General features: G+C 66.8%; 104 protein-coding genes, 3 tRNA genes and 1 pseudogene. 42 read left to right on the plus strand and 66 right to left on the minus strand.

The features are described 5' to 3' along the window. Positions 1-314: 314 nt before the first annotated feature. Positions 315-1,166 carry a hypothetical protein gene (locus NTY77_04725; protein ID MCX5794779.1) on the minus strand — a complete coding sequence of 284 codons (852 nt, stop codon included), beginning with the start codon at positions 1,164-1,166 and terminating at the stop codon, positions 315-317. 77 nt (positions 1,167-1,243) lie between these two features. On the opposite strand from NTY77_04725, the gene NTY77_04730 reads away from it, so the two are divergent. Next, positions 1,244-2,851, plus strand: coding sequence for a hypothetical protein (locus NTY77_04730; protein ID MCX5794780.1), 1,608 nt, complete (start codon positions 1,244-1,246; stop codon positions 2,849-2,851). Between the two features lie 15 nt (positions 2,852-2,866). Here the strand turns inward: NTY77_04730 and NTY77_04735 are convergent, their stop codons facing one another. Beyond that, a complete protein-coding gene (locus NTY77_04735) occupies positions 2,867-4,168 on the minus strand; it encodes an inosine/guanosine kinase (protein MCX5794781.1) in 1,302 nt (433 codons plus the stop codon). Positions 4,169-4,250: 82 nt separating this feature from the next. On the opposite strand from NTY77_04735, the gene argC reads away from it, so the two are divergent. The 7 genes from argC (at position 4,251) to NTY77_04770 (ending at position 9,680) form a co-directional block, all read left to right on the plus strand. Further along, positions 4,251-5,315 carry an N-acetyl-gamma-glutamyl-phosphate reductase gene (gene argC, locus NTY77_04740; GenBank protein ID MCX5794782.1) on the plus strand — a complete coding sequence of 355 codons (1,065 nt, stop codon included), beginning with the start codon at positions 4,251-4,253 and terminating at the stop codon, positions 5,313-5,315. Further along, on the plus strand, positions 5,312-6,097 hold the full coding sequence (gene argB / locus NTY77_04745; GenBank protein MCX5794783.1) for an acetylglutamate kinase: 786 nt from the start codon (positions 5,312-5,314) through the stop codon (positions 6,095-6,097). The genes argC and argB overlap by 4 nt, the downstream gene beginning before the upstream one ends. Beyond that, entirely contained in the window at positions 6,094-7,281 is a 1,188-nt protein-coding gene (locus NTY77_04750) for an aspartate aminotransferase family protein (protein MCX5794784.1), read from the plus strand. Before argB ends, NTY77_04750 begins: the two co-directional genes overlap by 4 nt. Continuing rightward, positions 7,268-7,810 carry a GNAT family N-acetyltransferase gene (locus NTY77_04755; GenBank protein ID MCX5794785.1) on the plus strand — a complete coding sequence of 181 codons (543 nt, stop codon included), beginning with the start codon at positions 7,268-7,270 and terminating at the stop codon, positions 7,808-7,810. Before NTY77_04750 ends, NTY77_04755 begins: the two co-directional genes overlap by 14 nt. Then, positions 7,807-9,021, plus strand: a complete 1,215-nt coding sequence (gene argJ / locus NTY77_04760) for a bifunctional glutamate N-acetyltransferase/amino-acid acetyltransferase ArgJ (protein MCX5794786.1) — start codon at positions 7,807-7,809, stop codon at positions 9,019-9,021. Before NTY77_04755 ends, argJ begins: the two co-directional genes overlap by 4 nt. A gap of 74 nt (positions 9,022-9,095) precedes the next feature. Continuing rightward, on the plus strand, positions 9,096-9,536 hold the full coding sequence (locus NTY77_04765) for a hypothetical protein (protein MCX5794787.1): 441 nt from the start codon (positions 9,096-9,098) through the stop codon (positions 9,534-9,536). Between the two features lie 60 nt (positions 9,537-9,596). Continuing rightward, a tRNA-Leu gene (locus tag NTY77_04770) sits at positions 9,597-9,680 on the plus strand. A 7-nt stretch (positions 9,681-9,687) separates the two neighbouring features. Here the strand turns inward: NTY77_04770 and NTY77_04775 are convergent. The 7 genes from NTY77_04775 to NTY77_04805 all read right to left on the minus strand — a co-directional run bounded on the left by NTY77_04775 (position 9,688) and on the right by NTY77_04805 (position 16,179). After that, complete coding sequence (locus NTY77_04775; protein ID MCX5794788.1) at positions 9,688-10,497, minus strand: divergent polysaccharide deacetylase family protein; 810 nt, start codon at positions 10,495-10,497, stop codon at positions 9,688-9,690. Further along, complete coding sequence (locus NTY77_04780; GenBank protein MCX5794789.1) at positions 10,487-12,148, minus strand: hypothetical protein; 1,662 nt, start codon at positions 12,146-12,148, stop codon at positions 10,487-10,489. Before NTY77_04780 ends, NTY77_04775 begins: the two co-directional genes overlap by 11 nt. A 62-nt stretch (positions 12,149-12,210) precedes the next feature. Next, positions 12,211-12,966, minus strand: a complete 756-nt coding sequence (locus NTY77_04785) for an ABC transporter ATP-binding protein (protein MCX5794790.1) — start codon at positions 12,964-12,966, stop codon at positions 12,211-12,213. 4 nt (positions 12,967-12,970) lie between these two features. Continuing rightward, positions 12,971-13,927 (minus strand): PfkB family carbohydrate kinase, encoded by a 957-nt coding sequence (locus tag NTY77_04790; protein MCX5794791.1) that lies wholly within the window; start codon positions 13,925-13,927, stop codon positions 12,971-12,973. Between the two features lie 89 nt (positions 13,928-14,016). Further along, the gene (locus NTY77_04795) at positions 14,017-14,799 is read right to left on the minus strand and encodes a SurA N-terminal domain-containing protein (GenBank protein MCX5794792.1); all 783 of its coding nucleotides are present in this window, start codon (positions 14,797-14,799) and stop codon (positions 14,017-14,019) included. Continuing rightward, the gene (locus NTY77_04800) at positions 14,796-15,194 is read right to left on the minus strand and encodes a polymer-forming cytoskeletal protein (GenBank protein MCX5794793.1); all 399 of its coding nucleotides are present in this window, start codon (positions 15,192-15,194) and stop codon (positions 14,796-14,798) included. Before NTY77_04800 ends, NTY77_04795 begins: the two co-directional genes overlap by 4 nt. A gap of 4 nt (positions 15,195-15,198) precedes the next feature. Beyond that, a complete protein-coding gene (locus NTY77_04805) occupies positions 15,199-16,179 on the minus strand; it encodes a M23 family metallopeptidase (protein ID MCX5794794.1) in 981 nt (326 codons plus the stop codon). Between the two features lie 146 nt (positions 16,180-16,325). Here NTY77_04805 and NTY77_04810 point away from each other — a divergent pair, with 146 nt between their 5' ends. From NTY77_04810 to NTY77_04820, 3 genes are all read left to right on the plus strand, one after another. Beyond that, entirely contained in the window at positions 16,326-17,492 is a 1,167-nt protein-coding gene (locus tag NTY77_04810) for a hypothetical protein (GenBank protein MCX5794795.1), read from the plus strand. A 393-nt stretch (positions 17,493-17,885) separates the two neighbouring features. After that, positions 17,886-20,522, plus strand: a complete 2,637-nt coding sequence (gene alaS, locus NTY77_04815) for an alanine--tRNA ligase (protein ID MCX5794796.1) — start codon at positions 17,886-17,888, stop codon at positions 20,520-20,522. 10 nt (positions 20,523-20,532) lie between these two features. Beyond that, on the plus strand, positions 20,533-21,219 hold the full coding sequence (locus NTY77_04820; GenBank protein MCX5794797.1) for a hypothetical protein: 687 nt from the start codon (positions 20,533-20,535) through the stop codon (positions 21,217-21,219). Between the two features lie 27 nt (positions 21,220-21,246). Here the strand turns inward: NTY77_04820 and NTY77_04825 are convergent, their stop codons facing one another. The 9 genes from NTY77_04825 to NTY77_04865 form a co-directional block, all read right to left on the minus strand. After that, complete coding sequence (locus tag NTY77_04825) at positions 21,247-21,762, minus strand: cysteine hydrolase family protein (GenBank protein ID MCX5794798.1); 516 nt, start codon at positions 21,760-21,762, stop codon at positions 21,247-21,249. Between the two features lie 14 nt (positions 21,763-21,776). Next, positions 21,777-22,055: a hypothetical protein gene (locus tag NTY77_04830; protein ID MCX5794799.1), complete on the minus strand. Its 279-nt coding sequence runs from the start codon at positions 22,053-22,055 to the stop codon at positions 21,777-21,779. A gap of 800 nt (positions 22,056-22,855) precedes the next feature. Then, the gene (locus tag NTY77_04835; protein MCX5794800.1) at positions 22,856-23,191 is read right to left on the minus strand and encodes a toxin-antitoxin system HicB family antitoxin; all 336 of its coding nucleotides are present in this window, start codon (positions 23,189-23,191) and stop codon (positions 22,856-22,858) included. 53 nt (positions 23,192-23,244) lie between these two features. Then, complete coding sequence (locus NTY77_04840) at positions 23,245-23,490, minus strand: type II toxin-antitoxin system HicA family toxin (protein ID MCX5794801.1); 246 nt, start codon at positions 23,488-23,490, stop codon at positions 23,245-23,247. A 126-nt stretch (positions 23,491-23,616) separates the two neighbouring features. After that, a complete protein-coding gene (locus NTY77_04845) occupies positions 23,617-23,931 on the minus strand; it encodes a type II toxin-antitoxin system RelE/ParE family toxin (protein ID MCX5794802.1) in 315 nt (104 codons plus the stop codon). Then, entirely contained in the window at positions 23,928-24,197 is a 270-nt protein-coding gene (locus NTY77_04850) for a type II toxin-antitoxin system Phd/YefM family antitoxin (GenBank protein ID MCX5794803.1), read from the minus strand. The genes NTY77_04845 and NTY77_04850 overlap by 4 nt, the downstream gene beginning before the upstream one ends. A gap of 165 nt (positions 24,198-24,362) precedes the next feature. After that, complete coding sequence (locus NTY77_04855) at positions 24,363-25,277, minus strand: hypothetical protein (GenBank protein MCX5794804.1); 915 nt, start codon at positions 25,275-25,277, stop codon at positions 24,363-24,365. A 111-nt stretch (positions 25,278-25,388) separates the two neighbouring features. Beyond that, positions 25,389-26,879 (minus strand): hypothetical protein, encoded by a 1,491-nt coding sequence (locus NTY77_04860; protein ID MCX5794805.1) that lies wholly within the window; start codon positions 26,877-26,879, stop codon positions 25,389-25,391. After that, on the minus strand, positions 26,876-27,484 hold the full coding sequence (locus NTY77_04865) for an NAAT family transporter (protein ID MCX5794806.1): 609 nt from the start codon (positions 27,482-27,484) through the stop codon (positions 26,876-26,878). The genes NTY77_04860 and NTY77_04865 overlap by 4 nt, the downstream gene beginning before the upstream one ends. A gap of 78 nt (positions 27,485-27,562) precedes the next feature. On the opposite strand from NTY77_04865, the gene NTY77_04870 reads away from it, so the two are divergent. From NTY77_04870 to NTY77_04885, 4 genes are all read left to right on the plus strand, one after another. Next, entirely contained in the window at positions 27,563-28,750 is a 1,188-nt protein-coding gene (locus NTY77_04870; GenBank protein MCX5794807.1) for an EAL domain-containing protein, read from the plus strand. Between the two features lie 50 nt (positions 28,751-28,800). Next, entirely contained in the window at positions 28,801-32,493 is a 3,693-nt protein-coding gene (locus tag NTY77_04875; protein ID MCX5794808.1) for an autotransporter domain-containing protein, read from the plus strand. Between the two features lie 80 nt (positions 32,494-32,573). Next, complete coding sequence (locus tag NTY77_04880; protein MCX5794809.1) at positions 32,574-32,939, plus strand: hypothetical protein; 366 nt, start codon at positions 32,574-32,576, stop codon at positions 32,937-32,939. Positions 32,940-32,999: 60 nt separating this feature from the next. Next, positions 33,000-35,360, plus strand: a complete 2,361-nt coding sequence (locus NTY77_04885; protein ID MCX5794810.1) for a GAF domain-containing protein — start codon at positions 33,000-33,002, stop codon at positions 35,358-35,360. A 16-nt stretch (positions 35,361-35,376) separates the two neighbouring features. Here NTY77_04885 and NTY77_04890 read toward each other — a convergent pair whose 3' ends face one another. From NTY77_04890 to meaB, 8 genes are all read right to left on the minus strand, one after another. Further along, the gene (locus tag NTY77_04890) at positions 35,377-36,480 is read right to left on the minus strand and encodes an SUMF1/EgtB/PvdO family nonheme iron enzyme (protein MCX5794811.1); all 1,104 of its coding nucleotides are present in this window, start codon (positions 36,478-36,480) and stop codon (positions 35,377-35,379) included. Positions 36,481-36,502: 22 nt separating this feature from the next. Continuing rightward, a tRNA-Arg gene (locus tag NTY77_04895) sits at positions 36,503-36,574 on the minus strand. Positions 36,575-36,583: 9 nt separating this feature from the next. Beyond that, positions 36,584-37,498 carry a hydroxymethylglutaryl-CoA lyase gene (locus NTY77_04900; GenBank protein MCX5794812.1) on the minus strand — a complete coding sequence of 305 codons (915 nt, stop codon included), beginning with the start codon at positions 37,496-37,498 and terminating at the stop codon, positions 36,584-36,586. Next, positions 37,495-37,917, minus strand: a complete 423-nt coding sequence (mce, locus tag NTY77_04905; GenBank protein MCX5794813.1) for a methylmalonyl-CoA epimerase — start codon at positions 37,915-37,917, stop codon at positions 37,495-37,497. The genes NTY77_04900 and mce overlap by 4 nt, the downstream gene beginning before the upstream one ends. Then, positions 37,914-38,327, minus strand: coding sequence for a cobalamin B12-binding domain-containing protein (locus NTY77_04910; protein ID MCX5794814.1), 414 nt, complete (start codon positions 38,325-38,327; stop codon positions 37,914-37,916). The genes mce and NTY77_04910 overlap by 4 nt, the downstream gene beginning before the upstream one ends. After that, positions 38,324-39,976: a methylmalonyl-CoA mutase family protein gene (locus tag NTY77_04915; protein MCX5794815.1), complete on the minus strand. Its 1,653-nt coding sequence runs from the start codon at positions 39,974-39,976 to the stop codon at positions 38,324-38,326. The genes NTY77_04910 and NTY77_04915 overlap by 4 nt, the downstream gene beginning before the upstream one ends. Then, positions 39,973-41,538, minus strand: coding sequence for an acyl-CoA carboxylase subunit beta (locus tag NTY77_04920; protein ID MCX5794816.1), 1,566 nt, complete (start codon positions 41,536-41,538; stop codon positions 39,973-39,975). Before NTY77_04920 ends, NTY77_04915 begins: the two co-directional genes overlap by 4 nt. Continuing rightward, a complete protein-coding gene (meaB, locus tag NTY77_04925; protein ID MCX5794817.1) occupies positions 41,535-42,491 on the minus strand; it encodes a methylmalonyl Co-A mutase-associated GTPase MeaB in 957 nt (318 codons plus the stop codon). Before meaB ends, NTY77_04920 begins: the two co-directional genes overlap by 4 nt. Positions 42,492-42,565: 74 nt before the next feature. Between meaB and NTY77_04930 the strand changes: the two genes are divergently transcribed. After that, positions 42,566-43,348 (plus strand): enoyl-CoA hydratase-related protein, encoded by a 783-nt coding sequence (locus NTY77_04930; protein MCX5794818.1) that lies wholly within the window; start codon positions 42,566-42,568, stop codon positions 43,346-43,348. A 31-nt stretch (positions 43,349-43,379) separates the two neighbouring features. Here NTY77_04930 and NTY77_04935 read toward each other — a convergent pair whose 3' ends face one another. The 10 genes and pseudogenes from NTY77_04935 to NTY77_04980 all read right to left on the minus strand — a co-directional run bounded on the left by NTY77_04935 (position 43,380) and on the right by NTY77_04980 (position 57,574). Further along, entirely contained in the window at positions 43,380-46,754 is a 3,375-nt protein-coding gene (locus tag NTY77_04935) for a methylmalonyl-CoA mutase family protein (protein ID MCX5794819.1), read from the minus strand. Then, complete coding sequence (locus tag NTY77_04940; GenBank protein ID MCX5794820.1) at positions 46,751-48,655, minus strand: (Fe-S)-binding protein; 1,905 nt, start codon at positions 48,653-48,655, stop codon at positions 46,751-46,753. Before NTY77_04940 ends, NTY77_04935 begins: the two co-directional genes overlap by 4 nt. A 376-nt stretch (positions 48,656-49,031) precedes the next feature. Then, the gene (locus NTY77_04945) at positions 49,032-50,273 is read right to left on the minus strand and encodes a 3-ketoacyl-CoA thiolase (GenBank protein ID MCX5794821.1); all 1,242 of its coding nucleotides are present in this window, start codon (positions 50,271-50,273) and stop codon (positions 49,032-49,034) included. Continuing rightward, positions 50,270-51,622 carry a 3-hydroxyacyl-CoA dehydrogenase family protein gene (locus NTY77_04950; protein ID MCX5794822.1) on the minus strand — a complete coding sequence of 451 codons (1,353 nt, stop codon included), beginning with the start codon at positions 51,620-51,622 and terminating at the stop codon, positions 50,270-50,272. Before NTY77_04950 ends, NTY77_04945 begins: the two co-directional genes overlap by 4 nt. Before the next feature lie 3 nt (positions 51,623-51,625). Then, complete coding sequence (locus NTY77_04955) at positions 51,626-52,393, minus strand: enoyl-CoA hydratase-related protein (GenBank protein ID MCX5794823.1); 768 nt, start codon at positions 52,391-52,393, stop codon at positions 51,626-51,628. Next, the gene (locus NTY77_04960; GenBank protein ID MCX5794824.1) at positions 52,390-53,361 is read right to left on the minus strand and encodes an electron transfer flavoprotein subunit alpha/FixB family protein; all 972 of its coding nucleotides are present in this window, start codon (positions 53,359-53,361) and stop codon (positions 52,390-52,392) included. Before NTY77_04960 ends, NTY77_04955 begins: the two co-directional genes overlap by 4 nt. A 1-nt stretch (position 53,362) precedes the next feature. Next, entirely contained in the window at positions 53,363-54,136 is a 774-nt protein-coding gene (locus NTY77_04965; GenBank protein ID MCX5794825.1) for an electron transfer flavoprotein subunit beta/FixA family protein, read from the minus strand. A 4-nt stretch (positions 54,137-54,140) separates the two neighbouring features. Further along, positions 54,141-55,289, minus strand: a complete 1,149-nt coding sequence (locus NTY77_04970) for an acyl-CoA dehydrogenase family protein (protein ID MCX5794826.1) — start codon at positions 55,287-55,289, stop codon at positions 54,141-54,143. A gap of 59 nt (positions 55,290-55,348) precedes the next feature. Beyond that, complete coding sequence (buk, locus tag NTY77_04975) at positions 55,349-56,509, minus strand: butyrate kinase (protein MCX5794827.1); 1,161 nt, start codon at positions 56,507-56,509, stop codon at positions 55,349-55,351. A gap of 141 nt (positions 56,510-56,650) precedes the next feature. Then, a pseudogene (locus tag NTY77_04980) lies at positions 56,651-57,574 on the minus strand (phosphate acyltransferase). Between the two features lie 42 nt (positions 57,575-57,616). Between NTY77_04980 and NTY77_04985 the strand changes: the two are divergent. From NTY77_04985 to NTY77_05010, 6 genes are read left to right on the plus strand one after another with little or no spacing between them, the layout of a single operon-like run. Next, a complete protein-coding gene (locus tag NTY77_04985; GenBank protein MCX5794828.1) occupies positions 57,617-58,750 on the plus strand; it encodes an acyl-CoA dehydrogenase family protein in 1,134 nt (377 codons plus the stop codon). A gap of 2 nt (positions 58,751-58,752) precedes the next feature. Continuing rightward, entirely contained in the window at positions 58,753-59,547 is a 795-nt protein-coding gene (locus NTY77_04990; GenBank protein MCX5794829.1) for an electron transfer flavoprotein subunit beta/FixA family protein, read from the plus strand. Then, a complete protein-coding gene (locus NTY77_04995) occupies positions 59,544-62,006 on the plus strand; it encodes an FAD-binding protein (GenBank protein ID MCX5794830.1) in 2,463 nt (820 codons plus the stop codon). Before NTY77_04990 ends, NTY77_04995 begins: the two co-directional genes overlap by 4 nt. Continuing rightward, a complete protein-coding gene (locus NTY77_05000; GenBank protein ID MCX5794831.1) occupies positions 62,007-62,579 on the plus strand; it encodes a nitroreductase family protein in 573 nt (190 codons plus the stop codon). Next, positions 62,576-63,076, plus strand: coding sequence for an ATP:cob(I)alamin adenosyltransferase (locus NTY77_05005; protein MCX5794832.1), 501 nt, complete (start codon positions 62,576-62,578; stop codon positions 63,074-63,076). Before NTY77_05000 ends, NTY77_05005 begins: the two co-directional genes overlap by 4 nt. Continuing rightward, entirely contained in the window at positions 63,076-64,020 is a 945-nt protein-coding gene (locus NTY77_05010) for an MBL fold metallo-hydrolase (protein ID MCX5794833.1), read from the plus strand. Before NTY77_05005 ends, NTY77_05010 begins: the two co-directional genes overlap by 1 nt. 119 nt (positions 64,021-64,139) lie before the next feature. Here the strand turns inward: NTY77_05010 and NTY77_05015 are convergent, their stop codons facing one another. Together NTY77_05015 and NTY77_05020 are read right to left on the minus strand one after the other, a co-directional pair. After that, on the minus strand, positions 64,140-64,961 hold the full coding sequence (locus NTY77_05015; GenBank protein MCX5794834.1) for a hypothetical protein: 822 nt from the start codon (positions 64,959-64,961) through the stop codon (positions 64,140-64,142). 184 nt (positions 64,962-65,145) lie between these two features. Further along, the gene (locus NTY77_05020; GenBank protein ID MCX5794835.1) at positions 65,146-66,483 is read right to left on the minus strand and encodes a transposase; all 1,338 of its coding nucleotides are present in this window, start codon (positions 66,481-66,483) and stop codon (positions 65,146-65,148) included. A 177-nt stretch (positions 66,484-66,660) separates the two neighbouring features. On the opposite strand from NTY77_05020, the gene NTY77_05025 reads away from it, so the two are divergent. Then, positions 66,661-67,665, plus strand: coding sequence for a Fic family protein (locus NTY77_05025; GenBank protein MCX5794836.1), 1,005 nt, complete (start codon positions 66,661-66,663; stop codon positions 67,663-67,665). A gap of 23 nt (positions 67,666-67,688) precedes the next feature. On the opposite strand, the gene NTY77_05030 is transcribed toward NTY77_05025, so the two are convergent. From NTY77_05030 to NTY77_05070, 9 genes are all read right to left on the minus strand, one after another. Next, on the minus strand, positions 67,689-68,675 hold the full coding sequence (locus NTY77_05030) for a zinc-binding alcohol dehydrogenase family protein (GenBank protein MCX5794837.1): 987 nt from the start codon (positions 68,673-68,675) through the stop codon (positions 67,689-67,691). A 64-nt stretch (positions 68,676-68,739) separates the two neighbouring features. Then, positions 68,740-70,299 (minus strand): tetratricopeptide repeat protein, encoded by a 1,560-nt coding sequence (locus NTY77_05035; GenBank protein MCX5794838.1) that lies wholly within the window; start codon positions 70,297-70,299, stop codon positions 68,740-68,742. Between the two features lie 10 nt (positions 70,300-70,309). Continuing rightward, positions 70,310-70,699, minus strand: a complete 390-nt coding sequence (locus NTY77_05040) for a Zn-ribbon domain-containing OB-fold protein (protein ID MCX5794839.1) — start codon at positions 70,697-70,699, stop codon at positions 70,310-70,312. 1 nt (position 70,700) lies between these two features. Next, positions 70,701-71,864, minus strand: a complete 1,164-nt coding sequence (locus tag NTY77_05045) for a thiolase domain-containing protein (GenBank protein MCX5794840.1) — start codon at positions 71,862-71,864, stop codon at positions 70,701-70,703. An 87-nt stretch (positions 71,865-71,951) separates the two neighbouring features. Then, entirely contained in the window at positions 71,952-73,019 is a 1,068-nt protein-coding gene (locus tag NTY77_05050; GenBank protein MCX5794841.1) for a hydroxymethylglutaryl-CoA synthase, read from the minus strand. A 28-nt stretch (positions 73,020-73,047) separates the two neighbouring features. Continuing rightward, entirely contained in the window at positions 73,048-73,551 is a 504-nt protein-coding gene (locus NTY77_05055; protein MCX5794842.1) for a biotin/lipoyl-binding protein, read from the minus strand. Further along, positions 73,551-75,044 carry an ATP-grasp domain-containing protein gene (locus tag NTY77_05060; GenBank protein ID MCX5794843.1) on the minus strand — a complete coding sequence of 498 codons (1,494 nt, stop codon included), beginning with the start codon at positions 75,042-75,044 and terminating at the stop codon, positions 73,551-73,553. Before NTY77_05060 ends, NTY77_05055 begins: the two co-directional genes overlap by 1 nt. After that, complete coding sequence (locus NTY77_05065; protein ID MCX5794844.1) at positions 75,031-75,816, minus strand: enoyl-CoA hydratase-related protein; 786 nt, start codon at positions 75,814-75,816, stop codon at positions 75,031-75,033. Before NTY77_05065 ends, NTY77_05060 begins: the two co-directional genes overlap by 14 nt. Continuing rightward, positions 75,816-77,426, minus strand: coding sequence for a methylcrotonoyl-CoA carboxylase (locus tag NTY77_05070; GenBank protein ID MCX5794845.1), 1,611 nt, complete (start codon positions 77,424-77,426; stop codon positions 75,816-75,818). The genes NTY77_05065 and NTY77_05070 overlap by 1 nt, the downstream gene beginning before the upstream one ends. Before the next feature lie 291 nt (positions 77,427-77,717). On the opposite strand from NTY77_05070, the gene NTY77_05075 reads away from it, so the two are divergent. Both NTY77_05075 and NTY77_05080 read left to right on the plus strand, forming a co-directional pair. Next, positions 77,718-77,945 carry an AbrB/MazE/SpoVT family DNA-binding domain-containing protein gene (locus tag NTY77_05075; GenBank protein ID MCX5794846.1) on the plus strand — a complete coding sequence of 76 codons (228 nt, stop codon included), beginning with the start codon at positions 77,718-77,720 and terminating at the stop codon, positions 77,943-77,945. Beyond that, positions 77,946-78,347 (plus strand): type II toxin-antitoxin system death-on-curing family toxin, encoded by a 402-nt coding sequence (locus NTY77_05080; GenBank protein MCX5794847.1) that lies wholly within the window; start codon positions 77,946-77,948, stop codon positions 78,345-78,347. It abuts the gene before it with no gap. 326 nt (positions 78,348-78,673) lie between these two features. On the opposite strand, the gene NTY77_05085 is transcribed toward NTY77_05080, so the two are convergent. Further along, entirely contained in the window at positions 78,674-79,834 is a 1,161-nt protein-coding gene (locus NTY77_05085) for an acyl-CoA dehydrogenase family protein (protein ID MCX5794848.1), read from the minus strand. A 114-nt stretch (positions 79,835-79,948) separates the two neighbouring features. Here NTY77_05085 and NTY77_05090 point away from each other — a divergent pair, with 114 nt between their 5' ends. The 9 genes from NTY77_05090 (at position 79,949) to NTY77_05130 (ending at position 89,463) form a co-directional block, all read left to right on the plus strand. Further along, entirely contained in the window at positions 79,949-81,508 is a 1,560-nt protein-coding gene (locus tag NTY77_05090) for a PAS domain-containing sensor histidine kinase (protein MCX5794849.1), read from the plus strand. A 5-nt stretch (positions 81,509-81,513) separates the two neighbouring features. Continuing rightward, positions 81,514-82,803 carry an L-serine ammonia-lyase, iron-sulfur-dependent, subunit alpha gene (locus NTY77_05095; protein ID MCX5794850.1) on the plus strand — a complete coding sequence of 430 codons (1,290 nt, stop codon included), beginning with the start codon at positions 81,514-81,516 and terminating at the stop codon, positions 82,801-82,803. Positions 82,804-82,867: 64 nt separating this feature from the next. Further along, positions 82,868-83,506 (plus strand): TetR family transcriptional regulator, encoded by a 639-nt coding sequence (locus NTY77_05100; GenBank protein MCX5794851.1) that lies wholly within the window; start codon positions 82,868-82,870, stop codon positions 83,504-83,506. Continuing rightward, a complete protein-coding gene (locus NTY77_05105; protein ID MCX5794852.1) occupies positions 83,503-84,849 on the plus strand; it encodes a TolC family protein in 1,347 nt (448 codons plus the stop codon). Before NTY77_05100 ends, NTY77_05105 begins: the two co-directional genes overlap by 4 nt. Before the next feature lie 4 nt (positions 84,850-84,853). Beyond that, on the plus strand, positions 84,854-85,582 hold the full coding sequence (locus tag NTY77_05110; protein ID MCX5794853.1) for an efflux RND transporter periplasmic adaptor subunit: 729 nt from the start codon (positions 84,854-84,856) through the stop codon (positions 85,580-85,582). Positions 85,583-85,597: 15 nt separating this feature from the next. Next, positions 85,598-86,332, plus strand: coding sequence for an ABC transporter ATP-binding protein (locus NTY77_05115; protein ID MCX5794854.1), 735 nt, complete (start codon positions 85,598-85,600; stop codon positions 86,330-86,332). Beyond that, a complete protein-coding gene (locus NTY77_05120) occupies positions 86,325-87,245 on the plus strand; it encodes an ABC transporter ATP-binding protein (GenBank protein ID MCX5794855.1) in 921 nt (306 codons plus the stop codon). Before NTY77_05115 ends, NTY77_05120 begins: the two co-directional genes overlap by 8 nt. Next, the gene (locus NTY77_05125; protein MCX5794856.1) at positions 87,242-88,363 is read left to right on the plus strand and encodes an ABC transporter permease; all 1,122 of its coding nucleotides are present in this window, start codon (positions 87,242-87,244) and stop codon (positions 88,361-88,363) included. Before NTY77_05120 ends, NTY77_05125 begins: the two co-directional genes overlap by 4 nt. Next, positions 88,360-89,463 carry an ABC transporter permease gene (locus tag NTY77_05130; protein MCX5794857.1) on the plus strand — a complete coding sequence of 368 codons (1,104 nt, stop codon included), beginning with the start codon at positions 88,360-88,362 and terminating at the stop codon, positions 89,461-89,463. Before NTY77_05125 ends, NTY77_05130 begins: the two co-directional genes overlap by 4 nt. Positions 89,464-89,688: 225 nt before the next feature. Here the strand turns inward: NTY77_05130 and NTY77_05135 are convergent, their stop codons facing one another. Genes NTY77_05135 through NTY77_05145 form a run of 3 tightly spaced genes read right to left on the minus strand, consistent with a single transcriptional unit; the run spans position 89,689 to position 91,633 of the window. After that, positions 89,689-89,913: a zf-HC2 domain-containing protein gene (locus NTY77_05135; protein MCX5794858.1), complete on the minus strand. Its 225-nt coding sequence runs from the start codon at positions 89,911-89,913 to the stop codon at positions 89,689-89,691. Further along, positions 89,910-90,497 (minus strand): sigma-70 family RNA polymerase sigma factor, encoded by a 588-nt coding sequence (locus tag NTY77_05140; GenBank protein MCX5794859.1) that lies wholly within the window; start codon positions 90,495-90,497, stop codon positions 89,910-89,912. Before NTY77_05140 ends, NTY77_05135 begins: the two co-directional genes overlap by 4 nt. A gap of 2 nt (positions 90,498-90,499) precedes the next feature. Next, on the minus strand, positions 90,500-91,633 hold the full coding sequence (locus NTY77_05145) for an ATP-binding protein (protein MCX5794860.1): 1,134 nt from the start codon (positions 91,631-91,633) through the stop codon (positions 90,500-90,502). A gap of 90 nt (positions 91,634-91,723) precedes the next feature. Between NTY77_05145 and NTY77_05150 the strand changes: the two genes are divergently transcribed. Genes NTY77_05150 through NTY77_05160 form a run of 3 tightly spaced genes read left to right on the plus strand, consistent with a single transcriptional unit; the run spans position 91,724 to position 93,259 of the window. Next, entirely contained in the window at positions 91,724-92,137 is a 414-nt protein-coding gene (locus NTY77_05150; protein MCX5794861.1) for a response regulator, read from the plus strand. A gap of 31 nt (positions 92,138-92,168) precedes the next feature. After that, positions 92,169-92,726 (plus strand): hypothetical protein, encoded by a 558-nt coding sequence (locus NTY77_05155; protein ID MCX5794862.1) that lies wholly within the window; start codon positions 92,169-92,171, stop codon positions 92,724-92,726. Beyond that, positions 92,723-93,259 carry a hypothetical protein gene (locus NTY77_05160; protein ID MCX5794863.1) on the plus strand — a complete coding sequence of 179 codons (537 nt, stop codon included), beginning with the start codon at positions 92,723-92,725 and terminating at the stop codon, positions 93,257-93,259. Before NTY77_05155 ends, NTY77_05160 begins: the two co-directional genes overlap by 4 nt. 7 nt (positions 93,260-93,266) lie before the next feature. Here NTY77_05160 and NTY77_05165 read toward each other — a convergent pair whose 3' ends face one another. After that, the gene (locus NTY77_05165; GenBank protein ID MCX5794864.1) at positions 93,267-93,857 is read right to left on the minus strand and encodes a 4'-phosphopantetheinyl transferase superfamily protein; all 591 of its coding nucleotides are present in this window, start codon (positions 93,855-93,857) and stop codon (positions 93,267-93,269) included. Between the two features lie 511 nt (positions 93,858-94,368). Here NTY77_05165 and NTY77_05170 point away from each other — a divergent pair. Beyond that, complete coding sequence (locus tag NTY77_05170) at positions 94,369-94,767, plus strand: hypothetical protein (protein ID MCX5794865.1); 399 nt, start codon at positions 94,369-94,371, stop codon at positions 94,765-94,767. Positions 94,768-94,851: 84 nt separating this feature from the next. On the opposite strand, the gene NTY77_05175 is transcribed toward NTY77_05170, so the two are convergent. Genes NTY77_05175 through NTY77_05185 form a run of 3 tightly spaced genes read right to left on the minus strand, consistent with a single transcriptional unit; the run spans position 94,852 to position 97,151 of the window. Continuing rightward, the gene (locus NTY77_05175; protein ID MCX5794866.1) at positions 94,852-95,442 is read right to left on the minus strand and encodes a phosphoesterase; all 591 of its coding nucleotides are present in this window, start codon (positions 95,440-95,442) and stop codon (positions 94,852-94,854) included. Between the two features lie 9 nt (positions 95,443-95,451). Continuing rightward, complete coding sequence (locus NTY77_05180) at positions 95,452-96,360, minus strand: nucleotidyl transferase AbiEii/AbiGii toxin family protein (GenBank protein MCX5794867.1); 909 nt, start codon at positions 96,358-96,360, stop codon at positions 95,452-95,454. Next, positions 96,357-97,151 (minus strand): type IV toxin-antitoxin system AbiEi family antitoxin, encoded by a 795-nt coding sequence (locus tag NTY77_05185; GenBank protein MCX5794868.1) that lies wholly within the window; start codon positions 97,149-97,151, stop codon positions 96,357-96,359. The genes NTY77_05180 and NTY77_05185 overlap by 4 nt, the downstream gene beginning before the upstream one ends. Positions 97,152-97,504: 353 nt before the next feature. Between NTY77_05185 and NTY77_05190 the strand changes: the two genes are divergently transcribed. Continuing rightward, a complete protein-coding gene (locus NTY77_05190) occupies positions 97,505-97,801 on the plus strand; it encodes a hypothetical protein (GenBank protein MCX5794869.1) in 297 nt (98 codons plus the stop codon). Between the two features lie 3 nt (positions 97,802-97,804). On the opposite strand, the gene NTY77_05195 is transcribed toward NTY77_05190, so the two are convergent. The 4 genes from NTY77_05195 to NTY77_05210 form a co-directional block, all read right to left on the minus strand. Further along, positions 97,805-98,641, minus strand: a complete 837-nt coding sequence (locus NTY77_05195; GenBank protein ID MCX5794870.1) for a hypothetical protein — start codon at positions 98,639-98,641, stop codon at positions 97,805-97,807. Then, positions 98,634-99,689: a type IV toxin-antitoxin system AbiEi family antitoxin gene (locus tag NTY77_05200; GenBank protein MCX5794871.1), complete on the minus strand. Its 1,056-nt coding sequence runs from the start codon at positions 99,687-99,689 to the stop codon at positions 98,634-98,636. Before NTY77_05200 ends, NTY77_05195 begins: the two co-directional genes overlap by 8 nt. Positions 99,690-100,033: 344 nt before the next feature. Then, positions 100,034-100,492, minus strand: a complete 459-nt coding sequence (locus NTY77_05205) for a PaaI family thioesterase (GenBank protein MCX5794872.1) — start codon at positions 100,490-100,492, stop codon at positions 100,034-100,036. After that, positions 100,483-101,199: a DUF134 domain-containing protein gene (locus NTY77_05210; protein MCX5794873.1), complete on the minus strand. Its 717-nt coding sequence runs from the start codon at positions 101,197-101,199 to the stop codon at positions 100,483-100,485. Before NTY77_05210 ends, NTY77_05205 begins: the two co-directional genes overlap by 10 nt. Positions 101,200-101,585: 386 nt before the next feature. Between NTY77_05210 and NTY77_05215 the strand changes: the two genes are divergently transcribed. The 3 genes from NTY77_05215 (at position 101,586) to NTY77_05225 (ending at position 103,485) form a co-directional block, all read left to right on the plus strand. Beyond that, positions 101,586-101,672, plus strand: a tRNA-Tyr gene (locus NTY77_05215). Between the two features lie 20 nt (positions 101,673-101,692). Then, positions 101,693-102,499 carry an electron transfer flavoprotein subunit beta/FixA family protein gene (locus tag NTY77_05220; GenBank protein MCX5794874.1) on the plus strand — a complete coding sequence of 269 codons (807 nt, stop codon included), beginning with the start codon at positions 101,693-101,695 and terminating at the stop codon, positions 102,497-102,499. Continuing rightward, complete coding sequence (locus tag NTY77_05225; protein ID MCX5794875.1) at positions 102,499-103,485, plus strand: electron transfer flavoprotein subunit alpha/FixB family protein; 987 nt, start codon at positions 102,499-102,501, stop codon at positions 103,483-103,485. Before NTY77_05220 ends, NTY77_05225 begins: the two co-directional genes overlap by 1 nt. A 216-nt stretch (positions 103,486-103,701) precedes the next feature. On the opposite strand, the gene NTY77_05230 is transcribed toward NTY77_05225, so the two are convergent. From NTY77_05230 to NTY77_05260, 7 genes are all read right to left on the minus strand, one after another. Next, positions 103,702-104,745: a DHH family phosphoesterase gene (locus NTY77_05230; GenBank protein ID MCX5794876.1), complete on the minus strand. Its 1,044-nt coding sequence runs from the start codon at positions 104,743-104,745 to the stop codon at positions 103,702-103,704. A 4-nt stretch (positions 104,746-104,749) separates the two neighbouring features. Then, on the minus strand, positions 104,750-105,625 hold the full coding sequence (locus NTY77_05235; GenBank protein ID MCX5794877.1) for a diadenylate cyclase: 876 nt from the start codon (positions 105,623-105,625) through the stop codon (positions 104,750-104,752). 10 nt (positions 105,626-105,635) lie between these two features. Next, positions 105,636-106,154: an NADH-quinone oxidoreductase subunit I gene (locus NTY77_05240; protein MCX5794878.1), complete on the minus strand. Its 519-nt coding sequence runs from the start codon at positions 106,152-106,154 to the stop codon at positions 105,636-105,638. 93 nt (positions 106,155-106,247) lie between these two features. Continuing rightward, entirely contained in the window at positions 106,248-107,288 is a 1,041-nt protein-coding gene (locus NTY77_05245) for an NADH-quinone oxidoreductase subunit H (protein MCX5794879.1), read from the minus strand. Continuing rightward, the gene (locus tag NTY77_05250; GenBank protein ID MCX5794880.1) at positions 107,285-108,796 is read right to left on the minus strand and encodes a 2Fe-2S iron-sulfur cluster-binding protein; all 1,512 of its coding nucleotides are present in this window, start codon (positions 108,794-108,796) and stop codon (positions 107,285-107,287) included. Before NTY77_05250 ends, NTY77_05245 begins: the two co-directional genes overlap by 4 nt. Further along, entirely contained in the window at positions 108,789-110,018 is a 1,230-nt protein-coding gene (gene nuoF / locus NTY77_05255; protein ID MCX5794881.1) for an NADH-quinone oxidoreductase subunit NuoF, read from the minus strand. The genes NTY77_05250 and nuoF overlap by 8 nt, the downstream gene beginning before the upstream one ends. A gap of 66 nt (positions 110,019-110,084) precedes the next feature. After that, positions 110,085-112,439, minus strand: a complete 2,355-nt coding sequence (locus tag NTY77_05260; protein ID MCX5794882.1) for an ankyrin repeat domain-containing protein — start codon at positions 112,437-112,439, stop codon at positions 110,085-110,087. Positions 112,440-112,480 lie beyond the last annotated feature (41 nt).

Consider the following 112,480-nt stretch of genomic DNA (forward strand, 5'->3'; position numbering starts at 1 on the left):
CAGCGTCGCACAGAGAACCCTGTCGGGCCCAGGATCGTCGCAGGTCGGTTCCGCTCCGAGAGACTCAGAAAACGTCCGGGCAAGCTTCTTTGACTTTCCCCGGACAGCTCTGGGCCGGCCACAGTTGGTGCAAGGGCGCAGCCCGTAAACAAACTGGCGAGCCGAAGGCTCGCCAGTCGCGCCGAAGGCGCCATCCTCCGCTCGACCTAGGCAAGAGGTTCCGCCGACCCGCTTCGCGGGTCGGTTGCGGGCGAGCTGGCGCTCGCCCGCTCGCAAGAGGGACTTCCGCAGCGCCCTGCTAGCGCCGCCGGGCGCTATTCTTCCCGCACCTCGACCTGCACGCGCCTGCCCTTGCCCGCCTGCTCGGAGACGAACTCGTCGAGCAGCTCCAGGCAGGCCGGCCGCACCTTCAGACAGCCGTTGGTGTCGCGGAAGCGGAAATCCTTGACCTCCGGCTTTCCCGCATAGGCAGGGTCGAAGAGCCGGTCCCGGTCCTCCCATTGGTCCGTGTGGATGGCGAAGCCTGACCGGCCGTAAGGGCCCCGGTAGTAGTCCGGAGCCCGGGCCAGTTGCTTGGCCAGCCGGGCCGCGGACTCGGGAGCGCTCGGCTCGGGGCGGCGCTCGAACACCGGCCTCCCCTCCCCCTGGGAGCCGGCCTGGTATGCCTCGGACCAGATCAGGTCTATGGGCGCGGCCAAGTTGCGGCGGGAATACCAATGCTTGAAGACCCCGGAGTAGTAAGGCTTGGGCTTGGAGTCCGGGCTCTTGATCCGGTCCACTATGTCCTGGTCCTTGGACTCCGGCTTGTCCAGCAGCTCGATCTCATATTGCTGCGGAGTGATATTGCGCAGGTCGTAGACCCCGGGAACCGTGGCCCCGTCCGGCACGTCCATGGGCGCGTAGTAGACCACGGCCTTGCCGATGCGGGTCTTGACCCAGTCGGGCTTAGGCTCAGGCGAGGTCAGCCCCCGGCCCAGGACCTCGCAACGATGCAGGCCCGCGTGCGGGCCGGTCTCGATGCGAAAGCTCAAGGTCCCGGCCTGGCCGCGGTCCTTGGGCAAAACGGCCAAGGCGCGGGACACAGCCTCGCCGCGCAGGCCGGCCATGCCGTTGATCCCGGGCCAGGGCGCGCAAGAGCAAGCCGCCAGCGCAAACAGCAGGGTCATGGACCGCATCGCAGGTCATTGTAGCAAGCTCTGCAGCCCCCCTGGAAAAGGGGCGGTTTTGGGGCTAAGCTTCCATCATGCCCCTCCGGAAGGCCTCAGCCTTCTGCCTCTTGGCTATGCTGGCCGCAAGCTCGTCCGCAGCTGCGGTCCCGGAGGAATCCATCCCCGGCGCTGAAGCCCAGCAGTTCACCACAGTGACGGCGTCCACGGTCAAGCCCAAGCCCAAACCCAAGCCCAAGCGGAACCTCAAGACACGCCGGACCCAGCCCGCTTCCGTCCCGGCCGTCCCCCAGAAGCCGAAACCGCGCGTCGCGCCGAGCATTGAGACGCAGCCGGAGGCCGTGACGCCTGCTGAGCCCGCCCCGGCAAAGACCGTTGAGAAGCCGAAGGTCCAGTTCGAAAAGCCGCACCTCAACGCCCCGCCGCTTGAGACTCACATCGAAGGGCCCCAGACGCGCGCCGTGTACGTCCCCCCGCCCGCGCCCCAGCGTCAGCAGACCGCTCCGCAGGACCTAGGCCGGACCGCGGCCGCGCTCACCCAGTCCGCGCCGCTCCAGAACACCCCCGTCATCCAGGCGCCGGTCAAGAAGGGGACCATCCAGCGCGTGGAGCCGCCTCCGCCGACCTTGCCGGGGAGAGCCTCTGAACCGCCGGCCAAACCAGCTGTGGCCGCGACCAACCCGCAGAAGAAGGCGGAGCTTCCCAACCAGCCCGTTGCCGCGGCCGCTCCAGTGAAGACCGACAGCTCGCGCGCGTCCAGCTCTGGCAAGAGTGGAGGAGGCGGCGGTGGCGGCGGGGGTGGCGGGGGTGGCGGCGGCGGTGGAGGTGGCGGCGGAGGTGGTGGTGGTGGCGGAGGAGGTCTCCCCTCAGGCTCAGCCGCCGGCGGGCCCAAGTTCCAGAAGGGAGCCGGCGGCGGCTCAGGCGTGGCCGCCAAGGCAGACGGCGGGAAGACGAGCAAGGGCACGGGAACGGGGACCGGAGCGGCGACGAGCGGCAAGGCCACCGGCCCGGCGGCCGCAAAAGGCCCCGCTGCCGCGACCGCCAAGCCTGAGGCCAAGCCCGGCGCCGCGACCGCCCAGACGCAGAAAAAGCCCCTGCTGTGGGCCAGCGGCCAGCCCGCGGCCTTCAAGCCCATAGGTGAAGGCGACAAGGCCAAGCTCCCCGAGCCCGCGACCCTCGACGAGGCGATGCGGCGCGAGGCCCAGGCTCAGGCCGGAGCGGAGCACGAGACCGGCGAGTTGAGATGGCGGTTCGACGTGGCCAAGAAGCGCTGGCTCTACCAGAAGAAAGGCGAGAGCCTTTGGTGGCTGCCGCCGCTGGCGGACGACCAGCAGCCCATGGTCCTGCTCGACGGGCGCTTCTTCCGCTACCGCCCGGTCGAAGGGGGCGCGCGCTTGACGCCCGAGGACACCGGCCCGCGCCTGGGCGCGGGCCAAGTGTCGAGCGAACTCTACTACGACTCCAAGGGCAAGCTCCTGGTCTCGATCGCGGGCCCGCGGCGTTGCGCAGAGCTCTTCACCAACGTCGAGCCGCCCGTGTTCGTCGCGCGCCTGGGCCCGGACGTGAACACGGTCTCTTTCATGGATGGACCCGACCGCGGGCGCCTGGCCGTCCTGGCGACAGCGGACGGACAGCGGCGCTACGACTCGCGCGGACGGGCGATCAGAACGGCCGGCCATCCCTGATCGAGCGCTGAAGGCTCACTCCGACCAGTAGGCCTCTTCCAGGCTGTCCTCGCGCTCGGGCAGGCCGTGGGTCAGGCGCGGGGAGTTGCGCCTGAGCACCTCGTAGCTCACCCGGTTGGCGTACTTGCAGATCTGGTGGATCGAGGAATAGGTCAGGTACTCGTCCTTGTGCTTGGGCGACTTCGGCGACGCCTTGCGGTGGTGCGCGTTGGCCGCGATGTCATGGAGCAGCGCCGAGAGAGCCGAGTCCCCGGCGCCGTTGGTGCTGCGGATGTCCGAAGGCCCGCCCAGGTAAGGGTTGATGTGGGAGTAGATCTTCCGGGGACGCGCGCACTTGCGCCTGAGCATGGCGCGCGAGTACTCGTAGCGGTTGTATTCCGGGATGGACTTGGAGTGGATCTGGTCCGCGGTCTCCCGCAAGTGGGCCTCATCGACGTGCGCGCACAGGTAGAGGCCCTGCTTGTCATGGGTCATGAGGACCAGGTCGGCCAGGTCCAGGGCCGCCTGCCCGGCCAGCAACGGGTCCTCCACGCCGGTGAGCTCCCCAACTTCCCGGAAATTGCCCGCGATCACGTTGACGCTGCGGCGGATCAGGCTGCGGAGGAGATCCCTCTTCTCGCGCACCAAGGAGACCGTGCCCAGGGCCAGCGCCACCGGGACTTGGTTCCGGTTGGCCACCTCTATGGCGCGCAGCGTGGCCGCGCAGATGGGAGCGGAGGGGTTGCGCAGGAGATAGGCGGTGAGCACCAAGGCGCTGGAGCGCGCGACCAGGTCCTCGGGAAGGGCCTCGGCCGGGTAGTCGTCCATGATGCCGCGGCTGATGCCGAAGCTCCGCTCGCCGTCCGGAGTGACGAAGCAGACGGCGCGCCCCATGGGGCCGCGGCGCGGGTGCAGGTGCGAGAGCATGACCCGCGAGCTGGTGTTGCGCACGTAGTGGAAAGCGTAGTCGCCCACGCTGATGTGGCTGGTGATGGCGCCCAGCAGGTAGCTGCGGTCGTCGGCCAGCACGGAGAAGTTGTGCAAAGTGTTGCCGATGGCGCCGCCGGCGAACTCGCCGGAGATGCGGCCCGCGTCTTTGAGGCGGGAATAGACGTCCTCCACGCGGGCGTCGTCGAGCAGGACGGATTCGCCCTTGGGGATGCCGAGCTCGGCGAGGAAGGCGTCCTCGACCCTGGCTTCGATGTCCACCAGGAGCTGGTCGATGCCCACGATGTAGATCTCGCCGAAAGGCAGGGCGGTGTCGTTGCCGAAGGGGATGCGGCCCTTGTCGGCATTGGGGAAGTAGTGCTTGCTCTTGCGCTTGCCCGGGAATTTCATTCTGAGCATCATCATATAAAAGACAGCGGCGCTCCGGCGCGGCCTCGGCGCGCAGAATTAGGTAAAATATCACGCTCCAAAGATGAAGAGACCTTCCGTCGCGAAGACCGGAAAGCTGAGCACCGCGGTCCTCGGCGCCACGGGCTACGCGGGCTGCGAGCTGGTGCGCCTGCTCCTGCGCCATCCCCAGGCCCAGCCCCCCCTCCTGCTCTCCCGGGAAGGCGAAGCCTCCTCCGTCCGGCTCGATGACCTCTATCCGTCGCTGCGCGGCTCCGCGCCGCTGCCTTTGGAGCCCTTCTCTTGGGACAAGCTCACGCAGCACGGAGTCCAGGTCTTGTTCCTGGCCACCCCGCACGAGCTCTCGCGCGAGTTGGCGCCCGAGGCGCTGGAGCGGGGCCTGCGCGTGGTGGACTTGAGCGGCGCCTGGCGCCTCAAGGACCCCAAGAACCGCGCGGTCTACGCCCTCACGGACCGCGACGCGGCCAAGGCGGCGCGCTGGGACGCCGAGGCCGTCTACGGCCTGCCCGAGCTCCATCGCAAGGATCTCTTGGGAGCCAGGCTCGTGGCCAACCCCGGCTGCTACGCCACCTCCGTCATCCTGGGCCTGGCGCCCCTGGCCCGGGCCGGGCTCATCGACCGCTCCGCCGGCGTGGTCTGCGACAGCAAGAGCGGCGTCAGCGGCGCGGGCAAGAAGCCCACCTCCAAGACCCATTTCGTGGAGGTCGCGGGGAATTTCTCCGCCTACTCGGTCTTCGGCCACCGCCACACCGGCGAGATCCTGGAGCAGACCGGCCTGGACGCCGACGAGCTCACCTTCACCCCGCACCTGCTCCCCATCCCGCGCGGGATCCTTTCCACCCTGCACGTCCGGCTGCAGAGGCCCGTCACGACCGAGCAGATCGACCGGCTCTTCCGCCAAGCCTATGACGGAGAAGGCTTCGTGCGCTGGTTCGGCCCCGGCGCCCTGCCGCAGATCCAGCATTCGCTCTACACCAACAACTGCGACCTGGGCTTCGAGCTGGCCCCGGGCGGCCGGCGGCTCATCGTGGTCTCCTGCCTCGACAACCTCATGAAAGGCGCCGCGGGCCAGGCCCTGCAGAACATGAACGTCATGTGCGGCTTCTCCGAGGACGAAGGCCTGCGATGAGGCTCGTCGTCAAGATCGGCGGGGCGGCCATCGACGACGACCAGACCCTCAAGGCCTGCGCGCGCTCCGTCGCCGGCCTCGCGGGCCTCGGCCACCAGGTCCTGGTGGTGCACGGCGGAGGAGCCGCCCTGACCCGCCTGCTCGTCCGGCTGGGCAAGCAGGCCCGGTTCATCGACGGCCTGCGCGTGACCGACGCCGAGACGCGCGACGCGGCGCTCATGGTCCTGGCCGGCAGCGTCAACAAGCGCCTGGTGGCGGCCATCCTGGCCGAAGGCCGTCCCGCGCTCGGCTTCTGCGGCGGCGACGGCGCCGCCTTCCGGGCGCGCCGCAAGACCCATCTGGGCGGGGACCTGGGCTTCGTCGGCGAGATCACGGACGTGGACCCGCGCTGGATCGAGGCGCTCTGGGCCGCGGGCGCCGTCCCGGTCATCAGCACCCTGGCCCTGGGCCCGGATTTCGAGTACTACAACGTCAACGCGGACCAGATGGCCGCGGCCGCGGCCGCGGGCTGCAAGGCCGACGCCTTGGTCTTCCTCACCGACGTGGCGGGAGTCAAGGGCCCCGACGGCGCGGTCATCGCCTCTCTGGCCACGGCGCAGATCCCCGGCCTGGTGGCGGCCGGCGTCATCAAGGGCGGCATGCTGCCCAAGCTGCAGGCCTGCCAGGACGCGCTCAAGGGCGGCGTGAGCCGGGTGCGCATCCTCCCCTCGGCGCGGGCGGAGTCTTTGCCCGGCCTGCCCGGGGGAGCCGTCAAGGACGGCACGGAGGTCAGGCTCTCATGACATTGGCGTCCTTGCAGAAGGCCGAGAAGAAGCACCTCATCCAGACCTATGACCGCTACCCGGCCGCCCTCTCGCGCGGCGAAGGGGCCTATCTCTACGGTCCCGGCGGCAAGCGCTACCTTGATTTCTTGAGCGGCATCGGCGTGATGGCCTTGGGCTACTCGCACCCCGCCGTCACCCGCGTCATCCGCGAGCAGGCCGCGCGCCTGGTGCACTGCTCCAACCTCTTCTACACCCCCTTCCAGGCCGAGCTGGCCCGCAGGCTGACCAAGCTCAGCGGCCTGGACCGCGCCTTCTTCTGCAACAGCGGCAGCGAGGCCATCGAGGGCGCCTTCAAGTTCGCCCGGGCCTATGCGCGCGCGCGCGGCAAGGACAAGCGCGTGCGCTTCCTGGCTTTGGAGCACTCCTTCCACGGCCGCACCATGGGAGCCGTGGCCGCGACCCACACGGCCAAGTACCGCGAGCCCTTCGCTCCGGTGATGCCGGGAGTGAGCTTCGTGCGCAGAAACGACATCAAGGACCTGCGCAGGAAGTTCGACGCGAAGGTCTGCGCGGTGTGCATCGAGACCGTGCAGGGCGAAGGCGGCATCCATCCCCTCTCCAAGCAATTCCTCAAGGAGGCCCGGCGCCTGACCCGCAAGAGCGGCGCCTTGCTCATCTGCGACGAGATCCAGTGCGGGCTGGGCCGCACCGGCAAGATGTTCGCCTACCAGCACTACGGCCTCAAGCCCGACCTGGTCACCGTGGCCAAGCCCCTGGCCTGCGGCCTGCCTTTGGGCGCGATCCTGGCCACGGACCAGGCGGCCCGCGCCATCACCCCGGGGATGCACGGGACCACCTTCGGCGGCGGCCCCTTGGCCTGCGCCGCGGCCTTGGCCGTGCTCGACGTGCTTGAGTCCAAGGGCTTCCTGGCGCGCATCGTCGAGCAAGGAGACTATTTCATGTCCCGCCTACGGGACCTCGCGCGGCGGCATGAGAGCGTCAAAGAAGCCCGCGGCCTGGGACTGATGCTGGCTTTGGAGCTCAAGGACGAGGACAAGGCCAAGGAGGTCCACAAGCGCCTGCTGGCCGAGGGCATCATCATCAACCGCACCCACGGCACCACTCTGCGCTTCCTGCCCCCCTACATCGTCACGCGCAGGCAGATCGACCAGGTGGCGGAGGCCCTCGATGAAGCTCTCTAGGCCCGAATGCGTGCGCGTGCGCAAGGCCGTGCTGCCCGACGCCGGGGCCATCCACGGGCTCATCTTCGAGTACGCCCGCGACCACAACCTCCTGGCCCGGACCTTGCCCGAGATCTGCGAGAACATCCGCGACTTCACCGTGGCGGAGGACGGCAAGGGCATCATGGGCTGCGGCGCCCTGCATTTCTACGGGATGCACCTGGGCGAAGTGCGCTCCATCGCGGTCTGGCCCCGCTACCGCAGGCGCGGCATCGGCGGCATGATCATAGACGCCCTCCTGGCCGAGGCGGACCAGCATCGCCTGCCCTGCGTCTGCCTGTTCACCCGCATCCCCGTCTTCTTCAAGGCCCTGGGATTTGCCGAGGTGGACCGCGGGCGCCTGCCCGACAAGATCTACAAGGACTGCAAGGACTGCCGCCGGCGCGACGAGTGCGACGAGGTGGCCATGATCCGCGGCCGCCTGCCCAGCCTGGTCCGTTTCGAGCTCGACGAGAAGCGGCCCGCGCGGCGCAGCCTCTCGCGCATATGATCCTGCGCGGTCCCAAAGAGCCGGTCTTCCTGCCTCAGGGCTTCCGCTTCGCCACCGCCACGGCCGGGATCAAGGCGAGCGGCAAGCCGGACCTGGCTTTGGCCGAGGCCCCGCAATGCGCTGCGGCCGCGGCCGTGTTCACGCGCAACCGCGCGGCCGCCGCCCCCGTGTCGGTCGGCCGCGAGAACCTCAGAGCCTCCCGCGGCCGCCTGCGCGCGGTCCTGGTCAACTCCGGCAACGCCAACGCGGGCACCGGCCAGGCCGGCCTGAAGGCGGCCCGCTCCTGCTGCGAGGCTCTAGCCGAGCGCCTGGGCGTCGCGCCGCGCGCCGTCCTGCCCTCTTCAACGGGGATCATCGGCGTGCCCCTGCCGGCCGCAAAGATCGTAGCGGCCGTGCCGGCCTTGGTGCGCGGCCTGGCCTCGGGTGAATCAGCCCTGCGCGCTTTCGGCCGGGGCATCATGACCACGGATCTGCGGCCCAAGCTGGCCTCGGCCTCGTTCCAGGTCCGCGGCAAGACGGTCAGCATCGCCGGAGTGGTCAAAGGCGCGGGCATGATCCACCCGAACATGGCCACCATGCTCTGCTACGTGTTCACAGACGCCGCGGCCTGCCCCGAGGAGCTGAGCGCTCATCTCAAGGCCGCCGTGGACCTCAGCTTCAACGCCATCTCGGTGGACGGCGACACCTCCACCAACGACACGGTGGTCCTGCTCGCCTCTGGCCGCGGCGGCGTCACCTTGGCGGAGCCGGGAGCGCGCCAGCCCTTCCGCGCGGCCCTGCAGGCGGTCTGCCGCTCCTTGGCCGAGCAGATCGTGCGCGACGGAGAGGGCGCCGGGCACCTGGTGCGCCTTCAGATCCGCGGCGCGAAGACCACGGACGAAGCCCGGGCCGCGGGCCGCCAGATCGCGAATTCCCCCTTGGTCAAGACCGCCTGGGCCGGCTGCGACCCGAACTGGGGGCGGATGTTCGCCATGCTGGGCAACACCGGCTTCCCCTTCGACCCGGCCAAGGCCAGCATGGCCATCGGCCCGCACAAGGTCTTCGCGCACGGCAAGGCTTTGTCCTTCGACCGCAAGGCGGCCCACAAGCTCATGCAGGGCCCGGAGTACGCCATCCGCGTCGAGCTGGGGCGGGGCAAGGCGGCCCTGGAGTTCCTGACCTGCGACCTCACCGAGGAGTACATCCGCATCAACGCGGAATACTCCACCTGACCTGGATCCGACGTTTGGTCAAGCCCGGCAATCCGTCCTTGGATAAAGCCCCCCTCTTTGGGTAGAATATCGCCATGCCGGACGCACCGGACCCCGACTTCCCGCAGCAGGCGCGCATCGCCATCAGGAAGGCCTTGGCCGAGGGCGTAAAAGCCACCCCGGCCGAGATGTCCCGGATCGTCGTCGACCAGATCGCCGACGCTTCCCGCGCCTCCCAAGACCAGCGCCAGGCCGTCATCGCGGTCTGCCGAGCCTCCCTCGGCGACCTGCACGTGCTCGGAATGGACCTCTCAGAGACCACCATCCAGACCCTCAGAGACCTCTCCCGGACCAGCCTGATGTCGCGCGTGGACCCCCAGGACGTCATGACCTGGGTCATGGAAGGGATCGCCGAGGTCGCCGCGACTTTGGACCGGCCCGCCTGCAACGCCATCGTCAGCGCCATCGACGGCGAGTTCATGGGCGCCGGCCAGGCTTTCGCCGAGCTCTGCGAGAAGGCGCGCCGAAAAGGCTGACCGCGCCGCGCTGGACCGCGCTTCGGGTCCCGTCGGAAAATTGCTACAATCCCTATCCGCGCCCAGGTGGCGGAACTGGCAGACGCGCTGGACTCAAAATCCAGTGGCCGCAAGGCCGTGTGGGTTCGATTCCCTCCCTGGGCAAGCTTTTCTATTTCGCCAGGTCGGAGGCGAAGACGAACTCGAAGCCCTCGGCCTGGAGCTTCGGAACCTCTTCGGTCAGGCACTCGTAGGTGCCCGGGAAGTAGTGGTGCCCGATGACCACGGCCGAGCCCCGCTTGCGGGCCATGGCCGCCACCCGGCGCAGTATCTTCTGGCAGAACGGCTTGTTGTTGTAGTGCGGCGGAGACTCCAGGAACATCTGGTTGACCGCCACGCGCAGGCCGGCCGCGCGTGCCTCGTCGCCGGCCACGCTCTTGGGCGAGACGTGACTGTCCAGGAAATAGACCCCTTTTGATCTGAGGTCTGCCATGAAGGCTTTCATCAGAGGGCGGTTCTTGGTCGCCTTCAATGAGCGATGGTTGTTCAAGCCCACCGCGCCCGGGATATCCCTGAAGCTCTTGTCCAGCAGCTTGCGCACTTTGGCCAGATCCGCATCCGACACGCGGTCCTTGGGCAGGTCGAGGCTCAGGAACGGGTCGAACGGGAAGTGGATGATCAACTCGTGGCCGGCGGCCTTGGTGGCCTTGGCCGCCTCCTTGGTGCGCGGCGATTCCGGCATCACCGCGAAGGTCACGGGCCACTTCACGGCCATCCAAGCCTCATCCTTGACGTTGGGCTTGTAGGTCAGGCCAAAATCATCCAGCACCACGGCGATCTTCGGCGCGCTAGGGCGCGCCGCCTGGGGCTGCGCCCCAGGTGAAGTCGCAGGCTGTGCTCCGCTCGCCGGAAGGGACGCGAAGAGAAGCAGGCACAGCAACGAATTAAGTATTGTGTCCCCGAACTCGACGCTATTGCTCATAGCGCTCCAAGGTCCGCAGTCCCAGCTTCCAGGGCACGACCAAGGCCGCGGCGTTGAGCAGGAGCATCATCACCGCGCAGGAGGCGACGATGCGCCAGTCCCAGGCCTCGGCGCGGCCGAAGCGCTCCTGGAAGTGCATCTGCATGGGCCAGGCCAGGATCATGATGGAAGCCCCGACATAGCCCAGCGCCGAAGCCATGTAGACGAACCCCCCCAAGGACGACTCGATCTGGTGGATGTTCTCCACCGCGAACATCGGGAACAGCGCCCCGAAGCCTATGCCCATGGCCGCCAGGGTCCAGGTGATGAGCAGCAGGGACCCGGTGGAGAGCCAGGCCGAGAAGCGGTCGGCCTGCAGAAGATGGTTGGTGGCCAGGCTCAGGACCAAAGCGATCCCGGTCATGGGAATGACGGAGAAGAGGAACTTCTGGCGCATGATCGCGCCCTTGGTCACCGGCGAGGAGCCCAGGATCCACCAGCTGCGGCCCTCCAGGCTGATGGCGGGATACGTGAAGCGCAGGCCCAGAGCCGCGATGACGAAGCCCGCCGCGCCCACGTTGAGGAAAGAGACCAGGCTCTTGAGGTCCGCGTTGTCCAAAGGCAGGCGCTGGATGCTGAAGAGGTACACGAACACCAGTCCCATGATCAGCAGGATCTGCGACCAATGCTTCACGTCCCGGAAGAAGGTCCGGCGCTCCTTCCAGAACAGGGCTCCGAGCTGCCGGGGCAGGCCCCACAGCACCTCGGCCAGGGGCGCGATCTCCAACACCATCCTGCGCTGGCGGCCCGCCTGCGCTCCCGAGTAGCCGATGAAGTAGACTCGGCCGGCCAGAGCCACCAGGACGGCGTACACGGCCAACGCGGCGCCGTAGAGCAGGGCGGCGTAGCGCGCCCAGACCGCGGTCTTGCCCGCCACCGCGGCCTTCAGCGCCGCGGTGAGCCACCAGGACGGGAAGTACAGGGCCGTGGGGGCCTGAAGGTATTCCAAGTACTCAGCCACCACGTTGAGCGCGTCCGGCCGGATGAGCCGCTCCGGCTCGGCGAAGCGCACCAGCCCGTAAAGGACCGTCAAAGAGAGGCTGGAGAGCACCCAGATCACGTCCCGGGTCCGCGAAGACGGGAAGACGAAGAGCAGCAGCAAGGTGAAGGCTATGCCCACGGCCGCGGCCAAAGCGAGGAAGGGAAGCATGAGCACGAGGAAATCCAGGAGGAAGCCGGGGCCGTAATGATTGACCCGCATCAGGGCCAGCACATAGGGGACTTGGACCAGGCCGATCATCCAGGAGCAGAAGAACAGGCTCTCCAGGGCCTTGTCCATGAAGATCGCCCGCAGCGGCACGGGCGCGTTCATGAGGAACTTGAGGTCGAAGGAGTAGTAGAGGGTGCTCAAGGAGGTCAGCAGGCCCGAGATGGCCACCATCATGAAGGTCGCCAGCATCACCATGGCCGTCAGCTTCCACAACAGGAGCTGGCCGATGAGCTGCACGGTGGACAGATAGGCCACCAGCTTATAGAAGAGTCCGTAGAGCCCCGCCAACAGGCCCAGTCCGGCCACGGAGAAAACGCCGTTGCGCACGCGCTCGTACGGGGTCAGGTGCGTGAGCGTGTTGACCAACGTCCGAGCCTTGCGCCAGAAGAGGAGCCGCAGCATGCCGCGCGCGGGAGCGCGCGGCACTGACGCCGATATCTGAGATGCGTGAGGCGTCATGTGCGCTAAAGGTGCTTCAGGAGAGAGGCGTACTCGTGGCCGCCGGTGAGGCTCAGGAACACGTCCTCCAGGCCCGGGCCCTGGCCCCCCTTGGCTTGGGCCCGCAGTTCGTCCACGGTGCCCAGCGCCGCGAGGCGGCCGGAGATCATGATGCCCACGCGGGCGCAGAGCTTCTCCGCGATCTCCAGGATATGGGTGCACATGAACACCGTGGTCCCGCGCCGGGCCAAGGTCAGCAGGAGCTCCTTGACCATGCGGGCGCTCTTGGGGTCCAAGCCCACGATGGGCTCGTCGAGCACCAGGACCTTGGGCTCGTGCAGCAGGACGCCGGCGATGACGAGCTTCTGGCGCATGCCGTGGGAATAGGCTTCCAGGAGCTCCCCGCCCCAATCCGTGAGCTCGAACATGGCCAGGAGCTCCGGTATGCGCCGGCGCTGCTCGGACAGCGGCACTCCGTAGAGCTCGCCGATGAAGCGCAGGTACTCCGCGCCGGAGAGCTTGGGATAGACGAAGGGCTCGTCCGGGACCAGGCCCAGGACGCCTTTGGCCTGGAGAGTCTGGCTGGCCACGTCGAAGCCCGCCACCCGGACCGAGCCGGCGTCGGGCTTGAGCAGCCCCGTGATGAGCTTGACCGTGGTGGTCTTGCCGGCCCCGTTGGGGCCCAGGAAGCCGAAGATCTCCCCGGCGGCGACCGTGAGGTCGAGACGGTCCACCGCGGTCAGATCGCCGAAGCGCTTGACCAGACCTCGGATCTCTATCAAAGCTCTAGCGCCGCGCTTCCAGAAGCAGCGAAACTCGGGCCCGGGAAGGCCCGTTGGGGACCTGCAGCGCGTCGACGAACTCGTCGAAGCGCGCCTGCAGGGCCGCGCGCTGGAGGTTCTCCAGGCGCCGGGTGCTGAAGTCCTCCACATTGAAGGAGGCCAAAGCCGTGCCGTAGATCACGGCGCGCTTGAGGTTGCCGATGTCGTCGTAGTCGCGGGCCGAGGTCAGATAGCCCATGAAGCCGCCCGCGAAGGTGTCGCCCGCGCCCGTGGGGTCCTTGATGGATTCCACGGGATAGGCCGGGAACGCGTAGAAGCGGTCCGCGACCTTCATGAGCGCGCCGTGCTCGCCCTTCTTGACCACCACCACCTTGGGTCCCCAGTGCGAGATGGCGCGCGCCGCGCCCAGGGCCGTGGGCTGCCGGGAGAGCTGCTTGGCCTCCTCCTCGTTGACGAAGAAGATGTGCACCCGCGAGAGCAGGCGCCGCAGGGCGTCGGGCTTGGACAGGATCCAGTAGTTCATGGTGTCGCAAGCGACCAAAGCGGGGCTCTGCATCTGGTCGAGCACGCTGACCTGCAGGTCCGGGTCGATGTTGGCCAGGAACACGACCCGGGACTTCTTCTGCGCCGGCGTGAGCTTGGGCTTGAACTTGGCGAAGACGTTGAGATGCGTGGCCAAGGTCTTGGCGTCGGAGAGGTCGCGGCCGAACTTGCCCACCCAGCGGAAGGTCTTGCCCGGCAGCTCCTTGAGGCCCGAGAGGTCGATGCCCTTCTCGGCCAGCATGTGGCGGTGCTCCTTGGGGAAGTCCTTGCCGATGACGCCGACGACCGTCACCCGCGCGAAATGCCGGGCGGCCAAAGAGAAGTAGACGGCCGAGCCGCCCAGAGCCTCCTGGCTCTCCCCCCAAAGGGTCTTGACCGAATCAAGCGCCACCGAGCCGACCACCAAGATGGAATCCATGTTTTATGAGCTCCGGAGGGTCTGCCGCCGGCCGCAAGGAAATCCGTCCGGCCGGCTCCTGCGGAACTTCCGATACCGCAGGCGCGCGCTCAAGTCCCGCTCTCCCGCTGTTCGAGGAAGGACTTGACCTCGACCTGGGAGTTCACCTGGCGCAGGAAGAAATTGATGAGCTCGAGGGCCCGCATCTGCTGGGCCTGGGCCGCGACGGCGTCCTTGCGCTGCTTGAAGTAGCGGTCCTTGAACTCGGCGGGGGTGAGCTTGGCGGCCTCGGGGTCCTTGTGGCGCTGCGCCGAGGCCTTCTGGAAGTCCTTCGCGGCAGCGTCCCGGTCCTTGACGTAGGAGGCCTCCAGCTCGCCGGGGGTGAGCTTGGCGGCCTGGAAGATGAGCTGCTTGAGGCGGCCGGCCACCAGGCTGCGCCGCCGCATCGCCTCGTAGCCCGCCGGGGTGTCGTGGAAAGCGCCGCGCACCGCGCGGAAGTAGGACTCGGGGCTGAACTCCCCGCCGGACTGGAAGGCGGGCGTGCCGCGGATGTCGCGCGCCAGCTCCGAGTCCGTGATCGTGATGCCCATCTCGTCGGCCTTGACCAGGAGCATCTCGTCGACGATCATGTCCCGCAGGATGTTGACCTTGATCTCCTTCACGGCGGCGTCCGAGACCTCACCGTTGCGGTTGCGCAGGGCGTCGACGTATTGGTCGACGCGGGACCGGTAGCCCTTGTAAGGGATCTTCACGGAGCCCACCGATGCCACGGCCTCGGTCATATCCCGGCTGGTGAAAAGGTAGCCGCCCAGTCCCACGAAGGTTCCCAGGAGGAACACCGTCACGGTCGCGATGAACAGGGCCCGGCGGTAACGGTTCAAAAATCCTATCATGCGGCGCTCCCCCCCTCGACCGGCGCGGCCGCGGGCGCAGCCGCGCCGCGCATGGCGCAGGTCCCATCGAAGAAAGCCCCGTCCTCGACGCGCAGGTTCGGGGTGCGGATGTTGCCGGTGAGGCGCGCCGCCGCCAGTATCTCAACGGTCCGGGAAGCGACGACGTCGCCCTCGAGCTCGCCCGCGACGGAGACCGTCTCCGCGGCCACGTTGCCCTTCACCCGGCCCTTCTTGCCGATCTCCACGGACACCGCGTCCGTGATGTCGCCCTCCACGGAGCCCTCCACGCGCAGGGAGCCCTTGGCCGCGAGCTGGCCGTGGACGTAGGCCTCCTCGCCGATCAAAGTCATGGACTCGTTGCCGTCGAACCGGCCCGCCTTCCGGGAATCGAACATGTCCTCAGCGCCCCGCCGCCTGGGCGTAGCCCAGGAGGTCCTCGGCGGAACGGACCTTGAGATAGATCATGGGGTTGACCGGCTGGCCGTTGCGCCGGATCTCATAGTGCAGGTGCGCGCCGGTGGAGCGGCCGGTGGTGCCCATGTAGCCGATGACCTGGCCGCGGGTCACGCGGTCGCCGGCCTTGACCAAGGACTTGGAGGTATGGCCGTAGGCCGTGGAGATGCCGTAGCCGTGGTCGATGACGATGAGCTGGCCGTAGCCGGAGGTCCAGCCCGCCAAGCGCACGGTCCCGTTGGCCGTGGCGTAGATCAAGGTGTCGGCCCGGTTGGCGATGTCCACGCCGGGGTGGAACTCGCCGCCGCCTTCCTCGGAGCGCTGCATGGGCGAGAGGCGGTAGCCGAAGAGGGAGGTGATCTGCCCCGAGGTCGGCCACATGGCCGGCGTGGCGTGCAGGAGGCTGCGCTGGTTGCCGATGTACCAGGCGATCTCCTGGAAGCTGGCCAGGCGCTTGAGGGAGTCCTGGCGCAGGGCCTCGATCTGGCGGTGCCAGTCGGTCTGCCGGACGCTGGCCGGGTCGATGGCCAGCAGGCGGCGCAGGCTGATGCGGTCCGCGGCCGTGGGTCCGCCCACCGCCGTGTTGTTGCCGAGGAGATCCTCGCGGCGGGAAAGGCTCAGGAGGACCCGCATCTGCCGGTCTGTGGCCTGGGCCACATCGAGGGTGTCGCGCGCCTTCTCCATCTCGGCGGCGAGATAGCCCATCTTCGCCAGCATCACGCGGTTGTCGGCCTTGGTGATCCAGTAGTCGACGTGGCGGCCGCAGATGAACCCGGCCCAGATGGTGACGCCGGACCAGAGGACGAGGCAGAACAGCCCGAAGGCGGTGGAGCACTGCCAGCGCCAGGGCTTGAAAGCCGCGGCCGGGATCACCATCACGGTGATCCTATGGCCCAACCATTCCTTGACGCTCTTTCCTAGGTTCACGGAAGTCCCCGATTTAACGTCAGATGTTATAACAGAAGTACACCCCCCTGTCAATGAATAATCGATTCGGACATGACGGGCGCGCGAAACGAGAACCCCTTGACATAAAAGGAACGGCGGTCTACACTTAGGACATGATGCGCGGCATGCGGATTCTCCAGCTTGCGGCTGTGCTTTTCGCCCTCAAGGTCCCGGTCTGGGCGGTGGAAGCCAAGACCGTCGTCATAGAGAAAGGCGGCCCCGTCCCCACGGGCAATCTGCTCTCCGGCGGCGCGGGCCAAAGCAACCAGTTTAGCGCCGGCATGACCGCCCCCGGCCTGCTGGCCCCCATCGGGGCGCCGGTCGGCGCGCCCGAAGTGGCACCATCCAAGACCGCGGCCATCACTTTGCCGCTGACCATTGGCGAGCCGGCCCCGGCTGGGACCATGACTTCGGAGCCGCCCGCCTTGCCGCAGTCCGAAGTGGTCTCACCGGTCCCCCTCCGGACGCAGGCCCTGACCCCGGCGCCGCAAGGCCCGCTGGACGGCTCGGGCAAAGTGCAAGCGGCTCCCGGGGAGGATTCCGAGACCGGCTCGTTGCGGCCCGATGATCCGGACCAACCGCAAGGCCCGCCCGGACCGGAACTCATCGAGCGCGCCAAGGCCACTGCGGCGAGCCTCACCGGCCAGACCCCCGCTGCGGCCCCCAGCCCGGATGTCCAGGCCGCGCAGCGCTACATCCGCGACATCATGGGCTCGCGCCGCCCCACCGAATCCGAGACCGAGGTCCTGCTGCAGGATTTCCTGGACCTGCGGGGCATAGACCCCGGCTCCGCGCGCGGCCAAGCCATCCGCCAGGTGCTGCTGGCTTCCAAGCTCCAGGCCGAAGCCTCGGCCGTGGCGCAGTTGGACCCCAAGTACAAGGCCGTGGGAAGCTTCATCCTGGCCGCGGCCAAGGAGTACGGGGTGACTCCCGCGCACGTGACCGCGGTGGTCGAGAAACGCGGCTTTGGAGGCCTTCTGGCCGGCGTCAAGTCCAAGGAGCAGGCCTCTCGCATCCTGGATTCGGTGCTGGCCCGGGACCGCTTCGAGCGCTTTTTGGCGCGCTACCCCAAGAACCGGCAGGGCGACCTGATGCGCGACGTGGCCAGCAACATGCTGGTCCGCTCGGGCAAATCCATCGAGGAAGTCTCCCACCCCGACCAACACGAGCGTGGGCCGCGACCCGGACCCGCAGTCGCCCAACGTGCTCTTCTACGTCCGCTTCGAGGACAACAAGTGGCGCATCGACGTGTACCGCCAGAACCGGGGCCGGGGCTTCCAGGGTGGCGCTGATGTCTCGTTCGTCGAAGCCTTCCAGCAGTGGCTCGTCTCCGGCGGCGTGCCGCGCTCCGACTTCCTCTCCCGCTAAGAGTTCGGGGACACAATACTTAATTCCCGAGGATCGGGTCTTGCGTCCCATTATCCCCCCGAGCGCCCGATGCGCAGCATCGGGCGCCACCGTCCCGACGCGGAGCGTCGGGCGGCAGCACCCAGCCGGCCCGGATCTGCCGGCCCTGCCCTGCGGGCAGGGCCGGTTCCGCGCGACTCTTCGAGTCGCGCGTTCTCGACAGCAAGGAAGACCTGGACTTGCCCCGGGGCAAGTTTGTGGATAACTCGTCGGCCAATCCCGTTCTGCACGGCGCTCGCCCGCCCGCAGAACGGCTTTTGGTATAATCGACCATCCCTATGACCAACAGCAACCAATTGAGACAGCAATACCTTGATTTCTTCAAGAGCCGGGGCCACACGGTGCGCCCCTCGACTCCCCTCATCCCGCAGGGCGACCCGACCTTGATGTTCAACTCCGCGGGCATGGTGCCTTTCAAGCCGTACTTCCTGGGCATCAAGAAGGACCTGTCCCGCGCCGCGAGCTGCCAGAAATGCTTCCGGACCACGGACATCGACCGGGTGGGCCGGACCTTGCGGCATCTGACCTTCTTCGAGATGCTGGGCAATTTCTCCTTCGGCGACTACTTCAAGGCCGAGGCCATCCCCTGGGCCTGGGAGTTCCTGACCAAGGACCTCAGCATAGACCCGAAGCTTCTGCATCCCACGGTGTTCAAGGACGACGAGGAGGCGGCCGCGCTCTGGGGCAAGCTGGCCCTGAAGAACCCGGTGGGCCGCCTGGGCGAGGACAGCAACTTCTGGGCCATGGGCCCGACCGGGCCCTGCGGCCCCTGCTCCGAGATCTACTTCGACCGGGGCCCGCAGTTCGCCTGCGCCAGCCCCTCCTGCGCGCCGGGCTGCGACTGCGACCGCTACATCGAGGTCTGGAACCTGGTCTTCACGCAATTCGACCGGCAGGGAGACGGGAGCCTCAAGCCCCTGCCCCGCAAGAACATCGACACGGGCATGGGCTTCGAGCGCCTGGCTTTCGTGGCGCAGGGCAAGCTCTCGCCCTTCGACACGGACCTGTTCACGCCCATCGTGGATAAGGCCGCGGGCATCCTCAACACGGCGCCGGACCGGTCCCCTGAGACGGCCCTGGCCTTCCGCGTGATCTCGGACCATGCCCGGGCCGCCGCCATGCTGATGAGCGAGGGCGTGATCCCCTCGAATGTCGAGCGCGGCTATGTCCTGAGAAGGCTCATCCGCCGCGCGGTGCGCTACGGGCAGCTGCTGGGCTGCGCCGAGCCGTTCCTCTACAAGCTCGTGCCCGCGGTGCTGGAGATCTTCCGGGACACCTACCCCGAGATCGTCGCGGCCGAGGCCCAGGTGGTCAGCGGCCTCAAGATGGAAGAGACCCGCTTCATCGAGACTTTGGCCGCCGGCGAGCGCGAGCTCGAGGCCCTGCTGGCGGAGACTTCCGGGACCTTGCCCGGAGAACAGGCCTTCAAGCTCTACGACACCTTCGGCTTCCCGCTGGAGCTCACCAAGGAGATCTGCCTGCAGCGCGGGCTCAAGGTGGACGAGGACGGCTTTGCCCAGGCCAAGGAGCGGGCGGCCGAGAAGGCCCGCGCCTCGTGGAAGGGCTCCGGGGAGAAAGAGGTCCTCTCCCAAGGCCTGGCGGCCCACGCGACGGTCTTCACCGGCTACGAAAGGCTCTCGGAGAAGACCAGGATCCTCGACGCGCGCTTCAAGGGCGGCGAAGGCATCGTGGTCCTGGAGCGGGTCCCGTTCTACGCGGAGAGCGGCGGCCAGGTCGGAGACACGGGAGAGCTCTTGTCCGCGGACGGCCGCGCCGTGCTGGCCGAGGTGCTCGACACTCAGAAGCACGAGGAGACCACGGTGCTCATGGTCAAGGCGGCCGCGGGCGCGCCGCCGCTGGCGCCGGGCGGCGAGGTGCTCGCCGAGGTGGACGCGGCGCGCCGCCGCCGCATCATGCCGCACCATACGGCCACGCATCTCATGAACGAGGCCTTGCGCGAGGTGCTGGGCGCGCACGTGCGCCAAGCCGGCTCTTATGTCGACGACAAACGCCTGCGCTTCGACTTCACCCATCCCAAAGCCGTGACCGCCGAGGAGATCCACCGCATCGAGGCCATCGTCAACGAGCAGGTCCGCAAGGCCCTGCCCGTGGACACGAAGGAGATGCCCCCGGCCGAGGCCAAAGAGCACGGCGCCATCACCCTGTTGGGCGAGGACTACGGGACCCGGGCGCGCGCCGTGCTGGTGGGCGCCAAGGGCTGGCTGGAGCCGCGCAACCGCTTCAGCCTGGAGCTCTGCGGGGGCACGCATGTGTCCAACACCTCGGAGATCGAGGCTTTCAAGATCGTGAAGGAGTCGTCGGTGGCCGCGGGCATCCGGCGCATCGAGGCGGTGGCGGGGCCGGCGGCCAGCGAGTGGGTGGTGAAGAAGGCGGAGGCGCACAAGGCGCTGCTGGCTGGCCTGGTGGCCAAGCAGGACGTCCTGCTCCAGTCGCTGCGCGCCTTGGGCGGCGAGGCCGCGCCTTGCGCGATGCGCGAGGAGGCGTCCTTGCGCGGCCACTTGAAGCACCTGGAGAACACTCTGACGGGCCTTAAGGCCAAGACGCTCTCCGGCTCCACGGAGGGCCGCAAGGTGCTCGAAGCCAAGGGCATCAAGCTCTGCGTGCAGAAGCTCGTGGGCGCCGACCCCAAGTCCTTGCGCGGCATATCGGACAAGCTGAAATCGGAGCTGGGCTCGGGGGCGGTGTTCTTGGCCGCGCCGCACGCGGGCAAGATCTCGTTCGTGCTGGCGGCCACGCCCGACCTGGCCGGCAAGGGCTTCGACGCGGGGTCTTTGGCCAAGAAGTTCGCGGCCGCGCACGGGGGCTCGGCGGGCGGGCGGGCGGATTTCGCGCAGGGCGGGCTTCCCGAGGCGGACTGGGACGCCCTGGTGGAGAGCCTGTCCGGGCTGCTCTGAGGGAGGGCGCATGGAAGGCATGAGCTGTTTGCTGGCCGCGGCGGCTTTGGCAGTCGCGATGGGCTCTTCCGCGCAGGCCCCGGGGGCTGAGCGCATCGTGTTCCCGGACCAGCTCCTCAAGGACTACGACATCAGCCTGGCGGCCAGCGCCGCGCTTCCCGATAAGGGCAGGATATTGGTCTTCGGCTTCGAGGCCAAAGACCTGCTGGGCCGGGCCCAGCCTCTCTCTTATCTGGCGGTCTACAAGGTGGACGCTTCGGGAGCCGCCTTGGTCTACCGCTTCGCTCCGAAGGCGCCGGAATCCGCGGGCTACCCGCGCCAACTGGTGTTGGAGCAGTGCCGGGTGGTTCCCCTGGACGGAAAGGGCTTGGCTTTGGTGACGACCTGGGGTGAGACAGGTGCGAACTATTTCGGCACGCATCCGATCGTGATCGGCTATGCGGGCGGGAAGTTCCGGGCCCAGGACCTCTACGCGCAGGAGCTGGCCGCGGACCGCCGCATCCGGGGCTTCTCCTGGACCAAACCGGATTTCCAGGCGGTCAACTTCTTCGCTCCCGCGGAGTCGGTCAAGACCATCCTGACGCAGGGCGTGGCTGTGAGCGATGCGGGCCAGGTGGAGCTGAAGTTCTACGCCGACGAGAAGGCGCACGCGGCGAAGCATCGCTTCGCGACCTTCCGCTTCCCGGTCCCGCGCTAAGGCGACGTCAGAAGCGCAGGGCTCGGTTCATACGGCGTCTTTCGCGGGCACCAGCGGCAGCCGCGTGGAGACGGCGTGCAAGGCGATGTTGTGCAGCAGCTCATTGACCGTGGTGCAGCAGTCCGGCAGGATGCAGACCCTGTACTTCTCCGCGGACCTGGAGATGGCCGTGTGGGTCACGCAGTTCTGGGTCATCATCCCGCACACCAGCAGCTCGGTGATCCCCAGCCGGACGAGGACCTCTTCGAGGTCGGTCTTGACGAAGCCGTCGGCGAACTTCTTGACCACGATGGGGGCATCTGGAGCGGCGGCGAGGATGCGGGGATGGATCCTGGCGCCGTCGGTCCCCCGATTGAAGAATGGCGCGGTCCCCATCGCCGAGTCGGCGACATGCTGGATGTGGATGATGGCGACGCCTTTGGCCTTGGCCGCCTTGATCGCTTGCTCGATGTTGGCGAGCACGGCCTCGGCGTTCCACAACGGGAACTTGCCTCCGGGGAAGTAGTCGTTCTGCACGTCGATGAGCAGCAGGGCCTTCTTCATTTTTTTCTCCCGGTTCAACGCACGAATCCCAAGTAGCCGAACAAGAGTCCCAGTGACAGCGCGAAATACGGGACGATCCTCGGCGCCGCGCCAGCCAGGAGCCTTCGCGTCAGGCGCTGCATGGCATTTGGGAAGGCTATGATCATAATGCCCTTCACGACGGCGATCCAGCCCAGGACCGTGATGAGGACCGGCCAGTCTCCCACCCAGATGTCATGGTAATGCACGATGAGGGATCCGATCACAAGGGCCAGGAGGCCCAGCAGGTAGGTCAGAGCGGCGTTCTTATACATATCCTCCGACACCCGGGGAAAAAAATCTCTGTTGAAGAACCCTCCGAGGGCAGCCGAAAGATATATCACGGCCATGATGCGTGCGATTAAGATGGACAGTTCCATGTCGTCCTCTGGATACTTCAACGCATGGGCCTGCCGTGCGCGGCGCTGCGCGCCGAGCCGGCAGGCCCATGACCCAGTTCCCTCGACCTAAAAGCGCACCGGCAGAACCCGAGGTTAGACGTTCCTTGGTACATGCTCACTGTCCCTCGGATAAGCCAATCAGGACTAGCAATGCGCCCGTCGATACGGCTAAAGCCGCGCTGAGGATCGCAGAGGCTTCAAGCAGGTCATGAAAGCAGTCTAGGAGACTTCCTCCCAGCAAGCGCCAAGCGAGTACAATGGCAACGCTTGCTCCAAAAAGCTGAATCCACAGGAAAGCGGTTCGTTTGAACATTGAGCCAATCCCACCTATGGTCAATAGTAGTCCAGGAAGCAGAGTGACGGCCCATACTCCCTCGGCTTTGGCGAAACGGAATAAGATGGTTGCCGCCATAATAACGAGCCCAAACAAAAGGCTGTATAGCCCTAGGATGGTAGAGGCAAGTCTTCGAATCGATACAAGGATTCCTCTCTTGTTCGTCATGATACGCCTAACTATTGAGTGAGCTGGTCGGTAGAGCAAGAGCTTCCTCAAGCCCCTGTCGCAAATTCTACCTATCCCCCCTACCCCAAGCAATGGGAATCCGGCTCCGATGACAAGCTCTCACTGCAGCCCCGGTCCGCATATCGAGCCCGTCCCTTACCACCGACCCGCATCATGCCCTGACCGGATGCAGTTGCCCCCGCGCCGTGGAGATCAAATACAAGGCGTACTGATTGACGGAGACCCCTTCCTCGGCAGCCTCCTCCTTCAAGCTCCTCTGCAAGGCCTTCGGCAGGCGCAGGAGGAACCTGCCACCCAGCTCCTGCTGAGAAAGCGGCTTCGGGATCGCGAAACCGCTGTCTTTGCGCACTTGCAGGTGCAGCCGGATGGCCACATCGAGCTCCCGCAGAGCCTCGGCGGCCGTATCACCCAAGGCGGAACAGCCCATCAATTCCGGCGCGACGGCCACCCAGCAGCCGTCTTCCTCGCTGTGGAAGACCTTGCGCATATAGCCTTCGGTCTCAAGTCCCTTCTTTGGCCCTTTCGACATATCTCCCCCGCTCATCTCATCCGCAGGCCGTAGGCATCCACCAGCTCCAGGAACTGCAGGAGCTGATACGGCTTGGCCTCTCCGTCTCGCTCTTGCAGATTGAGGACCGCTCCGCAAGGATGTTTGTAGACGCAGTGGCTGCCGTGCTGCCTGTCGAATCCGAAGCCGTGGGCCTCCGCCAGCCGGATAAAATCCCGGAAGCGGACATTATGCCGCTCGGTCCGGATCCGACGCAGGAGCTCTTCAGGCTTCATCATATAATATCGCCCGCAATATCATTTGTCAAGGGGGCCAAGAGCCCTCACTAAACATACGAGATGCGGGCGAAAAAGTTCCTTCCGACCGAAGCGCCCGTCTATGGTAGGAGACGTCTCGGGCCCGGTCTAGGCCAGCCCCAGCCTCACCAGCTTCTGCGCCAGCCGGTACACATCGCCGCGGTCGCCCTCCCGCCGCAGCCCCACGGCCACCGCAGTCACCGTCACCACGGCCTTGTCCACCCGGTAGATGACGCGGAACCTCTGCCCCGCCGCCCTCAGACTGCGCAGGCCCGCCAACTCCCCGGCCAAAGCCTTGCCCTGCTTTTCCGGCTCCAGCGCCAGCCCGTCTATGCGCTTGGCGATCAGAGCCCGCACCCGCGCGTCAGCCACCCCCCTCAGCATATCCAGGGCCGTCGGCGTGATCGCGATCCGGTAGGTCAAAGGCCCAACCCCTTCTTGGCCTTCTCCCAAGGGATGGCCTTGCCCTGGCGCAGTTCCCTGAGACTCTTGCGCAGGAGCTCCGCCTGCCCAGGGTCCGAGAGCACTTCCATGGTCTCCATCAGGGCCTCGTAGAGCTCGAAAGGCAGGATGGCCAGGACCGGCTTGCCCCGCAGGGTCACTTCCACCCCTTCGCCGTGCTTCACTCCCAGATCGCGGGCCAAAGACAACAGCTGCGCCCGGGCCTCGGTCACGCTCAAGGTCGTCATGGCATTCTCCTGTACATACGACTGAACACTATAGTGTACAGTCATATGCACAGTCTGTCAACGGCCTGGGAATTTCGGCCCACACTACACATATGAGGAGCGGCCGGAAAAGTTCCACGGAGGGTCCTGGAGGCTCGATCTGACGGCCAGCGGCGCGAGGCCGCGCTATTGGCGGGAGAGTTCCTGGTCGATCTTCGGCCAGAACATGCCGGAGAGCCGGTCGGCGCCGAAGTGGATCATCAAGGTCCCCGAATCCATACCCCCCGTGATCGTATACTTCTCCCCGGCCTCCCTGTTCTTCATGACCAGCGCCAAGTTGCGCTCGATGCCCTGGTCGGCTTTTCCCGGGAACCTGCCGAAGTCCATGGCGGACCTGAGCAGCGCCGCGTCGTAGATGGAGAATGAGGCCTTGCCCACTCTGCCAACGTGCGCGAACGGATGGTTCTGAGGCTTATCGTCCCGGATCTCCACCTTCGTGGGCTTTTCCAGGTCGTAGAACAGGGTCTCATAGGATCGCGTGATGGCGACGACGTGGCCGGCGATGACCCGGAGCTCATCGGGCGCCTCGCCAAGAGGGATATCCGGCGACATCGGCATGGGCATATTGCGTGAAGCGAGGATCTCCTTGGGGAAGACCCAGACATGCCAGAAGCCCAGCGGCGGCGGCCCGCTCCTGCCGTAGGTCCAGATCGTGATCTCCTGCTCTTTGAGAGCCGGATTCAGGTCCGCGGTGACCGGATCCAGGATGTACCCGGCGCTGCGCAGCGTTTGGATGATGAAGCCGGCCACATCGGTCCCGGGCGCGGACGCGCCCACGCCGGGGACCTGGCCCACGCTCGATTCGCCGACCGCCACATCCGCCGCGCCGGCCACAGCCTTGCCCCGGACCTCCGGGACAGCCGCCGCATCGCTCTTCAGGATAGCCTTGAGGTCATAGTCGTTGACCTCCCGCGGCGCGTCGCGCAGGGTCTGCCGCTCGCTCGCAGACAGGACCGGCCGGGACTGCTGGCGTCCCAGCCAGATGGTCGTGCCTGCGATCGCCAACAGGATGAGGCCCAGAGGGGTGAGCAGCCTTCTCATCGGGATAGCCTCCCTACACGAACATGGCGTCGGGGTATAGTGGGTCCTGCGATATCAACTGAGGATACCCCCTCATCCCCAGCCTGTCAAGAGGAAGCGTCTTCTCCCCGCTCAGAGCACCTTAAAGACGAAGCCCTCGCCGTCCTCGTCCAGGATCTTGTAGCGCCGGTCGCGTCCCACCAGCTCACGGAAGGCCCCCGACCTTTGCGAGCACAGCCCGAAGCGCGCCTGGAACCGCTCCCGGAACGCCCGGTGGATCTCGTCCGGCGGCAAGGTCACGTTGGCCGCGCCGTGCCAGAGCCTCCAGAGCGCCGGGTCCCAGGAGTACATGAACACCGGGTCCAGCATCACGAAGTAGCGGTGCTGGTCGTTGAAGTACAGCAGCTCGGGCGGCTCGTCCCAATCGCAGGTGTAGATCACTTCCCCCGCGGGAGCCTGGGCCGCCAGCGTGCGCGCCAGCCGCTCGAACTGCGGCGGCTTGACGCGGGACATCTGGCCGCGCACCGACAGCACCCACGAGCCGCTGGCCGCCGCCACCATCACCAGCCAGACCGCCAGCAGCGCCCGGGCCGCGCCGCGCTGCGGCGGCAGCAAGGACCGCGGCGAGCCGCCCGGGAACACGTCGCTGAACGCGAAAGCGCAGAACAGCGTGGACACCGGCAGGGAGTACTCGATGAAGCGCTTGGAGACCAATGTCAGGAAGACCAAGGTCACCGTGATCGGGAACAGAACGCGCGTGCGCTCCGAGAGCGGCGGACGCAGGTGCATGAACGCGAACAGAACGGCCAGCAGATGCAGGATGAGCGGCCCGTGCGCCGAGAGCAGCTGCAGCGTGTCCATCGGGCGGATCTCGCCGCCCTGCGACAGCGCGACCTGATGCGTCACCGAGTAGAACATGCTGACCAGGTTCTGCACGTAGAAGAACCGGATGTCCTTCGGGAAATACGGGTGCAGCACCATGGCCAGCGCGTAGGCCCCCAGCCCGAGCAGGAAGATGCGGTGCTCGCTGCGCCGCTCCATGGCCTTCAGATAGGCGGCGCGCAGGGCCGCGAAGACCACGGGCAGGAAAGCCGCCACGTAGGCGAACGGGTACAGGAAGCAGAGCGCGGCGAAAGGCTTCTTCCGGTCGTTGAGCAGGAAATGCAGGCTCCACAGCAGCAGAGTGATGGAGAGCACCTGGGGACGCACGTCCAGCAAGCGCCACCAGAAGAAGCTCCCGCCCATCAGGAGCAGCCAGAACCAATAGATCCGGTTCGGGACGCGGTTGAGCGTGAGGATCATGAAGAAGCTGGTCAGCGCCAGCGCGGAGAAGAGCACGCCCGCGATCTTGCCTCCCAAAGCCAAGCCGCCGAAGGTGAACGGGATGAGCAGAAGATGGTAGAGCAAAGAGCCGTCGCTGAAGCCCTCCCGCCAGAGGCTGAAGTGCGCCCAGGGGAAGCCCTTCAGGAAAAGCCCGTGCTGGCGCATCAGGGCTGAAAGCTTGATGTGGTAGTAGCAGTCCGGCTCGGGCAGGTACGGGGTCTGGAACTGGAACCAGGCACAGACCGCGCAGCAGAACAGGAAGACGGCCAGCGCCTGCGGCCAGAGCCGGGCTGGTTTCATCCCGGCTTGCCGAAGAACTGCGCCAAGCCGGTCAGCAGCATCTGCACCGCGATGGTGGTCAGGATCATGCCCATGAGGCGCTGGATGGCGGTCACGCCCCGCTCGCCCAGGAGCCTGCAGATGGCCGCGGCGTTGGAGAGGATGGCCAGCGAGCCGGCCCAGGCCACGACCATCGCCACGGACAGCTTCCAGAAGCCCACATCGCTCTTGGAGGCCAGGATGAGCACCGTGGTCATGGCCGAAGGCCCCACGATGAGCGGAGTCGCCAGGGGCACGAAGAAGGGCTCCCCCGAGGGCATCTCCCCGAACATCCCCTCACCGCTGGCCGGGAAGATCATGCGCACCGAGATCAGGAAGAGCACGATGCCGCCGGAGATGCCCAAAGCCGGGTCCTGGATGCCCAGCAGGTTGAGGAAGAACTGCCCGAAGAGCAGGAAGAAGAACAGCAGGGCCAGAGCGAAGAGGTGCTCGCGCACCATGATGGGCCGCGCCCTCGCCTGCGGGATGCCCTTGAGCAGGCCCGCGATGAGCGGGAGGTTGCCCAAAGGGTCCATGACCAGGAAAAGGATGGAGATGCAGGACAGCAGGCTCATGTTATCTTTCATCCAGGGAACCTCTGACGACGACATTCTACATAGTCCGCGCCCCGATAAGCTATACTATCCACCCAGAAGCTCCTGGCCATGAAGAGAACGGCCTCCCGCCCCCGCCCCACCTACGCCCTGGTCTTCCGCTTCTGCGACCCCGCCGAGATGCAGTACATGCACGGCCACCGCATCAGCGCCGTGGTGCACCGGGACATCAGCAGGCGCTTCGGCCGCATCGCACGGCGCGTGCTCAGCCGCCACGCGCCCCTCGGCGCGCCCTTCACGCCTCTGCCCGGCGTCTGGGTGGCCCCCTTCCGCATGAGGACCTGGGCCGTGGGCTTCGACGTGGAGGACCAGATCTCGGCCATGACCGGGACCGGCATGGAGCTGGTGCGCGAGATGCTCGACGTGGAGCTCGGCCGCGCCTCGGCCATGCACGTGAGGTTCCGCTTCGGCGTGCTCTGCGACCCCTCCGGGGAGACCGCCCCTGAGCGCCTGCATGAGCGCCTCTCCGCCCTCGTCTCCGGGATGGACGCGGACCCGGCTGAGCCGGGCGTCTCGCTGGCGCGCTTGCGCGATATCATGCGCCGGGACCTCCTGGATTTCCACCTGCAGCCCATCGTGAGCCTGCACGACCTCAAGCCCGTGGGCTTCGAGGCTCTGGTCCGCGGCCCGGCCGGAGGGCCGGTGGAGCGGGCCGACAAGCTCTTCGCGGCCGCGGCCTACCATGGCCTGCAGCAAGAGCTGGAGCTTGCCTGCGTGGCCGGGGCGTGGAAGCAGGCCGCGAGCCTGCGCGCCCCCTACTGGCTCTCGGTCAACCTGGGGCCGGACCTCTTCCACGCCCCCGCCCTGCGGCGCCTGGTGCGCAGTCCGCGCGACCTGCGCCGGCGCGTCTTCGAGCTCACGGAGCATCTGCCCATCCGCTCGCCCCACAGGCTCAACGCCGCCGCCCACCCCCTGCGCCGCCGCGGCGCGCGCGTGGCCTTGGACGACGCGGGCTGCGGCTACCTCAACATGGGCATGGTGGAGGCGCTCTCTCCCCACATCGTCAAGCTCTGCATCACGGCCATCCGCCGCATCGAGGCCGGCGCCGCCCCGTTTCGCGCCATCAAGGACGTGGTGGGCCGCATCTATCGGGCCGAGGCGGCGCCCCTGGCCGAGGGCGTGGAGACCGCGGAGCAGCTCAAGGCCGTGCGCGGCTGCGGCTTCGAGCTGGCGCAAGGCTATCTCTTCGGCCGGCCCCGGCCGGCCCGCGAAGTGCTCTCCAACCTGGGCAGCTTCTAGGAAACGGGCCGCAGTGCTCCTGACCGGCTGAATACGCTATAATGCCCGGGATGAAACCCTTTCGAACGTCCACGTACGCCCGCGAGTTTATGAGGACTCTCGCCATCCTAGGACTGCTGGCTCTGCCGGCGCAGCGGTCCCAGGCCATCCCCCCTGTCACCTTCAACGTCTCCAACACCGCCGATTCGGGCGCAGGCAGCCTCCGGCAGGCGGTCATCGACTCCTATTCCGCGGGCCCCAACACCGTCTCTTGGACCACGGGCAGCGGCGGGACGATCTTCCTCCAAAGCGACCTCACGGCCATCCACACCAACACGACGCTCGACGTCAGCAACGCCCCCTCGGCCGTGACCATATCCAGCAAATCCGTCGAGATCAACGGCACGGTGACGTTGACCAACAACAGCCTACCCCAGGTCTGGACCATCAACACCCGCATCACCGGCACCGGCTCCATGATCAAGGACGGGACGGGCGAGCTCGACTTGAGCGGGGCCAATGACTACAGCGGCAACACCGTGCTCATCAAGGGCACCCTCGGGCTCAAGAACAGCACCGCCTTGGGCTCCGGGACGCTCCTCTACGACGGCGGGACCTTGCAGCTCGGAGCCGTCAACGCCGCCAACAACATCCAGCTGTCCGCGGGCGGGGTCTTCGACACCGCAGGCAGCAACGCAGCCCTCTCGGGCGTCATCAGCGAGACCGCAGCCTACTCTTTGACCAAAGCCGGCGCCGGGACCCTGTTCCTGACCGGAGCCAACACCTACAGCGGCGGGACCGTGATCAACGCGGGCACGCTCAACATCAACGCCGACGCCGCTTTGGGCAACGCTGCCGGCGGCATAAACTTCAACGGCGGCACCCTGCAGGCCGCGGCCGGCCTGACTTCGGCGCGCGTGCTCACGCTCAACGCGGGCGGCGGGACCTTCGACAGCAACGGCTTCGACTCGACCCTCTCCGGCGGCATCGCGGGAACGGGCAGCCTGACCAAGGCCGGAGCCGGGACCCTTTTCCTGACCGGGATCAACTCCTACAGCGGAGGCACCTTCATCAACGCGGGCACGCTCAATATCAACAGCGCCGCCGCCCTGGGCAGCGCGGGGGCAGCACTCGCCTTCAGCGGCGGGACCCTGCAGACCGCGGCAAGCGTGGTCTTGGGGAACCCCGGCACGCTCAACGCAGGAGGAGGCACGGTCGACACCAACGGCTTTAGCTCGGTGTTTTTGGGCGTCTTCGGCGGGACCGGCGGCCTGACCAAGGCCGGCGCCGGGATCCCCACGTTATCCGGGGTCAACACCTACACCGGCGGGACCACGATCAGCGGCGGGACCTTGGGCGTGGGCACGGACAGCAACCTGGGAGACCCCTCCGGCGCGCTCACCTTCAACGGCGGCACGCTCGCGCTCTCGGCCGACTTCGCCTCGGGGCGCAGTGTCTCGCTGTCCGGTAACGGGACCATCGACACCGGCGTGAAGAACTCGACCTTCACGGGCGTGATCAGCGGCGGCGGCGCGCTGACCAAGCTCGGCAGCGGCACCCTGTTTCTGGAAGACGCGAACTCCTACAGCGGCGGGACCGTCCTTAGCGCCGGCACCATCAACGTGAGCAGCGCCTCCGCGCTGGGCTCGGGCCAGCTGATCTTCAACGGGGCCGCCACCCTGCAGACCCTCCTCGGGATCACCTTCACCAGCAGCGTCACGCTCAACGCCGCCTCGAACTTCGACATGATGGGCAACACCACGACCATCTCGGGCGTCATCGGCGGGACGGGGAATCTGCTGCTGATCAGCAGCGGAACCTTGGCCCTGACCGGGGTCAACACCTACACCGGCGGGTCCTCGGTCAGCAACGCCGGGGTCCTCAGCATCAACAACGGCTCGGCGCTGGGCACCGGCGCGCTGGTCTTGGCCGGCGGGACCCTGCAGACCACCGCGCCGCTGACCTTCACCAACACCATCTACATGGGCGGCGCCGGGACCATCGACGCCTACGGCCAGGTCTCCACGTTCTCGGGCAGCATCTCCGACGGCCCCGGCGCCGGCCCGGGCTTGACCATCACCGACACTCTCGGGGGCGGGACCATCATTCTATCCGGAGCCAACACATACACCGGCGGCACCTACGTCAACGGGGGCACCCTTCGGCTCGGAGCCGACAACGCGGTTTCCACAGCCGGAGGACTCACGGTGAACTCCGGCGGGACCTTCGACATGTCCGGCTTCAACCAGGCCGTGGCCAGCTACGCCGGAGCCGGGACCCTCTCCATGACCCAGCCCTCCGGCCTGACCAACTTCCTGACGGTCAACGGGAATTCCGACCTCTCCGGCGGGACCTTGGTCGTGAAGCTCGCCCCGCAGCTCGTCGCCAACGGCGCCACCTTCCGCCCCGTCAGGGCCGCGTTTGTCACCGGCACCCTGCCCACGGTCGTCTCGCCCGCGGCGTTCTTGATGACCCCGACGTACGCCGGTGCCGACCTGAAGCTGACCGTCAGCTTCGTCCCCTTCTCCCACAGCGCGGTCAACCCCAACCAGACCGCCATAGGCGACAGCCTGGAGGCGCTGCGCACCAACCCCACCGGCGACGCGGCCACGGTGATCGGCGAGCTCTACACCCTCGACGCCGCGCAGCTGCGCGCGGCTCTCGACCAGATCGGCCCCATCTCGCTGGCCGCCATGGGCTCGCTGGGCCTGGCCGGCTCCGGAGTCCAGGGCGCGGCCCTGGGCCAGCGCCTCAACGCCCTGGCCGACGGCACCGCGCCCGACGGCGTCACCAACTACACGGTGAGCGGCCGCATGGACGTCCCCGGCGGCCCGCTGCTGGCCTACGCCGGCGACGACCTCAACTCGCTCGACCTGGGCGCGGCGCGCCAGGGCCCCGCATCGAACTCCCCTTGGGGGTTCTACGCCTCCGGGGTGGCGTCGACCGGCCGGCTCAGCGAGGCCACCAGCAGCTCGGGCCTGCAGCCCGGCTACGCCTTCAACACCGGCGGGCTCATGGCCGGCGGCGACTACCGCCTCAACCGGAACCTCGCCGTCGGCGGCTCGGCCGGCTATCTCCACGGCCACGCCTCGGTCTACGCGCCCGGCTCTGGAACGGTGGACAACAACAGCGCGCGCTACGGCGTCTACGCCACGAGCTACAACGAGACCGCCCGCGCCAGCCTCTACCTCGGCGGAGCGTCCGACTTCTTCTCCACGCGCCGGGGCATCCAGTTCGGGCAGATCTCGCGGGTCGCCACGGCCTCGCCGCAGGGCGCCGAGTTCAACCTGGCCGCCAGCGCGAGCTTCGACCTCAAGGCCAAGGCCTGGGGCCTGGGCACCTTCTCGCCGTTCGCGGGACTGGATTACAACCGCCTCATGATCGGCTCCTTCCAGGAGAGCGGGGCGGACACCCTGGACCTCAGCGTGGCGCCGCAGACGGCCCAGTCGCTGCAGTCCAGCCTGGGGCTACGCTACTCGGACCGGCTCCAGTGGGACTCCTGCACGGTGCTCCCCTACCTGAGCCTGGGCTGGCGGCACGAGTTCGAGGACCAGAGCCACCCGATCGAGGCGCAGCTGGCCTCGGGCGTGGGCAGCGTCTTCTCCGTGGCCACGGGCCGCTTCGCGCGCGACGGGACGCTGTTCGGCACGGGCTTCTCGCTGGACTGGGGCCGGGGACTCACGGCCAAGTTCGCCTATGCCGGCGATTTCCGGTCCCACTTCCAGGACAACAACTACGACGCCACGCTGCGCTACAAGTTCTAAGGGCGCAGCGCCCCCGCCGCCTGCGCTGCGACATACGGGCGTAACAGGCGCCTGCCACAATCCCAGCAAGGTACGCCGAGATGCAGCCCGGACGACAGCTGTGGGTGGTGTTCTTCTTGCTGGGCCTGCTGGCCCTTCTGCCCCGCCCGTCCGCCGCCCAGGACACCCTGAGCGAGCCCCAAGCCTCCGAGGCCTTCCTCTGGCCGCGCGCCCTGCGCAATTACGTGATGGCTCCCGTGGAAGACATCCGGGAATTGAGCCCCTTCGCAGGCGCCGGGGAAGAAGGCGGCGTCCCGCTGCCGCCGCGTTCCTTCCTGGGGAAGGCGCAACCCCCCGCCCCGAGCCGGCTCATCCTCTTCACGCGCCTGGCCGGGATGTTCATGGGCCGGGTCTCGCCCTTGTCCGTGGGCGGCTGGCGGCTCTGCTTCAAGCTCGACATCCTTTAGACCGGCCTGGGCCCGGGTGGGCGGCCCTGCGCTGGCGCCGCCAAGTGGTATAATCGCCAGATGGCCGGGATAAAGTCCCTCGACATCGTCAAGACGGTCTTCCAACGGCGCCTCCAGCATGCGGATATGGAGCGCATCCTGGCCGAGCTCTCCGCGGCCAGCCGCCAGGAGCTCGTCGCCAAGATGGGCACGCTGCTCGACCGCATCTCGGCGCTGGTCGAGGTCTACAACAAGGTCTCGGACACGCTGTCGCTGGACGTGATGCTGCCTCGGCTGATGGCCATCATCACCGAGGCCCTGCGCGCCGACCGCAGCACTTTGTTCCTCTACGACGCCGACACCCGTGAGCTGTACTCCCGCGTCGCCCAGGGCGACGCGGTCGGAGAGATCCGCTTCCCAGGCGCGCTGGGCATCGCCGGCGCGGTGTTCACCTCGGGCGAGGCCGTCCTGATCCCCGACGCCTACGCCGACCCGCGCTTCAACCAGGCGGTCGACCGCAAGACCGGCTACCGCACGCGCAACATCCTTTGCGCGCCGCTCAAGAACAAGGACAAGATCATCGGCGTCACCCAGGTGCTCAACAAGCGCGACGCCGGCTTCGACGAGGACGACCTGGCCCTGCTCGAGGCCCTGACCGCCAAAGCGGCCTCGGCCCTGGAGAACGCCCAGCTCTACGAGAGGGTCGAGAAAGCGCGCCAGGAGGAGGCCAAGCTCCTGGAGGTCACCAGCGCCATCGCCTCCGAGCTCAAGCTCGACACGCTGCTGGCCAAGATCATCCAGGTGACCACCGAGATGCTGGAGGCCGACCGCAGCACGCTCTTCGTCCATGACGCCAAGAGCGACGAGCTCTGGTCGCGCGTGGCCGAGGGCCTGGCCGCCAAGGAGATCCGCTTCCCGGCCGCCGCGGGCATCGCGGGCGCCAGCTTCTCCGCCGGCGAGGCCATCAACATCCCCGACGCCTACGCCGACCCGCGCTTCAACCAGGCGATCGACAAGAAGACCGGCTACCGCACCCGGACCATCCTCACCATGCCCGTGGTCAACAAGGCCGGGCGCAAGCTGGGCGTGATCCAGGTCTTGAACAAGAAGCAGGGGCCCTTCGCACCCTTGGACGAGCGCCGCCTGAAGGCCTTCGCGGCGCAGGCCGCCATCGCGCTCGAGAACGCCCAGCTCTTCGCCGATGTCTCCAACGAGCGCAACTACAACGAGTCGATCCTGAAGTCGCTCTCCAACGGCGTGATCACCCTGGACGCCGAGCGCGGCGTGGTCAAGGCCAACGACGCGGCCCTGCGCATCCTGCGCTGGAAGCGCGAGGACGTCCTGCGCCGCCCCTTCGCCGAGCTGTTCGCCGACCCCAAGAACCGCTGGCTGCTGGAGGCCCTGGAGAAGGTCGCCGCGGGCGGCCAGGTCGAGCTGGCCATGGACGCCGAGATCGCGGCCGGCGCGGAGACCGTCTCGGCCAACACCACCTTCGTGCCTTTGGTCGGCATCGAAGGCGAGTCGCTGGGCTCCATGCTGGTCATCGAGGACATCTCGGCCGAGAAGCGGGTCAAGAGCACGATGGCCCGCTACATGACCAAGGAGGTCGCCGACCGGCTCCTGGCGGGCGGCCAGGAGGCCCTGGGCGGCACCTCCCAGGTGGCCTCGGTGCTGTTCTCGGACATCCGCAGCTTCACCACCATCTCGGAGACCTTGGGCGCGCGCCGCACGGTCGGGATGCTCAACGAGTACTTCACCGAGATGATCGAGGTCATCTTCGGGCACAAGGGCATCCTGGACAAGTACATCGGCGACGCCATCATGGCCGTCTTCGGCGCGCCCTTCCAGACCCCGCAGGACGCGGACAACGCGGTGGCCGCGGCCAACGACATGATGCGCGCCCTGCGCCGCTTCAACGCCTCCCGGACCGCGTCCCGGGACATCGAGCTCGCCATCGGCGTGGGCATCGCGACCGGCGAGCTGGTCAGCGGCAACATCGGCTCGCTCAAGCGCATGGACTACACCGTCATCGGCGACACCGTCAACCTCGCCTCGCGCCTGGAAGGCGCGACCAAGCACTACGGGGTCAAGATCCTGCTCAGCGCGGAGACCGTCTCACACCTGAAGGGCGCTCACAAAGTGCGCGAGCTGGACCTCATCCGGGTCAAGGGCAAGAACCTCCCGGTGGCCATCTACGAGGCCCTCGACCACCACACGCCCGAGACTTTCCCGGAGATGGAGCGCGCGCTCGCGGCATTCCAGGAGGGCCTGGCCCATTACCGGCAGAGCCGCTGGCAGGAGGCGATCGCGGCCTTCACGGAGGCGCTGCGCGCCCGTCCCAAGGACGGGCCCTCCAGGCTCTATCTCGAGCGCTGCCAGCACTACAGCGCCGAGCCGCCCGAAGCCGGCTGGGACGGCGTGTACGTGATGAAGACCAAATAGGAGGGCTCCCGCCGGCTCAGGAGCCCTTCGCGCAGCGGAAGCCGATGTCCGCCCGGCCGCTCTCCGGTGCGGCCTTGTCGCGCCCGCTCGCGCTCAGGGACTCGACCGGGCTGTTGAAGGCGCCTCCGCGGATGACCTTGTCGTCGCCCTGTTCGGGGCCGGCCGGGTCCTGCGCCGGGCTGGTCTTGTAGTAATCCGGGGCATACCAGTCGGACACCCACTCCGCCGTGTTGCCGAAGAGATCGTAAAGGGAGCAGGGGCTCGGAGCCTTGGTCCCCACGGCATGGGTCTTCCCGCCCGAGTTGCCGCCATGCCAGGCCAGCCGGCCCAGCCCTTCCCGGTCCGTGCCCACGAGGATCTTGCCCGCCAGGCCGCAGCGGGCGGCCTTCTCCCACTCGGCCTCCGTGGGCAGGCGCCTGCCCAGATGCTCGCAAAAGGCCTTGGCCTCCGGCCAGGTGACCAGGGCCGCCGGATGCCGGGAAGTGCTGCCGGCGGGCTGGTCGGGGAAGGCCAGCTGGACCTCGCGGCAGTAGCGCCGGTACTCCTCCACCGTGACCTCCCGGGCGCCGATGGAGTAAGCGCGCAGGGAGACGGGATGGAGAGGATGATGATCGGAACCGACATCGAAGGAGCCCATCATGAACTCACCGGCGGGGATCTCGACCATGTCGGAGACGGCGGCGGTCGAAGCGCTGACGGGCTTGGCGGCGGCTGTGGAGCGCTGCCCGCCGCGCGCGAGGAGCTCCCGGGCGGACTTGATGCTCTTGGCGGCCTCCTGGAATTTCCCGGCCACCGTCTGCTTGCGGGCCTTCTCGTAGAGCGCCTTGGCCTGGATGATCTCCGGGGGGCAGCCTCTCGCGGCGCAGGCCCGCTCGGCCCCGGTCACCGCGGCCTCCAGCTCGTCGACGGTCTGATTGACGGAGAGGCCCTTCTCCAGGAACACGCGCAGCCCGACGAAGCCGGCGAGGCAGCCCGGGATGATCAGGCCGATGAGGAGGCCCCGGCGCAGGCCCCGCAGGACCCAGCGCAGGCCCAGCGGCTGCCCGCAGCGGCCGCAGACTTTGGCTTCGGCGTCGACCTGGAGGCCGCAGTTGCCGCAGAGACGGGCAGGATCGCTCAAGGCAGATGTCGCGGAGGAGATATGCGCCCGGCAGGAATCGAACCTGCACTTACAGCTTCGGAGGCTGTCGTGATATCCATTTCACTACGGGCGCGAAAGGAGGCTACTTGAATTCTAGTTTACTTAGATGCGAAGGTAAAGGATGCCCCAGATGCGGGACCAGGATCTGGCCCGCGGCTCTCAGTTTCTGGAAATCCACCCGGATCGGCGCGCCGCTGGCCAAGAACGCGAAAGCCAGGTCCTCCGTGGCCACGTTGCCCCCCACGCCCGGCGCGTAAGGACAGCCTCCCACCCCGCCGCAGGAAGCGTCGAAGCCCGATATCCGGTACTCGGTCCAGGCGGTCAAGGCGTCGGCCAGCGCCATCCCGTAGGTGTCGTGGAAGTGGAGGAAGATCTGCTCGGGGCTCACGCTCAGGCGCCGGAGCAGGATCTCCAGCAAGGCGCGCACGTCCTGGGGAGAGGCGCGGCCCACGGTGTCGGCCAGCGATAACTCCCCCACCCCCATCACGCGCAGCCGCTCCACCATCGCGGCCACGGAATCCGGGTGGACCGGCCCTTCGTAGGGGCAGTGGAACGCGGTGCCCACGCCCGCGCGCACCGGCAGCTTCGCGGCCCGGGCCCGGGCCACGACCGGGCGCAGCCTTTCCAAGGTCTGCGCGATGGGAGCGCCCGTGACCTTCTGGGAGAAGGTCTCCGAGGCGGCGCAGAAGACCTCGATCTTGTCCGCCTCCGCCTCCAGAGCCAGGTCCAGCCCCCTCTCGTCGGTCACCAAGGCCAGGTAATGCACCCCTTCCTTGCGCTTCATGTTCTCGAAGACCTCGGCGGAGTCGGCCAACTGCGGCCCGGGAGGCTTCGCGCCGAAGGCCCCGGCCGATATCTCGCGCACCCCGCTCTCGGAAAGGGCGTCGACGAAGGCCACCTTCACGTCGGTGGGGACCACGCCGGCCTCGTGCTGCAGGCCGTCGCGCGGGCCCACCTCGGCCAGGCGCGGCGCCGGCAGGGTGGTGACGTCGATCACGGAGCCATCTTATCAAACTTGCCGGGCCGCTCGCAGAGCTCGATGAGCACGCCGTCGGCGGACTTGGGGTGGATGAAGGCGATGCGGCTGCCGGAGCTGCCGGGCCTGGGCCGCTCGGCCGTGAAGGCCACGCCGGCACGGCGCAGGCGCTCCATCTCCGCGTCCAGGTCCGAGACCTCGAGACAGACATGGTGCAGGCCCGGGCCGCGGGTCTCCAGGAACCTGGACACCGGGGAATCATCCGACGTGGGCTGGAGGAGCTCGATCCGAGCCGAAGCCGTGGTGAAGAAGCCCACTTTGACCTTCTGCTCCGCCACCGTCTCCTCCCCGGCGCGGGTCAGGCCCAGGACTTCCCCATAGAACCGGGAGGACTCCTCCAGGTCGCGCACCGCGATCGCGATGTGATCCAGTCTCTTCATGGCCGGGCCCGCTTGGCCGCGCGGAGCAGCCACTCGACGATGTCCTGGGTGGAGGTCCCCGGCGGGAAGATCTCCCGGACCCCCGCCTTCTTGAGCTTGGGGATGTCGGCTGCGGGGATGACCCCCCCGCCGAAGACCTGCACCTCCCGGGCCCCCAGCTTGCGCAGCAGGAGCACCACCCGCGGGAAAAGGTGGTTGTGCGCGCCGGAGAGGGATGAGAGCCCCACGAAATCCACCCCTTCCTGGACCGCGGCGCTGGCTATGGCCTCGGGGGTCTGGCGGATGCCGGTGTAGATGACCTCCATGCCCGCGTCGCGCAAAGCGCGCGCGACCACCTTGGCGCCCCGGTCGTGCCCGTCGAGGCCCGGTTTGGCTATCAAGACGCGTATCTTGCGCTGCATGGTCCTCATCTCTCCTTGTGCTCCCCGAACACGTCCCGCAGGGCGTCGGAGACCTCCCCCAGCGTGGCGCCGGCCTTGACCGCGGCCAGGATCAGGGGCACCAGGTTCGACTGTCCCTGCGCACCCCGCTTGAGCCCGTCCAGAGCCGTCCGGGCCCGGCGCTGCGGCCGGGCCGCGCGGAAGGCCTTGAGCCTGCGGCGCTGCAGAGTCTCCACGGACCTCTTGATGCGCAGGACCTGCCGCGGCCCCGGCTCCGGGACCTGGAACTGGTTGACCCCGACCACCACGCGTTCGCGGCTCTCCACTTCCTTCTGATGCCGGTAGGCGCTCTCCGCGATCTCGGACTGCATGTAGCCGGCCTCGATGGCCTTGACCGCCCCGCCCATGGCGTCGATCCTGCGCAGGTAGTCCTTGGCCTTGGCCTCGATCTCGTCGGTCAGAGCCTCGACGGCGTAGGAGCCGGCCAGGGGGTCGATGCTGTCGGCCACGCCCGTCTCGTAGGCGAGGATCTGCTGGGTGCGCAGGGCCAGGCGGACCGACTCCTCGGTGGGCAGGGCCAGGGCTTCGTCGCGCGAGTTGGTGTGCAGAGACTGCGCGCCCCCCAGCACCGCGGCCAGCGCCTGGTAGGCCACCCGGACCACGTTGTTGTCCGGCTGCTGCGCGGTGAGCATGCTCCCCGCGGTCTGGGCGTGGAAGCGCAGCATGCGCGACTCCGGCCGCTTGGCCTTGAAGCGCTCGGCCATGATCCGGGCCCAGAGCCGGCGCGCGGCCCGGAACTTGGCCACCTCCTCGATGAGGTGGTTGTGCGCGTTGAAGAAGAAGGAGAGCCGGGAGGCGAAGCCGTCCACGTCGAGGCCCGCGGCCAGCGCCGCGTCCACATAGGCGATCCCGTTGGCCAAGGTGAAGGCCACCTCCTGGACCGCGGTGGCCCCGGCCTCGCGGATGTGATAGCCGCTGATGCTGATGGGGTTGAAGCGGGGCAGGCGCCTGCGGCAGAAGGAGAAGAGGTCAGTCACCAGGCGCATGGACTCCCGGGGCGGATAGATGTAGGTGCCGCGGGCCACGTACTCCTTGAGCACGTCGTTCTGGATGGTGCCCTGCAGGGCCTCGGGCGCCACGCCTTGCCCCTCGGCCACGGCCACGTACATGGCCAGCAGGACCGCGGCCGTGGCGTTGATGGTCATGGAGGTGGAGACTTGGTCGAGAGGGATGCCCGAGAACAGGGCCTTGGCATCGGCAAGAGTCGGGACCGCCACGCCGACCTTGCCCACCTCTCCCAGGGCCAGGGGGTGGTCGGAGTCGTAGCCGATCTGCGTGGGCAGGTCGAAGGCCACGCTCAGGCCCGTCTGTCCGTGCTTGAGCAGGTAGCGGTAGCGCCGGTTGGTCTCCTCGGCCGTGGCGAAGCCCGCGTACTGGCGCATGGTCCAGAAGCGGCTCCGGTACATGGTGGGCTGCACCCCGCGGGTGAAGGGCGGCTCGCCCGGCAAGCCGAGGTCGCGGGCGTAGTCGAGTCCGGCCTGGTCCAATGGGGTATAGAGGCGCTTGAGCTCGATGCCGGAGCTGGTGGCGAAGCTCTTGCGGCGCTCAGGCAGCCTGGCCAGGGACTTCTTGAGCGGCCCCTTCTCCCATCCCCGCAGGCCTCGGCGGATATCTCTCATAAGGGGATGTTGCCGTGCTTGCGCCAGGGGTTGGAGTCCTTCTTGGTGCGCAGCAGGTCCAGGGCCGCGATGACCTTGGGGCGGGTCTCCTCGGGCTCGATGATCTCGTCGACATAGCCCAGCTCCGCGGCCTTGTAGGGGCTGCAGAACTTCTCCTGATACTCGGCCACCAGCTTGCGCTCGGCGGCCTTGGGGTCCTTGGCCTTGCGGATCTCGTCGCGGAAGATGATGTTGACCGCGCCGGCCGCCCCCATGACCGCGATCTCGGTGGTCGGGTAGCAGTAGTTGATGTCGCCCCGGATGTGCTTGCTCGACATCACGTCGTAGGCCCCGCCGTAGCCCTTGCGCGTGATGACCGTCACCTTGGGCACCGTGGCCTCGCAGTACGCGTAGAGGAGCTTGGCGCCGTGCCGGATGATGCCCCGGCTCTCCATGTCGAGGCCCGGGAAGAAGCCCGGCACGTCCACGAAAGTGACCAGCGGGATGTTGAAGCAGTCGCAGAAGCGCACGAAGCGCGCGGCCTTGTCCGAGGCGTCCGGGTCCAGGGCCCCGGAGAGCCAGGCGGGCTGGTTGGCCACGACCCCGGCCGGCCGGCCGGCGAAGCGGGCCAAGCCCACCACGATGTTGCGGGCGAAGTCCTTCTGCACCTCCAGGAAGCGGCCCTCGTCGACGCAGGGCAGGATGACCTTGCGGATGTCGTAGGGCAGGCGCGGGTCCTCCGGGACCGCGGTCTTGAGCGACTCGTCCATGCGGCCCGCCGGATCCTGGCAGGGGGCGGCCGGAGGCTGCTCGCGGTTGTTCTGGGGCAGGAACTGCAGGAGCTCCCGGATGATGCGGAGCGTGTCCTCGTCCGAGCCCCCGGCGAAGTGGGCCACGCCGGACTTCTCCATGTGGACCTTGGCCCCGCCCAGGAGCTGGGATGTGATGGGCTCGCCTTCGGGGGTGGCCTCCTCCTGCAGCACGGCCTTGATGACCTGGGGGCCGGTGATGTGCATGCAGCTCGTGCCCTCGGTCATGAGGATGAAGTCGGTCATGGCCGGCGAGTAGACCGCGCCGCCCGCGCAGGGGCCCATGACGGCGGAGAGCTGCGGGATGACGCCGGAGGCCAGAGCGTTGCGCAGGAAGATCTGGGCGTAGCCGGCCAGGCTCTCCACGCCCTCCTGGATGCGGGCCCCGCCCGAGTCGTTGATGCCGATGAGGGGCGCGCCGGTCTTCAAGGCCAGGTCCATGACCTTGCAGATCTTGTTGGCGAAGGCCATGCCCAAGGACCCTCCCAGGACCGTGAAGTCCTGGGAGAACACGAAGGCGGTGCGGCCCGCGACCTTGCCGTAGCCGGTGACCACCCCGTCGCCGTAGAACTTCTTCTTCTCCATGCCGAAGTCCGCGCAGCGGTGGGTGACGAAGCGGTCGAGCTCCACGAAAGTCCCCTCGTCGAAGAGCAGGTCGATGCGCTCGCGGGCGGTGAGCTTGCCCTCCTGGTGCTGCTTGTCGATGCGCTCCTGGCCGCCGCCCAGCAGGGCCTGCTTGCGACGGCGCTCCAGCTCCTCGCGGATGGACTTCATCTTCGCCCCCCTGTCCTGGCCATGTCCCGCAGGACCCGCCGCGCCGCGGAGTCCGGGTCCGTGCGCCGGCTGGCCAGGTCCTCCAGGAGCTTGCGCAGAGTTCCTTCGCTCTTCAGCCTTTCCGAGAGCAGCTCTTTGCAGCCGGTCTCCAGCCGCTCCAGGAAAGCCGCCCGGGCCATGCCGCGCGAGCGCTCCGCCCACCCCCCGCCGGCCCGCAGCGCGCAGCGGTGCGCGCCGACGCACCCGAAGAGCCGGCCGATCCCGGCGCCGGAGAGCGCGCAAGTCTTGACCACTTCGCACGCCTTGCCTTCCAGCGCCCAGCGCAGGCCCCGCAGCAGAGCCTCGCAGCCCGGCCGATCGCATTTATTGACCACATAGATGTCGCCGATCTCCAGCACTCCCGCCTTGATGGCCTGGATCTCGTCGCCCATGCCGGGGGCCAGCACCACCAGGACGGTATGCGCCGCGCCGGCCACCTTGACCCCGTCCTGCCCCACGCCCGCGGTCTCGACGAGGATGAGGTCCTTGCCCATGGCGTCCATGACCGTCACGGTAGCGAAGACCGAGCGCGACAGGCCGCCCAGGCTGCCGCGGCTGGCCAAAGAGCGGATGAAGACCTTCTCGTCGCGGGCATGACGCTGCATGCGCACGCGGTCGCCCAGCACGGCCCCGCCGCTGATGTGGCTGGTGGGGTCCACGGCCACCACGCCGACGCTGAGGCCTTGGCCGCGCGCCGAGGCGACCAAAGCGTCGGCCAAAGTGGACTTCCCGCAGCCCGCGGGCCCGGTGAGGCCCACCACGTGGGCCCGGCCCGCCGCCGCGTAGAGCTTGCGCAAGACCGCCTGCGCGGCCGGGACGCCGTCGTCCAGGTCCCGCATAAGTCCGGCCGCGGCCCGGACCTCGCCCCGCAGCACGCGCCGCGCCCAGACCGCGCCCGTGATTTTTCGCGTCATTTATTGGTCAGATTATGCGCAGATTCCATCTGCACAAGCATATGGTATCATTCCACCCAGAGGCGCACAACGGCATGGAATACGAGACCATAAAACTTGAGAAGAGGGGCAAGGTCGCCGAGGTGCGGCTCAACAGGCCCGAAGTGCGCAACGCCTTCAACGCGGCCATGGTGCGCGAGGTGCGCGAGGTTTTCGCGGCCCTGGCCTCCGACGCATCGGTGCGCGCCGTCGTCATCGTGGGCGAGGGCAAGTCCTTCTGCGCGGGCGTGGACTTGAAGTGGCTCGGCGGCGGGGTGGACTTGCCGCGCGAGAAGCACCTGGCCGAGACCATGGACATCGCGCGCATGTTCCGCGCGATCTACGATCTCGACAAACCCGTGCTGGCCGGGGCCCAGGGCACGACTTTGGGCGGCGGCGTGGGCTTCCTCGGCGTGGCGGACATCGTGTTCGCGGCCCAGGACGCGGTCTTCGGCTTGAGCGAGGTCAAGATCGGCGTGGTGCCGGCCTGCATCTCGCCCTACCTCCTCCTGCGCGCGGCTCGGCCCAGCCGCCTCAAGGAGCTCTTCATCAGCGGCAAACGATTCAACGCCCAGGAAGGCCGATCCGTAGGGCTGGTGGACTACGTCGTCGAATCCGGCAAGCTCGTCCAGGAAGTCCGGGACATGGCCTCCTCCTTCCTCGATGCGGGCCCCCGGGCGCAGGGGGTCTGCAAGGAGCTCTTCCGCAGGGTGCCGGGGATGCCCCTCGACGAGGCCATGCGCTACACCGCCGAAGTCTTGGCGGACGTCAAGACGGGCGAGGAGGCTCGGCGCGGCATCGCCGCCTTCCTGCAGAAAAAGGAGATCCGCTGGGACTGATCCGCGCGACGACGGGCCGGCGGTGCGCCGTTCACAGGCTGCGCCGGTACTCCCCTCCGGTCTCGAATAGAGTCCCGGTGATCTGCCCCAAAGAGCAGGCCTTGGCCGCCTCCATGAGGGCCGCGAACACGTTCTCATTGCCCAAAGCGCAGCGGCGCAGCTCCTGCAGCAGAGCCGGGGCGCGGTCCGCCTGGGCCTTGTGCAGGTCGCGCAGGGTCCGTATCTGCCGCTGCATCTCGGCCGGCGCGGCCCGGGTGACCTCCTTGGGCCGGGCGGTGGGCGAGCCGTGGGGCGAGAGGAAGGTGTTGACCCCCATGATGGGGATCTGCCCGCTGTGCTTGAGGGACTCGTAGCGCAGGGACTCCTCCTGGATCTTGCCGCGCTGGTAGGCCGTCTCCATGGCGCCCAGAGCCCCGCCGCGCTCGCTCAAGCGCTCGAACTCGCCCAGCACGGCTTCCTCCACCAGGTCGGTGAGCTCCTCGATGATGAAGGAGCCTTGCAGGGAGTTCTGGTTCTTGGTCAGGCCGTACTCGCGGTTGATGATGAGCTGCACGGCCAGGGCCCGGCGCACCGACTCCTCGGTCGGCGTGGTGATGGCCTCATCGTAGGCGTTGGTGTGCAAAGAGTTGCAGTTGTCGTAGATCGCGCCAAACGCCTGCAAAGTGGTGCGGATGTCGTTGAACTCGATGTCCTGGCTGTGCAGGGAGCGGCCCGAGGTCTGGCAGTGGTACTTGAGCCTCTGCGACTGCGCGTTGGCCCCGTAGCGCCGCTTCATGGCCTTGGCCCAGATGAGCCGCGCCACCCGGCCGATGACCGAATACTCCGGGTCCATGCCGCTGGAGAAGAAGAAGGACAGGTTGGGCGCGAAGGCGTCGATGGGCATGCCCCGCGAGAGGTAGTGCTCCACGTAGGTGAAGCCGTTGGCCAAGGTGAAGGCCAGCTGCGTGATGGGGTTGGCCCCGGCCTCCGCGATGTGATAGCCCGAGATGGACACGGAGTAGAAGTTGCGCACCTGGTTGGAGATGAAGTACTCCTGCACGTCGCCCATGAGCTTGAGGGCGAAGTCGATGGCGTAGATGCAGGTGTTCTGGGCCTGGTCCTCCTTGAGGATGTCGGCCTGCACCGTGCCGCGCACCACGGCCAAGGTGTCGGCCTTGATGCGCGCGTAGACCTCGGGAGGCAGGACCTGGTCTCCGGTCATGCCCAGCAGCAGCAGGCCCAGCCCGTCGTGGCTCTCGGGGAAGCGGCCGTGGTAGGCGGGCGCCTTGAGGCCCCGGCTCCGGTAGAAGCGCGCGATCTTCTCGCGCAACTGGCGCTCCTTGCCCTCGCGCCGGATGTGCAGCTCGCACTGCTGGTCCACGGCCGCGTTCATGAAATAGGCGGCCATGACCGGGGCCGGGCCGTTGATGGTCATGGACACCGAGGTGCGCGGGTCGGCCAGGTCGAAGCCGGAGTAGAGGCGCTTGGCGTCGTCGAGGCAGGCCACGGACACGCCCGAGTTGCCCAGCTTGCCGTAGATGTCGGGCCGGAGGTCCGGGTCGGAGCCGTAAAGGGTCACGGCGTCGAAGGCGGTGGAGAGGCGCTTGGCGGCCATGCCCCGGGAGAGGTAGTGGAAGCGCCGGTTGGTCCGCTCCGGCCCGCCCTCGCCCGCGAACATGCGCGTGGGGTCCTCGCCCTCGCGCCGGAACGGGAACACCCCGGCCGCGTAGGGGAACTCGCCGGGCAGGTTCTCCTTGAGCATCCAGCGCAGGAGGTCCCCCCAACCCTGGCAGCGCGGCAGGCCGACCTTGGGTATGCGCAGTCCGGAGAGGGACTGCTCGCCGGTCTTGACACGGACCGCCTTGCCGCGCACCTCGTAGACGAACTCCTCGCCGCGGTAGCAGGCGGCCTTATCGACCCAGCCCTCCAGGGCCTTGAGGTTGGCCGACTCGAGGCGCTGCTCCGCTTCCCGGCCCGCCGTCTCAAGGCGCCCGTCGCAAGGGACAGATTCCGCGGCCTGGCGCAGGGCCTGAACCCTCGCCGCCGCGTCGGCCTGCTCTTGCGCCCAGCGGTTGTAGCCTCGGACGGTCTGGCTGATCTCGGCCAGGTAGCGCACGCGGTCCGTGGGGATGATGGGGACGTGGTCCCGGGCCTCCTCCACGGAGGCCCCGGCGGCCTCGAGGCCCCAGCCGGAGATGTCGGCAAGCCGCACCAGCAGGGCCCGATAGAGCCGGTCCACGCCCTGGTCCGCGAACTGGGAGGCCCGGGTCGCGAACACCGGCGCGTCCGCGCCGGCGGCCGAGCCCTGGCGGCGGCTGTAGGCGTACTGCTTCTTGACGTCGCGCAGGGCGTCGTCGGCGCCGCGCTTGTCGGCTTTGTTGATGGCCACCAGGTCGGCGTAGTCCATCATGCCGATCTTCTCGAGCTGGGTGGGGGCCCCGAACTCCGGGGTCATGACGTAGAGGGAGACGTCGCTGTGGTCCACCACCGCGGTGTCCGACTGCCCGATGCCCGGGGTCTCCAGGACGATGAGGTCGAAGCCGGCCGCCTGCAGGACCGCGAGCACGCCGTCGATGCAGGCGGGCAGGCCGGAGGCCTGGTCGCGCGTGGCCATGGAGCGCATGTAGACGCGGGGCGAGTCTATGGCGTTCATCCGGATGCGGTCGCCCAAAAGGGCCCCGCCGGTCTTGCGCTTGGAAGGGTCCACGGACACGATGGCCACGGTGCGCTCCGGGAAATCGTTGAGGAAGCGGCGCAGGAGCTCGTCTATAAGGGATGACTTGCCTGAGCCGCCCGTGCCCGTGACTCCGAGCACCGGGGCCGCCGGACCCCCGCGCGCCAGGCGCGCGAGCAGGGCTTTGGCCTCCGCCGGAGAGTCCTCCACGGCGGAGATGAGCCTGGCCAAGGCCGCCGGGTCGCGCTTGGCGATGCGCTCGGGGGTGACGGCCTTGAGCCCGCGGGCCGGCAGGTCGCAGGCGCGCAGGAGGTCGTTGATCATGCCCTGCAGGCCGAGTTGGCGGCCGTCGTCCGGGGAGTAGATGCGGGCCACGCCGTAGTCGTGCAGGGCCTCCATCTCCCTGGGCAGGATCACCCCGCCCCCGCCGCCGAAAACCTTGATGTGGCCGCAGCCGCGCTCGCGCAGCAGATCGAGCATGAACTTGAAGAACTCCATGTGGCCGCCCTGGTAGGAGGTCACGGCCACGGCCGCCGCGTCTTCCTGGACCGCGCAGTCCGCCACCTCGCGCGCGGAGCGGTTGTGGCCGAGGTGGATGACCTCCGCGCCGGTGGCCTGGAGTATGCGGCGCATGATGTTGATGGCCGCGTCGTGCCCGTCGAAGAGCGCGGTGGCGGTCACCACGCGGATGCGGCGCCGGGTCCGGCAAGGCTCGGTCTCGGGCCTAGGCGCGACCGCTGTCTTTGTCGTCATAGCGCTGCCTCCAATATCTCCGCCAGGTCCTTGACCGCGAGGTTCTCCAGGCTCTGGTCCTTCACGCCGGTCTCCAGCATGCTCAGGCAATACGGACAGGAGGTGGCGATGACTGAAGCCTTGGTCTGGTGGAGCTGGCGCACCCGCTCATGGTTGACGCGCGGGCCTTTCTCCTCCACCCAGAAGAGGCCTCCCCCGGCGCCGCAGCAGAAGCCGGTCTCGCGGCAACGCGAGGGCTCCACGGCCTGCGCGCCGCCCACCGCTGCCAGGAGTTCCCGCGCCGGGTCGTACACGCCGTTGGCGCGGCCCAGATAGCAAGAATCGTGGATAACGACCCGCGTGTCGGGCCCGGACTTGGGCTTGAGCTTGCCCTGCAGGACCAGGCCCTGGAGCAGTCGGGTGTGGTGCAGGACCTCGAAGCTCCCGCCGAAGTCGGGGTATTCGTTCTTGAAGGTGTTGAAGCAGTGGGGGCAAGGGGTGAGGATCTTCTTGACCTTGAGCTCGTTGAGCAGGGCCGTGTTCTGCTCGACCAAGGACTGGCCCAAAGCCTCCTCGCCGAGGCGCCGCGCGGTCTCGCCGCAGCAGAGCTCCTCCTCTCCCAGCACGGCGAACGAGACTCCGGCCTTCTTGAGCAAGGAGACCAGGCTGCGGCTGACCTTGACGGCCCGGTCGTCGAGACTGGCCGCGCAGCCGAAGTAGAGCAGGTACTCGGCCGGAGCCTGGCGCCAGAGGGGCAGGTCCAGCCCCTTGGCCCACTCCGCGCGCTTGGCCGCGCCGAGGCCCCAGGGGTTGGAGTTGTTCTCCAGGCCCTTGAAAGCGCGCCTGACCTCGGCCGGGAAGCGCGCCTGCATGAGCACCTCGCTGCGCCGCAGGGAGTTGATGCGCTGCACGTGGGAGATGCTCACCGGGCAGGCCTGCTCGCAGGCCTGGCAGGTGGTGCAGGCCCAGAACTCCTCCGGCGTGACCGAGGCGGGCGCCAACTCCTCGGGCTCCCCGCCCTTGCCGTTGATGAGGCGGCCGGCCTCGCGCTTGAGGCAGTCCTTCTGCGCGGTGATGATCTCGCGCGGAGCGAGCTTCTTGCCCACGCCGTTGGCCGGGCAGGCCTCGTTGCAGCGGCCGCACTCGGTGCAGCTGTAAAGGTCCAGGCCGTCCTTCCCAGTGAGCTGATCGACATGGGGCGTGCCGAAGACGTCTACTTTCTCGTCGGCGAGGTCGAGCTTGGTGAGCCTGCCGCCGCGATGCAGCGGCCGTAGGTAAACGTTGAAGGCGGAGGTGAGGATGTGCATGTGCTTGCCCGTGGGCAGGTAGGCCAAGAAGACCAGGATGCCTAAGCAGTGGACCCAGAGAGCGGCGTGGCCGGCCGCGGCCGGGGCCTTGCCGCTCAAAGCGGCGGAGAAGAGCATGTCGCTGAGCATGAGGGTGAGGATCATGAGCAGGACGAAGAGGGCCTCGCCGGTGTTGCGCAGGCGCTTGACGCGCTGGATGTAGCGGCGGAAAAGGGCCAAGAGGATCATGAGCGTGACCGCGATGTTGGCGCCGTCCTTGACCACGCCGTAGGCCCGGCCGAGCAGCGCGTCGGGACCGAGGAAGGGGAGGTGGAACCCGAAGCCCCCGCCCAAAGCCATGCCGAAGAGGGTGAGGGCCCGCAGGAGCAAAGCGCAGAAGCCCCAGAATATGAGGGCGTGCATGAGGCCGGGCACGGGGTCCTGGAAGAGCTTCTTCTGGCCGAGGAAGATGGTCAGGAACTCCTGGATGCGCCGGGGGTGGTCCGCGACCGGATCAGGGACCGGGGCGAGAGCCTGGAGGAGCCTGGTCTTTCGGTAGACCGCGCGGCTGAACACTGCCAGAGAGATAGGAAGGGCGATGCCTACGACGACCGCGTCGGCTGCGTGCCAATGCATTTACAGTCTCGTGCGCGCGAAGTGAAATATAGCATTTTCCCCCGTTCAGGGACGCTGAGAGAAGTCACGAAAGTCCCGGCTCGGGCCCACGCGTCCGGCACACATATATCGTTCGGGATATAATCGCTTCCACCGCTGAAGGCGAATATATCGTTGAGGATATCATCGGGCCGCTGAGCAATCGTTAAGCCCGCCGGGATCCTACGTTTTTAAAAATATTGCTGATAATATCGGCATTATTCGCATCGCGCGCGCGATGTGAATTGTGCTATGAAAATAAACAAGATTTTTTCAGAAACATAGGGAAACCCGCTCGCGCAACGCGACAATCCCGACATTATCGGCGGCGGACTGTGCAATGCGACAGAGTGCTTGATCAGCCCCGGCGCAGCACCAAGGCGACCACGGTCTTGTCGTCGCCGCCCATGTTGATGGACAGCCCGTAAGGCCGGTCCTTGGGAATGTCGATCTGGTTGGCGCCGGCCTTGCCCGTGAGTTGCTCCCACAAGGTCACGGCCTGGTGCACCCCCGTCGCTCCCGTCGGATGGCCCCAGCCCACGAGTCCGCCCGTGGTGTTGAACGGGACCTTACCTGTGCGCGCGGTCTCTCCGGCCGACACGAAGTCGGGACCTTCTCCCGGCTTGGCCAAGCCGATGGCCTCGGTGGCCAGAACACCCGCGATGGTGAAGCAGTCATGCGTCTCCACCGTGGCCAAATCCGAAGCCTTGATGCCCGCTGATTCCAGGGCCTGCGCCGCGGCGCGGCGCGTGGTCTCCAAGGCCGTCAGGTCGGCCGGCGGCTTGGTCAGATCCGCCTCCACCTGGCCCCAACCCACCACTTCCACGGCTTCATTCTTCGGTATGCCCGCGCGCTTGAGGCCCTCCTCGGAGACGATGGCGATGGCAGAGGCGCCGTCCGACACCTTGGAGCAGTCATAGACGTTCAAGTGCTCCACGAAATTCCTGGGGTCCGGCTCGGTCAAAGCCAAAGCCTCGAGGTCCTTGGTGGTGTTGTGGTGCTCCTGGGCCGTGGGGCACAGGCGCGCGTTCTCCACAGCGTTTCGGTACCAGCGCGCCATGGCCTGGCGGGTGCGCTGCCGGCCGTGCTTGGCGAAATAGGCCCCGGCCCGGTCGCTGAACTTGCCCGGGAAGAAGTAGGCGTGCCCGGCCTTGCGCTCCTGGCTCCAGCCCGCGGTGGCCAAAATGTCGGCCCCGTAGACCGCCTTGACCGTGTTCTGCACCTCCACGCCCAGGCACAGCGAAACCTCCGCGGTCTCGGCCAGCACGGACTTGATGCCTGACATCAAGGCCAGAGCGCCGGAGCAGCAAGCGCCTTCGACGCGCGTGCAGGGCTTCCAGAGCAGGGCTTCGTCGATCATGGGGATAAGGGCGGCCAGGTTGCCCTGGCTGTTGAAGCGGCCGGCCATGAAGTTGCCGATGACGCCTTCATCAACCTTCGCCGCGCCGCCGATGCGCTTCAAGACCCCCTGGCCCGCCTCCCGGATGTAGTCCTCAAGCCCGGGCCGGGGCTTCTTGGGATGGAACTCCTTGCGCCCCGAGCCCATGGACACCGTGTTGCAGCCAGCCGCCAGGAAGACCTTCCGCCGGAGCTTGTTCATCGTGATACCTTCGCCTTGAAGTAGTCGTTGATCGGTCCGTAGGCGTGGAAGAAGCCGGTCAGCAGGACCTTATTGACGTCCTCGGGGCCCGCGGCCACGCCGTCCTTGACCAGGTTGAGCCCGATATCCCTGGAGCGCGCGCCGTAGCGCTTGGCCAGCTCCGCGCCCAAGGAGCTCATCTTGTCGAGCTTGCCGAAGAACTCGGCCAGCGCCTTATCCTTGGCGGGAAGGCGCGCGGCCGTCTTCCAGGCCAGGGCCGGCTCGGGCAGGGGCCCGAGCTTGGCGTCGCAGACGGCCTGGAACTCCGCGAGCGGGACGTAGCGCTTGGCCTCCGGGTCATAGACCCCGGTGCTGCGGCCCTTCTCATAGCGCAAAAAACCGTCCTTCTGGGAGCCGTCGTGGTTCTGTCCGCCCCGCACGCCTAGCGCCAGCAGCTTCTCCAGGAGCGGGCTCTTCAGGTCCTGGCCGGGCAGGCGCGGGTCCATGACCTTGAGGATGCACGCGCAGACGTCGAGGCCCACGTAGTCCACGAGCTGGAAGATGCCCATGGGCCGGACCAGGAAGTCCTGGCTCACCCGGTTGACGCAGTAGGCAGCCTGCACGAAGGGCATCTCTTTCGAGAGCCTCTCCAGCTCGGAGATGCCGTGGAGCATGTCGCGCATGAAGTGCCCGTTGCCGATGAAGCCGGCCTGGTCGCGGGAATGCACCACGGTCTTGCGCAGCTTCTTGGCCAAAGCCTCGGCGAAGGCCGCCACCTCGGGCAAAGCGGCCTGGCCGCGGATGAGCTCCACGAGCTTCTGCACCGCGGGCGGGTTGTAGAAATGGAAGCCCATGATGCGGCCCTGGAGCCCAGCCTTGGCGTCGAGCTCGGAGATCGGGATCGAGGAGGTGTTGGTGAAGACCCAGGGCTGCTTGGGGTTCTCCGCCGCGACCTGCCTGAGCAGCCTGAGCTTGAGGTCCAGGTCCTCGGTCGCGGCCTCGAAGACCACGCCGGCCTCGGCCGCGGCCGCCAGCACCGTGACGGGCCGGACCACGTCGAGCACGTCCGTGACATACTGCTCGATGATGTCCCGGTTCTCCACCAGGTCGGCCCGGTCCGCGTAGGCCCGGCGCAGGCCCACGATGCGCTTCTCCGCGGTCTTGCGCACCTGCTCGCGCAGGTACTTCATGAGCCCGGACAGGGCCTTGGGGGACAGGTCCACCGCGTGCAGCACGTAGCAGAGGGAGCGGTTCTCAGGCTGCAAAGCCAGGTCCGCCATCTCCTGGGCCATGAGCAGCACGATGCCGCTGCCCATCTTGCCCGCGGCGCCCAGCACCGCCACTTTTTCGAGCCTTTCAGCGTAGTCCATGGTTCACCATTTTGGTTGACGTTTTTCCAGGAAGGCCTTCATGCCCTCGGCCCCCTCGTTGCCGAACAAGGAGCCGAAGTCCTCCGATTCCATCGCGCAGCCCGCGTCGAAGGAGCCCAGCAGTCCCTTGCGCACCAGGCGCTTGACCAGGCGCACGGCCTTGGGGCCCTTGGCCGCGATCTTCTTGGCCAGGCCCAGAGCCTCGGGCATGAGCTGCTCGGGCGCCACCACCTTCTGCACCAGACCCAGGCGCAGGGCGTCCTCCGCCCCGACCAGTTCGCCAGTGAGCAGGAGGTAAAGGGCGTTGCCCGCGCCCACCAGCCGAGGCAGGCGCTGGGTGCCGGCATAGCCGGGGGTGAGGCCCAGGTTCACTTCGGGCTGGCCGAACTTGGCGAAGGTGCTGGCGATGCGGAAGTCGCAGGCCATGGCCAGCTCGCAGCCGCCGCCCAAAGCGAAGCCGTTGACGGCCGCGATCACGGGCACCAGAAACTCCTCCAGACTGCGGAAGGTGCGCTGCCCGACGCGCGAGAACTCGGAGCCGGCCCGGGAGTCCTTGTCGGCCATCTCCGCGATGTCCGCGCCCGCCACGAAGGCCTTGCCCGCGCCGGTGAGGACCAGCGCGCGCAGGCCGCTGTCCTGGGACAGGCCCGCCAGGAGGTCGTCGAGCTCCTGGAAGAAGCGCGTGTTGAGGGCGTTCATGGCCTGGGGCCGGCTGATGGTCACGACTGCGACGGCTTCCTGCTTCTCGACCTTGAGTATCTCGTAGTTCATTTTTTCAGAGCCTTGGCCAGCTCCTCCTTGAGTACGGGCAAGACCTTGAAGAGGTCGCCCACGATGCAGAAGTCCGCCTTCTCCATGATGGCTGCGTCCTTGTCCTTGTTGACGGCGATGATGAACTTGGAGGAGCCCATGCCCGCGAAATGCTGGATGGCTCCCGAGATGCCGCAGGCGATGTAGAGCACGGGCGAGACCACCTTGCCGGTCTGCCCCACCTGATGCTTGTAGGGGATCCAGCCGGCGTCCACGGCGGCGCGCGAGGCGCCCACGGCCCCGCGCAGGGTCCGGGCCAGGTCCTCGATGAGCTTGAAGCCCTCCGGCCCGCCCACGCCGCGGCCGCCGGACACGATGACCTCGGCCTCGGTCACATCCATGACGCCTTGCGCGGCCTGGATGGCCTTGACGACCTGGGCGCGGATGCGCATGTCCTCCGGCGAGATGGCGACCACTTCCGCGGCCTGCTCGCGCTCCGCCGCGGCCGCAAATACGTTGGGCCTCAGCGAGACCACCTTGACCGGGGCGCAGAGCTCCGTCACGGCCAGCAGCTTGCTGGAATAGACCGGCCTCACCACGGTCAGAGCCGGGCTGTCCCACTGGATCGCGGTCACGTCCGTGGCCAGGGCGGCGTCGAGCCGGGCGGCCAGGCGCGCGGCCAGGTCCCGGCCCAAAGCCGTGGCGGACACGACGTACAGGTCCGCCCCCAGCCGGCTGCCCGCCTCGGCGACCGCGCCGCAATAGGCCTCGCTGGAATAGGCGAGGAAGCTCTCCCCGGCCGCGGCGAAGACCTTCGTGAAGCCCAGGCGGCCCAGCCCCGCGGCCGCCGACGCGTCCGCGCCGCAGACCACCGCGGCCAGGGGGACCTGCAGCTTCTCCGCGAGCCTGAGGCCCACCGCCGCGGCCTCCCGGCTGGCCTTGCGGACCGCGCCGCCGGCCGTCTCCACCCAGACGATTATGCCTGCCATGTCAGATCACCTTCGCCACGTGGCTGAGCCATTCGAGGCCCTGGGCCGTGACCGCCGCCGGCTCGCCCTCCGCACGCAAGCCCTTGGGGCGCGGCGGCGGGGGCTGGAGCGCGAGCACCCGACTCTTGGGCGGCCCCAGGTCCACCCCGAGCTCGGCCAGCGTCACCTTCTTGATCTCCTTGTTCTTGGAACGCTTGATGGCGAGGAGGGTCGGATAGCGGGGCTCGTTGAGGCCCTTGGAGCAGGATAAGGCCGCGGGCAGACTGGCCTCGATCTCCAAGGTCGCGCCCTCCACCTCGCGCTGCACCAGGAGCTTGTCTTCGCAGAGCTCGATCTTGGCGGCGCCCAGCACGTGGGGGATGTCGAGATACTGCGCCACGGCCGCGGCCAGGGCGTCTTCCTGCGTGTCGATCATCTCCCGGCCGCAGAGTATCAAGGAAGGGTTGAAGCCCTTGATGGCGGCGGCGAGGATGCGGCCCTGCGTGACCACGTCCGCCTGCCAGGCGGCCGGCTCGCAGATCCAGACCGCGCGCTCCAGGCCCATGGCCAGGGCGCTGCGCAAGGCGGCCTCGGCGCGCGCCGGGCCGATGCAGAAGCCCACGGCCGACCCGCCAGCCTTCTCCGTGATGCGCAGGGCCTCCTCGACCGCGTACTCGTCGTAGGGATTGAGGATGAACTTGATGTCCGTCTCCAGGATGGCGCCGGGCCGGGCCGGGTCCGGCTTGACTGCGGCCTCGGTGTCCGGGACCTGCCTGAGTATGACCGCGACGTCCATGGCCTTAGGCTCCCAGCACGCTGCGGGCGATGACGAGCCTCTGGATCTCGGAGGTGCCCTCGTAGATCTCGGTGATGCGCTGGTCCCGGTAGAGCCGCTCCACCTTGTAATCCTTCATGAAGCCGTAGCCGCCGTGGATCTGCACGGCTTTATGGCAGACGCGGTGCGCCATCTCCGAGGCGAAGAGCTTGAGCATGGCGGCCTCCTTGGTGAAGCGCGGTTTGCCCGCGTCCTTCATCCAGGCCACCCGGTAGAGCATGGTCTTGGCCAACTCGACATCGGTGGCCATGTCCGCGAGCATGAACTGCAGGACCTCCAGTTCCGCGATGGGCTTGCCGAACTGGACCCTCTCCTTGGCGTAGCGCACCGCCTCGTCCAGGGCCGCCTCCGCGATGCCCACGGCCTGGGAGGCGATGCCGATGCGGCCGCCGTCCAAGGTGGCCAGGGCGACCTTGAGGCCCTTGCCCTCCTCGCCCAGAAGCGCGTCGGCCGGGACCCGGCAGTCATCGAACACCATCTCGGTCGTGCTCGAGGTGCGGATGCCCATCTTGTTCTCGTGCTTGCCGACCGAAAAGCCCGGCGCGTCCTTGGTGAACAGGAAGGCGTTTATGCCGGGCTTGCCTCCCGCCGGCACGTCGCTGCGGGTGAAGACGATGATGACGTCGGCGATGCCGCCGTTGGTGGTGAAGTTCTTGGTGCCGTTGATGACGAAGCCCCCGTCCTTGCGCACGGCCGTGGCCCTCATGGAGGCGGGGTCGCTGCCCGCGCCGGCCTCGGTCAGGGAGAAGCAGCCGATCCACTCGCCGCTGGTGAGCTTGGGCAGGTACTTCTTCTTCTGGGCCTCGGTGCCGAAGTGCTCGACGGCGTCGTTGACCAAGGAGTTCTGCACCGAGACCGCCACGGCCGCGCCCGCGTCGGCCTTGCTGAACTCCACCATGGAGCCGGCGTAGGCCACGGCGCCCAAAGCCGAGCCCCCGTGCTCCTCGGCCACGGTCATTCCCAGGTAGCCCAGTTCCCCCAGCTCCTTGAGGGCCTTGAGGTTGACCTCGCCCTTCTCGTCGAGCTCGGCCACGGCCGGCGCCAGCTTGTCCTGCGCGAAGCGGCGCGCCCCGTCGATCGCCATCCGTTGCTCTGCACTGAATTCAAAATCCATTATTCTCCTCCGAGGGGGCGATTGTAGGCGTTTTGCGGCCCTTCATGCAATGCCGAGTGTCATGCCGCCTGAGCGGCGGGCGCGTCGACGGGCGCGTACTCGCGCGCGGCCTCCCGGCCGTAGAGCACGCGCAGCGCGCCCTTGGCCAGGGCCGCCATCTCGTTCTCCCCGGGATAGACGGTGACGCCGCAGCCCAGGCCGCGCAGGTAGCCCGTGACGCGCTCCACGAGCAGCCCGGAGCGGGCCATGCCCCCGGTCAGGATGACGCGGTCCAGCTTCTGCCCGTCGAAAGCGGGGACCAAAGCGGCCGCGGCCTTGGCGATCTGATAGGCCATGGCGTCCAAGACCTCCGCTGCCTCCGCGTCCCCGGCCAGTATGCGCCTCTCGACCTCGCGCAGGTCCGCAGTGCCCAGCAGATCGATGAGTCCGCCCGCGCCCTTGATGAGCTTGCGGACTTCCGCGAAGGTGTAGCGTCCCGAGAAGAACAGCTCCGCGAATTGCGCCTGCGGCAGGGAGCCGCAGCGCTCCGGGCTGAAGGGGCCCTCGCCGTCGAGGCCGTTGTTGGCGTCGATGTAGCGGCCCTGGAAATGGGCTCCGATGGAGATGCCTCCGCCCAGGTGGCAGACGACCACGTTGATGCGCTCGTAGAAGGTCTCGTTCTCCTGCGCGTAGCGCCGTGCCGAGGCGATCTGGTTGAGGGCGTGGCTGATCACCTTGCGCCTGATGGCCTTGATGCCGGTGATCTTCACCCGCGCGGGCGTCTCGTCGACCACCACGGGGTCCACGATGAAGGCCGGCTTGCCGCCCAAAGCGGCGAGCTCGTGCGCGATTAGCCCGCCCAGGTTCGAGGCGTGGTCCCCATAGGTGCCGGCGCGCAGGTCGGCCAGCACGGCCTCGCCCACCCGGTAGGTGCCGTGCGGGATGGGGCGCAGCAGGCCGCCGCGGCCGCAGAAGGCGTCTATGTCGCCGGGGCCGAGCTTGGCGTCCCGCAGGGCGCGCAGCACGGCCTCCTTGCGCATGGCGTACTGCTCGGTGATCTTGCGGCCGACGAAGGGGGCCAGTTCCGACTGGGTGTGCTGCAGCTCCCGGCTGGAGGTCTCCACATCTCCTTCATAGACGGCGATCTTGGTCGAGGTCGAGCCCGGGTTGATGGCCAGGACGCGGTGGCGGCGGAAGAAAGTATCCTTGGGGGTCCGGGCCCAGCGGCCGTAGCGGTGCAGGCGCAGCACCGAGGCCTTGACCGCCAAGCGCACGTCCTCCGGGCTGCAGTCGATGGCCAGGTCCACGCCCCGGAAACCGACGCCGAAGATGACCTGGAACTTCTTGGCCGTGGGGTACCGTGAGGAATAGAGGTCGTAGAGGAGGTTGCCGGTCTCCAGGTTGGGGCAGATGATCACGTTCGTGCCGCCCGTGAGGCCCGCCTCCCCATAGAGCTCGGCGGAGCGCCGCGAGATGGCCGCGCTGATCTTCACCTCGCCCGCGATGCGGATGCCGGCGTAGCGCCGCCCGATGCGCGCGCGCTCGGCCAGCAGGCCCGGCACCAAGGCCATGGCCTGGCGGATCATGACCGGGGAAGGGCCTTCGTCCGAGCCCCGGTGCGAATAGGACACCACGGCCCCGTGGATCTCGGGCAGCACGTCCTCGGGGATGAGGTCGCGCGCCACGGCGCAGATGCCCACGGCCACGTCGGCGAGCTTCTCCGGGGTCATGGTGGCGTTGACGCCCACGTCCCCGAAGACCACGATGTTGTGGGGGTAGTAGCCCTCGGGATGCTCGTCGGGAAGGACGAACACGCCCGCCTCGCAGACCACCTTCCTTTTAGAGAGGACCTCGAGCATGGGGCGGAAGAAATCCTTGGCGCCGTGCCGGGCTCCGCCCACCACCATATCGGCGTGCCCCCGGTGCACGGCGTAGACGCCGAAGAGCCCCGGCTCCGAGACCGAGCGCTTGGCGGCGGCCAGGTCCGCCGCTTGGCTGCCGCAGCGCCGGTTCTTGAGGCAGTCGTCCGCGAACTCCGAAACCAACGCAGGGTTCCGGGAGATGTCCACGAAGGAGGACGCCGACAAGGCGAACTCCACTCGGGTGGACTCCAGGTGGGCCAGGGACTGCGCCGCCGCGGCGCGCACCGATTCCTCCGAGGCCAGGAGCACCGGCTTGATGAACCGCGCCAGATAGCAGACGGCCTCGAGCACGCGCGGGTCGTCCGGCTCGGTGAACACGACGGTGGGGCGGTCCTTCTGGAGAGAGAGGATGTGCGTGTCGAACGACTCCTCTATCCTGAACATGACGGTTTGTATTATAACCTTTATTTTATTAAAGTAAGCCCTATGGACTTCGATTTCTCGAACCCCGTCAAGATCGTGCAGCGCACCGCGCGGGACTTCGCGCGCCAGGCCGTGGCGCCTCTGGTCCCGGAGATGGAGGGATCCGGAAGATTCCCCAAGCCCCTCATCAAGCAGATGGCCGAGGTGGGCCTGCTCGGCCTGGTCACCCCGCGCCGCTACGGCGGCTCGGAGCTGGGCTTTCTGGCCCGCACCGTGGCCGTGGCCGAGATCAGCAAGGTCTCCGCGGCCGTGGGCATCGCCCTGCAGGTGCACCACATGCAGGCCGCGGCCATCAACGACTGGGGCACCAAGGCTCAGAAGGAGAAGCACCTGCCCCGCCTGTGCCGGGGCGATTTCCTCGGGACCTGCGCGGTGACCGAGCCCACCGGCGGCTCCGACCTCCTCGGGATGGCCAGCACGGCGGCCCGCGAGCGCGGCGGCTATCTCCTCAACGGCAGCAAGTGCTACATCACCAACGCCCACCTCTGCGCCTCCCCGCTGGTCATCGCCAAGACCGGCGAGGGCTCGCGGGGCCTGAGCGCCTTCATCATCGCGAAGGGGACTCCGGGCTTCTCCCTGGGCCGCGAGGAGCGCAAGATGGGACTGCTCGGCGCCGACACCGGCTCGTTCTTCTTCAAGAACTGCCGCGTGGCGGAAGCCGACCTGGTGGGCGACGAGGGCGAAGGCATGAAGGTGGCTCTCAAGACCATCGGCGAGGTGGGCCGGCCGGGCATGGCCGCCATCTCCCTGGGGATACTGGAGGCCGCCTTCGACGAGGCGGTGAAGTTCTCCAAGGGCCGCACCCTCTACGGCAAGCCCATCGCCGGCCTGCAGGCCATCCAGTGGAGCGTGGCCGAGATCCTGACCGACCTGGAGACGGCCCGGCTGGTCTGCTACCGAGCCTCCTGGCTCAAGGACCAGGGGCGCGACTGCGCCGCGCCCATGACCATGGCCAAGCTCTACACCACCGAGGCCGCCCTGCGCGCCAGCCGCAAGGCCCTGGAGATCCACGGCGGCTGCGGCACCATGCTGGACTACCCGGTGCAGCGCTACTTCCGCGACGCCATGGTCTGCATCTCGGCCGGCGGCACCACCGAGGTCGGCAAGATCGTGCTCTCTCGCGCCGCGCTCAACTAGCCATGAACATCATCGTCTGCATCAAGCCCGTGCCGGACCCTTCCCGCTTCGACAAGCTTCGCCTCGACCCGGACACCATGCTCCTGCGCCGCGACGAGGTGCCCTCGGTCATCAACCCCCTGGACCGCAACGCCCTGGAGGCCGCGGCCGCGCTCAAGGCCCGTCACAAAGGCAGAGTCAGCGCGCTGTGCATGGCCGCGCCGGGCGCGGCGGAGCAGCTCCAGGAGGCCTTGGCCCTGGGCTGCGACCGGGCCTGCCTCCTGACCGACGCGGCTTTCGCCGGCGCCGATACCTTGGCCACGGCCCGCGTCCTGGCCGCGGCCGTGCGCAAGCTCGGAGCCTTCGATCTCATCCTCTGCGGCGCCTACACCGCCGACGGCAGCACGGGCCAGGTGGGCCCCCAACTGGCCGAGCTCCTGGGCATCCCGGACCTGACCTTCGCCCGCTCTTTGGAGGTCAAGAAGCGGAAGCTGCACGCGCACTGCCTGCGCGAGGACGGCCAAGCCGTGTGCGAGACGGACCTCCCGGCTCTAGTCACCTTGGACCAGTCGGCCAACGTCCCGCGCTTGACCCCGCTCTCCGGCCTGCGGCCGGCCGCGGGCAGGAAGATCTCGACCTGGTCGGCCCGCGACCTGCGCCTCTCCCCCTCCTTCGTGGGGCTGGCAGGCTCGCCCACCCGCATGCTCAACATCTTCACCCCGCCGGTCAAGCGCAAGGGCGAGATGCTCCAGGGCTCGGCCGACGAGGCCGCGGCCCAGCTTTTGGAGAGGCTGCGGCGGGACAAGGCGCTATCATGAAACCCTCTCTTTGGATCTGCGTCCCGCATCAGAACGGCCGGCCCGACCCCGTCGGGCTGGAGCTGCTGGGCAAGGGCCGCGCGCTGGCCGAGAGCGCCGGCATGGTCCTGGAAGCCGTGGTCCTGGGCGCCGGAGCCGCGCCAGCGGCCAAGGCCCTCCTGGAGCACGGACCGTCCACGGTCTACGTCCTCGACGACCCGCGCCTGGAGACAGGCGGCACTCCGGTCCGGGCCTATGCGCTGGCCGAGCTGGCCAAGAGGCGCAAGCCCGAGGTCCTGCTCCTGTCCGCGCTGCGCGAGGATTCCGCCCTGGCCTCCCGCGCGGCGGCGCGCCTGGGCACGGGCCTCAGCGCCCATTGCGTGGACCTCAAATTCGACGGCTCCAGCCTCATCCAGACCGTGCCCGGCTTCGGCGGCAACGTCATGGCCAACATCGTCTGCCCTGACCGGCGGCCGCAGATGGCGACCGTGGCGCCGGGAGTGTTCGCCCCGGTCCCCGGCCGGGCCCCGGGCGCCAAGGTCGTTCGGGAGAAGGTCTCTTTGCCGCGCGGCCTGCGCGGGGTACGGACCCTGTCGGTGCGCGCCGAGTCGGACGGCTCCGGCCCGGCCGCGCTCAAGAGCGCCCGCGTGGTGGTGGCCGGCGGGCACGGCGTGGGCTCGCGCAAGGACTGGGCCCTGCTCGAGGACCTGGCCCGCGCGCTGGGCGGCGCGGTGGGCGCGACCCGGCCGCCCGTGGATGAAGGCTGGGCCAAGACGCGGCAGATGATCGGCGCCAGCGGCATCTCCATCAAGCCCCGCCTCTACATCGGCGCGGGAATCTCCGGGATGATGCACCACACCGTGGGCATCCAGGGCGCCAAGACCATCGTGGCCGTCAACCGCGACCCCAAGGCCCCCATCTTCCAGACCGCGGACTACGGCATCGTGGGAGACCTCAAGGAGGTCATCCCGGCCCTGCTCCAGCGTCTGCGCACCGGCAAAGGCCTGGCCGCCAAGATCAAGCCCGCGGGCTGCGCGCGCACCTCCCAGTCGTACCGGGAGAGTCTGAGCAAGATGCGTCCCAACATCCACAAGTTCGGCCGCTTGATCACGGACGTGGCCTGCGATCCCCTGACCAAGCGCACCGTGGAAGGCCACGCCCAGCTCTTCGACGCGGCCCGCGACCCCAAGCATCAGGACCTCTTCACCACGACCTCCCACCTGACGGGCAAGCGCGTCTCGCGCTACCTGTCCTTGCTGCAGTCGCCCGAGGACGTCTTCGCCTTGAGCCGCATGAAGCGCGCGGCCTTCAACCTGACCGGCACCTGCACCGGAGGCCGCTGCGTGGGCGGAGCGGCCCTCAACGCCATGTGGTCCGTCACCTGGGACCTCGACCAGGCGCAGGGCACCGATTATCATCAGCGGCTGCGCCGCTGGCTGCGCGACGCCCAGGAGCGCGACATCACCGTGGCCGGCGCGCTCACCGACCCCAAAGGCAACCGCAAGCTCCCCCCCTCCCGCCAGGCCGACCCGGACTCCTATCTGCGCGTCGTGGCCCGGCGCCAGGGCGGCGTGGTGGTGCGCGGGGCCAAGGTCATGATCTGCGGCGTGGCCGCGGCCCAGGAGATCTTCGTGATGCCGGGCACGCGCCTGAAGCGCTCGGAGGCCGACTACGCGGTGAGCTTCGTCATCCCGCGCGACGTGCCGGGCCTGACCATCGTGGAGGCGCGGCGGCCGTCCGACACGCGCGAGCAGGAGGAGGGCTTCGACAACCCCGTGGCCCGCGGCGGCATCACCCAGGCCTATCTCTTCTTCGAGGACGTGTTCGTGCCGAAGGAGCGCATCTTCCTCCACGGCGAGTACGCCGCGGCCGAGGACGCGGTCACGCGCTTCACTTTGCCCTACCGCTCCGCCATCGGCGGCTGCGTGGCCGGGCAGGGCGACGTGATGGTCGGGGCGGCCATCCTCATGGCCCGGGCCAACGGCCTGCAGGAGAAGGTGTTCCGCGACAAGCTGGTGCGCATGCTGGTCAACAACGAGACCACCTTCGGGGTGGGCCTGGCCGCGGCCGTGCTGGGGCGCAAGCATCCCTCGGGGAGCTGGCTGCCCGACTCCCTGATGGCCAACATCAACAAGGTCCACGTGGCCACCCTGCCCTACGAGACCAAGCGCCTGACCCAGGAGATCGCGGGCGGCATCGCGGAGACCGGCTGCATGCCCTCGGCCAAGGATTTCCTTGACGAGCGCTATGGGCACCTCATCCGCAAGTACCTCAAGGCGCACGCCCCGGCCGAGACCCGGGCCCGCATCGCGCGCCTCATCGAGTGGCTGACCATCGGCGCGGGCGTGCCGGGCTGCATGCACGGCGGCGGCTCGCCCGACGGGGCGCGGCTCTCCGTCTTCGCCGACGCCAAGCTCAAGGAGATGGCGGACCTGGCCAAGCGCCTGGGCGGCATCTCCGACATCTCCCTGGAGGGCTGAGTGGAATTCCACGAGACGGTCCGCGCGCGGCAGTCCGTGCGGGAGTTCAAGCCCGACCCGGTCCCGTCCGAGGTCCTGCTGCGCCTGCTGGAGGCCTTCCGGGCCGCGCCCTCCTGGGCCAATGTCCAGCCCTGGGAGCTGATCCTGGTCCAGGACCCGGAGCTCAGGCGCCGGCTGCAGCAGACCCTCTCGCCGGGCAACCCCGCCACCAAGGCCGCAGTCGAGGCGCCGGTGCTGGTCTGCGCGGTAGGCATCGCGGGGCGCTCCGGCTGGTACAAGGGCAAGCCCGTGACCGCGCGCAACGACGAGTGGATGCTCTTCGACCTGGGCATCGCCTGCGAGCACCTGGCTTTGGCCGCGGCCGCCGAGGGGCTGGGCACCGTGCATGCGGGCTACTTCGACTTCGCCAAGGCCGGGGAGATCCTCGGGGTCCCGGTCGGCCGCAGCGTGGTGGAGCTCATCCCTCTAGGCTACCCCGCGCGCCTGCCCAGGCGGGTGGAGCGCAAGCCTCTAGCCGAGTTCGTGTCCTTGGACCGCCACGGCAATCCCTTCCCCTTGCCCGCAGCGAAATGAAGCGGGCCTGCACCAAGAAAGGCGACGCGGGCTTCACGCGCGATTTCTCCGGCCGGCGCCTGGCCAAAGACGACCTGCGCATCTTGGCGCAGGGCAAGTTCGACGCTCTGCAGTCCGCCATCGACCTCGTGCTCCTCGACGCCCGCCGGAGGGACAAGGCCGCGCTCCAGGAGGTCCAGAAGAAACTCTGGCAAAGCGCGGGCGAGCTCGCCCGCGCCTCGCGCGCCTGCGTGCCCTGGCCCGTGACCCAGGACGACGTGGAGGCTCTCGAGAGGCACCTGGCGGGCCTGGGAGCTACCCCCCGCAAGTTCGTGCGCTTCGACACTCTGCGCGCCGTCCATTACAACGAGTGCCGGATCCGGTGCCGGGAACTGGAATCTTCCTGCACCAGGCTCCTGCGGGCCAAGAAGCTGCGGCCGGAGGTGTACAGCTACCTCAACCGGCTCTCCAGCCTGTTCTTCATGCTGGCCTGCCGGGCCTCGCGCGCCAAATCCTGATGCCGGCCCCGGTCTTCACCATAGACTGCCAGTACCTCCATCCCCGCTATGCGGCCTCCTATCTGCTCGTGGAGGGCGGCCGGGCCCTTTTCGTGGACAACAACACGGCGCGCGCCGTCCCGCTGCTGTTGGAAAGACTCGGTCAGGAAGGACTGACCCCGGAGCAGGTGGACTACGCCATCGTCACGCACGCCCATCTCGACCACGCCGCGGGCAGCCGGGCACTGGTCGACGCCTGCCCGAATGCGACGCTTCTTGCTCACCATAAGGCCGCAGGGCACATCATCGATCCTACACGCCTGATCGCCAGCGCGAAGAAAGTCTATGGAGAAAAGGCATTCGATGAGCTATACGGGGCCGTAGCAGGCGTGCCTGAGAGCCGGGTCCGCTCCATGCAAGACGGAGAAGTCCTTCGTTGGGGCGGCCGCGAGCTCACTTTTCTCCATACGCGAGGGCATGCCAACCATCATGTCTGCGTCTATGATCCGGCCTCGGGAGGAATATTCACCGGCGACGCCTTCGGGTTGGCGTATCCTGACCTGCAGAAGGGAGGATTGTTTGTTTTTCCCTCTACCAGCCCCACAGGATTCCAGCCGGCAGAGGCGCGGGCCAGCATAGAGCGCATCCTCAAGACCGGCGCCCAGCGGGCTTTCCTGCCTCATTTCGGGGAGCTTGGCGAGCTGCCGGCCGCTGCAGAGCAGCTATTCGAACACTTGGATTTCTCGGCCCGGCTCCTGGAGGATGCAGTCCATTCAGGCGTGAATGATGCGGAACTGGCCGGCTTTTGCGAGGCTGCCCTGCGGGAGCATTTCCGCTCTGCCCTGGAACGCTTGGGCATTGCTCAGGCCAAGACCTGGGACATGCTCAAGCTCGACATCGAGCTCAATGCCGCGGGCATCGCCCACGCGGCGCGCCGGAAACGCTCTTCCGCGCCCGGACACTGATTGCTAGTCCAGCTTCGGCCGCAAGGCGTACACCCCCGGGTACATCCCCCCCCTTTTCCCTAGGGAAAACACCGCAGAACGGACTATAGAAACACGATGGCGGAGAGTCTATCCGACATTTAAGGCCCGCACGGTTTCCCGGCGCCGTGGATGCCGCCCGGAAAGTAACATGATTCGAGGGGCTTGGAGACCCACTTGTCGCGGCCGTTGCCGTCGTAAGCGGCCGAAGTGCGCGTCCGGCTCACTGTCCCATTGCCGAAGTCGTCGATCATGTCCACGACGATGCTATGCGGCCGGCTCCGGCCGGGGATGAGCACGAAATAGACCAAGCCGCGGTTGAGCTCGGCCGGGCCGAAGGTGGCGTCCCGGCCGCTGGGGCTTCCATCGACCTTAGCCCTGAACGTGATGCGCTGGTTGGCCCAATAGCCGGGCATGATGGTGTGATGATAGCGGACCACGTCGGCTTGTCGCCCGTCCGTGGCGGCCGCGGTCCGGCCGTCCCAGAAGACCTCCCTGAGCGCCTGCTGCGGGGGCGCCGCAGCCGCTTGCTCGACAGGGGGGAGCCGCTCGCCGCCGGTCACCGAGACGCCGTCGACCTCCTCCCGCAAGGCTCCGGGCAGCACCATCATGGTCGAATCCGCCGGAGCGGTCTCTGGGGCCGGGGGCGCCGGCACGGCCGCCACGGCCCGGACCGGCTCAGGCCGCACCGCGACGGCAGGAGTCTTCATGCGGGAAAACCCCGTCCAGAGGAAGGCGGCTGCGACGGCCAGGAAGGCGGCCACGGCCCCGGCGGTGAGCCCGTGCCGCGGCGGCCCCGGTGCCTGGAACCGGGGCCGGGGCGTGTAGGGGTCCCGGGACATCTCCAGAGGTGCCGAGCCCGGCAAGCGCGGGCTCGGGACCGGCTTCGGGCTTTCCTGGGGGCGGGAGTCGGGCTCCTTCATCGGGCTTTGGATTGTAATAGGGATAAGCACGTTTCTGAGAACATATTGGACCTTATCGTAAGCAACCATCCAATCCAGGCCCCCGAGGGGGCCTGGATTCGGCTATAATACCAAAACGCCGCCGGAGTGAGCGTCCGGATCGGGTGGGATTCTTCAGGTTGACGGCGTGGAGGCAGAGCCGTGGCTACGCGGAGTGGAAATCATCCGCCGGAGGAACGTCGACTGCTTCGTATAAGTCACTTCGCGGGTCGAGCTGACACTCCTCCCCCGGCGGCCCGCACATAGCCTCGACTAATTTAGTCCGCGCGGGCATCGTCTTCGGGAATTCCGTCGGAAGGCCAAGGTGCTCCAACAGCCGGACCAACTCCTGGTCGTTCATGATGACCGCCACAGGCACCATGGTCGCGGCGCAGCGCGGGCAGACCAACGGGTCAACCTCGAAGACCCGGTTCAGGCAGGCGGCCCAGGAACGTACGCTCTTGCTGACCGCTTCCTTGGCCCCCTCCACTTTCTTTCGCAGACGAGCCTTGGCCGTGCCCCGGCTCGCCTCGGCCACCAGCGACGCCCGCAGCGGCGAGTTCGGCCCCAAAGCCCCGTAGTAGCGCAGAAGATTCCTGCGCGCCGGCGGGATCAGCAGACCCCAGCGCCTAAGGAATTCCACCGGCTCGAACCGCAAAGCCAAGGTCAGACCATTCTTAGGCTCGGTGCGGTAGACGACCCGGTCATTCTTCGGCTGATACGACAACCGCTTAGGCGCGAGCGCCGGCTTGGCGCAATAGAAAAGGACGCGCTCCAGCCCCTCACGATCCCCGCCCGGCACGAACACCTTGGCGTGCAGGGAGAAACCCGAGTTCTGCCAGGACAGCATCTCTTTAGCCATATCATCGGGGATGGCGCCCAGCCTGCGCAAGCGCCTGAGAATCTTGTGGCGCAAAGACTCGGTCATAAGCTCGATGTCCCGCTCTGACGGCTCGGCAGCGGCGTGGAACCTGAGCTTCGAGCCCAACAAGCCCGGCTCAAAGCTGAAGCGCCCCTCCGAGACCACCGCGTGCACATGCGGATGCAGATTCAGCGAACGGCCCGCGCGCTGGATGAAGTGAAGCTGGGCCGCGGCCGTGCCCGCGCATCTCCTGCGCAGGAGACGCTCTATCTCACGGGCCAGGATGCGGCTTATCTCGCCCGGCAAAGCGGCGCTCTGGTTGACGTACCACCTCAGCCGCTTGGGAATGGTCAAGACATATTGCCGATAGCCCACCGCGGGCAGAAGCCGGTCCGATGCGTCGGCCATGATGATCGCCGCGCGCTTGGCGTCGCAGTGCGGGCAGAAGCCCCGGCGCTTGCAGGAGAAAGCGACGAACAGGTCCTCCCCGCACTGCGGGCACCGGAAGCGCATTACGCCGAAGCGCGCGATGCCGCACTCCAAGTACTTCTGCAAGTGCTGGAGAACGCCCACAGGCGGCCGATGACGAAGATCCTGAGGCCGCCGCAGGGCCAGCGCGAAGTCCTCGATATGGTCGAGCACCAGCCTATGCAGCGGCCCCCTGGCCGTGTCTCGCGACCGGTAGGACCCAGCCCCCGTTGCCCCCACCTACAATATACGAACGAGGGCCCGATTTGTTCCCTGGCCAGGGCCACCAGCCGCCGCAGGGCACTTTACGAATCACTTTACTTATACTTTACTTATTGGTATGATATCTTCGTGCCCTTCACCCCCACCTTCCAGGCCACTCCCCATCTCCTCAAGGTCTTGGAGGAGATCGCCTCCCTCAACGCCCGCATCCAGAGCGCGGCCATAGGCGTAAGCTGGATACCCAACCTCCAGAGAGAAGCCGCCGCCCGGCAGACCCACGGCTCCACGGCCATCGAAGGCAATCCCTTGACCCTGCCCGAGGTCCAAATCATCGCCAGCGGCGGCGATCTGCCCCAGGCCAAACCCCGCGCCATCCAGGAGGTCCTAAACTACCTGGCCGCCCTGCGCTTCATCGAAAAGAACGCCAAAGCCAATAAAATCGAGACCACGGACGTGCTCAAATTGCACTCGATCATGGGACAAAGGGGCGCTCTGGACCGCGAACCGATCGGCCTCTTCAGACCCTACCAGGTCAAGGTCGGCATGCACATGCCCCCCACCCCGAAGGGTGTGCCCCGCCTCATGACCGAACTGCTGGAATGGCTCAACGGCCCTGGCCGCGCTTGGCCGGCGGTCGTGAGCTCGGCCATCCTCCATTACCAATTCGAGTTCATCCACCCCTTCGGCGACGGCAACGGCAGAGTCGGCCGAGCTTTGGCCACCTGGGAACTCTACCGCAAGCAGTTCGACACCCACCACATCTTTGCCGTCGATGAGGTCCTCCTGGAAGACCGGCAGAGCTACTACCGCGCCCTGCATCGTGTTCAGAGCGAGGGCCAGGAATTATCCGGCTGGGTGGAATACATCGCCGAAGCCATCAACGAAGCGCTGGAGCGAACATGGAAGCGCATCCAGGCCGTCAGTGCCGCTGCCAAAGACAAGGCCCTGACGCTGACGCCCAAACAGGAACGGCTCATCACACTGCTGCGCATTGAGCCGCTCGGCATCCAGGCGATCCAGGAGGCGCTCAAGGTCACCAAGCCAGGGGCGCATTTCATCATCAAGCCTCTGTTGGCGGCGGGCCTGATCAAGCGTGTAGGCGGGCATAAGACCGGAAAATACGTCTTGGCCTGATAACGAAGCGAGCCTGAAGGTTTTTAGGGCGCGATCTTGAGCACGACCTTGCCCATGGGCCCGGCGGCCAGACGGGCGAAGGCCTCGGGAAGGCGCTCGAACTCCCACTCGGAATCGACCAGCGGCGCGGCGCCGGTCTTCTTCAGCAGCTTCAGCACCGAGTCCCAGGCCGCGTGGGCTTCCCGTCCCTGATAGGCCGCCACATTCACCCCGCCGATGCGCAGCTTCCTGAAGAAGAGGCTGGCCGTATTGAACGAGGGCACGGGCCCGGCCAGCCGGCCCACGCAGGACACCTTGCCGCCGGCGCCCAAAGTCTCCAGCACCTGGTTGAACGACTCGCCGCCGATGGTGTCCACGGCCAGATCCACCTTGCCGCCCTTGAGGAACTCCTTGACGCGCTTCGGCCACTGCGGGTCGTTGGGATCCACGACCGACTGCGCCCCCTGCTGGCGGAGCTTCTCGGCCTTGCCCGCGTCGCGCGACATGGCGAGCACCGTATGCCCCATGGCCCGGGCCAAGTGCACCGCGGCCACCCCCACCCCTCCGGAGGCGCCGGTGACAAGCACCGTCGACGGTGGCAACTCACCCCACATGGTCAGGGCCTGATAAGCGGTGAGATAGACCAGCGGAGCCGCGGCGCTCTGCTGGGGACTCCAGCCGGGAGTCGGCGCGGCCAGGCAGTCCGCCGGCACCGCCGCGTACTGCGCGAACAGGCCTGGGCGGTTGACCCCCGCCTCGCCGCGCAGGATCACGCGGCGCGCTCCGCTGGCCAGGCCCTGCACGCCGGGACCCACGGCGACCACGGTCCCCAGGCCGTCGCGGCCCAGGATATGGGGCAAGACCGGGCGGGCCGGATAGAGCGCTTCGGCCAGGTAGCGGTCCGCCGGATTGAGGGAAGCGAACTCCACGCGCAGGAGCACTTCGCCTTCGCCGGGCCTGGGCTCGGCGGTCTCCCCGAGCCGGAGGTTCTGGAGCGAGCCTATCTTGTCGAGCAGCCAGGCGCGCATCATGGCGAGACCTCCCCCCGGCTCAGACCGTGGAGATGCTCCATCCCCTTATTTGAATTGTCAAATTTCAAGACCTGACCCCCTCATGCCTGACCCCCTCATGCGGGCGCATCCAGATGGGCCTCAGATAAGGCTCCGGACGGCGCAGGCCCTTGGCCCGCTCCAATGCGGCCAGCAATATCCTGCGCATCCGGGGCGGGCTCAAGGCCCGGCCCGCCGGCGCTCCCAGCCTGCCGCGGATGAAAGCGGTCACATCTTCCGAGACCGCGGAAAAATCAACGGCCAGGCCCGCCTCGTCGCCGAGCGCATGCCGCGCCAAAGCCCGGTTGCAGAGAGCCCAATCATTGGCCTGGCCGTGCCGGAGGCAGTCCGTCAGCTCCGCCGCGGCCTCGGCGTGACGGCCCATGAGCCTGTAGGCCTCGCCCCTCCACACGCGGGACTCGATGTCCCGGGGATCCGCCGCGATGGCGGAGTCGAGGTCGGCCAAGGCTCCGCGGCAGTCCCCCAGCTTCAAGCGCGCGGCGCCGCGCCAGCCGCGAGCCCAGGAGAGGGCTCCGGACGCGACAGCCTCGTCGAGCTTGGCCAAAGCCTCGCGGTACCGCCCCAGCCACAGGAGCGCCTCGCCGTGCCACGCCATGACCTCGGCCTTGGCCAAGACGTCGGCGGCGCGCCGCGCGCGCTCGAACTCGCGCAGCGCGCCGGCCGCCTCGCCCCGGGCCAGCCTGGCCTCCGCCAGCCGGCAGCGCAGCCCCCAGTCCTCGGGCAGCAGCCGCAAGAGGCGGCGGCAGGCCCCGATGACCCAGCCGTAGTCTCCCCTGGACAGGCGGTAGGTCACGAAAGGATGATGCCGATAGACCTCGCGCGGGCTGCGGGCAGGCCCGATGCGCCGGTACTCGGCCATCACCTCCCTCAGCGTCCCGATCCGCGCCAGGAGGCTGCCGCGGCAATAGGCGTACCAGGCTCGGGACGTCTTATCCCCGCCGGCCCTGCGCAGACGCTTGAGCTCCGAGGCGCAGAAGCCCCTCAGGCCCGCCGGATCCCAAGGGCCGACCCTCTGCCACCACGGCCACTGAAAGGCGTTGGGGTTGGCCACCGTCACGGATCTCCGGAGCATGGCTTCCGCCAGCCGGAAGGCCGCGGGATAGCGGCGCGCGCACAACAGCGCCGAAAAGACCTCCGGCCACGCCTGCGCCGCGCCGCTGGGCTGCCGGGCGGCGGCCGCCTCGACGGTCTTGCGGGCCTGCGTGAGCCGGCCGGAACGGATCAGGATCCGAGCCAGCTCGTTGGGCGGCCAAGGCGATGCCGGATCGGCCAGCGCGGCCCCGCGGAAGGCCCTCTGCGCCGCGCCGCCGCGCCCGAGCCTCTCGCGCACCCGCCCCAAGGCCATGAGGCCCTCATACGACGACGCTCCCAGCCGCAGAGCGCGCAGCAGGTGCTCCTGGGCCGGCCGCAGCCGGCCGCGGCCCTCGAGGAACCTGGAGAAATCCAATTCCAGGGCTCCGGAGGCCGGGTTGGCGAGCAGAGCCCTGCGATAGGACCGCTCCGCATCCTGCGGGCGCCCCGCCTTCTCCGCGCTCCGGCCTTGGCGGAGGTCGGCCTCCCACGAGGACAGCCCAGCTCTCGCCACGGGAGCGCGGCTAGGCGGGGACGGCCTTGTAGCCGTAGCAGATCACCCCGGCGTGGCCCACGTCGTGGATCTTGCGGAACTCCAGGCGCAGGGGCATGCCGCTCTTGAGCTCCTCGGGCTCCACGTCCACGATCTGGACCGTGAGCCGGACCTTGTTGGAGAGCTCCACGATGCCCAGGCCGTAGGGCGCGAGCTTGGCGAAGCGCTCCGGCGCGGTGTGCACCACGGTATAGGTGAGCAGCTTGCCGTCCGTGGGCAGGCGCAGCTTGGCGAAGGCCTCCCCCCCGCAGTCCGGGCACTTGAGCCTGGGCGGGAAGAATATCTTCTTGCACTTGCGGCACTGCCCGGCTTCCAGCCGGTAGCGCTGGGGGATCTCGCGCCAGACTCTCTGCGGTTGCATTCTATTTCCCCTCCCGGCCGAGTATGCTGACCACCGACGAGCCGCAGGTCCCGCCCATGTTCTGGGCCAGGCCGACGCGCGCCTTGGAGAGCTGCCTCTCCCCGGCCGCGCCGCGCAGTTGCTCCACGAGCTCCACGATCTGAGCCACGCCGGTCGCCCCGACCGGGTGCCCCTTGGACTTCAGGCCTCCGGAGGTGTTGATGGGCTTGGAGCCCTTCAGGGCCGTGTGGCCCTGCTCCGTGAACTTCCCGCCCTGCCCCGGCTTGCAGAAGCCCAAAGCCTCTATGGCGCAGATCTCGGCGATGGTGAAGCAGTCGTGCACCTCGGCGAAATCGATGTCCTTGGGCGACTTGCCCGCCATCTTGTAGGCGCGCTGAGCGGCCAGCTCGGCGGCTTCCAGGCGGGTGATGTCCTCGCGCTGGGCCAAGGCCATGGCGTCCGCGGCCTGACCCACGCCCAGGACCTTCGCCAACGGCCCCTTCTTGAGCTTGGCCGCCAGCTCCACGGGCGCCAGCACCACGGCCGCGGCCCCATCCGTGATGGGCGAGCAGTCCAGCAGGCACAGAGGCTCGGCCACCTTGACCGAGTTCATGACGTCCTGCACGCTCACCTTCATCTTGAACTGGGCGTTGGGGTTGAGCAGGCCGTTGTCATGGTTCTTGGCCGCGACCATCGCCAACTGCTCGCGGGTGGTCCCGTACTTGTCCATGTGCGCGCGCGCCATCAAGGCGTAGAGGGCCGGGAAGGTGGCGCCCTGATACGCCTCGTAGTCGAAGTCCGCGGCCGTGGACAGGGCGAAGGTGGCTCCGTCGCCGGAGAGGTCAGTCATCTTCTCCACGCCGCCGACCAAAACGAAGTCGCTGGCGCCGGAAGCGACCTCCAGGACCCCCTGGCGGAAGGCGACTCCGCCCGAGGCGCAGGCCGACTCCACCCGGGTCGCGGGCACGCCTTTAAGGCCGGTATAGTCCGCGACCAAGGCGCCCACATGCTCCTGGCTGTTGAAGAGGCCGCCGCTCATGCAGCCCACCAGCAGAGAGTCGATGCGGGGCGCCCCGGAATCCTTGATGGCCTTCAGGGCGGCTTGCGCGAAAAGGTCGCGCAAGGAAGAGCGCCACAGCTCTCCCCAGGGCGACAGGCCGACGCCTATGACCGCTACTGGTCTCATCTTAGTGCTCCTCCGGATTCGGGGACACAATACTTAATTCCGTCCCGGCGTAAGTGCGCATATGAATTAAGTATTGTGTCCCTCAATTCAGTGCTCCTCGCTCATGCGGATCTTGCCGCGCAGCTTGGCGTAGGTGCCGTACTCCAGGTACTTGCGCCGGGGGCTCAGAAGCATGTCCCAGGTCTTCTTGGCCTTGTCCTGCACCTTGGGCAATGCCGCGGTGGCCTTGAACACGAAGCCGTCGCTGCCCGCGCCCGAGCCGTAGGAGATCATCAGCACGAGGTCTCCGGGCTTGGCCACGTCGAGGACCGCGGTCATGCCCAGCGGCGAGGCTCCGGAATAGGTGTTGCCGAGCTTGGGCACCAGGCAGCCGGTCTCGATCTGCTCTTTGGAGAAGCCCGTCACCTTGCCGGCGCGGTAAGGGAACTTGCCGTTGGGCTGATGGAAGACCACGTAGCGGAAATCCTTGGGCTTCAAGCTGGCCTTCTCCATGATCTCGTTGGTGCAGGAGACCACGTGCCGGAAATAGGCTTCCTCGCCCGTAAAGCGCCCCCCGTGCTTGGGGTAGAACATGTGCTCGCGCCGCCAGAAATCCGGCGTGTCGGTCATGTAGGCGTGGGTCTCAAGGAGTTCCGCAACCAGGGCTTCCCGGCCGAAGATGAAGGCCGCGGCGCCCGCAGCCGCGGAGTACTCCAGGGCGTCTCCGGGCGCGCCCTGGGAGGTGTCGGCGCCCACGCCCATGGCGTAGCGGCAGGCGCCGGAGCGCACCAGCTGGGAGGCGATGAACATGCCCTCCGAGCCGGCCTTGCAGGCGAACTCCAGGTCCGCGGTGTGGCAGTGCGGCACCGCGCCCAAGGCCTCGGCCAATATGGTCCCGGTGGGCTTGACCGCGTAGGGGTGCGACTCGCTGCCCACGTAGATGGCGCCGATGTCCTGGGGGTCCACGGGCGCCCTCTGCAGGGCCCGGCGCGCCGCTTCCACGGACATGGTGGCCGTGTCCTGGTCCGAGGAGGGCACGGATTTCTCCTCGAGCATGAGGCCGCGCTTGTAGGCGGCCGCGTCCGCGCCCCAGACTTTCGCGATCTCTTCGGCCTTGATGCGGTTGCGCGGGATGTCCGCGCCCCAGCCGACTATGCCGACCTTCACTTCTGCCATGGAGCCTCCGGAAGGGCCTAATTACATTCTACTTCTTAAAAGCGATGAGGCACTGCCCCACCTCGATCTGCTTGCCCTCCACGGCCAGGACTTGCTCAACGGTGCCGGGGCGCGGGGCCTTGAACTCGAACTCGATCTTCATGGAATCGATGATGACCACGGGCTGGCCCTTCTTGACCTCGTCGCCCGGCTTGACCAGGACCTTGACCACGCGGCCGGGCAAGGGCGAGTTCATGACGGGCTCGTCGGCCTCGCCGTGGTCCCCGTCGGCCACGGAATGGGCCGCGTCCTCCTCCCGTAGATGGAAGCTCTCGCCGTCGATCTGCAGGAAGACTTCCTTGTCCCGGCGCGCCCAATCCACCACCAGCTGGCGGCCGGGCAGGCGCAGGAGGAAGCGGTTGCCGCCCAAAGAGACGGTGGAGACCTCCACCTCTGGCTGGCCTTCCAGGCGCACCAGGAAGCGCTGCCCTTCCTTGCGCACCGTGTAGGTCTGGCGCAGGGACTCGCCGGCGCGGAAGAATCGGTGCTCCATCAGCGCCCCCAGTCCCCCGCGGTCAGCCACGGGTCGTGTCTTGGCGCGGCGGTGCCTTCAGCCGACCCCGCGTTGGCCCGCGCACCGGGCAGGACGGCCGCGGCGATCAGGGCCGCGTCCAAGGAGGTCTGGCGGGGCTGCCAGGCGTGCAGATGCTGCTCCACGAAGCCCGTGTGCAGCTCGCCCTTGGCGAAGGCTTCTTGCTCTATGATGTCCAGGAGATAGTCCCTGTTGGTGGTCAGGCCCAGGATGGCGTAGTCGCGCAGGGCCCGGCGCATGCGCGCGATGGCGGCGGGCCGGTCCTCCCCCCAGACGATGAGCTTGGAGATCATGGGGTCGTAGAAAGAGGACACCTCCGAGCCGGAGCGCACCCCGCAATCGTTGCGCACGCCCGGGCCGGCAGGCTCGCGCAGCCAGGCGATGCGCCCCGGGCTGGGCAAGAATCCGTTGGCCGGGTCCTCGGCGTAGAGCCGGCACTCCAAGGCGTGGCCGCGGGCCTCGGGCGCCCGCTTCCAGCGCAAGGGCCGGCCCTCGGCGATGCGGATCTGCTCGGCGACCAGGTCCAGGCCCAGGACCAGCTCCGTGACCGGATGCTCCACCTGCAGGCGGGTGTTCATCTCCAGGAGGAAATAGTCCCCGCCTTCATCGACGATGAACTCCACGGTCCCCGCGTTGACGTAGCCCACGACCGCGGCCAAGCGCTCGGCGGTCCTGCCCATCTTGTCCCGGAGCTCCGGCGTCATCAGGGGAGACGGGGTCTCCTCGACGATCTTCTGGTGGCGGCGCTGGATGGAGCACTCGCGCTCGTTGAGATGGACCACGCTGCCATGGTGGTCGGCCAGGATCTGGAACTCGATATGGCGCGGCCGCGCCAGATATTTCTCGACGAAGACCTCCGCGCTGGCGAAGGCCTTCTGGGACTCGCGCTTGGCCATCTCCAGGAAGGGCTCGAAATCCTCGTCCTTGCGCACCACGCGCATGCCCTTGCCGCCGCCGCCGGCCGCGGCCTTGATGAGCACGGGGTAGCCCATCTTGCGCACGGCGAGGCGGAAGGCTTCCCGATCGCCGTTCTCGGTCACGGCCGGGATGACCGGCACGCCATGCTTGAGCGCCAAGGTCCGGGAATTGAGCTTGTTGCCCAATTGCCGTATGGCCGCGGCCGAGGGGCCGATGAAGACCAGGCCGGCCTTGAACACCGCCGCGGAGAAATCCGGGTTCTCGGAGAGGAAGCCGTAGCCGGGGTGGATGGCGTCGGCCCCGGTCTTGGCCGCCGCCTCCAGGATGCGGTCCATGCACAGATAGCTCTGAGCCGAGGCCGCGGGGCCGATGAAGAAGGCCTCGTCGGCCATGGCCACGTGCGGAGCCTCGGCGTCGGCCTCGGAATAGACGGCGACGGACGCGATGCCCATCTCCCGCAAGGTGCGCATGATGCGCACCGCGATCTCGCCTCGGTTGGCTACCAGGACCTTGCGGATGGGCTTAATTCCAGACACAGGGCTTCTTCTCCAAGAAAGAATGCATCCCCTTCTGCGCCTCGGCTCCGGCGCGCAGCTTGGCGATGACCTCCACTGCGTACTCCAGGGCGGCGTCGAGGCTTTGCCCGGGCACCCGCTCCAGGAGCTCTTTGACCACGGCCTGGGCGCCGGGCGCGGCCTCGGCCAGGCTGGCGGCGATGCGCTTGGCGCGGGGGATGAGCCCCTCGGGAGAGACGACCTCGTCGACCAGGCCGAGCTGGAGGGCCGCGGCCGCGTCGAAGCGCTCGCCCGAGAGCATGTAGCGGCGCAGGGCCCCAGCGGGAGCCCGGCGCAGGAGGAAGGGGGAGATGCAGGCCGGCACCAGGCCCAGGCGCACCTCGCTGAGGCTGAAGACCGCGACGGTGGAGGCGACTGCGATGTCGCAGGCGCCCAGGAAGCCCATGCCTCCGCCTATGGCCGCGCCGTTGACCGCGGCGATGGTGGGCTTCTTCATCGAGTAGAGGGCCTTGAAGGCGTCGGCTATGGCCTGGGAGTCGCGCCGGTTCTCCGGAAGGGTATAGTCCACCACCTCCCGCATCCAGGCCAGGTCCGCGCCGGCGCAGAAGGACTTGCCCCGGCCGCTGAGCACGAGCACGCGCACCGAGCGGTCCTGGTCGATCTCCGTGAAGGCCCGGGCCAGCTCTTTGAGCAGATGGGAGTCGAAGGAATTGCGCTTCTCCGGCCGGGCCAGCCACAAGAGCATGGTCGTGCCTTCGCGCTCGAGCTCGAGGGTGCTGTAGCGGGTCGTCATCACATCCTGTAGAGGCTGGGCGCGAAGTCCGGTATGGGGGCGTTGAGAGACATCGCGATGGAGAGGCCCAAGGCGGTGCGGGTGTCCGCGGGGTCGAGTATCCCGTCGTCCCAGAGCCGGGCCGTGCTGTAGAGGGAGTGGCCCTCGCGCTCGTATTTCTCCAGGATGGGGCGCTTGAACTCGTCCTGCTGCTCCTGGGACATGGGCTTGCCGGCTTTCTCCTGCTGGGCGGCCTTGACCGTGCACAGGACGTTGGCCGCCTGCTCTCCACCCATGACCGAGATGCGCGCCATGGGCCACATCCACAAGAGGCGGGGGTCGTAGGCCCGGCCGCACATGCCGTAGTTGCCGGCCCCGTAGGAGCCGCCCATGATGATGGTGAACTTGGGCACGTTGGCGTTGGAGACCGCGGTCACCATCTTGGCACCGTCCTTGGCGATGCCGCCGCGCTCGTAGCTCTTGCCCACCATGTAGCCGGTGATGTTCTGGAAGAAGAGCAGGGGGATCTTGCGGAAGCAGCAGAGCTCGATGAAGTGAGTGGCCTTGAGCGCGCTCTCCGAGAAGAGGATGCCGTTGTTGGCGAGTATGCCCACGGGATAGCCCATGATGCGGGCCATGCCGCAGACCAAGGTGGTCCCGTAGAGCTTCTTGAACTCGTGGAAGCGGGAGCCGTCTACGATGCGGGCGATGATCTCGCGCATGTCGAACTGCTTGCGGATGTCCTTGGGGATGACGCCGTAGAGTTCCTCGGGAGCGTAGGCGGGCTCTTCAGGCGCGCAGGCGCCGATGTCGGCCCGGGGCCGGTTGCCGAGGTTCTCGACGGCGTTGCGCGCCATGCGCAAGGCCGCGGCCTCGTCGTTGGCGTAGTGGTCGGAGACTCCGGAGATCTTGCAGTGCACGTCCGCGCCGCCCAGGTCCTCGGCGGAGACGTCCTCGCCCGTGGCGGCTTTGACCAGCGGGGGTCCGGCCAGGAAGATGGTGGCCTGCTTGCGCACCATGATGGTCTCGTCGCTCATGGCCGGGATGTAGGCGCCGCCAGCCGTGCAGGAGCCGAGCACCACGGAGATCTGGGGGATGTTCTTGGCCGAGAGCTGGGCCTGGTTGAAGAAGATGCGGCCGAAGTGGTCGCGGTCCGGGAAGACTTGGTCCTGGAGCGGCAGGAAGGCGCCGCCGGAGTCCACGAGATAGACGCAGGGCAGGTTGTTCTCCAGGGCGATGTCCTGGGCGCGCAGGTGCTTTTTGACGGTGATGGGGTAGTAGGTGCCGCCCTTGACCGTGGCGTCGTTGGCGATGACCATGACGTGGCGGCCGTTGACCACGCCGATGCCGGTGACGAGGCCGGCGGCGGGCGGAGAGTCCGGGCCGTAGACTTCGCGGGCGGCCAGGCCGGAGAGCTCCAAGAAGGGGGTGTCGGGGTCGAGGAGGACTTCCAGGCGCTCGCGGACCAGGAGCTTCTTGCGGGACTTGTGGAGCTCGCGCGTGGCCTGGGGCCCGCCGAGCTTGGCCTCTTCGGAGAGGGCGCGGAACTTCTCGACCACGCCGCGGTTGTGCTCGACGTTCTCCTTGAATTGGGCGCTGGAGGTGTCTATCTGGGAGGTGAGTTTATCCATGGGACTGGCTGATTCTACCAAACTTTCCCCCTTTTGCAGGCCCCGGTTCTTTGCTGTTACGCGGTTCCGACGCGAAGCGTCGGAACCCGCCCGGATGCGCGCAGCGCATCTGGGCCATTCCTCGGCTGGTCACTTCCGTTTCTTAGGAAAGCGCCGCGGACAAGCTCAGGCCGTCTGTCGAGAGCGGGGAGAAGTGCTAGGCCGTCCGGCCAGGCGGCATTCCATAAATAGAAGATGCCTTGACATTGCCGTTATGACTGTTATAATGACAGTGTACTAACGGAGGCAGCCATGGTTAAATTCCTCACCAGAGTCGGCAACAGCGAAGCACTCGTCATAGACAAGGCGATACTCTCCCTTCTTCACATATCCGAGACCACGCCCCTGGAGATCACGACAGACGGCAAAAATTTGGTCATCTCTCCGATTTCAGAACCCGGCCAGGTCAAAGAGGCGGTGAAGGCCTATCGTGCCGTGAAAAAGCGGTTCGGCCGCGCGCTGAAGCGGCTGGCGGACTAAATGTCGCCGCGATTCCTCTCTCTCGCGGAAGTCCTCGAGTTCCACGAGGACTTGGTCCGCTCCTTCGGAGGGAAACCCGGCATCCGAGACCTGGCACTGTTGGAGTCCGCAGTGGCCATGCCGCAAAGCGGATCAGGGAAGGAGTACTTTCATGAGTTCCCTTTCGGAATGGCGGCGGCCTATGCATACCACATAGCCCAGAATCATGCATTCGTCGACGGGAACAAGAGGGCCGCTCTGGCAACCGCGCTGGTCTTCTTGGAGATCAATGGATATCCCGTACTGGGCGGCGAAGATGAGTTGGAGGCAGCCACCCGAAAAGTCGCCTCGGGGAAGATGGACAAGGACGGCTTTGCAGGCATGCTTGAGAAGACCTACAGACGCTATAAGGGCGGAGCCTGAGTTGCAGGGCATGCCCAACATTCGCATGAGCCGCCCGCTCAAGCGGTCGGCCCATGCGCCCGGCGGCGGCTCAGCGTTTCGTTCGACAGCTCTAGCATAACGGCCAGGTCGAGGATGCCCCTATTCGACATCGCTTGGACGCCAAGTCGCCCAGCAGGGACAAAAGACTTGAAGTCCCGCATGAGAACCTCGAGTCAGGGCGTCCGGCGCCAGCCACAGCCTGTGTCCTAAAAACGGAGAGTGGCCGCCCACCCAATGGCCCAGACTCGCTGCGCTCGTCTGGGCGGGTCCTGCGCTAACGGCGCAGGACCTCGGGACGGCAACGGCTACTCGTAGCAGCCGATGGCGCGGGCGATGACCAGGCGCTGGATCTCCGAGGTCCCCTCGCCCACCTCGAGCAGCTTCTGGTCGCGGAAGAACCGCTCGATCTGGAACTCGCCCATGAAGCCGTAGCCCCCGAAGAGCTGCAGGCCGTGCGTCACGCACAGCCGCGCCACCTCGGCGCAGTTCAGCTTGGCCATGGCCGACTCCCGGGCGTAAGGCCGGCCCTGGTCCTTGAGCCAGCAAGCCTGGTACAGGTAGAGCCGGGCGTGCTCGATCTGCGTGGCCATGTCCGCCAGCTTGAAGGCGTTGGCCTGGAAGGTCGAGATCGCCGCGCCGAACTGCTTGCGCTGCTTGGCGTAGGCCAAAGCCAGCTCGAAGGCGCCCTGCGCGCAGCCCAGGCCCATGGCCGCGATGGAAAGCCTCCCCGCGTCCAAAGTCCCCAGCATCTGCTTGAAGCCCTCGCCCTGCTTGCCCAGCACCTGCGCGTCGGGAAGCTTCACCTTGTCGAAGTACAGCTCGCCCGTGTCCGAGGCGCGCCAGAGCAGCTTGTCGTGCATCTGCTTGGTGGTGTAGCCCGGCGTGCCCTTCTCGAGCAGGAAGCAGGTGTACTCCTTCTTGCCGTCCGCCCGCTTGCCGCTGACCGCCTGCACCGTCGCGCCCAAGGAGCAGTCCACGGTGGCGTTGGTGATGAAGACCTTGGCGCCGCTGAGCTGCCAGCCCCCGTCCACCTTCGTGGCCTTGGTCTGGGTCCCCCCCGCGTCGGAGCCCGCCTCCGGCTCGGTCAGGGCGAAGGCCCAGACATGGTCTCCCGAGCACAGCCTGGGCAGGTACTTCTCCTTCTGCTCCGCATTGCCGAAATCGTGGATGGGCCCCACGCCCAAAGAGTTGTGCGCCGCCAAGGTCGCGGCCTGCGAGCCGTCCACCCGGGCCATCTCCTCCACCGCGATGATGTAGGAGACGTAGTCCATTCCCTGGCCGCCGTACTCCGGCTCGATCTGCATGCCGAAGAGGCCCATCTCCCCCATGCGCTTGGTCAACTGTGCGGAGAACTCCTCCTTGCGGTCCAGGTCGTGGGCCGCCGGCCGGACCTCCTTTTCCGCGAAGGCGCGCACCGTGTCGCGGATCATCTTATGGTCTTCGGTCAGATCGAATGATAGTGGCATGGACCAAGGATATGAAATGGGCCGGAACCAAGTCAAAAAGAGCGAAGTTCCGGCCCGCAGGATTTGACATTGATTTGAGTATCGGCGATTACAATGTCCAGAAAGAAGGATCCCATGCCCAGCCAGCCTGAGCCCCCGCTGCCGGAGGAGCGCTTCCGCGCCATCATGGACGGCCTGCTGGAAGGCTGCCAGGTCATCGGCCGCGACTGGCGGTACCTCTACATCAATGACGCCGCGGAGCGCCACAACCGCCGGCCCAAGGCCGAGCTCATCGGCCGGCGCTACATGGACATGTGGCCGGGCATCGAATCCACGCCGGCCTTCGCCGCCATCCGGCTCTGCCTGGAGGAAGGCACGGCCCAGAGCGTGGACAACCAGTTCACCTTCCCCGACGGGACCGCAGGGTGGTTCAAGCTGAGCATCCAGCCGGTGCCGGAGGGCGCGTTCATCCTCTCCATGGACGTCACCGAGGCCAAGTCCGCCAACGAAGCCCTGCGCGCCGCTCGCAAGGCCGCGCTCGACCTCACCGAGGACGCGGTCGCGGCGCGGGCCCGCGCGCAGGCCGCCCGCGAGGAATGGGAGCACACCTTCAACGCGGTCCCGGACCTCATCGCCGTGCTCGACGCCCGCCACCGCATCCGGCGCGTCAACAAGGCCATGGCCGACCGCCTGGGCCTCTCGCCCGGAGACTGCGTGGGCCGGGCCTGCCACGAGACGGTTCACGGGAGCTCCCACCCGTTCGGCGCCTGCCCGCACGCCCTGACCTGCTCCGACGGCAAGGAGCATTTCGCGGAGGTCCACGAGGACCGCCTGCACGGCGACTTCCTGGTCAGCACCACTCCCATCTTCGACGAGGCCGGTCGGGTGACGGGAGCCGTGCACGTGGCGCGCGACATCACCGAGGCCAAGAAAGCCGAGGCCGAGCTGCGCGAGGCCGCCAAGCTGCGCACGGACCTCATCTCGCTGATCAACCACGAGTACGCCAACGGCCTGACCAACATGAGGCTGGCCCTGGCCCTGCTGCGCGGCACCGGCCGGCTGGACGCCAGCGCCAGCCACGCCCACGAGGTCATGCTGCGGACGTTGGATAAGCTCAAGGGCTACACCGAGAACTTCCTCAACCTGCACCGCCTGGAGTCCGGGACCTTCGACCTGTCCCTCCAGCCGACGTCCATCCGCTCCGTCCTGCTCGACGACCTGGTCACCTTGACCCCCCTGGCCGAAGCCAAGAAGCAGAGCCTGAGCCTGCAGACCGGGTTCCCGGAGGATCTGCCGGTCGCGGTCCGGGCCGACCCCGACTGCCTCTCGCTGATCATCAACAACCTGGTCACCAACGCGGTGAAGTACACGCCCGAGGGCGGGCGCATCGCCATCCGGGTCTCCGTGGAGAAGACCGTCCCCCCGCAGGTGCGCTTCTCCATCGAGGACACCGGCATCGGCCTGTCCGCCGAAGACCGCGAGCGCGTCCTCTCGGGCCCCTACCGCACGGAGGAGGGCAAGCAGTTGGCCAAGGGCTTCGGCGTGGGCTTGGTCCTGGTCCGCCAGCTCCTGCAGAAGCACGGCAGCCGGCTGGTAGTCGAAAGCGAGCCAGGCCGGGGCTCGCGCTTCTCCTTCTGCCTGCCCGTGTGGGCCGACGCCCCGTCTCCGAGCCCGCCTTCCAGAATGCTATCCTAGGTCCGGTGAACCTCCTCAAAGAAGTCCTGGAGCGGCAGGTCTACCCGGCCATGGGCTGCACCGAACCGGTGACGGTGGCCCTCTGCGCCGCGCACGCCGCCAAGCTCCTGGGCGAGCCCGCCCAGGAGGGCCTATTCCTGCTCGACCCCGGCACCTACAAGAACGGGATGGGCGTGACCCTGCCCAACACCGGAGGCCGCAAAGGCAACCTCCTGGCCGCGGCCCTCGGCCTGTCCATCCCCGGGCCGGCTTTGGACATGCAGATATTCCGGGGCGTCACGCCCGCGGCCCTGCGCAAGGCCCGGGGGCTCGTCGCCCGGCAGGCCGTCGAGCTGGGGGTCCTGCCCGGCCACCAGGGCATCCGCGTCGAGGCGCGGCTCAAAGGCCGCCGGCACAGCGTGGTCTGCGTCATCGCGGGCAGCCACACGGACCTGGTCCTGGCCGAGAGGGACGGCCGCACCATAGTCGATTCCGGCCTCGGCGCGGCCGCGCCGGACGCCCGCTACAAGGATCGCCTCAAGCGCTGCACGCTGGCGGACCTCGTGCGCCTGGCCGAGCGCATGGACGACAAAGACGCGGCCTGGCTGCGCCGCGGCGTGGAGATGAACCTGGCCGCCGCGCGGCAGGGCATGAAGCTCAAGAAGGTCGGCTTCTACCTGCAGGACCTGATGCGCAAGGGCTACCTGCTCGACGACGTCTTCTCGTCATCGAAGATCATGACCGCCTGCGCCACGGACCTGCGCATGGACGGCCGCGCCGTGCCCGTCATGTCCAGCGGCGAGAGCGGCAACCAGGGCATCGTGGCCATCCTGGTGCCCTGGAACGTGGGGCAGGCCTTCCGCGTGCCGGAGCGCACCGTGCTGCGCTCCATCGCCCTCTCCCATCTGCTCAACGCCTACGTCAAGCTCTTCACCGGCGGCCTGGCGCCCATCTGCGGCTGCGCCATCGCCGCCGGCGTGGGCGCCGCGGCGGCCATCGTGTACCAGCGCAACGGCCGCGACATCCCCGGGCTCACCCTGGCGGTCAACAACGTCATCAGCGACCTGGGCGGGATGCTCTGCGACGGGGCCAAGAGCGGCTGCGCCCTGAAGGTGGTCAGCTCCACGGACTGCGCCATCCGCTCCGCCTACATGGGCATCAACCACTACGGCATCACGGAGCAGGAAGGCTTCGTGGGCCGCAGCGCCGAGGAGACCATCCGCAACCTCGGCCGCATCTCCAGCGTGGGCATGGCCGCGGTGGACCACACCATCGTGGGCATCATGCTCGACAAGCAGGCCCGGCCCAGGTCCTGATCGGGCCTTGACGCCACGACTATACGGATGTATAATTACTCATGCGTATAGTTCAGGAGGCCCCATGCCCAGGCCGTCGCGCAACACCGACCAGCTCCTCATACGGGCCGGCCGCAAGCTTCTGCCGGAGACCGGCGTCTCGGGCCTGACCCTGCGCCGGGTCGCGGCCGCGGCCAAGGTCAACCTGGGGATGTTCCACTACCACTTCGGCGGCAAGCGCGAGTTCGCGCGCCGGGTCCTGCAGGAGATCTACGAGGACTTCTTCAAGGACTTCAGCATGGAGTCGGGCGGCGCGGCCCCGGCCCTCCAGCGCCTGCGCCGGGCCCTCATCATCCTGGCCCGCTTCGCCCGGGACAACCGCAAGCTCCTCCTCGCCATCGTCCGGGACGTGCTCGAAGGAGATCCGGAGGTCACGGGCTTCGCCAAGGCCAACATCCCCCGCCACGTGGGGATCATCAGCGGCTTGGTCCAGGAGTGCCAGCGCCGAGGCGAACTGAAGAGTCTGCCCCTGCCTCTGGCATTGTCTTTCCTGCTGGGAGCCACGGCCATGCCCAACGTCGCGCTGGGCATCATCGAGAAGTCCGCGGCCAAGACCCCCTTCGGCCTGACTCTCCCGGAGCTCTTCCCGGTCTTCGCCTCTGACCAGGCCATCGCGGCCCGGGTGGACCTGGCCCTGGCCGCTTTGGCAAAGGAGGCGCCATGAACGCTCTGCTCCTGGTCCTTGCCGTTCTGGGTCCATGCCGGCTCTGCGCCGAGCCGGCGCAGTTGCGCATCGGCCTGGATGCGGCCCTGGAAGCCGCGCAGCACAATTCAGCCCTCCTGCAAGCCGTTGAAGCCGACCGGCAGGCCGCCCAGAAACGCGCCTCAAGCCGGCAGAGTCTCCTTTGGCCCCGGCTCACGATGGACGCATCCTACAAGTACATCAGCGAAGTCCCGGCTTTGGCTGTGGCCGGGCGCACCCAGGCCTTGGGCGCCAACGACAACTACTCCTTGGGTCCGACCTTGAGTTGGACTCTCTGGGATCAGGGCGTCCTGCGCGAGGCCTGGCGCTCGGCTCAGGCCGTGTCCCGGGCCCGGGACGCGGACCTCAAAGCGACGGGGCTCCAGGTCCGCTTGAAGCTGCGCCTCGCCTATGCCCAAGCCCAGCTCGCCCTGGAGGCCGTGCGCAGTCTCGGAGATTCCCTGCGCCTGGCCCAATCCCAGCACGCGGACATCGCCAAACGTCTGCATGCCGGGGCCGCGAGCCGCACCGACTCACTCTCCGCCCACCAGGACGTGTTGGGGAGGCGGCGCCAGTACCGTCAGGCCCGCGCGGACCTGGCCGGGGCTCTGCGCGAGCTTTACGCCCTGATCGGCGAGGAGCCCGCGGCCGACCTTTCGTTGCCTCTCGACGCGTCGGCCGCGGCAGGGCTGCCGGCGGACGTGGAGCCCCCCTCCGTGACCGTCGCGCTCGACCTGCCGGAGGATTCGATGCAGTCCCTGGCCGCGGCCGAGGGTTGGCCGCAGGACCTGGCCCCCCCCGCCCTGAGCGCCTGGACGGCCCAGGCGGATTCCAGCCGCTTGGCCGCCCGCAGCCTCAGGGCCGGTCTGTGGCCCACGCTGCAGCTCAGCGCACGGACCAGCGCCGACTATCCCAACGGGCCGGTGCTGGAGACCATCAACCAGAACACCGTGGGTGTCTTCGCCAGCCTGCCCCTTTTCGAGAACGGCCGCACGCGGCGGCAGGCCGCCGAGCTCGAGGCGCAGGCCCGGGACGGCGACTGGCGGCGGGAGGCGGCCCGGCGGGACCTGGCCCGGGACTGGCTCAAGGCCAAGGACCAGCTCGCCGGCTTGAAAGCCCAGCGGGAGATCAACCGGCAGGCCGCCTCCGAGGCCCATGAGCTCTCCCGCCTCACCTACGAATCCTACAAGGCCGGGCGGGCGACCTACATCGAGGTCCAGTCCGCCAACCTGCGCGAGCTCGAAGCCCGGGTGCAATGCGCCCGGACCGACACCCAGCTCGTGATGCAGCTCGCCATCCTCGCCAGCCTTTCGGAAAAGGAGTGATCTCATGAGACCCAAAAGACTCGTCGTCGCGGGGGCCGTCGCCGTCGCTCTGCTCGCCGCCTGGAAGCTCCTCGGCGGGCGCGAGTTCCTCTACGCCGGCACCGTGGAGGCCACGGAAGTGGACATCTCCTCGCGCCTGAACTCGGTCATCGCCGCCTTCGACGCGGCCGAAGGCCGCCAGGTGCGCGCCGGGGAGTCCTTGGTGCAGCTCGCCTGCGAGGACGTCAAGCTCGCCGCAGGCATCGCGGAGCGCGACTACAAGCGCGCCCAGGAACTGCGGCGCAGCGGAGTCATGCCCCAGGAGAGCTACGACCGCTTCCTCAACAAGCGTGATGACGCGGCTTTGAGGCTCGACTGGTGCGCGATCAAGGCGCCCATGGACGCCGTGGTCCTGGCCACTTACCATGAAGCCAATGAGCTCGTCAGCCCCGGCACGAAGCTGTTGACTTTGGCCGACCTGCGCGAGGTCTGGGCCATCGTGTACGTTCCGGGGCCGCTGCTGGCCAAGCTGTCCTTGGACATGCCGGTGGAAGCGCTCCTCCCCGAGATGAAAGGCCGCGTCTTCAAGGGCCGCGTCAGCCATATCCACTCCGAGGCCGAGTTCACGCCCAAGAACGTGCAGACGCGGGAGGAACGCACGCGGCTGGTCTTCGGCGTCAAGGTCAGGTTCCCCAACCCGGACGGGGTCCTCAAGCCCGGGATGACCGTGGAGGTGCGCCTGCCCAAGGCTTGAGCTGAGGCGACCGCCATGGCGATGCTCGGCATGGAAGTCCGCGGCCTGCGCAAGCGCCTGGGGCCCAACCAGGCGCTGGCCGGGGTGTCATTGGACTTCTCCGCCGGGCTCCTGCACGGCATCATCGGGCCGGACGGCGCCGGCAAGACCACGCTCCTGCGCACCCTCATCGGACTCCTGCGGCCCGACCAAGGCGAAGTCCTTTACACGCAGGAGGGCTGGCCGGCTGACTTCGCCGCGGTCAGGCCGTTTTTGGCCTACATGCCGCAGCAGCAGAGCCTCTATCCCGACCTATCCGTGGCCGAGCACATGGACTTCTTCCGGGACCTCTACCGCCTTCCCGCCGAGGTCTACCGGGCGCGGGCCGAAGAGCTCCTGCGCATCACCAGGCTGGAGAAGTTCCGCGACCGGCGCGCCGGACAGCTTTCCGGAGGGATGTACAAGAAACTCGGATTGATGTGCGCGCTGCTGCAATCCCCGGCTGCGGTGCTCCTCGACGAACCCACCAACGGGGTGGACCCCATCAGCCGGCGCGAGTTCTGGGAGCTGCTCTACCGCCTGGCCGAGCAGAAGGTTCTGGTGGTCATAGCCACCGCTTACATGGACGAGGCCGAACGCTGCGCCCGGGTGCATCTGCTGGACTCCGGAGAGGTCCTGGCCAGCGGCGAGCCCCGCGCGGTCCTGCAAGAGGCCAAGACGAGCAGCTTCGAAGAGATATTCCTCAAGCGTGAGGGAGGGCCACGTGCCTGAAGCCTCCCCGGCCATCGAGACGCGGGACCTCGTCATCCGCTTCGGCGAGTTCACGGCGGTAGACGGCGTCTCCTTCACGGTTCGGCGTGGAGAGATCTTCGGCTTCCTGGGCGCCAACGGAGCCGGCAAGACCACCACCATCCGCGCCCTCTGCGGCCTCCTGGCGCCCACCTCCGGGGAAGTCCGGGTGGCCGGCCTGGATTTCTCGGACGGAGGCAACGCGATCAAGGCCAAGGTCGGCTACATGTCCCAGAGGTTCACCCTCTACAACGACCTGAGCGTGGCCGAGAACCTGGACTTCGCGGCCGGCCTGCGCAAGCTGGACCCGGAAGCGGCGCGCGCGCGCACCCGGGAGCTGCTCGGCTTCATCGGCTTCGACCATCCCCTGGACGCCATGGTGCGCGACCTGCCCGGCGGGCTCAAGCAGGAGCTGGCCCTGGCCGCAGCCATATTGCACGACCCCGAGATCATCTTCCTCGACGAGCCGACCGCCGGGGTGGCCCCGGCCGCGCGGCAGCGGTTCTGGGGGCTCATCCGCAGGCTCACCGGCTCCGGCAAGACCGTGCTCGTCACCACCCACTACATGGACGAGGCGGAGCAGTGCGGACGCATCGCCCTCATGCGCGCGGGCCGGCTCATCGCCCTGGACGCGCCGGAGGCGCTCAAGTCCCAGGCCTTTCCCGGACCCATGCTGGAGGCGGCGGGCGAGGATCCGCAGGCGGTGGCCAAGCTAGCCGGCCACGAAGGGGTCCTCTCGGTCCAGCCCTACGGCATGCGCTGGCACCTGAGCCTCAAGGACGAGGCCGCCGCAGATAGCCTCACGGGCGTCCTCCCCCCCGGGCTCACGCTGCGGCGCATCGCGCCGTCTCTTGAGGACGTGTTCATACGCCTGGTGGAGGGAGGCGAGCGATGAAGGTCGATTTCTCCCCGGGCCGGGCTCTGGCCGTCGCCCGCAAGGAGATCCGCCACATCCTGCGCGATCCCTTCACTCTGGCGCTGGCCCTGGGCCTGCCCCTGGTCCTGGTCGTGTTCTTCGGCTTCGCCATAGACTTCGACGTGCGCGACATCACGCTCGTGGTCCGCGACTCGGACAAGTCCCGCTTATCGCGGCAGTTCGCGGACATTTTCGCGAGCTCCGGGTATTTCCGGGTCGTCGAGCCGGCCCCGGGCAGCGGGGTCCTGCGCGAGCTGGACACGGCGCGCGCCAGCGGCGTCCTGCTGATCAAGCCGGACTTCGCCAGCCGCTTGGCCGGCGGACGCACGGCGCAAGCCCAGTTCGTCCTGGACGGTGCGGACAACACCCGCGCCAGCGCCATCCTGGGCTATCTGCCGGGCATACTGCGGGCGGCCCGGAGCAGGCTCGGCCAGGACGCCCCGGCCGAGCGCATCACACTGTCTACGCGGTTCCTCTACAACCACGAGCTCAACACGCGCTGGTTCGTCATCCCGGGCCTGGGGGTCATCGTCATGGGCCTGCTGGCCATCATGCTGACGGCCCTGACCGTGGCCCGCGAATGGGAGAACGGCTCCATGGAGCTCCTGCTCTCCACGCCGGTGCGGCCCTGGGAGATCATCCTGGGCAAGCTCGCTCCCTATCTGGCCTTGGGCCTGGTCGGCGCGGTGTTCATCTATCTCGCGGCGCGGCTGGGCTTCGGGGTCCCCTTCCGCGGCAGCCACCTGCTCTACTTCCTGCTCTGCCTGCTGTTCTTGACCGCGAGCCTGGCCCAGGGCCTGCTCATCTCGGTGGCGACCCGCCAGCAGCAGCTGGCCATGCAGCTCTCCATCATCACGGGCCTGCTGCCCTCGCTGCTGCTCTCCGGCTTCGTCTTCCCCATCGAGAGCATGCCGGCCTTCTTCCAGTACTTCACCTCCATCCTCTCACAGAAATGGTTCATGATGATATCGCGCGGCCTCTTCCTCCAGGGCTCCGCAGCGCTGGACCTCGCCCGGCCCATCCTGGGGCTGAGCGTCATCGCGGCTTTCCTCCTGGCCATGGCGGCGAAACGCTTCAAGCGGGACCTGGAGCCATGAACCGGACCATCCTGGCCTTCATCCGCAAGGAGCTCAGCCAGAGCCTGCGCGACCCGCGCATGCGGCTGGTCATCTTCGTGCTGCCCATCATACAGATGACCGTGTTCGGCCTGGCCATCTCGACCGAGATACGCGGCATACGCCTGGCCGCGGTCCATGCGCCGGCGGACGCCGCCGCCCGGCAGCTGGCGGACCGGTTCTACGCCTCCGGCTGGTTCGTCCCCGCGGCCGCAGACAGCCAGGATCCCTACCGGCTCATCGCCTCAGGCCGAGCGGACGCGGTCCTGGTCGCTCCGACCGGCGGCCTGACCAAGGCCTTGGGACGCGGCCCCGCCCCTGTGCAGCTGCTCGTCAACGCGGCCAACGCGACGAAAGCCCGCAGCATCGAGTCCTATGCCGCGGCTGTCATCTCCCAGGCGGCAGCGCCGCGCCGCCGTCCGGCAAGCGCCCCCCCTCCCGGGATCTCGCTGGACGTGCGCGTCCTCTACAACCCGGCCATGGAATCCTCCCTCTTCATGGTTCCGGGCGTGATGGGCCTGATCCTGTGCCTGGTGACCATCATCCTGACCAGCATGTCCTTGGCCAAGGAGAAGGAGCTGGGGACCTTCGAGACCATCCTCGCGGCCCCGTTGCAGACCTGGGAGATCCTGTTGGGCAAGACCATCCCCTATTTCCTCCTGGGCCTGGCCGACGCGGTCCTGATCCTGGCCGCGGCCGTGGTCATCTTCAGCGTGCCGGTCCAGGGGCCGCTGTGGATGCTGGCCTTGGCCACGGTCGTCTTCGTCATCACCACGGTGGGCGTGGGGACATTGGTCTCGACCATATCGGCCAACCAGCAGCAGGCCATGCTGGGCAGCTTCCTCTTCCTGTTCCCGGCCGTGCTCATGTCCGGGCTCATGTTCCCCATCGAGAACATGCCGCCGGCCATCATGTGGGTGGCGCAACTCAATCCCCTCAAGTATTTCGTGACGCTCATGCGCGACATCATGCTCAAGGGCGGCAGCGGCCAAGTCTTCGCCTACAACCTGTCCGTGCTCGTCCTCATGGCCGTCGTCGTGGGCGCGACGAGCTACCGCCGATTCCGGCAAAGGCTGAATTGAGCCGGCCGACGCCTACCTGCCGACGGCCAGCATGACGCCGATCAAACAGCCCCAAAGGACGGTGACATACGGATTGCGCGTGAACGGACAGGAACCGTCAGGGCAACCCACGGCTCGATACCATCCATAGCCGCACGCCCCTCCCCCCGCCGCAAAAAGGACCAGCCTAAGGATCATGACGCGACCTCCATCCTATCCTTTGGATGCCGGCACGGTGAAAAGGATTCAGCCGACCCGGGCGAGCCGCCTGCGCAGCCGGCCGCGCAGGCCGGCGGAGAGCGCCGCGCGGGGCTGGCGCTTGAGCACCCCCACGGTCTTGCGCAGGGTGTTGATGAAGGCCACGCAGGGCTTGCAGCCCTTCATGTGCGAGTCGATGTGCCGACAGATGGCGGGGTCGAGGTCGCGGTCGAGGTAGTCGGAGAGGTGCCTCAGCATCTCCCGGCACTTCATCGCGCCACCGCCTTGTCCAGACGGTCCCGCAGGAACAGCCGCCCGCGGTGCAGGCGGGATTTGACCGCGGCCACGGAGAGCTTCATGACCTTGGCCGTCTCTTCGGCCGAAAGCCCCTCTATGTCGCGCAGGACCACGACCAGGCGGTAGTCCACCGGAAGGTCCGCCAAAGCGGCCTCGACCGCCTGGCGCAGGGCTTTCTTGCGGGACAGCTCTTCCGGGCCGTCGGACCAATCCCGGAATTGGTCGCCGGAGGACGGGTCCGGCTCGTCGTCATGATGATGAGGATGGTCGAGTATAGGGACCACGGGTTCCGCTCGCTTCTTGCGCAAGCGCATCCAGCAGAGGTTCGAGGCGATGCGGTAGAGCCAGGTGCCCAGGTTGGAGTCCTCGCGGAAAAGCGAGAGCTTCTTGAACGCGGTCAGGAAGGTCTCCTGGTAGACGTCCTCGGCCTCGGCGGGCATGCCGGCGCAAACCTTGTGGGCCAGGTTGAAGATCCTGTCCTCGTAGCGGGAGACCAAGGCGGAGAACGCCTTTCCGTCACCCTTCTTGCTCCTGGCGATGAGCTCCGCCTCGGGCTCCACGCTCACTCCTGCGGCGCCGCGGTCTTGAGCCGGAAAGAGAAGGTGGCGCCCTGGCCCGGCTCGCTCTGCACCCAGATCATCGTGCCGTGGATGTTGGCGATCTCCCGGGCGATGGCCAGCCCGAGCCCGGTGCCCTGCTCGTGCACCGCCACGGCCGAGTTGGCCCTGAAGTACTCGTCGAAGATCTTGCCGATCAGATGCTTCTCGATGCCGATGCCGTGGTCCTGGACGGATATGTCCACTTGGCCCGAATCGGTCGCGGCCGCGGCCGCGACCCGGATCTCGGAGCCGTCCGGAGAATAGTGGATGGCGTTCTCGAGCAAGGTCGAGAGCAGGATCAAAATCTGGTTGCGGTTGCAGCTCACCCCCACCGGCGGCAGGGGCGCCACGGCGATCCGGATCTTCCGGCTGGCGGCCAGGTCCGTGAAGTGCCGGACGGCCGAGGAGATGATGCCCTCCAGCGGGGCCTCCTCCATCTTGATGTTCTCCCGGACCACGGACTTGAGATTCGCCAATTCCAGCATCTCCTTGATGGCCTCGCTGAGCAGCATGCAGCGCTGCTGCATCTTCAAGACGATCTCCCGGGTGCGGGGCTCGATGCGGCCCACGTAGCCTTCGAGGATCAGGTCGATGTAGCTTTGGATGGCGGCGAAGGGCGCCTTGAGCTGATGGGTGGAGTGCATCAGATAGCGCGTCTTCTCGTTGTTGATCTGCTGGAGCGTCGCGTTGGCCTGCGCCAATTCCCGCGTGCGCTCCTGCACGCGGCGGTCCAATTCCAGGTTGTAGGCGCTCAGCGTGTCGGAGACGCCTTGCTGGAGGTCGAGGAGGTGGAAGATGATCTTCGCGTCCTCGGAGCCGATCACCCGCGCGTGCGGATGCTTCAAGGCCAGGATCCTGTCGTAGACCGCCTGGCTCCCGGTGGCCTCGAAGATCAGGCCCACCTTCTCGTCCCGGCAGACCGCCTCCAGGTCCTGGTCCTGCGCGATGCCGTGCTCCCGCGCGGCCTTCATGCCCGGGGCGTCGGGGTCGACGTCGCAGACGTGCCGGATGACGATGTCCGGCATCTTGAGCAAGGTCTCCAGGATGGCGGTCCCGCCTTTGCCGGCGCCCACCACGGCGATCACATCCTTCTTCATGGCGCGATGTCCCTCCGAAAAAGCTACCATAAATACCGAAAAATTGCACAATATTCCTTGCCGGCCGGGGCATAAGCCGGCGGAGGGCTCATGAAAAAGATCTACATCGTGGATGACGACCGGAACATCGTCGAATCCATACGCATCGTCCTGGAGGCTCACGGCTACGCGGTGGCGGCCCAATACGACGAGAAGGACGTGGTCGCCAACCTCGCCGCCCAGAAGGCCGACGCCGTGATCCTCGACGTCATGTTCCCCGAGAACCCCGACGCCGGCTTCGAGATCGCCCGCCAGCTCCGCGGCGACCAGCGCACCGCGAAGGTCCCCATCCTCATGCTCTCGGCCATCAACGAGAAAGGCGTCTACGCCGGCACGTTCTCCAACAAGGACCGCGACGACTCCTGGCTGCCCATCAACCAATTCATCGAGAAGCCGATCAAGCCCAAGCAGTTGCTGCAGATCCTGGAGGCGGCCCTGAAGGGGACGCCGCAGCCGAAGGCTTGAGCCGCCGGGCGGCCTGGAGCGGTCGGGCCCCATGAGCGACCCGCAGCGCACGCGCCGCCGGGTCCTGGCGCTCCTGTTCCTGGTCCTGCCCTTCTGCATCATCTACCTGACCGGCCTGCCCCGCGCCGTCAGCCGGGCGGTCGCGATCGGCTGCTACGTCGTCCTGGTCCCGCTGATCGCTCTTTGGTCCGGCTTGGACACGCGCACCAGCGTCTTCGGGTCCGACAGCAGGCTCAACGAACCGCAATACGCCGGCACCGCCAAGGTCCTCGGGTTCCTCGTCCGCCTCATCTGCGTCGGCTTCGGCATCATCTTCGGCTGGCACTTCACGGCGCCGTTCAGCGGCGGCATCTACGACTGGTGGCGCGGCGACAAGCCCGTCGCTGTCCGCGGTCCGATCCAGCGCAACCCGAGCCGCGAGGACCTGGCGCCTTTGATCCAATACATGACGTTGGGCCCGGACCACTACTACCTGATGTTCTCCATCGAGCCTTGCCTGAAGCCCGGCGTGGAAGTCGAGATGCTCGTCCTGCGGCGCTCCCGACTCGTGCTGGAGTGCAAGCCCCTGGCGCGGGAGGCGCAGAGATGAATCGGCCGCTGACTGCGATCGTGCTCTGGGTCTGGGCGGGCTCGGCCTCTGCGGGGCAGGGTGAGCTGGCCGAGACGGTCGCGTGGTTCAAGGCTTCGGTGCCGGCCGCGCGCAAGGTCGTGGCGCCGCCCGCCAATGCCGCAGCGCTGTCCAGCGCCGCGCGGGTGGCGGTCAAAGTCTACGATGAACATCTGCCCGCGGCCTACCGCAAGGCGATCGCTAACAGCGCCCGGCCCGCCTGGAACGAGATGAATGCCTGGTATAGGATGGCATCTCAGGAAGTCATGCTGATGGCCAAGGAGGCCGAACGGCTGAGCCAGGCCTGCAAGACGCTCGACGACAGGACGCAGGCCGGCGCGGCCGCCCAAGCCGCCCTGGAATCCGCCCGAGGCTTCCTGAGATTCATCGACGAGACCCCCTGGCCTGAGCCCCTACGCCCGCCGATGACCCACGAGGTGCGCGCGGCCCAGGTCCGGGCCATCGAGCGCTGGCGGGCGCTGGCGGACTGCTGCGCGCCGAAGCCGTCCCGGTAAAGCCTGATCAAAGAACACCGCTCATCAGATCCACGGGTTCGACAGCGACATGCTCCAGCAGTCTGTCAGACGCGATGTGGCAGCAATACCCCTCATCGATCAGCAGCTTCTTTATGAACCATGTCGTCCCATAGAGGAGCGCCGCACCCTCCTTGATGACCACTTGTTCCAAAGGCGCCAAGAGACCTTTCCCATAGCCCTTCAGAACGGCCTCTTTCTGGGTCCAGCAATCGAAAAAAAAGCCGCTGGCATGATCGGCATCATATTTCTCGCGCAGATTCGCGACCTCAGGGAGGTATCGCGAAAAAGCCCCTATATCGACAGCACGGATCTTCTCGATATCTATCCCGACCGCTCCACTGCGGGTCACTGCCAAGACCACCATTCCCCCCGAATGGGAAATACTGAATTCCGGCCCTCCCGGGATGCACGGCTTGCCATATCGGGTGACTCCCAGCGATCGCCATTTTTGCATCCCCGCATCAGGAAAGCCCATCCGCAAGGCCCTCAACAGAAGCAATCTGCCAAAAAGGGCCGCCTGCCTGTCTTGCCAACGCTTGTAGCGCAGGATCGAGGCACGGGCCCCGGGGGGCATCATGGCAAGATACTCATGCTCAAGACTGCAGGAAACAGCGCTCCCAGAACGGGCCGAATATATCTGCGCGCTATTCCCAAGTAAAGGCTTCGTCACTGTCTAAGCGGGCCGGTCGAGGCTCTTCGTCGTCGAGGTCCTGTCTGCATCCATGCTGGCCTTAAGTATCACAGACATCTCCGCTCTTGTCAAGGCGATGACGCCTGGAGTCATGCCGCTCCGCCTTCGCCGGTTGTCCCCCTCCGAAGAAAAATGTAGAATCTACCGTCGCTAATCCGCTACCGGTTGGGTGGCTGAGCGGTCAAAAGCAACGGTCTGTAAAACTCCCTGGCCAGATTTCCCCAATCACGTTTTTCCCTTTCTAAATCCTGTATTTTTCAACAACAGGTCAGTGAGGCTCAGTCCCCAAAAGGTGTGCCAATTGGTGTCAAAAGGGGCCAATGTGGACGCAGAGTGGACACTTTTTGGACACCAGTCCTCCCCGTAGACCGCGTCCGCATTCGTCATCATATGCCGCATGTGGGAAGCGTATCGCGAGGTGGTCCAGCAGTATCCAAGGCTGCCTCTGGCCGCGGAGCGGCGGCTAATCGCCCTGGCCCAAAGAGGCGTAAAGGCGAGCCAAGATGAACTCGTCTTGCGGCATGTCGGCTTCGTGATTTGGCGGCTCTGCAAAAAGGTCTTCCGCCCGCACCTGCAGCGCCATGGAGAGGACATGCTCTCTGCGGCGATCCCGTTGCTGTATCAGAAGGTCTGGACCTACAACCTGAATTACCGGGACAGAGACGGGAACAAAAGGCCTGTCCGATTTTCGTCCTACATCTGGAAGCGCATTGATGGATTCGCTATTGATTTCTTGAGGAGCGAGAAGAGAACAGCAGTGCTCAATGAGGCGTGTCTTGCCGATGAATCCCGTTGATTTCAGGGTTCTTCCGCCCGGCGAGGACCTTGAGCCTTGAACTGACAGACCAGAGCGCCTGTCATCTCTGCCGATGCCATTGAGTTATTTCCCCCCCATCTCGGAATCCGATCCCGGCATGCACCCCCCATCGTGGTGCGCGGCATTGTCCGCCAGCCGGTTGAGCTTCACGCCGCAATGGCGGCATTCGTACTCCGGTGCGGACTGCTCAGCAGCAGCGAGTTCCTCGATGGTCCGCGGCGTGAAGTCCCACACGTCCACTCCAACGTTGATGATCCACCCGAGTCGCAGCCACTTCTCATGGACGTGTCCACATAGGAGCTTTTGCTGAGTCCGCATCGGCTTGTGCTGAAGCAGCCAGCCGTTCCATTCGAGATTTTGGTGAACCTCGCTGAAGCCCGCTTCGAGCATGCGCTGCGGGCTGCGATCATGGCTGCCGATTATGAGGACCTTCCTGGCTCCGTTGAGTCGGCCGACGATAGCTGACCAGTCTGAAGGCCTTCCCATGGCAAAATCGCCCAGGTGATAGACCGCGTCCTCCGGCCTGACCACGGCGTTCCATCGGGCGATCATCTCTCGGTCCATCTCCTCCGCGGAACTGAAGGGCCGCCCGCAGTACTTGATGATGTTGGCGTGGTTGAAGTGCGTGTCGCTGGTGAAGAAGACCTTGGCCATGTGCGTCGCCTATAACCCCAACTTGCTCTTGAGTTCGAACAGTTGGTCCCGGTGCTTCGTCTTATTCATCTTCCGGATATTCTGCAGCTTCCATTGGATGGCCGGCATGTTTTCGATGCCCGGCAGACCCATAAGATCCCAGTCCGGCTGGCCTTCCTTGATCGAGACAAGGAATTTCCTCTCCGCGTCCGTGAGGTCGGCCCGCAAACGGACGATAAGCCTTTCACGGGTTTCAACCAACTCCTCGTACGTCACGGGCTCATCCGTCATTCCAAGGAACTCCGAATCATAGACGGCTCTCATGTCCTTGCGACTGGGATCGATGAGCTCGTGCATGGGGCGGTCGTGGCTCGCCAGGTAGACCACGAAGCCCTTCCTGATTCCCGCTGTGAGCCCTTCTCCGGCCAAGAGGAGCTTGACGTCGAAGAGGTCCCTCGGGTGCTGCCTGTCCAAAGCGGCGCAAATCTTTCCCCCATACAGGTCGGAGTCCGCCGCTATCCGGGCGAGAACCGCAAGGCCGAACTTGTTCTCGACCTTCGCCGACAGCGCACGCTCGACCGGGGGTTCGATGGTCCCCCGGATCACCGTGTTGGGTTCGATCTTGACTTGCGCGCCGTCACCCCGCACGACCAGCTTGAACAAATGGCCGGCGCTCAGGCTCTCATGGATCGCGGCGCCCGGGATGGCCTTGCCGATGCCCGCTTTGATTCTCTGGAGGGCCTCCCCGATTCCGCCGAGAGCTTCATCTCGCGGGCTGATCGGCACATAGGTCAGATCGATGTCCACCGAGATCCGCGGCATGTCGCGCCGGAAGAAATTGATCGCGCTGCCGCCTTTGAGCGCGAAGCATGTCTCCTTGGCCACGTGCGGGAGGATGCGCAGCATCAGCCGCGCCTGTTCAAGGTACGGACTTTTCATGTCGCAGTCCTCTCCTGTTCGCGGCGCCGGAACGGCACGGTTATCAGGTACTTCGGGTCCAAGTGGCCGTGCTTAGCGAGCATACGCTTGCCTTTCCCCAGGTTGACTCTCTTGAGGTCGAGCTTAGCCGCCCAGGAATGCTCGCACAACTCGGCCAACAGGAGGAAGAGCCGCTTCGCCTTCACCGAGCGGCAGGCTTCCAACAATCCCTGCACCAACTGGGGCCTCAATGTGGTCAGGCCTTCCATCAAGAGCTTCGCCTCGTCGAATGACTCCTCCCGAGGCACCTGGTCGAGGAACTCGAGTATGGCCCGCTCCGGAGCGGACAGCAGTATCGAGTAGCCGCTCATGTCCTTGGGAGTCAATCCTTCTTCCGGGCCGTTTTGGAACAGGTTCGTCGCGGTATGCCGGACTTTGACACCCCAATCGCGCCTCGCAAACCACGCCGGAAGCCTTCGCCTGGGCGGGCCAAAGAGAGAAACGACCTCTCCCTGGCCCACGGGCAGATAGTGGCCATATCCTTGAAGCTGCAATGCCGTCTTGCCTCCGCCGTGGATGGGCAGGCCGAGTTGCTTCTGCACCGCATAAAGAGCGCCGGTCCACTCCACGCTTTCGTTGAGCCGCGCGTAGGCACCGCGGCCTATGCGGCGAAGCCAATGAGAGCGGCAGTAGCGATCCGCCAGTTGCCGCGATATCCCCTGTTTCTCAAGCCATGATTGAACGGCTACAGCCCCCTTGGGCCATGTACTGAGCAGCTCTGGAAGTTTGCCGTGCTTTTCTGGATTTTTCATGGTTAGTTTATATTTGGTCTATTGCGACAATCCAAGATATACAAATAGCATTAAATGTAAACCTGCTCGATAGATTTAGTTTATTAAGAACATCATTTGACAATCCAAGATTGTCATAAAGAGATATTATTAAACTTAGCAGATGATTATGAATCTGTCAAGAGCGCGGTCTTGCTCGATTGCGGACGGCGTCCCCGTCTGCGTCGAGTTCCCTTTATGCCGACCAGGCCGGAATGACTTTGGCGCCGTCCGGGATGATCGCCAGGTGGCCGTGAAGCAGGCGAGCTGCTCGCTCGTATTTGCTCAATAGATGGTCGGAGCCGGGCTTCTCCAGTTTGGAGATGTACCTCTGTTTGACGCATAGCTTGGCTGTTGACGGCTTCGTCATCTGGCGGCTCTGCGAGAGGGTCTTCCACCCACACCTGGAGCGCCATGGAGAAGACATGCTCTCGGCGACCATCCCGGTGCTCTATCAGAAGGTCGGGACCTACAACCTGAACTATCGGGACAGGGCCGGAAACAAACGGCCCGTCAGGTTCTCTTCCTATGTTTGGAAACGGATCGATGGGCTCGCTATCGATTTTCTGAGGCATGAGAGCCGCATGAGAGGACGGCTCAAAGAAGATTGCCTGGCCGACAACGACGATTAGGGCTTATGCGGCTCGGGCTCGCTCGTATCCTCTTGCGAAGGCCTTAAGGAGTTCGAGCGTCGCTGCTCTCTTCTTCTTGTCCGCATCCTCATCGAGCCCCCGGCCCGCCGCCGCGTCCATGAACGGTGAGTAGAGGTCTTGCGATTCTTTGAGGAACTTGCTGACTGCCTCCCCAGCCTCCTTGGAAGCCAGTTGCCCGACCTCTAGACCGAGCAGCGCAGCCCCAGCAGCCGCATAGTCGATGGCCTCGCCGCCCAGCCTGGCCGCGGCATCGAAGCGCCGCGGGTCTTCGGCCCCTGAGGCATAGTGCTCAAGCCAGTAGCAGATATCGACCGCGTCGTTGCGGTAGCGGACATCCTGTCGTTCTCGACGGTCTAGGAAGGCGATGATTTTGAGCAGCATGAAGCCTGGGACCGAGATGATGGGCACCACCGGGGCTCCCTTCCTCACCTTGGCGCTGGCCGCCTCGCAGACTTCCTTGAAGCCGATGACGTTCATCTCGAATTCCGAGTCAGGCCAGCGGAACTTGCCGGCAGGAGCAACCCCTTCCCCATACGGTATGAGGTCCACCATGACCTCGCCCCTGAACAGCCGGTGCTCTATCTTGGGATGCCGCTCGAAATCCTTGGCGATGAGAGCGGCGCGGATCTTGCGGAAGGATTCCCAGTCTGGGACAGGCAAGGCGAAGTCAGCGTCGTTGGTCCTTCGAAATGCCGGGAAGTCGGCGCCGACTTCAGGACTTAGCTCCGAGATGAGCGCGCCGATAAGGACGCTTTTGACCCCAAGGCCTTCAGCGGTCTGATGGACATCCAGGACGGCCTTCTTGAGCTTGCTATCCAAGATTTCCCTCCGGCCCGAGCCACTTATCGTAAATCATCCGCGCGGTCTCTACTTCCCGCGGCCCCCCCTCATTCAGCAGGTCTGCATAGACCAAGAGGGGCGTGGCAAGAGGGAATTCCTGGGCTGCTTGCTTGGCTATAGCGGTATCGGCAAAGAGTCTGAGCAAGGTCAGGTTGCCGTTTTTGTCGGGCAACAAGGGCTCCATTTTTTTCAAGTGCTGCTCTGCCTGCTCATCTACGAACAATGTGACATTGTCCGGCTCAAGATGTCCGGTCAACTGCTTTGCAGCCATGCCGCCAGTGACGGCCCAGCGCGCCTGCGTGTTCATCAGGACTTGCTGGGTAGCCCCCAAGATCACCTTCGGTTGGAATCTTCTATGCCGATACCGCCCGATCAGGCATGCCGGCCGCAGCTTGAGGGCATAGCCGCGGACAAAGGTCTCCACTAGTTCCTTTGCATCGCCGAGGCGCCGCTCCCGGCCCGGCCCCGGCAGCAGCAATCGCGCAAGCATCAGTTCCCGCATGACTTTGTGGGCCGTAGCTAGAGCGACATTGGCCTGCTCCGCGATGACGCGAAGGGGCTCCTTGAGGACCTGGGGCTGAGTCAGCAGCAAGTGACAAATCTTCAGCCCGCCAGCTTCCACGATCCTGCCCGGCTCGGGAGCAAGGCGAGCCTCCGGGCGTTTGCCTCTGATATCGATAAGGAGCTGCGGAGGATGCCGGAAATAGGCATTTCCGAGCGTGTCTGCGAAATCGACACCGGCCTCCCGAAGCTCCTGGGCAACCGCTTCCGGAATCCATTTGGCGAGAATCACGATTCCGGCGTTCTTGCCGGCATAGGCGCGTGCCTGGAGCACGGCGTTGAGCGCCTGGGCCCTGGTGGCGATGTTCGTCTTGCATTCGCCGACCAACTCTATCCGCGGCTGGGTTGGGAGGACCAGCTTTACGTCCGGTCCCCTTTGTCCAGTCGGCTGGATATGGGCGATGACCTGCTTGCCTAGCAAATGTCTGATATTTTCCAGGCACCCATGGATTATTTCGTTCGTCATATCAGCTCCGTTCATTGTCAATGAACAGCGTAATGCATCGAACACACTTTGTCAAGGCCCTAAGCCAGCCGGGGAAACCCCACAGAACGGCGGCAGCCGCATCAAGGAACGGCCAAAGCTTGATCCTCGCCGTCCACCTGAGTTCTTGCCCCTTATCCCGCCGGTTGCCCCAATGCTACACTGTGGGCTGCAGCGCGGTATATTCCGTTATCTCTGAGGCTTCAAGGCCAGAATAGAAATTGAAGTCCAGAGTTCAGCCAAGCCTGTCGCGGCGAGTTAATCAAGCCCTAAGGCGACCCAAAACGCGACGGCCGCATCATAAGGGGCATATTGCCCACGACAACTCACTCTAAACCGCGCGACAAACACGCATCCTCCATGAACTTGGCCTCAGCAGTCGCGGCGACCACGCCGCTCTGGGCTATCTCGGCTTTGAGCGCGTGCAGAGGCGGGAACGACTTGACGACCCATGCCTTGACGGTAGCAGGCTTCCCGCAACGCACGGGAGCTACATACTTGAGGTTCAACTCGGCGGTCAGGGCGGCCAAGCCCTGGGAAAAGAGGCAGTTGGTCATGGCACTGTCGATGACCGAAGCGATGACGCCGCCGTGAAGATAGCCCTTGTAGCCCTCGAATCGGAAGTGGCAGAAGAATTCGGATGAGACCATCCCCACCCGCTCGACCTCAAACTTCAGCTTGAACCCTACAGGGTTCTTGGTCCCGCAGAGCAGGCAGGTGTTATGAAGCGATTCCTGCGTCTTTGCGTGCAGCTTTCGCAGTCTCTCGTTATCGCCTAATGGCATCCGCCCTTGCCATGGTGGCCGCAAGCCATCGTCGCATCAGCTTCCTTGAGCTTTCCCGCGTTGATGGCCGCGACGGTCGCTTCGACCGTGGGCTCGGTGCTGATATAGACCTTGATCCCGGCGGCGTTGAGCCCGCGGATGGCCCCCATGCCGATGCCGCCCACGGCCACGGCGTCCGGCTTGGATTCGCCCACGGCCTTGAGCGGATTGCACATGCCGTGCTCGTGCACGACATTGCCGTTGTCGATGATCTCGCATTTCAACGTCTTGCTGTCGCAGACTGTGAAATAGGGCGCGCTTCCGAAATGCCCGTAGACTTCGGCCTTGAGCCCTTCCTTGGTACCCGTCGGTATGCAGATTCTCATCGTGTTCTCCTTGCGAGTCTTCCGATTTCGGAAAGCCAGAGGCCCCCGTTGCGTGAGCCGTACCGGCCCCCCTTCTATCCTCAATGCTTTCCCGTGCGCCAACGCGTCGGCGATCTTCCGGTGGGCCGAAGCCAGGATGAGCCCCACGGTCTGCCGGGACACGTTCATCCTCCGCGCAGCATCGGCCTGCTGCAGACCGCGCAGGTCCACCAGGCGGATGGCCTCGAGTTCGTCGAGCTTCAGCCGGACTTCGTCCAGGTCGGTCAGCGGGATGCCCCGCGGCTTGAAGTAGCAGGCCTGGGGTCCGCCGTCGATGTTGCGGCATTTGAGAGGTCTTGGCATTATTGGCCTATGCCAATTATAGAGGATATCCAGTCAGCCGTCAACCTGGAACCGCCAGGGTGGAGCGCTGATCTTCCCCCTGATTCCCGACCAAGCTGAATTGGAGAATCCGGTGTCCTTGGATAATGCCACGGTCTTTGCGCCTAGGAGCGGGCGCAAGGAGGCAGGGCCGAGCATGCAGTTCAAGTTGCGCCGCCAATGATCCCCAACCGTTTCTCGTCGACGATTTGCGGCAGCGCTCCTATTCTGTGTATCATATCCACATTGGGCCCGTCGGCGATCGAGTGCCCGAAGTGGATACTTTTTGGACACTCGGCCAAAAATGTGAATTTTTGGCAAATTCGTAGTTGTTAAATTGTTCTTTAATTAGCAGTAGAAGTTCACACGGTTGGGTGGCTGAGCGGTCAAAAGCAACGGTCTGTAAAACCGTCGGGCTACGCCCTACGCAGGTTCGAATCCTGCCCCAACCACCACTTTCGTGCGCGAGGTGAGCATGGCTCTCAATATCGTCGTCTGCGTCAAGAACACGCCCTCCACGCTGGCCGTGCCGGTGGATGCGGCCACGGGCCTGCCCAAGACCGCGGGCTTGGTCTTCGCCATGAACCCCTTCGACGAGTACGCGGTCGAGGAGGCCGTGCGCATCAAGGAGAAGAACCCCGGCACCACCGTGACCGCCCTGGCCCTCGGCCCGGAATCGGACCACGCGGTCCTGCGCGACGCCATCTCCCGGGGCTGCGACGCCGGCGTCCTGCTCTCCGGGCCTGAGCTGCAGGGCGGCGACGCCTTCGCCATCAGCCGCGCCCTGGCCGCCGCGATCAAGAAGCTCAACGGCCAGAAACCCGTGCACCTGCTCCTCTTCGGCAAGAACACCAACGACGACAACTCCGGCACCGTGGGCGGCCAGGTCGCGGCCTGGCTGGACTGGCCCGGGGCGCTCTCGGTCAAGAAGATCGAGTCCATAGACGAGTCCTCGGCCGTGCTCTGGCGCATGATGGAGGACGGCGTGGACAAGGTCAAGGTCCAGCTCCCCGCGGCCGTGGGCACGGTCAAGGAGATCAACGAGCCGCGCGTGCCTTCCCTGCGGGGCAAGATGGCGGCCAAGAAGGCCTCCATCCCCACCTGGACCGCGGCCGACCTGGCCTTGAAGCCCGAGGACGCCGGGGCGGCGGGGGCGCGCGTCAAGCTCGCGCGCTCCTCGGCTCCCCCCCCGCGTCCGGCCGGCACGCGCATCGCCGGAGCCACGGCCGCCCAGACCGCGGAAAAGCTCGTCGCCACCCTCGTGGAGAGGAAACTGATCTAATGAGCCAACAAAAGATCCTCGTCGTCGCCTTGATGCAGCGGGGCGCGGCCAGCCCCGCCACCTATGAGCTGCTCACCGCCGGCCGGTCCTTGGCCAACGCCCTCAAGCAGCCCCTCGTGGCCTTCCAGGTCGGCGGCACGGCCGAGAGCGCCCGCGAGCTCGTGGAGCGCGGCGCGGACCGCGTCCTTTGGTCGGGCGGCGCAGCCCTGCAAGACTTCAACGACGAGCTGCACGCCCAGGCCGTCCTGGCCGCCGCCGCGCAGGAAAAGCCCTCCTGGCTGCTCCTGCCGGCCAGCGTGGCCGGCCGGTCTTTGGCCTGCCGCGTCGCGGTCAAGCTGGGCGCGGGCCTGGCCACCGACGTCAACGAGATCGACCCGGCCTCCGGCACCGTCAAGCGCAGCCACTACAGCGGCAACCTCCAGGCCACCATGGAGTTCAAGTCAGAGGTCCGCGTGGTGACCGTGCAAGGCATGGTCTTCCCCCAGGCGCCGCGCCAGGCCGGACGCTCCGGCGAGGTGGCGGAGCTCGCTTTCGCTCCCGCCGCCGCCGGCATGGAGTTCCTCTCTTTCCAGGCCGAGGAAGCCGGCGAGATCGACCTGGGCGGCGCCGAGCGCATAGTCTCCGGCGGCCGCGGCGTGGGCGGACCCGACGGCTTCAAGCTCATCCGGGATTTGGCGCACGCGCTGGGCGCCGCGGTCGCGGCCAGCCGCGCGGCCGTGGACTCCGGCTGGATCCCTTACCGGCACCAAGTGGGGCTCACGGGACGCACCGTGCGGCCCAAGCTGTACGTGGCTTGCGGCATCTCCGGCCAGATCCAGCACCTGGCGGGCATGTCCACCGCCGGCAGCATCGTGGCCATCAACATGGACCCTGAGTGCCCCATGATGCAGCAGGCGACCATCTCCGTGGTCGGGGACATGTTCGAGCTCATCCCCCTCGTCATCGCTGAGATCAAGAAGCGCCGGGGCGCTCCCGTCGCCGCCTAGGCCCGCCTCCTGCCGTCCTGAAGGTGCCGGCGCAACGCGCCGGCACCCCGCCGCGAGAACTGTTCCTCTCTCGCGGCGCAATTATAAAGGCCTTTATGAAGGCGCGGGCGCACCTGCGGTATCGGAAGTGCCGCAGGTGCCTGGCCGACGCATTTCCTTACGCCAGGCAAAGAGGAAGGGTGCGCCCGCGCCTGGCACTGCTGCGCAGTGCCAGTTCTACAGCGACTCGTCGCCGAACGCCTTGGCCAGGGGCGCGTCCTTGAAACCCTGGCTCTCGATGAAAGCGGCGGCCAACCGGTCCTCGGCCTCCCGCCACGCCACCTCGGGCTCATCCTCGCCCACCAAGACGGTGCCCCCCGCGATCATGGCGTGCCCGCCGCCGCGCTTGTCGCCCCAGAGGATGCGCTTGAGGAGCTTGCCCGCCTCCGCCCCAGGGTCGTCGCTGCGCAGGGAGATGTGCAGGCGGCCCTGGTAGCGGCCCGTCACCAGAGCCCAGTGCGAGCGCTCATAGGTCATGAGGAAATCCGCGATCTGGGCCACGTTCTCCGGCGCCACCAGCGGGCCCAGATGCGTCCCCACGATGCCGTGGCAGACGAAGGCCCTGCGGATGGCGCGCCCCAGGTCCGAAAAATAGCCGGCGGGCCGCCGGGGATAAGAGATGCTCCAGAGGGTCTTGACGTTGGCCTTGGGCCAGAGGGAGCGATAGACGGTCAGGTCCCGCAAGGTGGATTCCCGGCCCAGGTTCTGCGTCTCGGAGCCGATGCCGTAGACCACGGCCGTGGCCAGACGGCGAGGCACCTTGAGGCCCGAGAGCAGCAAGGCCTCGCCCAGGATGGTGGCGGTGGCCCCGGCCCCCTCGTCGATGATCATGAGCTCGGCCGCGGTGTCGGGGTGGCGGGCGTGGTGATCGATGATCAAGAAGGGACGGCGCCGGGGCGGGAACCGGTTGTTGCGGAAGGGAGGCTGGGTGTCGATCAAGGCCACGTGCTCGGCCTCGGCGATCTCTCCCTTGCGCAGGGGCCGGGCCGGTATGCCGAGCCGGTCGGCCATGATGCGGTTCTCGCGGCGGCCGATGATGCCGCCATAGGCGATGCGGCAGCGCACCTTGGCCAGGGAATGCGCCAGATAAGCCAGCACCCAGGCGCTGGCCAGGGAATCGGGGTCCGGGTAGTCGTGGGTGACGATCAAGAGCGGGCTGATCCTCTGGCCCAGCCGGGCCAGTTCGCGCAGGAGCTTGCGGGCGTGGAAGCCGTTGCTCATACTCTCACGGTGTGAATTGGTGTCCGACGAAGAACCACCACAGGAGCGCCGACATGCCGATGGCCAGAGCCTTTTCCCGCGTGTTGTGGGTCAGTATGGTCATCAGGCTCTGCTGAGGCGTGCGCGGCGCGATCTCGCGCAGGAAGTCCTCGATGATGCGGTGCAGTTCCTGGAGGTTGTCGATGGGCGTAAGCTGGCCCCGCTGCCCGACGGAGATGACGCCCCGCTCCTGGCTGACCACCAGACAAACGGCGTCGGTGCGCTCGCAGAGGCCCAAGGCGGCGGTGTGGCGCAGGCCCATGTGCGTGATCTTGCTGAAGTCCTTGGAGAGGGGCAGGTGCACGCCGAAGTGCGTCACCCGTCCGCCCTCGACGACCATGGCCCCGTCGTGGCCCAAGGAATGGGAATCGAATATGCTCTCGATCAGGGCCTCGGAGAGCTCTCCGTGAAGGTCCCAGCCCCCTTCCATGTGCCGGTCCAGGGGGTCGCGGCCGCGCATGACGATGAGGGCTCCGACCTTGTCCCGGGCCAGGTCCGAGAGGGCCCGCGCCAGGATGTCGGGCTCCTGGGGCGCGGCCTGGTGACGCGGCCGCGCGAAGCTCAAGACCGCGATGCGCTCAAAGATGCTGCGCAGCTCCTCCTGGAAGATGACCACCACCGCGATGATGAAGATGGCGAAGAATCCCTTGAAGATCAAGGTGGTCATGTACATGCCCATCACGCGGGCCAGGAGGTAGACGCCCATAAGGACCAGCAGGCCCATCACCACGAAGGCCGTCCGGGTCTTCTTGAACCAGACCAGCAGGGCGTAGATGAGCAGGGCCACCACCGCCATGTCCATCATGTCCGCCGGCCGCACGGGAAAACTCATCATGTTCATACCTGCGCCCCTAGCGCCTCTCTTGCAGCAAGGACTTCATGTCCCAGATCATGCCGGACCTGGTATAGGATGCCAGTTCGACCTGGTCGACGTCCATATGGATGGCGTCGACGGGACAGGCCTCGACGCAGTGCCCGCAGAAGACGCACATGCCGATGTCGATGTCGAAGCTGCGCGCGCGCTTCTCCACCGCCGGGTCCGGGCTCTCCTCCGCGACGATGTGGATGCATTTGGCGGGGCAGATGGTCTCGCAAAGCAGGCACGAGGTGCAGCGCGGAGAGCCGTCGGCCCGGCTCAGCAGCCTATGCCGGGTGCGGGCACGCCGGCCCAACACGGCCGGCTCGTCCGGGTACTGGATGGTGACCGCGCCGGGACCTGCGCGCAGGCCCAGGAGCCTCAGGACGTGGCGCCAGAGGTTGACGAAGAAGTGCCTGAAGGTCACGCCCAGGCCGCGCAAGACCTCGATGATATAGACCTGCTCGAGCCATCCGCGGGCGGGCCGGCTCACGGCGCGCACCGTCACCGCCATAGGTAGCACCCAGCAACCAGGGACACCATACTTAATTCAGGGATCATCATAGCGCAACCTGGGAATTAAGTATGGTGTCCCCACATCTCACCGTCACCGCCATAGGTAGCACCCCCACACCGTGAGGAGGAAATTGGCCAAGGACAGGGGCAGCAGCGACTTCCAGCCCAGGTCGAGGAGCTGGTCGAAGCGCAGCCTGGGCAGCGTCCAGCGCACCTGCATGAGCAGGAAGAGCAGGGCGCAGGTCTTCGCGAAGAACGAGGCCAGCATGATCGCGCCGCCCAGCGGCCCGGTCAGAGCGACGAAGGGGACCTGCCAGCCGCCCAAGAATAGGGCCGCGCCCAGGCCGCAGACCACGATGTTCTCGATGAAGTCCGACATCATGAACATGCCGAACTTCATGCCCGAGTACTCCACGTGGTAGCCCACGATCTCGGACTCGCCCTCGGGCAGGTCGAAGGGGATGCGCTTGGAGGCGGCCATGCCCGCGACCAGGAAGAGCAGGAAGGCCAGCGGCTGGGTGAACACGCCCCAGGCCGGCAGGATGCCGGCGATCAGCCGCCCCTGCGCCCGCACCGCTTCCTGGAGGTCGAGGGTCCCGTATAGGAACATGGGCCCGGCGAGTACGGCGGCCATGCACACCTCGTAGGCCACCATCTGCGCCGCGCCGCGCAGCCCGCCCAAGAGGCCGTAATTGGAGTTGGCGGCGTAGCCGGCCATGATCACTCCGTGCACGCCCAGGCCCAGGAGAGCCAGGATGTAGACCAGTCCGACCGGGCTGGGCCAAGGCTGCAGGTTCCAGGCTCGGCCGAAAGCCTGGAACTCTCCGCCGAAAGGCAGAGCCGCGAGGCAGGCCAGGCAGCAGCCCAAGGACAGGGCCGGAGCCAGGCCGTGGAAAGGCCGCAGGACGTGCCGCGGCACGAAGTCCTCCTTGGTCATGAGCTTGATGCCGTCCGCGACCGGATGGAAGAGACCGATGATCCGCCAGCCGAAGACGTCGGCCCGGTTGGCGCCGATGCGGTCCTGCAGCACGGCGCTCTGCTTGCGCTCGACCCAGCCCAGGAAGCCCGCCAAGCCCAGGCCGAAGACCAGGGCATAGCCGACCATAGCCGCGGACCAGGCCAGGGGGATCATAGCCCCCCCCCGCCCTGCCAGGCCGCTTCCAGGCCCGCGAAGATGGCCCAGTCCGGCTTGGCCGCGCCCAAGGGCGCCAGGGCCCGACGGTATCCTTGGATCCGGCCTTGGAAATCGGTGAAATGTCCATCCTCTTCGAGCCAGGCCGTGGCCGGAAGCCGGAAATGCGCGAGGTCTCCGGTCAGGCCTTTGCGAGGGCCCTGATAGACCAGGAAGTCCAGGCGCTCCAGGAGCTCCCGGCCTTTCTCCCCCCAGACCTTCAGCGGATCCCGGTCCACCACATAGAGCCCCCAGACCTTGCCCGCCTCGATCTCCCCCGCCAAAGCGTCCCAGGTCATGGACTCGATCTGGGCCCCGAATCCCAAGGCCATGCCGCCGGCAAGATTGGGGACCTTGTCGCGCCGCCGCAAGAGCTCGTCCTCGGTCCCGACTTGATCCGGCTCCGGAGTGAAAAGGAAGCGCTTGAGCTTCAAGGCATCCACGAACAGGCTCTTGAAGGCCTTCCAATCCTCGTTGGAAAGGGAGCCGGAGGCGACCACGGCCAGGCCGTCGGGCCTCTTGTTGCGGACGACCTGATGCCAGGCCACGGCGATCTCGTCGGAGACCGAGTCCCAACGGCGCTCGGCGGCGGTCCCTTGGAGCCTCATGACCCTGCCCAGGCGGTCGGAGTCGAACTCGGCGAAGCCGTAGCGGCCCTCGTCGCAGATCCAGGCCCCGTTGACCTCGGGGTTGTAGCGCGGCTTGAGGCGAGCGAGCCGGCGGCCCTGGTTGTGCCAGGGCCGCTGGGTGCTGGTGTGGGCGAAGATGGCGCAGCCGCGGCTGCAGCCGGGGCATATGGAGGCCGTCTCATCGAGGTACCAGACCCGGACCTGGAAGCGGAAGTCGCGGTCCGTCAGCGCGCCGACGGGACAGACGTCCGCCAGGTTGCCGGAGTAAGGGTTGTCCAGGCTCCGCCCCGGGACCAGGCCCACGGCCTCGGAGTGCCCGCGGCCGAAGATTCCCAGCTCGTGGGACTTGCTGACCTGGGAGACGAAACGGGTGCAACGCGTGCACAGGATGCAGCGCTCCTGGTCGAGCATGATGTGGGGGCCGATCGGGACGCGCTTGGCCGCGTGGGCCTTGTCCTCGCGCATCGCGCTGGGGTAGCGGCCGATGTCCATGTAGTAGTCCTGCAGGCCGCACTCGCCGGACTGGTCGCAGACCGGGCAGTCCAGAGGATGGTCCACCAGGTGCAGTTCCAAGGCCGAGGCTTGGGCGCGGCGCGCGGCGGCGGACGCGGAGCGCGCCACCAAGCCTTCGCGCGCGGGCAGGCGGCAGGCGACCTGGGGCTTGGGGGTTCCCTCGACTTCCACGATGCACATGCGGCAGTTGCCCGGGTTGCCCAAGACGCGGTGCCAGCAGTAGTGGGGGATGCGCGCGCCGGCGCGCTCCGCCGCCTCCAGCACGGTCTCCCCTTCCCGGGCCTCAAGGGGCCGGCCGTCCAAGGTGAACTTGATGGTCTTAGCCACGTCGCTCCGGGAACCTCGCTTTGAAATCTTCAGGGAACTTCTTCATCAGGGCCCGGGTGACCACGCCCACGGTGTCGCCCAAAGCGCAGATGACCTTGCCCGTGATGTTCTCGCCCGCGCGCTCCAAGGTGGCGAGGTCATCGGCCGTGCCGCCCCCGCTGAGGCCCCGCTCCAGGATGCGCTCGTGCCAGAAGCTACCCTGCCGGCAAGGGGTGCATTGGCCGCAGGATTCATGGGCCAGGAAGCGCTCGATGTTGTGCGCGACGCTGACCATGTCCGCGGTCTCGTCGAGCACGATGACGCCGCCCGCGCCCAGGAAGGTGCCTTTGGCGCGCGGCCCCTCGAAATCCATGGGGGTGTCGAGCTCGTCGGCTGTCATGACCGGGGTGGAGACGCCGCCCGGGATGACGGCTTTGAGTCTCTTGCCGTCCTTGACCCCGCCGGCCGCGGCCAGGATGTCTTTGAGCGGGGTTCCCATGGGGAACTCGTAGACGCCGGGCTTCTCCACATGACCGCTCACGCTGAAGAGGACCGTGCCGCCGGATTTGGCCGTGCCGAGCTTGGCGAACCATTCCCCGCCGCGCATGACGATGTGAGGGATCATGCTCAAAGTCTCGACATTATTGACCACGGTGGGCCGCCCCAGGAGTCCTGAGACGGTCGGGAAAGGAGGAGGCTGGCGCGGCCAGGCTTTCTTGCCTTCCATGGTCTCCAGAAGGGACGTATCGAGCCCGGAGATGTAGGCTCCCGCCCCGCGCATGAGGTCTATGGCGCACTCGCCTAAGAGGCCGGCCGTGCGGGCTTCATCCAGGGCCTTCTGCAGGATCTTATGCTGGACCTCGTATTCGCCGCGGATGAAGATGAATGTGCGGCGGGCGTCGATGGCGTAGGCGGCGATGAGCAGGCCTTCGATGAGTTGGTGCGGAGAGCGCGTGACCAGGACGCGGTCCTTGAAGCAGCCGGGCTCGGACTCGTCGCAGTTGACCACGACGTAGCGGGGGCCGGGGTTCTTGGCCTCGGCCGGGACCGTGCTCCACTTCATGGCCGCGCCGAAGCCCGCCCCGCCCAGGCCGCGCAGGTTGGACTTGCTCATCTCGGCCATGAGCGCCTCGCGCCCCATCTGCGAAGCCTTCTTGAGCCCCTCGTAGCCGCCCAGGCGGCGGTAGGTCTCCAGCTCGTGGAGCTTGGGTTCGTCGAAGTGAGCTGTTAGTAGCTTAGTCATGCGCGAATAACGTGAACGAATTATCCAAAGTTATGCGCCGATTCTGTCCAGGAAAGAATTGAACCGTCATTTCATTGTCATCCAAATGCGGTCTTTCGCTTTACCCAACGCCTCCAGCGTCGGGGCAAGTTGCGGGACCTGCTCGATATTTTGCTTTCTCGCTTCGCGCTCCACGTTTGGCCTGATGTAGTTGAATAGGTTGGCTGTGGTGATCCGCCCATCGTGATTTATGTCTGCGTCTCCTTGGAGGCCTTTCAGCAAGAAATATGTCAGGAGGCCGTGCTGTCCCTCAGGGTAGGTGGCGCTGATTTGCTTCCCTCCCGTCGCGCTAAGGATTATGGTGTTGCTCCCGATATTTGCTGCTGCCGAGACCGTGACAAAAGGGCGGGTCCCCTTGGCAATGATGGACCGGCCTCCTTGACCGGAGAAACAGGCGTCCAATATGACCGTGATATTATTCGTTGGGAGTCTTGCCAAATTGTCATAGAGACGCTGTAGCGGATAGGCCGTATCCTCCGTATAGCTCGGATCGCCGTCATAAGGAACGAGGTAGCTTTCGCCCGTCGTCGGATTCGGCGCGCCATGCCCCGCGAAGTAGATGAATACACGACTATTGGGAGAGACACGGTTTTTCATCCATGTCCCGAAGTATTTTTCCAGGTCGGTCTTGTTGGCTTGGCCATTCTGCAATAGGACGACATTTTTGGAGTCGAAGCCCAGGGAATGCGTCAGATAGGTCCGCATGGTCTGCGCGTCACGAGCGGCGAAGTCCACCGCCGGTATCCCCGTCTGACGGTAATTCTCAATTCCGACGATCACCGCATAGGCATTCGGATCGACAGGGGCCCTCGTCTGCGGTGGGATATCGACAGTTTCTTGCGCGACCTCCGGGGTGACCGGAGCAGCAACGGAAGGCTTCCCTTCGACGGCAAGCACCTGCAACGTGGGTGCTCCTTCATTCAAGACGAGGTTAAGAGGCTGGGCTTTGAGACCGAACTTGCCTCTGGATTCCTTCACCGAAATCGTGATGGGCAGAAACTTACCAGCGTTGTATCGGCTATTGATGAAAAACTGGAAATCAACTTTCCGAGACTGCCCGGGTGCCAAGTCCTTCAAGGAGACTTTGGTATCCCCAGAAGCAAAGATATCGGTGCTATTAAGCTCGATGGAAGCCGAGGCATCTTTGGCAGGGCCGGCTCCGATATTCTTGATGGTAAGGCTGAGATTCGTGACCTCGCCCTTCTTGACCACGCCGGTTCCGCCCAGAGAGAGAGCAGATATGGCGAGTTCGGGAGCTTGGAAGGGACGGGTTTCAAATCTTATGATAACAGATGGGGCATCGAAGCCATTCCCTTCCCTTACGTCTAGCCGGACCACGGCCGTCCCTGAGGCAACGTCGTCGCGGGAGGTCAATGGGATGTCGCGGGAGACAGTCTGACCGGGCTCAATATCCCCCACCTTAACCTCGGATGGGATGCTCAGGCCAGTAACGGGCTTGTCTAGGTGGGCCACGAATTTAACCGAATAGGCTGGCCCACCTCCTCTGTTGGAGAGCTTCGCCCGGATCGCTCCTGTCTCGCCTCCGTCCAGTATGTCGTTTCCTGAAGGCTCATGGAAAGCGAGTTGGACCATGAGCTGCGGAGGCGCCTTGGGTTTGGGGACTGCGGCCAGCCGTGCCTGGGCCGGCACAGTCGCAGCTTGGTTCCTCAGTCTCAAATCATTCTCGGTCAAGATTCCCTTGGCAGCTTTTTGAATCAACGCAATAACTTCGGGTTGGCCCCTATGATCGGCATCGTTAAGAAAATCTTCGTCGTCGTCACGGACCGCCCTGTCTGCACCGTGGGCCAATAAGCATCGGACCATATCAGGGTTGCCAGTCTCGATTGCAATCTCCAGGGCACGCTTTTGGTTTAATGCCGCTCCCCTTTCGATCAGTAGTGCCACGACATTCACATGGCCACCGGATATTGCATCTTCTAAGGCTGGCTCAAGGCGATCATATCTCAGTGGAAGCCACTCCCCAAGATTCATATCCGCTTTATGGTCCAACAAGAAACGCACCAAATCCAATTTCCCGTCTCCCGCCGCGGACATCAATGCAGTCGTGCCGGCGCGCCCATCACGGACGTGCCGGCGTGCGTTGATGTTGGCACCGCGCTCAACCAGGAGGCGTACCACGTCTTCATGCCCATTATCAGCAGCACCCAGGAGGGGCGGGCTCGAATCCTTGTCCATCCCATTGACGTCCGCACCTTTGTCCAATAAAAATCGCACGACTTCAAGGTGTCCAGAGCTAGCAGCCTCGCTTAGGGCGGTGCCGGTCTCACCCTCGGAGGTCTCTCCCGTTGCATTGATTTGATAACCTTGCGCCACAAGGGCTTGAACGCGTTCAAGCTTACCGCGCTTGGCTGCCTCGGGCAAATCGTGCCATGAGACGGCATACGCCCAAGACCAACTCCAAA

It is taken from the genome of Elusimicrobiota bacterium, from assembly GCA_026388095.1.
In the GTDB taxonomy this organism is placed as follows: Bacteria; Elusimicrobiota; Elusimicrobia; order UBA1565; family UBA9628; genus UBA9628.

What these genes read in the sequence shown, in the direction of transcription:
- NTY77_04735 (MCX5794781.1), bottom strand. Translation starts at nt 4,168, where the DNA reads ATGAAATTCCCGGGCAAGCGCAAGAGCAAGCACTACTTCCCCAATGCC.
- NTY77_04990 (MCX5794829.1), top strand. Translation starts at nt 58,753, where the DNA reads ATGAACATCATCGTCTGCATCAAGCCCGTGCCGGACCCTTCCCGCTTC.
- NTY77_05015 (MCX5794834.1), bottom strand. Translation starts at nt 64,961, where the DNA reads ATGAAGGAGCCCGACTCCCGCCCCCAGGAAAGCCCGAAGCCGGTCCCG.
- NTY77_04880 (MCX5794809.1), top strand. Translation starts at nt 32,574, where the DNA reads ATGCAGCCCGGACGACAGCTGTGGGTGGTGTTCTTCTTGCTGGGCCTG.
- NTY77_05045 (MCX5794840.1), bottom strand. Translation starts at nt 71,864, where the DNA reads ATGAGACCAGTAGCGGTCATAGGCGTCGGCCTGTCGCCCTGGGGAGAG.
- NTY77_05105 (MCX5794852.1), top strand. Translation starts at nt 83,503, where the DNA reads ATGAACGCTCTGCTCCTGGTCCTTGCCGTTCTGGGTCCATGCCGGCTC.
- NTY77_04855 (MCX5794804.1), bottom strand. Translation starts at nt 25,277, where the DNA reads ATGAGAAGGCTGCTCACCCCTCTGGGCCTCATCCTGTTGGCGATCGCA.
- argC (MCX5794782.1), top strand. Translation starts at nt 4,251, where the DNA reads ATGAAGAGACCTTCCGTCGCGAAGACCGGAAAGCTGAGCACCGCGGTC.
- NTY77_04775 (MCX5794788.1), bottom strand. Translation starts at nt 10,497, where the DNA reads ATGAGCAATAGCGTCGAGTTCGGGGACACAATACTTAATTCGTTGCTG.
- NTY77_05200 (MCX5794871.1), bottom strand. Translation starts at nt 99,689, where the DNA reads ATGACGAACGAAATAATCCATGGGTGCCTGGAAAATATCAGACATTTG.
- NTY77_05235 (MCX5794877.1), bottom strand. Translation starts at nt 105,625, where the DNA reads ATGAACATGATGAGTTTTCCCGTGCGGCCGGCGGACATGATGGACATG.
- meaB (MCX5794817.1), bottom strand. Translation starts at nt 42,491, where the DNA reads ATGACGCGAAAAATCACGGGCGCGGTCTGGGCGCGGCGCGTGCTGCGG.
- NTY77_05080 (MCX5794847.1), top strand. Translation starts at nt 77,946, where the DNA reads ATGTCGCCGCGATTCCTCTCTCTCGCGGAAGTCCTCGAGTTCCACGAG.
- NTY77_04940 (MCX5794820.1), bottom strand. Translation starts at nt 48,655, where the DNA reads ATGCATTGGCACGCAGCCGACGCGGTCGTCGTAGGCATCGCCCTTCCT.
- NTY77_04970 (MCX5794826.1), bottom strand. Translation starts at nt 55,289, where the DNA reads ATGGATTTTGAATTCAGTGCAGAGCAACGGATGGCGATCGACGGGGCG.
- NTY77_05160 (MCX5794863.1), top strand. Translation starts at nt 92,723, where the DNA reads ATGAATCGGCCGCTGACTGCGATCGTGCTCTGGGTCTGGGCGGGCTCG.
- NTY77_05065 (MCX5794844.1), bottom strand. Translation starts at nt 75,816, where the DNA reads ATGACGACCCGCTACAGCACCCTCGAGCTCGAGCGCGAAGGCACGACC.
- NTY77_04935 (MCX5794819.1), bottom strand. Translation starts at nt 46,754, where the DNA reads ATGACGACAAAGACAGCGGTCGCGCCTAGGCCCGAGACCGAGCCTTGC.
- NTY77_04930 (MCX5794818.1), top strand. Translation starts at nt 42,566, where the DNA reads ATGGAATACGAGACCATAAAACTTGAGAAGAGGGGCAAGGTCGCCGAG.
- NTY77_05055 (MCX5794842.1), bottom strand. Translation starts at nt 73,551, where the DNA reads ATGGAGCACCGATTCTTCCGCGCCGGCGAGTCCCTGCGCCAGACCTAC.
- NTY77_05125 (MCX5794856.1), top strand. Translation starts at nt 87,242, where the DNA reads ATGAAGGTCGATTTCTCCCCGGGCCGGGCTCTGGCCGTCGCCCGCAAG.
- NTY77_05175 (MCX5794866.1), bottom strand. Translation starts at nt 95,442, where the DNA reads ATGGCCAAGGTCTTCTTCACCAGCGACACGCACTTCAACCACGCCAAC.
- NTY77_05230 (MCX5794876.1), bottom strand. Translation starts at nt 104,745, where the DNA reads ATGAGCAACGGCTTCCACGCCCGCAAGCTCCTGCGCGAACTGGCCCGG.
- NTY77_04835 (MCX5794800.1), bottom strand. Translation starts at nt 23,191, where the DNA reads ATGCGCAAGGTCTTCCACAGCGAGGAAGACGGCTGCTGGGTGGCCGTC.
- NTY77_04915 (MCX5794815.1), bottom strand. Translation starts at nt 39,976, where the DNA reads ATGAGAGATATCCGCCGAGGCCTGCGGGGATGGGAGAAGGGGCCGCTC.
- NTY77_04875 (MCX5794808.1), top strand. Translation starts at nt 28,801, where the DNA reads ATGAAACCCTTTCGAACGTCCACGTACGCCCGCGAGTTTATGAGGACT.
- NTY77_04825 (MCX5794798.1), bottom strand. Translation starts at nt 21,762, where the DNA reads ATGAAGAAGGCCCTGCTGCTCATCGACGTGCAGAACGACTACTTCCCC.
- NTY77_04795 (MCX5794792.1), bottom strand. Translation starts at nt 14,799, where the DNA reads ATGATAGGATTTTTGAACCGTTACCGCCGGGCCCTGTTCATCGCGACC.
- NTY77_05030 (MCX5794837.1), bottom strand. Translation starts at nt 68,675, where the DNA reads ATGATGCGCGCCTGGCTGCTCGACAAGATAGGCTCGCTCCAGAACCTC.
- NTY77_04860 (MCX5794805.1), bottom strand. Translation starts at nt 26,879, where the DNA reads ATGAAACCAGCCCGGCTCTGGCCGCAGGCGCTGGCCGTCTTCCTGTTC.
- NTY77_04870 (MCX5794807.1), top strand. Translation starts at nt 27,563, where the DNA reads ATGAAGAGAACGGCCTCCCGCCCCCGCCCCACCTACGCCCTGGTCTTC.
- NTY77_05050 (MCX5794841.1), bottom strand. Translation starts at nt 73,019, where the DNA reads ATGGCAGAAGTGAAGGTCGGCATAGTCGGCTGGGGCGCGGACATCCCG.
- NTY77_05085 (MCX5794848.1), bottom strand. Translation starts at nt 79,834, where the DNA reads ATGCCACTATCATTCGATCTGACCGAAGACCATAAGATGATCCGCGAC.
- argJ (MCX5794786.1), top strand. Translation starts at nt 7,807, where the DNA reads ATGATCCTGCGCGGTCCCAAAGAGCCGGTCTTCCTGCCTCAGGGCTTC.
- NTY77_05090 (MCX5794849.1), top strand. Translation starts at nt 79,949, where the DNA reads ATGCCCAGCCAGCCTGAGCCCCCGCTGCCGGAGGAGCGCTTCCGCGCC.
- NTY77_05040 (MCX5794839.1), bottom strand. Translation starts at nt 70,699, where the DNA reads ATGCAACCGCAGAGAGTCTGGCGCGAGATCCCCCAGCGCTACCGGCTG.
- NTY77_04965 (MCX5794825.1), bottom strand. Translation starts at nt 54,136, where the DNA reads ATGGACGTCGCGGTCATACTCAGGCAGGTCCCGGACACCGAGGCCGCA.
- NTY77_05155 (MCX5794862.1), top strand. Translation starts at nt 92,169, where the DNA reads ATGAGCGACCCGCAGCGCACGCGCCGCCGGGTCCTGGCGCTCCTGTTC.
- NTY77_04730 (MCX5794780.1), top strand. Translation starts at nt 1,244, where the DNA reads ATGCCCCTCCGGAAGGCCTCAGCCTTCTGCCTCTTGGCTATGCTGGCC.
- NTY77_05205 (MCX5794872.1), bottom strand. Translation starts at nt 100,492, where the DNA reads ATGCCATTAGGCGATAACGAGAGACTGCGAAAGCTGCACGCAAAGACG.
- alaS (MCX5794796.1), top strand. Translation starts at nt 17,886, where the DNA reads ATGACCAACAGCAACCAATTGAGACAGCAATACCTTGATTTCTTCAAG.
- NTY77_04755 (MCX5794785.1), top strand. Translation starts at nt 7,268, where the DNA reads ATGAAGCTCTCTAGGCCCGAATGCGTGCGCGTGCGCAAGGCCGTGCTG.
- NTY77_05185 (MCX5794868.1), bottom strand. Translation starts at nt 97,151, where the DNA reads ATGAAAAATCCAGAAAAGCACGGCAAACTTCCAGAGCTGCTCAGTACA.
- NTY77_05135 (MCX5794858.1), bottom strand. Translation starts at nt 89,913, where the DNA reads ATGAAGTGCCGGGAGATGCTGAGGCACCTCTCCGACTACCTCGACCGC.
- NTY77_05005 (MCX5794832.1), top strand. Translation starts at nt 62,576, where the DNA reads ATGAAGCGGGCCTGCACCAAGAAAGGCGACGCGGGCTTCACGCGCGAT.
- NTY77_04945 (MCX5794821.1), bottom strand. Translation starts at nt 50,273, where the DNA reads ATGAACAAGCTCCGGCGGAAGGTCTTCCTGGCGGCTGGCTGCAACACG.
- NTY77_05130 (MCX5794857.1), top strand. Translation starts at nt 88,360, where the DNA reads ATGAACCGGACCATCCTGGCCTTCATCCGCAAGGAGCTCAGCCAGAGC.
- NTY77_04850 (MCX5794803.1), bottom strand. Translation starts at nt 24,197, where the DNA reads ATGACGACCTTGAGCGTGACCGAGGCCCGGGCGCAGCTGTTGTCTTTG.
- NTY77_05210 (MCX5794873.1), bottom strand. Translation starts at nt 101,199, where the DNA reads ATGCCAAGACCTCTCAAATGCCGCAACATCGACGGCGGACCCCAGGCC.
- NTY77_04830 (MCX5794799.1), bottom strand. Translation starts at nt 22,055, where the DNA reads ATGTATAAGAACGCCGCTCTGACCTACCTGCTGGGCCTCCTGGCCCTT.
- NTY77_04910 (MCX5794814.1), bottom strand. Translation starts at nt 38,327, where the DNA reads ATGAGGACCATGCAGCGCAAGATACGCGTCTTGATAGCCAAACCGGGC.
- NTY77_04840 (MCX5794801.1), bottom strand. Translation starts at nt 23,490, where the DNA reads ATGATGAAGCCTGAAGAGCTCCTGCGTCGGATCCGGACCGAGCGGCAT.
- NTY77_04985 (MCX5794828.1), top strand. Translation starts at nt 57,617, where the DNA reads ATGGACTTCGATTTCTCGAACCCCGTCAAGATCGTGCAGCGCACCGCG.
- NTY77_05225 (MCX5794875.1), top strand. Translation starts at nt 102,499, where the DNA reads ATGAGCCAACAAAAGATCCTCGTCGTCGCCTTGATGCAGCGGGGCGCG.
- NTY77_05150 (MCX5794861.1), top strand. Translation starts at nt 91,724, where the DNA reads ATGAAAAAGATCTACATCGTGGATGACGACCGGAACATCGTCGAATCC.
- NTY77_04950 (MCX5794822.1), bottom strand. Translation starts at nt 51,622, where the DNA reads ATGGACTACGCTGAAAGGCTCGAAAAAGTGGCGGTGCTGGGCGCCGCG.
- NTY77_04960 (MCX5794824.1), bottom strand. Translation starts at nt 53,361, where the DNA reads ATGGCAGGCATAATCGTCTGGGTGGAGACGGCCGGCGGCGCGGTCCGC.
- NTY77_05110 (MCX5794853.1), top strand. Translation starts at nt 84,854, where the DNA reads ATGAGACCCAAAAGACTCGTCGTCGCGGGGGCCGTCGCCGTCGCTCTG.
- NTY77_04810 (MCX5794795.1), top strand. Translation starts at nt 16,326, where the DNA reads ATGCGGATTCTCCAGCTTGCGGCTGTGCTTTTCGCCCTCAAGGTCCCG.
- NTY77_05075 (MCX5794846.1), top strand. Translation starts at nt 77,718, where the DNA reads ATGGTTAAATTCCTCACCAGAGTCGGCAACAGCGAAGCACTCGTCATA.
- NTY77_04750 (MCX5794784.1), top strand. Translation starts at nt 6,094, where the DNA reads ATGACATTGGCGTCCTTGCAGAAGGCCGAGAAGAAGCACCTCATCCAG.
- argB (MCX5794783.1), top strand. Translation starts at nt 5,312, where the DNA reads ATGAGGCTCGTCGTCAAGATCGGCGGGGCGGCCATCGACGACGACCAG.
- NTY77_04800 (MCX5794793.1), bottom strand. Translation starts at nt 15,194, where the DNA reads ATGTTCGATTCCCGGAAGGCGGGCCGGTTCGACGGCAACGAGTCCATG.
- NTY77_04955 (MCX5794823.1), bottom strand. Translation starts at nt 52,393, where the DNA reads ATGAACTACGAGATACTCAAGGTCGAGAAGCAGGAAGCCGTCGCAGTC.
- NTY77_04725 (MCX5794779.1), bottom strand. Translation starts at nt 1,166, where the DNA reads ATGACCCTGCTGTTTGCGCTGGCGGCTTGCTCTTGCGCGCCCTGGCCC.
- NTY77_04790 (MCX5794791.1), bottom strand. Translation starts at nt 13,927, where the DNA reads ATGGATTCCATCTTGGTGGTCGGCTCGGTGGCGCTTGATTCGGTCAAG.
- mce (MCX5794813.1), bottom strand. Translation starts at nt 37,917, where the DNA reads ATGAAGAGACTGGATCACATCGCGATCGCGGTGCGCGACCTGGAGGAG.
- NTY77_05170 (MCX5794865.1), top strand. Translation starts at nt 94,369, where the DNA reads ATGTGGGAAGCGTATCGCGAGGTGGTCCAGCAGTATCCAAGGCTGCCT.
- NTY77_05245 (MCX5794879.1), bottom strand. Translation starts at nt 107,288, where the DNA reads ATGATCCCCCTGGCCTGGTCCGCGGCTATGGTCGGCTATGCCCTGGTC.
- NTY77_05180 (MCX5794867.1), bottom strand. Translation starts at nt 96,360, where the DNA reads ATGAAAAGTCCGTACCTTGAACAGGCGCGGCTGATGCTGCGCATCCTC.
- nuoF (MCX5794881.1), bottom strand. Translation starts at nt 110,018, where the DNA reads ATGACTAAGCTACTAACAGCTCACTTCGACGAACCCAAGCTCCACGAG.
- NTY77_05010 (MCX5794833.1), top strand. Translation starts at nt 63,076, where the DNA reads ATGCCGGCCCCGGTCTTCACCATAGACTGCCAGTACCTCCATCCCCGC.
- NTY77_04765 (MCX5794787.1), top strand. Translation starts at nt 9,096, where the DNA reads ATGCCGGACGCACCGGACCCCGACTTCCCGCAGCAGGCGCGCATCGCC.
- NTY77_05100 (MCX5794851.1), top strand. Translation starts at nt 82,868, where the DNA reads ATGCCCAGGCCGTCGCGCAACACCGACCAGCTCCTCATACGGGCCGGC.
- NTY77_05165 (MCX5794864.1), bottom strand. Translation starts at nt 93,857, where the DNA reads ATGATGCCCCCCGGGGCCCGTGCCTCGATCCTGCGCTACAAGCGTTGG.
- NTY77_05145 (MCX5794860.1), bottom strand. Translation starts at nt 91,633, where the DNA reads ATGAAGAAGGATGTGATCGCCGTGGTGGGCGCCGGCAAAGGCGGGACC.
- NTY77_04995 (MCX5794830.1), top strand. Translation starts at nt 59,544, where the DNA reads ATGAAACCCTCTCTTTGGATCTGCGTCCCGCATCAGAACGGCCGGCCC.
- NTY77_04780 (MCX5794789.1), bottom strand. Translation starts at nt 12,148, where the DNA reads ATGCTGCGGCTCCTCTTCTGGCGCAAGGCTCGGACGTTGGTCAACACG.
- NTY77_04920 (MCX5794816.1), bottom strand. Translation starts at nt 41,538, where the DNA reads ATGAAGTCCATCCGCGAGGAGCTGGAGCGCCGTCGCAAGCAGGCCCTG.
- NTY77_05070 (MCX5794845.1), bottom strand. Translation starts at nt 77,426, where the DNA reads ATGGATAAACTCACCTCCCAGATAGACACCTCCAGCGCCCAATTCAAG.
- NTY77_05240 (MCX5794878.1), bottom strand. Translation starts at nt 106,154, where the DNA reads ATGGCGGTGACGGTGCGCGCCGTGAGCCGGCCCGCCCGCGGATGGCTC.
- NTY77_05220 (MCX5794874.1), top strand. Translation starts at nt 101,693, where the DNA reads ATGGCTCTCAATATCGTCGTCTGCGTCAAGAACACGCCCTCCACGCTG.
- NTY77_05115 (MCX5794854.1), top strand. Translation starts at nt 85,598, where the DNA reads ATGGCGATGCTCGGCATGGAAGTCCGCGGCCTGCGCAAGCGCCTGGGG.
- NTY77_04820 (MCX5794797.1), top strand. Translation starts at nt 20,533, where the DNA reads ATGGAAGGCATGAGCTGTTTGCTGGCCGCGGCGGCTTTGGCAGTCGCG.
- NTY77_04865 (MCX5794806.1), bottom strand. Translation starts at nt 27,484, where the DNA reads ATGAAAGATAACATGAGCCTGCTGTCCTGCATCTCCATCCTTTTCCTG.
- NTY77_04885 (MCX5794810.1), top strand. Translation starts at nt 33,000, where the DNA reads ATGGCCGGGATAAAGTCCCTCGACATCGTCAAGACGGTCTTCCAACGG.